General features: G+C 45.9%; 90 protein-coding genes, 1 other RNA gene and 1 pseudogene (2 of these 92 only partly in view). 46 read left to right on the top strand and 46 right to left on the bottom strand.

What is annotated here, in order from left to right; genetic code table 11:
* Positions 1 to 606, bottom strand: the 5' portion of a protein-coding gene (locus OZ401_RS19490) for an alpha/beta fold hydrolase (RefSeq protein WP_341470189.1). It extends 1,119 nt beyond the left edge of the window; the window shows 606 of its 1,725 coding nt (coding positions 1-606); its start codon is at positions 604 to 606; the stop codon falls past the left edge of the window.
* A 474-nt stretch (positions 607 to 1,080) separates the two neighbouring features.
* Between OZ401_RS19490 and nusA the strand changes: the two genes are divergently transcribed.
* The 7 genes from nusA (at position 1,081) to OZ401_RS19455 (ending at position 8,871) form a co-directional block, all read left to right on the top strand.
* A complete protein-coding gene (gene nusA / locus OZ401_RS19485; protein ID WP_341470188.1) occupies positions 1,081 to 2,718 on the top strand; it encodes a transcription termination factor NusA in 1,638 nt (545 codons plus the stop codon).
* A 4-nt stretch (positions 2,719 to 2,722) separates the two neighbouring features.
* Entirely contained in the window at positions 2,723 to 3,061 is a 339-nt protein-coding gene (gene rnpM / locus OZ401_RS19480) for an RNase P modulator RnpM (protein WP_341470187.1), read from the top strand.
* A gap of 77 nt (positions 3,062 to 3,138) precedes the next feature.
* Positions 3,139 to 3,918 (top strand): hypothetical protein, encoded by a 780-nt coding sequence (locus OZ401_RS19475; protein ID WP_341470186.1) that lies wholly within the window; start codon positions 3,139 to 3,141, stop codon positions 3,916 to 3,918.
* A 155-nt stretch (positions 3,919 to 4,073) separates the two neighbouring features.
* Complete coding sequence (gene infB / locus OZ401_RS19470) at positions 4,074 to 5,918, top strand: translation initiation factor IF-2 (protein ID WP_341470185.1); 1,845 nt, start codon at positions 4,074 to 4,076, stop codon at positions 5,916 to 5,918.
* A gap of 187 nt (positions 5,919 to 6,105) precedes the next feature.
* Positions 6,106 to 7,413 carry a UDP-N-acetylglucosamine 1-carboxyvinyltransferase gene (gene murA / locus OZ401_RS19465; RefSeq protein ID WP_341470184.1) on the top strand — a complete coding sequence of 436 codons (1,308 nt, stop codon included), beginning with the start codon at positions 6,106 to 6,108 and terminating at the stop codon, positions 7,411 to 7,413.
* A gap of 433 nt (positions 7,414 to 7,846) precedes the next feature.
* On the top strand, positions 7,847 to 8,332 hold the full coding sequence (locus OZ401_RS19460) for a helix-turn-helix domain-containing protein (protein WP_341470183.1): 486 nt from the start codon (positions 7,847 to 7,849) through the stop codon (positions 8,330 to 8,332).
* A 41-nt stretch (positions 8,333 to 8,373) separates the two neighbouring features.
* Positions 8,374 to 8,871 (top strand): ImmA/IrrE family metallo-endopeptidase, encoded by a 498-nt coding sequence (locus OZ401_RS19455; RefSeq protein ID WP_341470182.1) that lies wholly within the window; start codon positions 8,374 to 8,376, stop codon positions 8,869 to 8,871.
* On the opposite strand, the gene OZ401_RS19450 is transcribed toward OZ401_RS19455, so the two are convergent.
* A complete protein-coding gene (locus tag OZ401_RS19450; RefSeq protein WP_341470181.1) occupies positions 8,868 to 9,968 on the bottom strand; it encodes a Gfo/Idh/MocA family protein in 1,101 nt (366 codons plus the stop codon). The genes OZ401_RS19455 and OZ401_RS19450 overlap by 4 nt on opposite strands.
* A gap of 135 nt (positions 9,969 to 10,103) precedes the next feature.
* Here OZ401_RS19450 and gatC point away from each other — a divergent pair, with 135 nt between their 5' ends.
* The 4 genes from gatC to OZ401_RS19430 all read left to right on the top strand — a co-directional run bounded on the left by gatC (position 10,104) and on the right by OZ401_RS19430 (position 13,538).
* On the top strand, positions 10,104 to 10,400 hold the full coding sequence (gene gatC / locus OZ401_RS19445) for an Asp-tRNA(Asn)/Glu-tRNA(Gln) amidotransferase subunit GatC (RefSeq protein ID WP_341470180.1): 297 nt from the start codon (positions 10,104 to 10,106) through the stop codon (positions 10,398 to 10,400).
* A 92-nt stretch (positions 10,401 to 10,492) separates the two neighbouring features.
* On the top strand, positions 10,493 to 11,953 hold the full coding sequence (gene gatA, locus OZ401_RS19440; RefSeq protein WP_341470179.1) for an Asp-tRNA(Asn)/Glu-tRNA(Gln) amidotransferase subunit GatA: 1,461 nt from the start codon (positions 10,493 to 10,495) through the stop codon (positions 11,951 to 11,953).
* Positions 11,954 to 11,975: 22 nt separating this feature from the next.
* A complete protein-coding gene (aroC, locus tag OZ401_RS19435; RefSeq protein ID WP_341470178.1) occupies positions 11,976 to 13,052 on the top strand; it encodes a chorismate synthase in 1,077 nt (358 codons plus the stop codon).
* Positions 13,053 to 13,109: 57 nt separating this feature from the next.
* The gene (locus OZ401_RS19430; RefSeq protein WP_341470177.1) at positions 13,110 to 13,538 is read left to right on the top strand and encodes a hypothetical protein; all 429 of its coding nucleotides are present in this window, start codon (positions 13,110 to 13,112) and stop codon (positions 13,536 to 13,538) included.
* 47 nt (positions 13,539 to 13,585) lie between these two features.
* Here the strand turns inward: OZ401_RS19430 and OZ401_RS19425 are convergent, their stop codons facing one another.
* Positions 13,586 to 13,846, bottom strand: coding sequence for a glutaredoxin family protein (locus tag OZ401_RS19425; RefSeq protein ID WP_341470176.1), 261 nt, complete (start codon positions 13,844 to 13,846; stop codon positions 13,586 to 13,588).
* 520 nt (positions 13,847 to 14,366) lie between these two features.
* Here OZ401_RS19425 and OZ401_RS19420 point away from each other — a divergent pair.
* Complete coding sequence (locus OZ401_RS19420) at positions 14,367 to 15,380, top strand: two-component system sensor histidine kinase NtrB (RefSeq protein ID WP_341470175.1); 1,014 nt, start codon at positions 14,367 to 14,369, stop codon at positions 15,378 to 15,380.
* 69 nt (positions 15,381 to 15,449) lie between these two features.
* On the opposite strand, the gene OZ401_RS19415 is transcribed toward OZ401_RS19420, so the two are convergent.
* Positions 15,450 to 16,088: a hypothetical protein gene (locus OZ401_RS19415; RefSeq protein ID WP_341470174.1), complete on the bottom strand. Its 639-nt coding sequence runs from the start codon at positions 16,086 to 16,088 to the stop codon at positions 15,450 to 15,452.
* Positions 16,089 to 16,497: 409 nt separating this feature from the next.
* Here OZ401_RS19415 and nrdR point away from each other — a divergent pair, with 409 nt between their 5' ends.
* From nrdR to OZ401_RS19365, 10 genes are all read left to right on the top strand, one after another.
* A complete protein-coding gene (nrdR, locus tag OZ401_RS19410; protein ID WP_341470173.1) occupies positions 16,498 to 16,962 on the top strand; it encodes a transcriptional regulator NrdR in 465 nt (154 codons plus the stop codon).
* A gap of 148 nt (positions 16,963 to 17,110) precedes the next feature.
* Positions 17,111 to 17,335: a hypothetical protein gene (locus OZ401_RS19405; RefSeq protein WP_341470172.1), complete on the top strand. Its 225-nt coding sequence runs from the start codon at positions 17,111 to 17,113 to the stop codon at positions 17,333 to 17,335.
* Positions 17,336 to 17,405: 70 nt separating this feature from the next.
* Entirely contained in the window at positions 17,406 to 19,688 is a 2,283-nt protein-coding gene (locus OZ401_RS19400) for an ATP cone domain-containing protein (protein ID WP_341470171.1), read from the top strand.
* A gap of 279 nt (positions 19,689 to 19,967) precedes the next feature.
* A complete protein-coding gene (locus OZ401_RS19395; RefSeq protein ID WP_341470170.1) occupies positions 19,968 to 20,675 on the top strand; it encodes a metal-dependent transcriptional regulator in 708 nt (235 codons plus the stop codon).
* A 41-nt stretch (positions 20,676 to 20,716) separates the two neighbouring features.
* Positions 20,717 to 21,871 (top strand): M20/M25/M40 family metallo-hydrolase, encoded by a 1,155-nt coding sequence (locus OZ401_RS19390; protein ID WP_341470169.1) that lies wholly within the window; start codon positions 20,717 to 20,719, stop codon positions 21,869 to 21,871.
* 3 nt (positions 21,872 to 21,874) lie between these two features.
* The gene (locus OZ401_RS19385; protein ID WP_341470168.1) at positions 21,875 to 22,429 is read left to right on the top strand and encodes a hypothetical protein; all 555 of its coding nucleotides are present in this window, start codon (positions 21,875 to 21,877) and stop codon (positions 22,427 to 22,429) included.
* 335 nt (positions 22,430 to 22,764) lie between these two features.
* Positions 22,765 to 24,159 (top strand): FAD-dependent oxidoreductase, encoded by a 1,395-nt coding sequence (locus OZ401_RS19380; RefSeq protein ID WP_341470167.1) that lies wholly within the window; start codon positions 22,765 to 22,767, stop codon positions 24,157 to 24,159.
* Between the two features lie 145 nt (positions 24,160 to 24,304).
* Complete coding sequence (locus OZ401_RS19375) at positions 24,305 to 24,637, top strand: ArsR/SmtB family transcription factor (protein WP_341470166.1); 333 nt, start codon at positions 24,305 to 24,307, stop codon at positions 24,635 to 24,637.
* Positions 24,630 to 25,130, top strand: a complete 501-nt coding sequence (locus OZ401_RS19370) for an SRPBCC family protein (RefSeq protein ID WP_341470165.1) — start codon at positions 24,630 to 24,632, stop codon at positions 25,128 to 25,130. Before OZ401_RS19375 ends, OZ401_RS19370 begins: the two co-directional genes overlap by 8 nt.
* Before the next feature lie 20 nt (positions 25,131 to 25,150).
* Positions 25,151 to 25,624 carry an SRPBCC family protein gene (locus tag OZ401_RS19365; RefSeq protein ID WP_341470164.1) on the top strand — a complete coding sequence of 158 codons (474 nt, stop codon included), beginning with the start codon at positions 25,151 to 25,153 and terminating at the stop codon, positions 25,622 to 25,624.
* A gap of 70 nt (positions 25,625 to 25,694) precedes the next feature.
* On the opposite strand, the gene OZ401_RS19360 is transcribed toward OZ401_RS19365, so the two are convergent.
* From OZ401_RS19360 to OZ401_RS19305, 12 genes are all read right to left on the bottom strand, one after another.
* Positions 25,695 to 27,176, bottom strand: a complete 1,482-nt coding sequence (locus OZ401_RS19360) for an MFS transporter (RefSeq protein ID WP_341470163.1) — start codon at positions 27,174 to 27,176, stop codon at positions 25,695 to 25,697.
* Between the two features lie 311 nt (positions 27,177 to 27,487).
* Positions 27,488 to 27,814: a hypothetical protein gene (locus tag OZ401_RS19355; RefSeq protein WP_341470162.1), complete on the bottom strand. Its 327-nt coding sequence runs from the start codon at positions 27,812 to 27,814 to the stop codon at positions 27,488 to 27,490.
* A 3-nt stretch (positions 27,815 to 27,817) separates the two neighbouring features.
* Entirely contained in the window at positions 27,818 to 28,417 is a 600-nt protein-coding gene (locus OZ401_RS19350) for a superoxide dismutase (protein ID WP_341470161.1), read from the bottom strand.
* A gap of 141 nt (positions 28,418 to 28,558) precedes the next feature.
* Positions 28,559 to 31,489: a tetratricopeptide repeat protein gene (locus OZ401_RS19345; protein ID WP_341470160.1), complete on the bottom strand. Its 2,931-nt coding sequence runs from the start codon at positions 31,487 to 31,489 to the stop codon at positions 28,559 to 28,561.
* A gap of 132 nt (positions 31,490 to 31,621) precedes the next feature.
* Positions 31,622 to 31,903, bottom strand: coding sequence for a hypothetical protein (locus OZ401_RS19340; RefSeq protein ID WP_341470159.1), 282 nt, complete (start codon positions 31,901 to 31,903; stop codon positions 31,622 to 31,624).
* Positions 31,904 to 32,210: 307 nt separating this feature from the next.
* Positions 32,211 to 32,774: an aminoacyl-tRNA hydrolase gene (pth, locus tag OZ401_RS19335; protein ID WP_341470158.1), complete on the bottom strand. Its 564-nt coding sequence runs from the start codon at positions 32,772 to 32,774 to the stop codon at positions 32,211 to 32,213.
* Complete coding sequence (locus tag OZ401_RS19330; RefSeq protein ID WP_341470157.1) at positions 32,771 to 33,985, bottom strand: glycosyltransferase family 4 protein; 1,215 nt, start codon at positions 33,983 to 33,985, stop codon at positions 32,771 to 32,773. Before OZ401_RS19330 ends, pth begins: the two co-directional genes overlap by 4 nt.
* Positions 33,963 to 34,886: a DUF4346 domain-containing protein gene (locus tag OZ401_RS19325; protein ID WP_341470156.1), complete on the bottom strand. Its 924-nt coding sequence runs from the start codon at positions 34,884 to 34,886 to the stop codon at positions 33,963 to 33,965. The genes OZ401_RS19330 and OZ401_RS19325 overlap by 23 nt, the downstream gene beginning before the upstream one ends.
* Before the next feature lie 3 nt (positions 34,887 to 34,889).
* A complete protein-coding gene (locus OZ401_RS19320; RefSeq protein ID WP_341470155.1) occupies positions 34,890 to 36,932 on the bottom strand; it encodes a hypothetical protein in 2,043 nt (680 codons plus the stop codon).
* A 9-nt stretch (positions 36,933 to 36,941) separates the two neighbouring features.
* On the bottom strand, positions 36,942 to 38,096 hold the full coding sequence (locus OZ401_RS19315) for a cystathionine gamma-synthase (protein WP_341470154.1): 1,155 nt from the start codon (positions 38,094 to 38,096) through the stop codon (positions 36,942 to 36,944).
* 282 nt (positions 38,097 to 38,378) lie between these two features.
* Entirely contained in the window at positions 38,379 to 40,814 is a 2,436-nt protein-coding gene (locus OZ401_RS19310; protein WP_341470153.1) for an MMPL family transporter, read from the bottom strand.
* Between the two features lie 185 nt (positions 40,815 to 40,999).
* Positions 41,000 to 41,635 (bottom strand): TetR/AcrR family transcriptional regulator, encoded by a 636-nt coding sequence (locus OZ401_RS19305; RefSeq protein ID WP_341470152.1) that lies wholly within the window; start codon positions 41,633 to 41,635, stop codon positions 41,000 to 41,002.
* A 299-nt stretch (positions 41,636 to 41,934) separates the two neighbouring features.
* On the opposite strand from OZ401_RS19305, the gene OZ401_RS19300 reads away from it, so the two are divergent.
* The 4 genes from OZ401_RS19300 (at position 41,935) to OZ401_RS19285 (ending at position 48,238) form a co-directional block, all read left to right on the top strand.
* Positions 41,935 to 43,845 carry a bifunctional homocysteine S-methyltransferase/methylenetetrahydrofolate reductase gene (locus tag OZ401_RS19300; RefSeq protein ID WP_341470151.1) on the top strand — a complete coding sequence of 637 codons (1,911 nt, stop codon included), beginning with the start codon at positions 41,935 to 41,937 and terminating at the stop codon, positions 43,843 to 43,845.
* 12 nt (positions 43,846 to 43,857) lie between these two features.
* Entirely contained in the window at positions 43,858 to 44,214 is a 357-nt protein-coding gene (locus OZ401_RS19295; RefSeq protein WP_341470150.1) for a hypothetical protein, read from the top strand.
* A gap of 293 nt (positions 44,215 to 44,507) precedes the next feature.
* Positions 44,508 to 46,451 carry a hypothetical protein gene (locus OZ401_RS19290; protein ID WP_341470149.1) on the top strand — a complete coding sequence of 648 codons (1,944 nt, stop codon included), beginning with the start codon at positions 44,508 to 44,510 and terminating at the stop codon, positions 46,449 to 46,451.
* Between the two features lie 398 nt (positions 46,452 to 46,849).
* On the top strand, positions 46,850 to 48,238 hold the full coding sequence (locus tag OZ401_RS19285) for an IS110 family RNA-guided transposase (RefSeq protein WP_341470148.1): 1,389 nt from the start codon (positions 46,850 to 46,852) through the stop codon (positions 48,236 to 48,238).
* Positions 48,239 to 48,499: 261 nt separating this feature from the next.
* Here OZ401_RS19285 and pfkA read toward each other — a convergent pair whose 3' ends face one another.
* The gene (gene pfkA, locus OZ401_RS19280; RefSeq protein ID WP_341470147.1) at positions 48,500 to 49,483 is read right to left on the bottom strand and encodes a 6-phosphofructokinase; all 984 of its coding nucleotides are present in this window, start codon (positions 49,481 to 49,483) and stop codon (positions 48,500 to 48,502) included.
* Between the two features lie 350 nt (positions 49,484 to 49,833).
* Between pfkA and OZ401_RS19275 the strand changes: the two genes are divergently transcribed.
* Positions 49,834 to 50,535 carry a CpXC domain-containing protein gene (locus OZ401_RS19275; RefSeq protein WP_341470146.1) on the top strand — a complete coding sequence of 234 codons (702 nt, stop codon included), beginning with the start codon at positions 49,834 to 49,836 and terminating at the stop codon, positions 50,533 to 50,535.
* Between the two features lie 62 nt (positions 50,536 to 50,597).
* Here OZ401_RS19275 and serS read toward each other — a convergent pair whose 3' ends face one another.
* Entirely contained in the window at positions 50,598 to 51,863 is a 1,266-nt protein-coding gene (gene serS / locus OZ401_RS19270; protein ID WP_341470145.1) for a serine--tRNA ligase, read from the bottom strand.
* On the bottom strand, positions 51,863 to 53,032 hold the full coding sequence (locus tag OZ401_RS19265) for a citrate/2-methylcitrate synthase (RefSeq protein ID WP_341470144.1): 1,170 nt from the start codon (positions 53,030 to 53,032) through the stop codon (positions 51,863 to 51,865). The genes serS and OZ401_RS19265 overlap by 1 nt, the downstream gene beginning before the upstream one ends.
* Positions 53,033 to 53,406: 374 nt before the next feature.
* Between OZ401_RS19265 and purH the strand changes: the two genes are divergently transcribed.
* The 3 genes from purH to OZ401_RS19250 are packed head-to-tail and all read left to right on the top strand — an operon-like array spanning position 53,407 to position 56,758.
* Positions 53,407 to 54,984 carry a bifunctional phosphoribosylaminoimidazolecarboxamide formyltransferase/IMP cyclohydrolase gene (purH, locus tag OZ401_RS19260; RefSeq protein WP_341470143.1) on the top strand — a complete coding sequence of 526 codons (1,578 nt, stop codon included), beginning with the start codon at positions 53,407 to 53,409 and terminating at the stop codon, positions 54,982 to 54,984.
* Positions 54,985 to 55,002: 18 nt separating this feature from the next.
* Positions 55,003 to 56,085 carry a polyprenyl synthetase family protein gene (locus OZ401_RS19255; protein WP_341470142.1) on the top strand — a complete coding sequence of 361 codons (1,083 nt, stop codon included), beginning with the start codon at positions 55,003 to 55,005 and terminating at the stop codon, positions 56,083 to 56,085.
* A complete protein-coding gene (locus tag OZ401_RS19250; protein WP_341470141.1) occupies positions 56,069 to 56,758 on the top strand; it encodes a hypothetical protein in 690 nt (229 codons plus the stop codon). Before OZ401_RS19255 ends, OZ401_RS19250 begins: the two co-directional genes overlap by 17 nt.
* A gap of 2 nt (positions 56,759 to 56,760) precedes the next feature.
* Here the strand turns inward: OZ401_RS19250 and OZ401_RS19245 are convergent, their stop codons facing one another.
* Positions 56,761 to 58,017, bottom strand: coding sequence for a glycosyltransferase family 4 protein (locus OZ401_RS19245; RefSeq protein ID WP_341470140.1), 1,257 nt, complete (start codon positions 58,015 to 58,017; stop codon positions 56,761 to 56,763).
* A gap of 20 nt (positions 58,018 to 58,037) precedes the next feature.
* On the bottom strand, positions 58,038 to 58,820 hold the full coding sequence (locus OZ401_RS19240) for a PHP-associated domain-containing protein (protein ID WP_341470139.1): 783 nt from the start codon (positions 58,818 to 58,820) through the stop codon (positions 58,038 to 58,040).
* A 354-nt stretch (positions 58,821 to 59,174) separates the two neighbouring features.
* Here OZ401_RS19240 and OZ401_RS19235 point away from each other — a divergent pair, with 354 nt between their 5' ends.
* Complete coding sequence (locus OZ401_RS19235) at positions 59,175 to 59,666, top strand: SRPBCC family protein (protein WP_341470138.1); 492 nt, start codon at positions 59,175 to 59,177, stop codon at positions 59,664 to 59,666.
* 72 nt (positions 59,667 to 59,738) lie between these two features.
* Here OZ401_RS19235 and OZ401_RS19230 read toward each other — a convergent pair whose 3' ends face one another.
* Together OZ401_RS19230 and OZ401_RS19225 are read right to left on the bottom strand one after the other, a co-directional pair.
* Positions 59,739 to 60,458 (bottom strand): lysoplasmalogenase, encoded by a 720-nt coding sequence (locus tag OZ401_RS19230; protein ID WP_341470137.1) that lies wholly within the window; start codon positions 60,456 to 60,458, stop codon positions 59,739 to 59,741.
* Between the two features lie 17 nt (positions 60,459 to 60,475).
* Positions 60,476 to 61,189 carry a tyrosine-protein phosphatase gene (locus tag OZ401_RS19225; RefSeq protein WP_341470136.1) on the bottom strand — a complete coding sequence of 238 codons (714 nt, stop codon included), beginning with the start codon at positions 61,187 to 61,189 and terminating at the stop codon, positions 60,476 to 60,478.
* Positions 61,190 to 61,345: 156 nt separating this feature from the next.
* Here OZ401_RS19225 and OZ401_RS19220 point away from each other — a divergent pair, with 156 nt between their 5' ends.
* On the top strand, positions 61,346 to 62,617 hold the full coding sequence (locus OZ401_RS19220) for a M16 family metallopeptidase (protein WP_341470135.1): 1,272 nt from the start codon (positions 61,346 to 61,348) through the stop codon (positions 62,615 to 62,617).
* Positions 62,618 to 62,667: 50 nt separating this feature from the next.
* Here the strand turns inward: OZ401_RS19220 and OZ401_RS19215 are convergent, their stop codons facing one another.
* Entirely contained in the window at positions 62,668 to 64,857 is a 2,190-nt protein-coding gene (locus OZ401_RS19215; protein ID WP_341470134.1) for a sodium-translocating pyrophosphatase, read from the bottom strand.
* Between the two features lie 285 nt (positions 64,858 to 65,142).
* On the opposite strand from OZ401_RS19215, the gene OZ401_RS19210 reads away from it, so the two are divergent.
* On the top strand, positions 65,143 to 66,657 hold the full coding sequence (locus OZ401_RS19210; protein WP_341470133.1) for a hypothetical protein: 1,515 nt from the start codon (positions 65,143 to 65,145) through the stop codon (positions 66,655 to 66,657).
* 57 nt (positions 66,658 to 66,714) lie between these two features.
* On the opposite strand, the gene OZ401_RS19205 is transcribed toward OZ401_RS19210, so the two are convergent.
* From OZ401_RS19205 to OZ401_RS19190, 4 genes are all read right to left on the bottom strand, one after another.
* Entirely contained in the window at positions 66,715 to 67,482 is a 768-nt protein-coding gene (locus tag OZ401_RS19205) for a 3-hydroxyacyl-CoA dehydrogenase (RefSeq protein ID WP_341470132.1), read from the bottom strand.
* 166 nt (positions 67,483 to 67,648) lie between these two features.
* Positions 67,649 to 69,700 carry a B12-binding domain-containing radical SAM protein gene (locus OZ401_RS19200; RefSeq protein WP_341470131.1) on the bottom strand — a complete coding sequence of 684 codons (2,052 nt, stop codon included), beginning with the start codon at positions 69,698 to 69,700 and terminating at the stop codon, positions 67,649 to 67,651.
* Positions 69,700 to 71,247: a methyl-accepting chemotaxis protein gene (locus OZ401_RS19195; protein ID WP_341470130.1), complete on the bottom strand. Its 1,548-nt coding sequence runs from the start codon at positions 71,245 to 71,247 to the stop codon at positions 69,700 to 69,702. Before OZ401_RS19195 ends, OZ401_RS19200 begins: the two co-directional genes overlap by 1 nt.
* A gap of 9 nt (positions 71,248 to 71,256) precedes the next feature.
* Complete coding sequence (locus OZ401_RS19190) at positions 71,257 to 73,758, bottom strand: MGH1-like glycoside hydrolase domain-containing protein (RefSeq protein ID WP_341470129.1); 2,502 nt, start codon at positions 73,756 to 73,758, stop codon at positions 71,257 to 71,259.
* A gap of 162 nt (positions 73,759 to 73,920) precedes the next feature.
* Here OZ401_RS19190 and OZ401_RS19185 point away from each other — a divergent pair, with 162 nt between their 5' ends.
* From OZ401_RS19185 to OZ401_RS19175, 3 genes are all read left to right on the top strand, one after another.
* A complete protein-coding gene (locus tag OZ401_RS19185; RefSeq protein WP_341470128.1) occupies positions 73,921 to 74,583 on the top strand; it encodes a thioredoxin-like domain-containing protein in 663 nt (220 codons plus the stop codon).
* 440 nt (positions 74,584 to 75,023) lie between these two features.
* On the top strand, positions 75,024 to 75,644 hold the full coding sequence (locus tag OZ401_RS19180; RefSeq protein WP_341470127.1) for a DoxX family membrane protein: 621 nt from the start codon (positions 75,024 to 75,026) through the stop codon (positions 75,642 to 75,644).
* Positions 75,645 to 75,714: 70 nt separating this feature from the next.
* Positions 75,715 to 76,188, top strand: coding sequence for an SPW repeat domain-containing protein (locus OZ401_RS19175; RefSeq protein ID WP_341470126.1), 474 nt, complete (start codon positions 75,715 to 75,717; stop codon positions 76,186 to 76,188).
* Between the two features lie 95 nt (positions 76,189 to 76,283).
* Here OZ401_RS19175 and OZ401_RS19170 read toward each other — a convergent pair whose 3' ends face one another.
* The 7 genes from OZ401_RS19170 to OZ401_RS19140 form a co-directional block, all read right to left on the bottom strand.
* On the bottom strand, positions 76,284 to 78,023 hold the full coding sequence (locus OZ401_RS19170) for a glycoside hydrolase 5 family protein (RefSeq protein WP_341471841.1): 1,740 nt from the start codon (positions 78,021 to 78,023) through the stop codon (positions 76,284 to 76,286).
* A gap of 50 nt (positions 78,024 to 78,073) precedes the next feature.
* Positions 78,074 to 79,318 (bottom strand): hypothetical protein, encoded by a 1,245-nt coding sequence (locus OZ401_RS19165; protein WP_341470125.1) that lies wholly within the window; start codon positions 79,316 to 79,318, stop codon positions 78,074 to 78,076.
* A complete protein-coding gene (locus OZ401_RS19160; RefSeq protein WP_341470124.1) occupies positions 79,315 to 82,575 on the bottom strand; it encodes a hypothetical protein in 3,261 nt (1,086 codons plus the stop codon). The genes OZ401_RS19165 and OZ401_RS19160 overlap by 4 nt, the downstream gene beginning before the upstream one ends.
* 266 nt (positions 82,576 to 82,841) lie before the next feature.
* Positions 82,842 to 83,549 carry a response regulator transcription factor gene (locus tag OZ401_RS19155; protein WP_341470123.1) on the bottom strand — a complete coding sequence of 236 codons (708 nt, stop codon included), beginning with the start codon at positions 83,547 to 83,549 and terminating at the stop codon, positions 82,842 to 82,844.
* 13 nt (positions 83,550 to 83,562) lie between these two features.
* Complete coding sequence (locus OZ401_RS19150; RefSeq protein ID WP_341470122.1) at positions 83,563 to 85,320, bottom strand: ATP-binding protein; 1,758 nt, start codon at positions 85,318 to 85,320, stop codon at positions 83,563 to 83,565.
* A gap of 111 nt (positions 85,321 to 85,431) precedes the next feature.
* Positions 85,432 to 86,946: a glycosyltransferase family protein gene (locus OZ401_RS19145; protein WP_341470121.1), complete on the bottom strand. Its 1,515-nt coding sequence runs from the start codon at positions 86,944 to 86,946 to the stop codon at positions 85,432 to 85,434.
* Between the two features lie 138 nt (positions 86,947 to 87,084).
* Positions 87,085 to 87,762 carry a hypothetical protein gene (locus OZ401_RS19140; RefSeq protein ID WP_341470120.1) on the bottom strand — a complete coding sequence of 226 codons (678 nt, stop codon included), beginning with the start codon at positions 87,760 to 87,762 and terminating at the stop codon, positions 87,085 to 87,087.
* A gap of 458 nt (positions 87,763 to 88,220) precedes the next feature.
* Between OZ401_RS19140 and OZ401_RS19135 the strand changes: the two genes are divergently transcribed.
* Positions 88,221 to 88,796 carry an HD domain-containing protein gene (locus OZ401_RS19135; protein WP_341471840.1) on the top strand — a complete coding sequence of 192 codons (576 nt, stop codon included), beginning with the start codon at positions 88,221 to 88,223 and terminating at the stop codon, positions 88,794 to 88,796.
* A 40-nt stretch (positions 88,797 to 88,836) separates the two neighbouring features.
* Positions 88,837 to 89,209: a transfer-messenger RNA gene (gene ssrA / locus OZ401_RS19130) on the top strand.
* 26 nt (positions 89,210 to 89,235) lie between these two features.
* Here the strand turns inward: ssrA and OZ401_RS19125 are convergent.
* Entirely contained in the window at positions 89,236 to 89,412 is a 177-nt protein-coding gene (locus tag OZ401_RS19125; protein WP_341470119.1) for a hypothetical protein, read from the bottom strand.
* A 181-nt stretch (positions 89,413 to 89,593) separates the two neighbouring features.
* On the opposite strand from OZ401_RS19125, the gene OZ401_RS19120 reads away from it, so the two are divergent.
* The gene (locus tag OZ401_RS19120; protein WP_341470118.1) at positions 89,594 to 90,841 is read left to right on the top strand and encodes an FAD-dependent oxidoreductase; all 1,248 of its coding nucleotides are present in this window, start codon (positions 89,594 to 89,596) and stop codon (positions 90,839 to 90,841) included.
* A 54-nt stretch (positions 90,842 to 90,895) separates the two neighbouring features.
* Here OZ401_RS19120 and OZ401_RS19115 read toward each other — a convergent pair whose 3' ends face one another.
* The gene (locus tag OZ401_RS19115; RefSeq protein WP_341470117.1) at positions 90,896 to 93,004 is read right to left on the bottom strand and encodes a thioredoxin domain-containing protein; all 2,109 of its coding nucleotides are present in this window, start codon (positions 93,002 to 93,004) and stop codon (positions 90,896 to 90,898) included.
* Between the two features lie 517 nt (positions 93,005 to 93,521).
* Between OZ401_RS19115 and OZ401_RS19110 the strand changes: the two genes are divergently transcribed.
* A complete protein-coding gene (locus tag OZ401_RS19110) occupies positions 93,522 to 94,754 on the top strand; it encodes an ATP-binding protein (RefSeq protein WP_341470116.1) in 1,233 nt (410 codons plus the stop codon).
* A gap of 93 nt (positions 94,755 to 94,847) precedes the next feature.
* Here the strand turns inward: OZ401_RS19110 and hypE are convergent, their stop codons facing one another.
* The 3 genes from hypE to OZ401_RS19095 are packed head-to-tail and all read right to left on the bottom strand — an operon-like array spanning position 94,848 to position 97,275.
* Positions 94,848 to 95,906: a hydrogenase expression/formation protein HypE gene (gene hypE / locus OZ401_RS19105; protein WP_341470115.1), complete on the bottom strand. Its 1,059-nt coding sequence runs from the start codon at positions 95,904 to 95,906 to the stop codon at positions 94,848 to 94,850.
* Complete coding sequence (gene hypD, locus OZ401_RS19100; RefSeq protein WP_341470114.1) at positions 95,903 to 97,012, bottom strand: hydrogenase formation protein HypD; 1,110 nt, start codon at positions 97,010 to 97,012, stop codon at positions 95,903 to 95,905. Before hypD ends, hypE begins: the two co-directional genes overlap by 4 nt.
* Positions 97,013 to 97,023: 11 nt before the next feature.
* Complete coding sequence (locus tag OZ401_RS19095) at positions 97,024 to 97,275, bottom strand: HypC/HybG/HupF family hydrogenase formation chaperone (protein ID WP_341470113.1); 252 nt, start codon at positions 97,273 to 97,275, stop codon at positions 97,024 to 97,026.
* Positions 97,276 to 97,589: 314 nt separating this feature from the next.
* Here OZ401_RS19095 and OZ401_RS19090 point away from each other — a divergent pair, with 314 nt between their 5' ends.
* Together OZ401_RS19090 and ppk2 are read left to right on the top strand one after the other, a co-directional pair.
* Positions 97,590 to 99,323: a PHA/PHB synthase family protein gene (locus OZ401_RS19090; protein WP_341470112.1), complete on the top strand. Its 1,734-nt coding sequence runs from the start codon at positions 97,590 to 97,592 to the stop codon at positions 99,321 to 99,323.
* A gap of 219 nt (positions 99,324 to 99,542) precedes the next feature.
* A complete protein-coding gene (gene ppk2, locus OZ401_RS19085) occupies positions 99,543 to 100,469 on the top strand; it encodes a polyphosphate kinase 2 (RefSeq protein ID WP_341470111.1) in 927 nt (308 codons plus the stop codon).
* A 171-nt stretch (positions 100,470 to 100,640) separates the two neighbouring features.
* Here the strand turns inward: ppk2 and OZ401_RS19080 are convergent, their stop codons facing one another.
* Both OZ401_RS19080 and OZ401_RS19075 read right to left on the bottom strand, forming a co-directional pair.
* Entirely contained in the window at positions 100,641 to 102,785 is a 2,145-nt protein-coding gene (locus OZ401_RS19080; RefSeq protein WP_341470110.1) for a glycosyltransferase family protein, read from the bottom strand.
* 209 nt (positions 102,786 to 102,994) lie between these two features.
* Complete coding sequence (locus OZ401_RS19075) at positions 102,995 to 105,727, bottom strand: S8 family peptidase (RefSeq protein WP_341470109.1); 2,733 nt, start codon at positions 105,725 to 105,727, stop codon at positions 102,995 to 102,997.
* Between the two features lie 418 nt (positions 105,728 to 106,145).
* Here OZ401_RS19075 and OZ401_RS19070 point away from each other — a divergent pair.
* The 4 genes and pseudogenes from OZ401_RS19070 to OZ401_RS19055 form a co-directional block, all read left to right on the top strand.
* Positions 106,146 to 106,625 (top strand): annotated as a pseudogene (locus OZ401_RS19070) (IS3 family transposase); the annotation flags it as partial.
* A gap of 353 nt (positions 106,626 to 106,978) precedes the next feature.
* Positions 106,979 to 107,953, top strand: a complete 975-nt coding sequence (locus OZ401_RS19065; RefSeq protein ID WP_341470108.1) for a hypothetical protein — start codon at positions 106,979 to 106,981, stop codon at positions 107,951 to 107,953.
* Positions 107,954 to 108,016: 63 nt separating this feature from the next.
* Complete coding sequence (gene moaA / locus OZ401_RS19060) at positions 108,017 to 109,057, top strand: GTP 3',8-cyclase MoaA (protein WP_341470107.1); 1,041 nt, start codon at positions 108,017 to 108,019, stop codon at positions 109,055 to 109,057.
* On the top strand, positions 109,002 to 110,627 hold the full coding sequence (locus OZ401_RS19055; protein WP_341470106.1) for a glycosyltransferase family 39 protein: 1,626 nt from the start codon (positions 109,002 to 109,004) through the stop codon (positions 110,625 to 110,627). Before moaA ends, OZ401_RS19055 begins: the two co-directional genes overlap by 56 nt.
* Positions 110,628 to 110,848: 221 nt before the next feature.
* Here OZ401_RS19055 and pstB (OZ401_RS19050) read toward each other — a convergent pair whose 3' ends face one another.
* From pstB (OZ401_RS19050) to pstS, 4 genes are all read right to left on the bottom strand, one after another.
* Entirely contained in the window at positions 110,849 to 111,721 is an 873-nt protein-coding gene (gene pstB / locus OZ401_RS19050; RefSeq protein WP_341470105.1) for a phosphate ABC transporter ATP-binding protein PstB, read from the bottom strand.
* 34 nt (positions 111,722 to 111,755) lie between these two features.
* Positions 111,756 to 112,568 (bottom strand): phosphate ABC transporter ATP-binding protein PstB, encoded by an 813-nt coding sequence (gene pstB / locus OZ401_RS19045; RefSeq protein WP_341470104.1) that lies wholly within the window; start codon positions 112,566 to 112,568, stop codon positions 111,756 to 111,758.
* A 134-nt stretch (positions 112,569 to 112,702) separates the two neighbouring features.
* On the bottom strand, positions 112,703 to 114,808 hold the full coding sequence (gene pstC, locus OZ401_RS19040; RefSeq protein ID WP_341470103.1) for a phosphate ABC transporter permease subunit PstC: 2,106 nt from the start codon (positions 114,806 to 114,808) through the stop codon (positions 112,703 to 112,705).
* Between the two features lie 126 nt (positions 114,809 to 114,934).
* Positions 114,935 to 115,343: the 3' portion of a phosphate ABC transporter substrate-binding protein PstS gene (gene pstS, locus OZ401_RS19035; RefSeq protein WP_341470102.1), read on the bottom strand. Its footprint extends 902 nt past the window's final position; 409 of the gene's 1,311 nt are visible here — the last part of the coding sequence; its start codon lies beyond the right edge, outside the window; it ends in the stop codon at positions 114,935 to 114,937.

The following is a 115,343-nucleotide window of genomic DNA, read 5'->3' as shown; positions in this document are numbered from 1 at the left end:
CAACAGATTTTTATAACCTAGTTCGGGGTAATCAGGCATACGCGCAGGTGAAAGCAGGATGGTAGCGGCAAAATTATTCTCACGAGCAGAGAGGCGCGCCACAACCCCTGTTCCCATCGAGTGCCCAAGCAGCGCCACCGGAGCATCAGGATAAGTGCGGCGGGTGTACTGGTAGAGGGAGTTCAACGCCTTTACTAATTGATCATTCTGCTGATCACTGGCTAGATCGCCGGAAAAACGCTCTGGAGAAAGACCATGACCGGGGAAATCAAGTAATAGCACCCTCAAATTCAGGCGCAGCGCGCTTTCCACTCCAATTGCCTGCATGGTTTCTTTATTGGCAGAATAGCCATGCGCCACTAATAATACCGGACTATTATCCGTAGCATTGATAGGGGAAATCTCCATTACACTAACCGGAGGTGTGCCCGTTTCGTGCAAAATGAAGGTTTTTCTGAGTAGAGTTGTTTCGTACTGTTGTATTTCCCAGAATGCCAGCGCGAGACCCAAACTGAACAACAGTAGTAATACAAGTGCGTATAAAATCCGTTGCCCGCGTCTGCGCATAATACCGCTGCTCGAAACCGTTTCCGCCAGACCAGCCATAGTAAATCATCCTATTTTGAACTAACATGGTGGCGACTTTAATTATTTGCAGTATATCACAATTGCTATCTTCAAGTTCAGAATAACTATTTACCGCTTAATATTTTTCTCATAATTCGATTGGTTTGGCTGTCTTCTGCAAGTAATTTGGGCAATTTCATAAGAACATTACGCCATTTCCAAACTATTGCAAAGGGATGAGCGTGGTGGTATAATTTAGCCTGAATAGAAGTCTAACTAAAGGTGGGCTTTTGCTAACCCGCTTTTTTATTGTTAGCTAACTTTTGACTATCGAGGACTGTTTGAAATGCGTATTAACGATTAAGATAATGCTGCTCCCGTCCCGCTTTAAGCAGCGGTTGCGGTGAGTTTGAAAGTCAAGCTAGTTCGTTCCCGATAGCCCACCCTGATTTTCAGGTTTGGGCTGTTATTTTGAAAAGACTAAAAATTGAATATGGACAAGGAGCTTCGAGTATGAAAAGCGATTTTAGAGCAGCTATAGCCCAGATAGCGGCAGATAGAGGTCTCTCTAAAGAGATCGTAGTTGGTATTCTGGAGAATGCGCTCAAAGCCGCTTACAAAAGAGTAAATAATGCCGCCGCATCCCAGAATATCCGGGTAGATTTGAGCAGCGGTGATGTGCGCGTTTTTATCCAGCGCAACATCGTGGAAGAGGTGGAGGATGACCGCCTCGAAATTGGTATTAATGAAGTGCGCGGCTTAAACTCACGTACCAACCTTAAGGTAGGCGATATTTACGAAGTAGATGATACGCCCAAAGATTTCGGGCGCATTGCTGCTCAAACCACCAAGCAAGTGTTATTGCAGGGCTTCCGAGAAGCGGAGCGCGATCATATATATGAAACTTTTGCCGATCGTGAAGGCGATATTGTAAACGGAACTATCCAGCGGGTTGATGCGAAGGGTATTACTATCGAACTCGAACCACGCGCCGAAGCCTTGATGCCACCTTCAGAGCAAGTTCCCACCGAGCGTTATCGCGTTTCTCAGCGCATAAAGGTCTTTCTGGTTGAGGTGCAAAAGAACCATCGTGGCGCACAATTGATTGTCTCACGCACACACCGCAACCTATTGCGTCGTCTTTTTGAAATCGAAGTGCCGGAAATTTTTAATGGAACTGTAGAAATTAAATCCATTGCCCGTGAACCGGGTTTACGCTCTAAAGTAGCGGTCGCCGCTCGTCAAGAAGGAGTTGACCCGGTAGGTAGTTGCGTAGGTATGCGGGGCGTACGTATCCAAAACATTGTGAACGAGCTTTACGGCGAGAAAATAGATGTTTTACCGTGGGATACCGATATGTCAAAGTATATTGCTAACGCGCTAAGCCCTGCTCAGGTTGTACGTGTTGACCTTGATGAGGATGAAAAAAGCGCTTTGGTACTGGTTCCACAGAACCAGCTATCCCTAGCAATCGGTAAAGAAGGACAAAACGCACGCCTTGCCGCAAAATTAACCGGATGGCGTATTGATATTAAGCCCGTCACAGCCGCATCAGCCGCTGCCAGTGGTAGCTATTCTCGTGGCAGCCTTGAAGATGACGACTTTGCGAAACTAGCGCGGGCTGCGCTCAGCCGCGAAGAACAACGTATGGAAAACAATATGGCGAATTCGTTCGCCAGAGCCGCTGCTGCTGCCGGTATTAGCTTCAACGCTGAGGAAGTCGAAGATGAGAGCTTGGCAAAACCTTCCGGTGGGGAAGCTCGCAAGGTGCGCAAGGATGGTACTTTCACGTACAATGGGGTGACTTTAGGACCGTTGGCACCACAATTTGCTAACCAGAATGTAACTTTGTTCGATAACGGGCAACGCTTACTGGTAATGTTTGGTGATGAACTGGTACGAGCCTTCCGCGCTGAAGAGTATAACGGCGGTATTCCGGAAGAAGAAGGCGATGAGGATATTACCGATTCAGATTTAGAGCGTGAGACCCGCAAGGTGCGCAAAGATCGCATGGTGGTATTCCGTAACGAGACCTACGGACCATTATCAGAAGAATATGTAGGTCAGCAAGTTGAATTGGAAGTAAATGGCGACCATCTTGACATATTTTTTGACGGTGAACTAATTGATAGTTTCAAGGTAAACGGATAGTTCTATGGTAATAAGCGCAGCACCCTCTAAAGGGAAAAAACCAAAAGGGCCACGCCCCAAACATGTGCCGCAGCGTACTTGTATTGCCTGTCGTAGCACCGATGCCAAACGTGGTTTCACTCGGTTAGTACGTACCCCGGAAGGTAAGGTAGAAATTGATCCTACCGGAAAAAAAGCGGGGCGCGGCGCTTATCTTTGCAGCGTTAGTGAATGCTGGAAAAAAGGGTTGGAAAAGAAGGCTGTGGAAAACGCCCTTAAAGTTACTATAGACCTTGAAACACGCCAGCATCTAGGAGAATTCGGTGAGGCTTTGCCTGAAAGGAGCGCAGTCGAGGTGGAGTAGATAAAATGGGGTCAGGCAAAATATAGGAGGAAATTTAAACTAAATGTCAAATAGGGATAATAGCGAAAACGAATCAGGTGGGTCCAACAGCCAGTCTAATAATCCGGCGCCCCCCAGATCCAGCGGCGGTGGAGAAAGACCTCCCACCGAAGGTGGCGACGGTAGTGGTGGTAGACCTCCCGGTGAAGGCGACAGTAGCACTAACAGACCCCCAAGTGGGGAAGGCAGCGGCTACAGTAGCGGTGGTGACAGACCTTCCGGTGGTGGTAGCGGCGGCGGCAACTACGGTGGCGGCAGACCTCCCAGTAGCGGCAACTACGGCGGCGGTGGTAACAGACCCCCAAGTGGCGGCGGTTATAGCGGCGGCGGTGGTAACAGACCCCCAAGTGGCGGCGGTTATAGCGGCGGCGGTGGTAACAGACCCCCAAGTGGCGGCGGTTATAGCGGCGGCGGTGGTAACAGACCCCCAAGTGGCGGCGGTTATAGCGGCGGCGGTGGTAACAGACCCCCAAGTGGTGGCGGTGGTTACAGCGGCGGTGGCGGTGGTGGCAGACCCCCAAGTGGTGGCGGCGGTTACAGCGGCGGCGGCGGTGGTAACAGACCCCCAAGTGGTGGCGGCGGTTACAGCGGCGGTGGCGGTGGTGGCAGACCCCCAAGTGGTGGCGGCGGTTACAGCGGCGGCGGCGGCGGTGGCAGACCCCCAAGTGGTGGCGGCGGTTACAGCGGCGGTGGCGGTGGTGGCAGACCCCCAAGTGGTGGCGGCGGTTACAGCGGTGGCGGTGGTAGACCCGGTCCCGGTGGTAGTCCCGGTGGCAGACCCGGTCCCAGCGGTGGTCCCGGTGGTAGAGGACCTGTAGCACCTCCAGCCTTTGAACCAAGCCGAGGTGACCGTCGAACAACTGACCGGGAGCGTGACCAAGCTCGCGAAAAAGCGCGTGAAACCCAATTAGAACGTGATGGTAGCGGCGCACGACGTGGCAGTAAAGAAGCAGACCGTGGAGCTAGGTTTGGTGTGGGCGGAAGAGCCGGCGTAATGAACGCTACAACTGCGCCTAAACAATCCAGAACCGGTATTCGCCGTATGGTAGAAATCTATGAACTTCCTCCTACCCTGACCGTAAAAGAATTAGCTGATGAATTGGGTGTAGGACCTAGCGACATCATACGTGAGCTTATTAAAAACGGCGTTATGGCGAGCATCAATCAGGTGATTGATTATGATACCGCCGCGATTGTATCAGGCGAACTTGGCTTTGAAACCCGTGAAGTTGTGCCGATTAAGGATGACTCCCAAGAACTGCATATTCCTACCAAGGACGAGATAACGCAAGACCCTGAAGCCGAATTGCGTCCGCCGGTGGTAACAATCATGGGTCACGTTGATCACGGTAAAACCAAATTGCTCGATGCAATACGTTCTACCAACGTAGCGGCAGGTGAAGCCGGTGGTATTACTCAACATATCGGTGCGTACCAAGTTGAAATTAACGGTAAAAAAATCACCTTCTTGGATACTCCCGGTCACGAAGCCTTTACCCAAATGCGCGCACGTGGTGCTCAGGTTACCGACATTGCCATTCTGGTAGTAGCGGCGGACGACGGTGTGATGCCACAAACGTTAGAAGCATTAAGCCATGCTAAAGCGGCAGGTGTTTCGATTATTGTTGCTATAAACAAAATTGACCGTGAAGGCGCAAATATCGATCGGGTAATGAGCCAGTTGAACGAAGCTGGGTTAATACCGGAAGAATGGGGCGGTGAAACGCCTTTCGTAAAGGTATCTGCTAAAAATAAAATCGGTATCGACGACCTGCTTGAAATGATTTTGATTGTATCTGAATTGGCGGAATGGAAAGCAAATCCCAATAAAGATGCCATTGGAACGATTATCGAAGCAGAGTTGGACAAAAATCGTGGACCTATCGCTACCGTCCTAGTGCAAAACGGAACCCTCAACGTTAAAGATTACGTGGTAGTAGGGACTGTAATGGGTCGCGTCAAGGCATTGATGGATGACAAAGGTCGCCGCATAAAACGCGCCGAGCCAAGTACCCCTGCCGAGATTCTAGGGCTGGAAGGTGTTCCTATCGCGGGCGATATTCTAATAGCAGTGGGCGATGAAAAGACTGCCCGTGATTTGGTAGAGATGCGTTCTCGTGAGAAATCGCAGGAGAGCCAAGAAGCCACGCAGGCTATTACCTTGGATGATCTATTCAGTCAGATTCAAGCAGGTAAAGTCAAGGAACTGCGCGTCATTCTCAAAGCAGACGTGCAAGGTTCGGTTGAAGCTATTCGAACATCGCTGGAAAAACTTTCCAACGAGAAGGTCAAAATTAAAATCCTGTTCTCCGGTACAGGCGCAATCACAGAGTCGGACGTTATGTTAGCAGCAGCAGACCGCAGCGCTATCATTATCGGCTTCAATGTGCGCCCTGACGTGGCAGCCAAGCGTGCCTCCGATAAATCCAAAGTGGACATCCGCTTCTACAACATCATTTACAACTTGATTGATGAAGTGAAGCTGGCAATGGAGGGTATGCTCGAACCAACCTTCCAAGATGTCACCGATGGTTATGCCGAAGTGCGTCAGGTCTTTAAAGTTGGCAAGAGCGATGCTTTCGCCGGTTTGTTTGTCACCGATGGCAAATTGTTACGAGGCGACAAAGTACGGGTATTGCGCAATGGTACTGTTATGTATGATGGCGGCGTATCTTCACTCAAACGCTTCAAGGACGACGTGCGAGAAGTGGCAGCAGGCTACGAATGTGGTATCGGTCTAGAAGATTTCAACGACTTCCAAGAAGGTGACTCTTTGGAGTTCTACCACAAAGAGCAGGTCAAAACCCTACTCAATTAAGCCAATAGTGGCGAGGTTTGCCCCTCTTCTGATAGAAAAAAATCCTCTAGCTACTGGGTTAGAGGATTTTTTGTTTTAGCATATTATTTATTTATGGTAAAATGGCAACTAAGCTGAATAGAAGCTAACGCGCGTTTTTCCTGAGTCACTATAAGTGAGGAATGCGTCGACATTAAAAAGAGGTGTCATGAGTTATTACGTAATAGAAGGTGGTAAGCCACTCAAGGGGCGTGTGCGGGTAGCCGGTGCTAAAAACGCCGCTACTAAACAGATTGTAGCAAGTCTCTTGACGGGAGAAGATGTAGTATTAAGCAATGTTCCGCGTATCGGTGATACCGATGTAACTCTCAATGTGTGTAAAAGCATCGGCTTGAACTATAAATGGCAAGATACTACTACCCTGAAACTGTCCACCCCCAAAATACTAACCCCCGAAGTTCCTCTTGCCTTTAGCGGCATTAACCGCATCCCCATACTATTATTAGGCCCATTACTGCATCGCTACGGCAAAGCGATAATTCCGATGTTGGGTGGCTGCGATATTGGGGAGCGACCGGTGGATTTTCACGTACAGGCATTGGAAAAACTTGGGGCGCAAATCGTTTACCAAGAAGGACGCTATTACGCTGTTGCCGATAAATTGCACGGCACGATGATAGAATTGCCCTATCCAAGTGTAGGAGCAACCGAAAACATTTTGCTCAGTAGCGTATTGGCGCAAGGACGAACTGTAATTAAAAATGCTGCCATTGAACCGGAAGTGATTGATCTGGTAATGATGCTCCAGAAAATGGGCGCAATTATCTTCGTGGATACTGATCGCACCATCGAAATCGAGGGTGTAGATGAATTATATGGGGCGGCACACACCGTCATCAACGATCGCATCGAAGCCGCCAGTTTCGCAGTAGCGGGTGTCATAACCGGAGGCGATGTAATTGTGGAAGGAGCAGAGCAACACCACATGCTCACCTTCCTTAACAAATTACGGCAAATAGGGGCAAACTTTGAAGTATTAGATAAAGGAATTCGCTTTTACCATCCTGGTGGTGCGCTCAAACCGATTGCGCTCGAAACCGATGTGCATCCCGGCTTCATGACCGACTGGCAGCAGCCATTGGTAATGTTGATGACCCAAATTGAAGGACTTTCGGTAGTGCATGAAACCGTTTATGAAAAACGCTTTGGCTACACCGAAGACCTGAAGCGGATGGGGGCAGAAATTCAGCTTTACAAAACCTGCCTTGGAGAAAAATCGTGTCGCTTTAAAAGTCTCGATCACGCCCATAGCTGTGTGATAAAAGGCTCTACACCCTTGCACGCCGCCGATATTACTATCCCTGACCTTCGCGCCGGATTCAGTTACCTGATTGCAGCAGCAGTGGCAAAGGGCGTGTCAAAAGTGCGTGGTATCCAGTATGTAGAGCGAGGCTATTCTAACATCCTGAACAAATTCCAATCGCTGGATGCTAATATGCGTCTGGTAGAAGAATAAAAATCTATTAGCAATTCAGGCAGGGCGATTCAGAAAGCTCACATTTTCGCATACATACACATAAGTATTCCCACAGGGTAAGTGCTTACTCTTTAGGTTTAACTTTTACACAACCAATCTCGGCGTAAGCGAATCCAACGAGCGATTTCAGTGGGGTTAGTTTCACCTACCATTTTAGGCAAAGTTAGAACGATACAAGCGCGGTAGAACCGCCCTTTTTACCGTGCTTATCTGTGACTTTTTCCAGAGCAGCACACCTAGATTTGTTATTTTCTGAATCGTTCTGTTGGAAATGCGAACATTATTGCTAATTCTATAAGTTTGTTGCTACAATAAAAAAGTTCGATGTATTGAAGGGTGAAACCGACTCAAGGTCACTTCGTTAATTACCATGAGGTGAATCATTCCGCCCGCAGAAAGGAAAGTAGCACAAATGTCGCCACAATATTTCCCCAATATTGAAATGACTAACGAAGAACGAAAAGAAGCGATTTCCCAGTTGATTCAAGATTATCTGACGCGAGAAGGACGCGGCATAGGTTGGCTGGCGCAACAAGTAAACGTGCATCGCACCACCCTATCGCGCATACTGCACCGGAAAGTATTGGCAGACGCTGCCACATACCGAGCGTTAGCACAAACCATCGGGTTGTCCTCTGAAAGATTACTGACGTTGGCGGGTTATTTGCCGGAAGATGGCGACGAACTGCCAGAACTGGACGACCCGGAGTTGGGCTTCTATCTCAGCCAGATCGGTAAAATGCCCTACAAGACCCGTGAAATCGTTAAAACCATTCTACGCGAAGAATATCGCCAATTGCGAAATCATAGAGAAGGGGGTGTAGAAGATACCACAGAAAGACCTCACTTCGCCAAAAGTTGCAATATAAATGCACCTAACCGCATAATAGTAGTCTGAACAGCCCGGTCACGCCAGAGGGCATTTGGGGGTAAGAGCAAATGCAATGGTTCGATAGTTTTAATCCGCAATTTCCAACCGAAAAAGCCGCACGGCTGTCATTGAATTTGATAGAACACTTTGAGTTGCACCGCGAACCCACCGAAGCAATTGATACTAGCCCGCTTCTTAATAAATTTGATCTGCGCTTCATGGAACTGCCCGAATCCACCTGTGGTTTTACTCTCGATGTAGAGCGCAAAATCATTATCGCGCTCAACCATAGCCTAACAACCGAATTGACTCGCTATGTAGCGATGCACGAAGTTGGGCATGTGGCATGCTGGCATCCCAACCAGTTAAATGCCTGCGAAGAAGGACGCTTCGTTTATAATCAGCTTGAGACAGAAGCCACCACTGTAGCAGCTTATCTACTCGTTCCGGAAGCGGCGGTCTTACGCCCGGTGTTGCCCATCCTCAAAGCAATAGCTAACCACTACGCTGTACCACCCGAATTGGTGCGTATTCGCCGCCACTTGTACCTCAAACACGATTTCTAAAGCAGCTTAACGGCGCGTTCTTCCGCAGAATCGAGCGCAGCGCACATCAATTCAAGGTCGTGTAGGCACTCGGTGGGAGAAGCCAGCACCGGCTTACCAAAGCGAATCGCTTCATAAAAGTTCAGGAATTCTTCATAATAGCTGCTGGTCTCAGCCGCCCAATATTGTGCCTCTTTAAATCCGGTAGGCTGCCACGCATCAAAAGCTTGCAATAGCAAACGCGCATCGTTTTTCTTGGAAAGCTGGATTTGCCCCTGCGTCCCGTAAATAATACAATCCGGTTGGTCGCGGGGTGGCAACAGATTAGGGCTTGCGCCGGTATAAATCATGTTGCCGAGCGTACCACTGCGAAAGCGCAGATTTATTGAAATCGTATCGGGCGAACTGGTGGCGGTTTTGTGCATATGACGGGCAAAAGCATGCACCTGTTCCACCTCTCCCGCCAGCCGCCGCAACATTGCAATATAGTGAATACCACCATCCATTAAAATACCGCCTCGATACTGATTATCAATCCGCCAAGCGGTAGCGGCATAGCCCTGACTGGTATCCATTCGCACAAAGTTTTGAGCGGTAATTATCACTACCTCTCCTAGTAACTTTTCTTCAAACGCCCAACGCCGCGCTATTGCCAATTCAGGGCGATAGTGGTAATTCTCGGCAATCTCAATTGCCAACCCTTTGGTGGCGGCAAGGCTCTCCAGAACCGGAGCAAGCTTGCGCCCTTGCGCCAAATTGGAAGCAAGCGGCTTTTCGCAGATGAGATGCTTACCCGCCAGCGCGGCATCCTGCATCACCTCGGCATTAAGATGAATCGGCAGCGAAATCAACACCGCCTCAACCTCGTTATCCTGTAACAATTCGCGATAACCGGAATAGGTGCGGATTTCACTTTCTTCACCAAAATTGGCTTTGTTCAAATCAGCCGCCAAGCGGGTTGATTCGGAGAGGGTTTCCGGTGCAATATCGCAAACGGCGGTAATTCTGAAATACCCCTTAAGCGCAGTTAGGGCTGGCAGATGCAAGCGTTTGAAAGCCAGCCCCGCCCCAATCAAGCCTAGCTTAACAGGTGCGCTGTATTCTTCTGTTTGCGCCATTTTATCTCCTGTATATTATGTAAACTTGTAACTAAGAACGTGATGTTTCAATTATATACTTTTTGCAAGCGGTTATAGGGGGTGTTATAATCTGGCAGATTAAAATTCTTGAATATCCAGCACAGGAGTTAGCCAATGAAGTTATCCCTCGAACAAATAGAAAACGTGGCGCACCTGGCGCGGTTACAACTTACCGAAGCCGAAAAAGAGAAAATGCGCGAAGAGCTTGCGCCGATTCTTACCTATTTTGAAATTCTAAAAGAGTTAGATACTGACCAAATCTCGCCTACCGCTCAGGTAATTGCGGTGCAAAACTTGATGCGCCCCGACGAAGTGCGCGAATCCGCCTCAATCTCGGAAGTGCTGTCGAATGCACCGATGCGCGAGGCAGATTTCTTCCGCATTAGGGCTGTTTTTACCGAAGAAGAGTAATTTAAACCCTTCAAAGTAGAAGGGGCAATAGACATAGCCGTTATTCCAGCTTATTAAAAAGAACATCAGGCTAAACGGAAATCGAGATAAAAATGGAATTGCATTCTTTGAACATAACCGAAGCCGCCGCACTCCTTCGCAAAAAGGAAATTACCAGCCGCGAGCTTACTACCGCCGTTATCAAGCGTATAGAAGAAGTGGATGGTCGGGTCAAAGCCTTTATGACCTTGACCCCGGAATTGGCGTTGCAACAGGCTGATGCCGCCGATAAAATCTTGCAAAATGGCGCGAAGGATGCCAATCCATTGCTGGGCATTCCTATGAGCTTGAAAGATGTGCTAAGTACCAAAGGAATACGCACTGCTTGCGGCAGCAAAATCCTAGAAAATTATGTGCCGATTTACGATGCAACCGTTGCCCGCAAACTCTACGAATCGGGCGCGGTTATGCTTGGCAAGAACAATATGGACGAGTTTGCAATGGGCAGCAGCACCGAAAACAGCAGCTATTTCCCCACCCGCAACCCGTGGAATCTTGATACCGTACCGGGCGGTAGTAGCGGTGGTAGCAGCGCCTCGGTAGCAGCGGGGGAAGGCTTCTTTAGTGTGGGTTCGGATACAGGTGGTAGCATCCGCCAACCGGCAGCCTTATGCGGTGTGGTAGGCTTAAAACCTACTTATGGGCGCGTTTCCCGCTATGGTCTGATTGCTTTTGCCAGTTCACTGGATCAACTTGGTCCGTTTACCCGCAGCGTTGCCGATGCCGCGCTGGTAATGAATGTGATTGCCGGGCATGACCCAAAGGATAGCACCTCGATTAATGCGCCTGTGCCGGATTACACCAAAGCGCTTGTGCCAAACCTCAACGGCATGAAACTTGCGCTGCCTCGCGAATACTTTATCGGGGGAGTTGAACCGGGTGTAGAGCAAGCGGTACTCGCCGCAGTGGAAAAGATGAAAGAGTTGGGCGCAACAGTGGAAGAAGTTTCGATGCCACATACTAAGTACGCCATCAGCACTTACTACATCATCGCTCCGGCAGAAGCCAGTGCAAACCTCGCCCGTTATGATGGTATCAAGTACGGCTACAGCGACCCGGCAGCAGTTGAAATGTGGGACGGCTATTTCAAAACACGCGGTCACGGCTTCGGACCTGAAGTAAAGCGGCGCATCATGATTGGCACTTACGCCCTAAGTAGCGGCTATTACGATGCCTACTACTTGAAAGCTCAGAAAGTGCGTACCCTCATTCGAGGTGATTTTGACAAGGTGTTCGAAAAGTTTGACGCGATAATCGCTCCGACTTCGCCCTCAGTCGCCTTCAAAATCGGCGACAAGGTTTCCGACCCGTTGGCAATGTACCTAAACGATATTTTCACCATCCCGGCGAATATGGCGGGTACGCCCGGCATGTCTATTCCTTGCGGTTTCAGCAACGGGCTACCGGTGGGGTTACAAATTCTCGGACCGGTGCTAGGCGAAGAGAAAGTTTTTAGAGTCGCGCATGCCTACGAACAGGCTACCGAATGGTATAAACAACATCCGGCGCTTTAATTAAGAAAAAGGTTTTAAATAAATGGCAGGCAGTACATTTGGTAAAGCGTTTAGCATCACCACTTGGGGCGAATCTCACGGGGCAGGGGTGGGCGTGGTGGTGGACGGTTGCCCGGCAGGACTGGAAATAAACGCGGAAGAGATTCAAAGCGAATTGAACCGACGCAAAACCGGGCAGAGCCAGATGACCACCCCACGTCAGGAAAAAGACCTGATTCAGATTATGTCGGGCGTATTCGAGGGCAAAACTACCGGAACGCCCATTTCGATGCTGGTTTATAACGAGGATGCGGACAGCAGCAAATATGACGAAATCAAGGATAAGTTCCGTCCCGGTCACGCCGATTTCAGCTATCTTGCCAAATACGGCGTGCGCGACCATCGTGGAGGTGGACGCAGCAGCGCACGCGAAACGGTTGGGCGAGTGGCAGCGGGCGCAATTGCCCGGAAGTTGTTGGCGCATTATGGCGTTAAAGTGGTTGCCTACACCAAAGAACTTGGCGGCATCGTAGCGCAGAAAATTGATTTCGATGAGATTGAGCGCAATTTGGTGCGCTGCCCTGACCCTGATGTTGCGCCCCAAATGGTAGAAATAGTGTTACAGGCTAAGAAAGAGCTTGACTCGCTTGGCGGCGTGGCGGAAGTCGTGGCAATCGGCGTGCCTCCCGGTCTGGGCGAACCCGTTTTCGATAAGCTCGATGCAGAAATCGCCAAAGCAATGCTCAGTATCCCCGCTATCAAAGGGATCGAGTTCGGCGCAGGCTTTGCGTTGGCACGAATGCACGGTTCACAATCGAATGACCCGTTTATCAACGTGGGCGGGAAAATCGGCACGATAGAAAACAAGGCGGGCGGTATTCTCGGCGGGATAAGCACCGGAGAGGATATTCTGGTAAGGTTGGCGGTGAAACCCACCTCCTCCATTGCCCGACAGCAGAATACGGTAAACACCGAGGGAGAAGCAACCACCATCGAGGTACGCGGAAGGCACGACCCAACTATCATTGTACGCGCCATTCCGGTTATCGAAGCGATGCTGTGCCTGACATTGGCAGACCATTTGATGCGTCAACGGTTAGCGCGGCTTGAATTCAATTAGTAGGAAGTACAAGGTCGCAATAGTGACCTTGAAACACAACCCGGTAGCAGGTTTTAGATGGCATTAGCATGCGAAAAGGGTTTTTTCTGCAAAACTGAAGTAATAGAACAGTGTAGCTATTGCGGCAAGCACTTTTGCATACGACACGGACATCGAGATAAAGCAGTCTGCAAAAGCCCATCATGTATGCGCAAGTACCGCCATGAACTGGCAGTGGTGGAACGCTTTGCCTACGAAGATGAAAAGCGTGCGCTAGGATTTGCGCGAAATTACGCCCGCCTTTGCGGCAAGGAAAACTGTAACCACGAATTTTATCTAGTTTGTGGACGTTGTGAAGTGCAGTTTTGCCCCACCCATATTTCCCGCCATATCTTTCACTTCGATATCATTACCATTCGCGGTACAACTAGGGTTAGAGACGAAATTAATCTCTGTGAACTCTGCAAGCCTTATCTCAGCGACTACAAAAAAGACCGCTACGAGTAATTTTGATGGAATCAAAAAGCCCCTCGCCTTCGCAAGGGACTAATTTTTTAGGCTACCTTTCCTAAACCCAACGCAACTGCCAAATCTCTATTGGTCGGTTCTATCAGTATTTTGCCATCCGGTAATAAAATCGTTGGGATGCTTTGGCGACCACCGTTCAGTTGCTGCATCTCTTGCATGGCTGTCTCATCAGACTCAACGTCAATCCAGCTATAGGCTACTTGCCGTTCATCGAGAAATTTTTTGGAACGGCGACAATCACCACACCACATTGCGCCATATAATAGTACCTTATCATTAGAATTCATTATGCTATACCCTTTGCTAGATAATAAAATGTTATAGGGTTTTAATATTTAATGTCGTTCGCATTTGTTTGCCGACAAAGCAGTTCTTGTGTAAATTGTAACAAAGTAGTTGAGTTACGGCAAATTTCGGTTTAGTAACCAAGGCTATTACCCAATTCCACTGGCGAGCAAGATACAAGAGAAATTTCAATAGAGGTTTAGTTAAGAATCAGATTAATAAATTTGCCAATTTTTCACTAAAATTGTTACCAACGTGAATATTTATAGTCTATTAGTGGGATAAAATATAAGTAGCAGGACAATCCGTATTCGCGAAATAAGTTTTTTTAATATAGATGGTTCTAGGGAATCCTACATACATTCTGGTGCAGATGATTTTTAGCTCTAAAAGCTCATAGTTTAGTAGTTTGTGGCAGGTTACATGACAAGTATGCTGATGGTAAAAAAACAGCCTTATTATAAAAACACTCTTAATTCTTTAGATAAATTAACCCCTGCAACTAAGGCGCAGGAATTGGCAATGCAATCTGAAATTTTTGATAACCTCGATCAGGGGATTATCGTCACGGATAACACCGGATATATTACCCTCTTTAACCGGGCTGCTCAAGAATTGACAGGCTACGAAGCAGACGAAGTAGTGGGTCAGCTTTGCCTTTGGGATTTTTGTGATGCATGTCAGCCCTCCCCACTATTCCGTGATAATCTAGAAAAAGGGCGTAGTTTTGCAGCGGAAGATGTTTACATTGCTTCAAAAGACGATGTAAACATCAAATTGGGTGTAAGAGTTACGCCGCTATACGGTAGTACTCAAGCGCTGACAGGCGCACTCGCGGTGATTCGCAATGTCAGTGAAAAACATGCAATAGAGCAAAACCAAAAGGCTTTTGTAAGAATGGCGGCAATTGGGCGAATTGTTTCAGCGATAGCACACGAAATAAATAATCCACTGCAAAGCATTCGAACTATCCTAGAATTGAGCAAAAACCCCAAGCGCACTATAGAGCAAAGACAAAAGTATCTTGAAGCGGCTGATGCTGAAATCAACCGGATTGTAAGTATAATCGGGCAAATGCGGAGCTTTTATCGCCCTACGCCCACCAGTGCAAAACCGCTCGCAGATGTGAATGTGGTTGTTCTGAAAACACTAGCTTCACTAGAAGAGGTTATGGCTGAATCTGAAGTGCAGGTAGAAGCAAAGCTTGCTCCAAAACTAACGCAAGTGCGGGTTATGGATTATCAGCTTGAGCAAATAATATTAAACCTTATTATTCAAGTGTTGTCCAATACCACTAAAGGCGGAAAGCTCTCGGTAACAACCGGACGAATCTCTGATAGCATTACTATTATCTTATATAATTCTGCTAATTCAGGGCCAGAAGGAATAAGTAGCTTATTTGAGCAACGCTTGAATATAAAAGCAGGAATGTCGCTAGGGCTATCGGTTAGCAAGGAAATAATTGAAGAGGTAGGCGGCAAAATAGAACTCGATACCTCTGAAGGAATCCGGGTGGTTGTGAACCTACCTATCTAGAAATTCTAGATATAACTTGTTTTAACTCCTCTCGTTGAGAGGAGTTTTTTAATTCTCAAATAATAGCGTCTATTTCTGGTTGCCGATAGCCGCTTTTGCCAACAATTTGCTAAACTCTCCCGCCTTATTACCCAACGAATTTGCCAGCAAACGCGCTAGATCATCAAGAGCGTTAGTATAAGCGGTGGTAGCGTGTGCAAAATCTTGACGGGCGCGAACCAGCGCTTCATTAGCCTGTTCAATAGATTGTGTCGCTTGCTTGATAGCCAGTTCGTGATGTTTGACGATAGCAAATTGCTCTGCCAAAGCACGGCTGGATTGAATCGCTTGATCTTCTAGTAACGTAGGAGAATTGTCTATTGCAGGTACAATCGCTGTATTTTCATTTTCCACATTTTGAGGCTTACGAGTAACAGTACGGGTTCGTTTTTCAGGTTTTGGCAACTCAATCTTTGACTCGGTTTCTTTGACTGACGTATCTTTTTTAATTTCTCGAATAACCGATGTCCAAACCCCAGAGAGCGCCCGATTATTACCTTCATAATGCGTCAACCATTCAGGAAACCCGCTCTCCTCTTCTAGAAAAGGGACAACATCCTGAATATGGTTTCGATTCGTATCCATAAATTCAGGGCGTTCCAGAAGCAAGCTGCGAAAGGCGCTTCTGGCTTCCTCTTCATAACCGGGGAGGGTGTTTTTGGTGGTCATTTTGCAGAGCTTCTTTCTAAGAAAAATAATATTAAGAACATGGTTGTCTATATTATATCTGAAAGTGGGCAAAATCGGGCTGGCATAAAACTCGCGGTTTTTCCTTTTAACAACCCCTAAACTATTTTAAACCGATATAGCTATATATGGTTTGTAGCCAAATAGTACCACTACATTTAGTAAGTTATACACATTGGACATACTAAATGTGGATAATTTGGGGGTTTAATATATTGACAACCACTATATTTGGTATTATAATACTTGCACGGTGCAGGGTATTAGTAGTTATGGAAAGTAAACATTTCCAATCTATATTCTGCAGGCTCGGCATAACTAACGAGCAACCTTCTTCTAATGTGGGGATAGAGAAAACTAAATCTCATAAACTTGGAGGCTGACAAGCCGGGTGAAATGCCCCTATTGCCATCAAAACGATAGCAAGGTTATAGATTCACGTGACCTGCGCGGAGGAGAAAGTATTCGCCGTCGCCGTGAGTGTCTTAAATGTGGGCACCGTTTCACTACCTATGAGCGGGTAGAGCCTATAAATATTCTGGTTATCAAAAAAGATGGTAACCGACAAGAATATAATCGCCAAAAATTGAGTAAAGGGGTTTACACTGCCTTTACCAAACGCCCCGTCAAAGCAGAAAGCATTGAACAACTAATTGATGAGGTGGAAAGCGAAATATTTCGCAGTGGCGAGCTTGAAGTAAGCAGTCGTCAGATAGGCGAAATTTTGATGGAGAAGTTGAGGCAGACTGATTCACTTGCCTACATCCGTTTTGCCAGCGTTTACCGCGAATTTGCGGATTTAAACGTTATGCGTAGCGAGATAGAGAAGCTAAACGAAGAAGACAAGCTCAACTAATAGAAATCTCCAGAAATTATAGAAACCCGCAATTAATCAGTTTCTCTACTTGGGCAGACTTCTCCCGAATCTAATTTGAGTAAAACGCAATTAAAGACTCCGGTTTTTATTACACCGGTTGTGGTTTTTATTGCGCCCGGAGAAGGGGATGGAAGCAGACTTTTCTTTTGCTGAGCATCTAGATGCAACGCAAAAGAGACTTATCAGAGCAATAGTGCGGCTCGATGAATTAGAGCTTGAGCTTGCAGGTTTCGGAAGACTTTTTGCGCCAGATAATTTACTGGAAGAGCATCGTCTTACCGAACAAGAAATTGATTGGTTGGAAGAACTACTAGCACAGTGCCAGCCACTTGATGTTATAGAGGAGTTCTAATATCGGCAAGTATGGCTAGTTCGCCGATATTTAGACAGACAGATAGATATAACTAAAAGGAAGAGGTCATATGACTGACATCGTGAATAGACCAGCAGATACCGATAACGGTTTGAAATTGCCTGAAACTATTGTAAAACGAGATGGGCGTATAGTTCCATTTGATATAGAACTAATCGAGAATGCAATGGAGCGCTGTTTTGCCAGCTTCGGGCGTACTCCTTCTACTACAATTCCTGAATTGGCGCGGCGGGTTATCAATATCGTAATGGCAAAGAGCATGCCCGTTACTGTAGAGAATGTGCAAGATATTGTTGAAATGGTTTTGCAGGCAGCCGGTGAGTTTGAAGCCGCCAAACGTTATATACTTTATCGCGCTGACCATGCCCGTACCCGCGCCGAACGCCCCGTACCGGGAAAAGTGCGGGCTGCCTTTGATGAATCAGCCCAATACTTCCCGACCGTACTCCAGCAATTCCAGTTTTTTGATAAATATTCCCGCTTCAACTACGAATTGGGACGACGCGAAACATGGGTAGAAACGGTCAATCGCACCGTAGATTTCCTCTACGAATTGGGCGGTTCACGTCTTGAGGCAGAGGTTTACGAGCGGGTGCGACGCGGTATTCTGGAAATGAAAGTAATGCCTTCCATGCGTATGCTAGCAATGGCAGGCGCTGCGGCACGCCGCTCGAATATCACTATTTACAACTGCTCTTACCAACCCGTTGAAAGCATCGACTCCTTTGTGGAAGCGCTTATAATCTCAATGAGCGGATGCGGCGTTGGATATTCGGTAGAAAAACAATATGTAGAACAGTTCCCCCGCGTTAAGCGACAGACTGGCAAAATGCGTGATACTTTCGTAGCCGCAGATTCGGCAGAAGGTTGGTCGGATGCGCTGCGTGTGGGTCTGGAAACTTGGTTCGATGGTGGTGATATTAACTTCGATCTTACCGAGTTGCGCCCTTCCGGTACGCCACTGCGTACCAAAGGCGGGCGAGCTTCCGGTCCTGAACCTCTCCGTGTAATGCTCGATTTTGTACGTTCCAAGCTGCTTTCACGACAGGGTTCATTCTTGCGACCTACCGATGCCCACGACATTATGTGCGTAGTGGGTAACGCCGCGGTTAGTGGCGGCGTGCGTCGCACCGCTATGATTTCCCTCTTTGATTTTGATGATGTAGAAATGCGCCAGTGCAAAACGGGCGATTTTGAGCGCGAGCATAGCTATCGCTGGAATGCCAACAACTCGGCAGTATGGCCTAAAGGTGGGTTAAGTCAAATAGATGTAGCCCACCAAGTGCTGGATATGGTCAGTTCAGGACGTGGCGAACCGGGTATTTTCAACCGTGAGGCTACCTACAATATGATGCCGATGCGCCGTAATAAATACGACGAGAACGGCAATTTGATAATGTTTGGAACGAATCCTTGCGGTGAAATCGTGCTGCGCCCCTACCAGTTCTGCAACCTCTCCGCGGCAGTTGCTAGGTCAACCGATACGCCTGAAACCCTCAGAGAAAAGGTTGAGCTTGCCGCTATTATCGGCTCGATTCAGTCAATGGCTACAAATTTCCCCGGATTACGCCCGATTTGGAAGAAAAATTGTGAGGAAGAGCGCTTGTTGGGTGTAGACATTACCGGACAAATGGACTCTCAGGCAATTCAGAGCGCCGAAGTTAAAAACATGCTGCGGGTGCATACAGTTGAAGTTAATCGTATATACGCCGAAAAACTTGGTATCAACCAAGCTGCTGCCGTCACTTGCGTAAAACCTAGCGGAAATACTTCACAATTGGTCGATTGCTCCTCCGGTTTGCACGCTCGTTGGGCGCCCTATTACATCCGCAATGTGCGAGTGAGCGCACACTCCGCCCTATACAAGGTGCTTAAAGATGCAGGGGTTCCATTAGACCCAGAAAACGGACAGACAGTCGAGAATGCTACCACTTGGGTTATCCATTTCCCGGTTAAAGCTCCGACAGGCGCTATAACCCGCAACGGACGCAACGCCATCGAACAGTGCAATTATTGGCTCGAAAATAAGCTGAACTGGACTGAGCATAACCCCTCTGTCACAATTACCTATCGCCCTGACGAAGTATTAGGCTTGTTAAACTGGATTTGGGAACATCGTAATGAGATTGGCGGTATGGCTTTCCTGCCAACTTTCGATGCTCAATACGCGCAATTACCCTATATCGAAGTCGCTAAAGAGGAATATGAAAAACTCGTGGCGGTCTTCCCTGAAGTTGATTTCTCGAAGATTTATCGCTACGAGAGCGAAGACTTTACTAAGGCAGCCCAAGAATTAGCTTGCTCGTCAGGTTACTGCGAAGTAGAGCTTTAATTTTGGATTGACTACCCTCCTTCCGCATCGGCCTTCATAGCCTGTACAGAGTCGCTGCTCCTATCCAGCAGCGGCTCTTTATATTTTGCACTTTAAATATCATATACAAATAGGTGGCTACAAAGCAGATAGCAGCCTCTTGTCGAAACTGTTAACCCACACAGCACGTACCACTGATTTGGACGCACACCCACCTACCGCCTTTTTTCTTTATAAACCTTGCAAGATTTGATAAAATAAGGCTGGGTCTGCACCTCTCATGCTACCCAGGAGAAAGCAATGACATTAAACGCCCAACGCGATCAGAATAAAGACCCCAAGGTCACAGAAGTAGTAGAAGAATATTGTGAGTCAATTCATAATATGACTCTTGAGGAAGGCAAACCGGTAATTGCCGCCCGTCTTGCCGAGCGCATGAATGTATCACCACCCACTGTAAACGCTACCATAAACCGCCTCAAAGATCATGGCTTTGTAATGGTAGATGAGAAAAGTAAAGGTATTCGCCTGACCGAATTGGGCGAAGAAGTGGCGCTTTCACTCTCGCGCCGCCATCGTTTGCTAGAACGTTTGCTGGTAGATGTGCTAGAATTTGATTGGGAAGCCGCTCATGAAGAAGCTTGTCGTCTTGAACATGCTATTTCTCCAAGTGTGGAAAAAGCCCTGACCCGCTTTCTAGGCAATCCTAAAACCTGCCCACATGGTAATCCAATACCCGGCAGCGGCTTTATATTGCCGGAAGAAGCACATCCGCTCGACCAAACGCCCATCGGCGTGAAGGTAGTGCTACTGCGTATAACCGAGGAAGCCGAACATGAACCGGGTTTATTGCGCTATTTACAAGAACATCATTTGATGCCGGGCGTAATCTTCACCGTCAAAAGTAGTTCGCCTTTTCGTGAAACTCTCTCGGCTATGACCGAAGAGGGGCATGAAGTGACGATAGGTATTAAAATTGCCAGCAAAATATGGGTTACGCCCGCCTAAAAACCAATAATAAATACGTCCTAGCGAGGAAACCAATTTCAATGATAAATGAAGCCCGCCTTAAAGAACATTTTTTGGATTTGATTACCACTGATAGCCACAGTCGCAAAGAGCGCGAAGTGGCGTTGAAACTTAAAGCAGTTATGGAAGAATTGGGCGCAAGCGTGGAGATTGACGCTGCCGATGAGTTCGTGGGCGGTAACACCGGGAATGTGATTTGTCGTTTACCTGCTAATAATCCCGCTGCTCCGGCTTTTTTTCTAGCAGCGCATATGGATACGGTTATACCGGGCGAAAGGGTCAAGCCTGTTATCGAGGGTAACATTATCCGCACCGATGGCACAACTATTTTAGGTGGTGACGACAAGAGTGGGTGCGCCATCATCGTAGAAGTTATCCGTACTCTAATCGAAAAGAATATACCGCACGGTGAAATTGAAGCGGTCTTTACTATTTGCGAGGAAGTAGGCTTGCTAGGGGCAAAATTTCTAGATGCAACTCGCTTGAACTCAAAGTACGGCATTGTGTTAGACAGCGATGATGTAGGTTATCTATTTATCAAAGCACCAGCCAGCGCCCATATGGAATGGACAATTAACGGGGTAGCAGCGCATGCGGGTATGGCTCCTGACAAAGGTATCAGCACCATCAAAATTGCCGGTGAAGCGTTGGCTAACATGAAGCTAGGTAAAATTGACCACGAAACCACTGCCAACATCGGCTTCATACATGGCGGCGGACCCACCAATATTATCCCCAATAAAACGGTATTGCATGGCGAAGCGCGTAGCCTAAACGAAGCCAAACTCGATGAGCAAGTAGCGCACATGGACGAATGTTTTAAAGCAGCGGCGGCACGTTATCAGGTTGAGGTAGAGGGTAAGGTACTCAGCGCCAGCGTAGAATCTCACATCGAACGCAGTTATGACAGTATGAACCTCAGCAAAGATTCGCCAATTGTGCAGTTAGTGATACGTGCCGCCCGCAATCTGGAATATCAGGTGCAGCCGATGGAAATGATGGGCGGTTGCGATGCTAACATTTTCAACAAAAAGGGCTTGTCCTGCGCCAATCTGGGAACCGGTATGCGCGCTATCCACACTGTCAACGAATGGTTAGATGTACGCGATTTGTACCGTGCCGCCGCAATTGTGTTGGAAATTACCCGGCTAAACGGCCAGCTTACGGTGGCATAATCAATGGAAACCACCACTTTCAGCGAAACTCTGCTGGCACGAGTACTTTTTGCAGGTTTCTTTACTCTTATGGGTGCAGCAACCACCTTTGCCCTATTCCTCAAGGTTGCCGATAATTTTTGGTGGGTTATCCCTGCGCTGCTGGTTGCGTTGCTCGAAGTAAGTCTGATTTACTACATCTGGTATTCATTCAACACCCGCCAGCGTATAACCATTACACCTCAATATCTCTCCGCTTATAGTCGCAAGCACGGCGAAACCAAAATTAAGTGGCTTGAAATAGTGGACGTTTATGAAGCGCAAAATAAGGCGGACGAGTTACGTGAAACTATGCCCGGTCTTGAATTGCTGCTCACCTATTATATTATGTTGCCGCAAACTACTGCCGGTGGTAAGCGTGGCTTGTTGGTGATAAAAGCGGAAAATGGGCGCAAAATCGCCGTGCGGCAGCATATGATTTACGACCATCGTATGAACCAGTTGTTGCGCGCTATCGACCTCTACACCACGTATCCCGACCCTACCACCGAAATTTTGCGCACCAACAACCAGAATTAGCCTGTTGCAATTTCCCTATCGCTTGGGAGAAGTTTACCTTGGCGATCGGTTGCCTTTTCAGATAACGGATTATGCTATATTCTTGGTAACATTACGGCTGGTACGCCAACCTCAAAGCCACCCAAACTGACTAAGGTTGGCTTGGTCGTGAATGTGTAGGCTCACCTATTGTCAAAGCAAGGTGCAATTACCAAGTTTTTTCGGGACAGAAAATCCTTATTTTCCTTCCACTAACCTTAAGTGCAAATTGTCACAATGTGGTATTATATCCATAACGATAGAGGACTTACTGACTAAAAATTACAACCACCAGGAACAGAATTGAGGAATAGCTAGTGGAACAAAAACTAGGTACAGAGTCACGTCCGTTGCGCGTGGCAATCATCGGGGCAGGTCCCGCAGGGTTTTATGCTACCGAAGCGCTTTTCAAAACATCCGGCTTAGTTGTACAGGTTGATATGTTCAACCGATTCCCCACACCCTATGGGTTGGTGCGGGAAGGCGTTGCTCCTGATCACCAATCAATTAAAGCCGTCACCCGCATTTACGACAAAACGGCGGAAAACCCTAACTTCCGTTATTTTGGCAACGTAACCTTAGGTAAAGATGTTACCCACGCCGACCTAAAAAAATATTACGACCAGATTATCTATGCGGTTGGGGCACAATCCGATCGTAAAATGGGTATTCCGGGCGAGGATTTGGAAAATAGCTATCCTGCCACCGTCTTTGTAGGCTGGTACAATGCCCACCCTGATTATTGTGACCTTGAATTTGATCTTTCCTGCGAGCGAGTCGCAGTAGTTGGTAACGGCAACGTGGCAATGGACGTAGCCCGTATCCTTGTTACCGAACCGGACGAATTGGCAAAAACCGATATTGCCGATTACACCATCGAAAAATTGCGCCAGAGCAAGGTAAAAGAAGTAATTTTATTAGGGCGGCGCGGTCCGGTTCAGGCAGCTTTCACCCATCCCGAACTCAAGGAATTTGGCGAACTCCCGAACGTAACCGTGGTTATTGACCCGGCTGCCCTCGAACTGGACGAACATAGCGCGGCTGCCTTACCCAGCGACAAGAGTGCAACCAAGAACGTAGAAACTATGCGTCAGTATGCCACCAATCCACATGTAAAAGGTGATCGCAAGGTTGAGTTCCGCTATCTCGTTTCTCCGGTAGAAGTTATCGGCAAGGATGGTAAGGTAGCGGCAGTCAAGATTGAGAAAAACCGACTTGAAAAAGGTGCGGACGGCAGCATCAAAGCCGTTGGTACTGGCGAATACGAAACGTTGGAAGTGGGTATGATTTTCCGCTCAGTAGGTTACAAGGGCGCACCGTTGGCGGATGTGCCTTTCGACTCGAAAAGCGGCATTATCCCCAATGTCGCCGGGCGCGTAACCGAAAGCGCAGGCGGAGCAGTAGTTGCAGGCGAATATGTAGTGGGTTGGGCGAAACGTGGGCCTTCCGGCATCATTGGTACTAACAAGCCAGATTCGGCTGCCACAGTCGTTTCAGCGGTACAAGATGTATCTGAACTTGACGGTATCGCTGATGAAAACCGCAACCCTGTCTTGATAGAAAACCTGTTGCAGGAACGTGGCATCAAATATGTCACTTACGCTGATTGGCATGTTATTAACAAAGCCGAAATAGCGCGTGGTGAGCAAAAAGGCAGCCCACGTGTTAAATTCTATCGCGTACCCGATATGCTGGAAGTTATCAACAAATAAAATCAAAATTGGGCGCAGCGTATCACTTCTGGCATTCACGCTGTGCCCATTCTCTTTCTTGTTTTTCTAATTGACCTTATAGGTCTCTTTTTTTGATTCTTTATATGCCTTGACAGTTATATAACCAATATGGTATATTTGTTCTATGATGACAACTTTTGAGGCATTGGCAGACCCAACGCGCAGACGTATTTTGGACTTACTCCGCGAACAACCTCGCCTAGTTGGCGAGTTGGTAGATTTGCTGGAGATGAGTCAGCCCGGTATCTCGAAGCATTTGCGTGTGCTACGGGAAGTGGGTTTAGTGCGCGTGCGTCAGGATGCCCAACGTCGCTGGTACGAACTACAAACTGATCCGTTAGCCGAGATTGATGGCTGGCTGGAATCTTACCGCCATTTATGGGAAGTGCGGCTTGATCGCCTTGATCAGTATCTTCAAGAATTACAAGGTAAAGATAAGGAGCATAAAGATGGATGACATAAATACGGCTACCTCAACCTTGAGAGAACAAGAAATTGTAATCACACGCATTTTCGACGCACCGAGAGAACTTGTTTTCAAGGCATGGACTGATCCAAACCTTATGATGCAATGGTGGGGACCAAAAGGCTTCATCGCACCTGTATGCAAGATTGATTTGCGAGTGGGTGGTTCTTATCACTGCTGCATGCGAGGTCCCGATGGCAAGGACTACTGGAGCACCGGTGTTTACCGAGAAATCGTACCACCATCGCGTTTAGTTTGCACCGACAACTTTGCAGATGAGAAAGGTAACGTAGTTCCTGCATCGTATTACGGGATGCCGGGAGACTGGCCACAGGAATTTTTGGTAACGGCGACTTTTGAAGAGTTTGAAGGCAAGACCAAGTTAACGCTGCGTCATAGTGGGATTCCGGCTGGTGAGATGAGAGAAATGACAGAAGCGGGTTGGAACGAATCCTTCGACAAACTCGCCGATAGTTTCAATTAACCATTAAGGAGCATAACCCCATGTCAAAAATAAAGCTTATTGCTGAACCGGGAAAACAGGAAATCGTTATTACGCGGGTTTTCGATGCGCCCCGTAACCTCGTTTTCGAAACTTATATTAATCCAGATGTGATACCGAAGTGGTGGGGACCAAGCAAGTATGTCACTACCGTTGACAAGATGGAGGTGCGAACGGGCGGCATTTGGCGATATGTCCAACGCGCAAAAGAAGAAGATGAATTCGCTTTCCACGGTGTATATCATGCTATTGTAGCGCCGGAAAGGTTGGTCTTCACATTTGAATTTGAAGGCATGCCGGGACATGTTTTGCTCGAAACGGTGACTTTCGAAGACAACAACGGCAAAACATTGATGACAGATAGAATGGTCTTCCAAACGGTGGAGGATCGTGATGGCATGCTTGGTTCTGGTATGGAGGCAGGGCTGACCGAAGCGCTTGACCGCTTTGAACAGCAACTTCAAACGTTAGTCTAAATACCAAACTCTGGAATATTGTAAGATACCTATGCAAAGGGCGGGGTTTTTACACCCCGCTTTTCTAATTTCAGGCTAACACTTCACCCTCATTCAGCGGATGCGCCCCACGCCCACGGGTTTCCCTTACGCGCGTCAGGATAGTGATACTTATCAGATAGTACAAGGCTATTGCCACGAACAAACCGCTATAGCCCAAACTGCTATCTACTATAAACCCGCCCACAAATGCGCCAAACGCTTGGCAACCGGCAGTGGCAAGATTACTCAATCCCATAAAACGTCCGGCTTCCGAAAGCGGTATTAGGTCTGTGGCGAAAGCCCAGTCCACCGACATAAACGAACCCCATGAGGTACCTATAAATGCGCCGAAAACGATTACGAGTATAGTAGCGCCGGGGCGTACTGTATCGAGGTAGGCTTGTTGCTCGACAAAGCCGGAAAGCTTCAGGCTCTCTTGTACCGCATTAGCCATCATGATACGCGGAATGAACAGCCCCAAACCGCCTATCAGACCGAACACAGAAGCCAGATAAATTACCTTCTTGCGCCCGATTTTATCCGAGAGCAGCGAAGCAGGAAACGAAGCCACCACCGCCCCGATAATCACCAAACCAAGCAAGATGCTCAAAGTGAAACCGGCTTCTATCACATACTTGGAAGGGTCAAGCAACACTAAGCCATCGGCATCTACCGGAAGACCGGCAGCGTTAACTTTAGGCTTGATGAAACCCTCGCGCTCCAGAAAAGACTTAGCGAAAAGCGAAATCGAGGCAGGCGCAGTTAGAAACAGAAAACGCGCCACCATTAGGATTAAAAAGTCTGGATACTTTCGCAACCCGCCAAACATATTGAAACCAGCACGCATCGGCGAAATTTTAACCGTTGGGTGGTAGGGCTTTTCCTTAACAAAGATTACAGTCAGCGACATAGCGATAACAAATATCACCGCGTTCAGCAACAACATCAGGCGCGAGCCATCTATATCACCCATCATTCCCTGTAAAATACCCGGCACTACCGCGCCGAACAGCGTCCCTGAAAGCTGTGCTATTGCCAGAGAAGCGGAAGCTCGCCCTCGTTTTCCTTCCGGCACAGTATCCGGCATCAAACCTTGGTATGCGCCTTGTGCCGTGTTATCGGTAAATTGCAAGATACAATAACCGAGTAATAAAATCCACCAGTTAAAAGCTAACGCGCAAAGAGCTAACGCACCTAACCCACCAAGAGTACCCACGATAATGAAAGGTCGCCTCCGCCCCATCGGGTGAGAGGAATTATCACTGATTGCACCCGATAAAGGCTGTACGAACATTGCGATAATTAATCCGATTGAACTGAGGATGCCACGCGCCGTTTCATAGTTATTGCCAAAAATAGGTTCTGCCAGTGGCTTGTTTAAAGCCGGCAATACTATACTCAGAAAACCGCCCCACAAAAATGAAAGCGCAAACCAGTATAACGAAATCCAGATGTAATTCATAAAACGAAAAGGCGCTTCTGATTGTTGTGGTGAATTGATACCCGAACTGCCTGTGCTGATACCGTGCATAGTGTACCTCTCTTTTTCGGGAGTACTAATTTTACCAGGTGTTCGAACAGGATTAAATTAATTCACAGAATCTGATAGCGTGAGGGTCACTTCTTATTCAAAATCAGCTAGAGTTTTGTTCCTGTCCTGTTCTGGCAATTAAATGGATTTTCTATACTGCATAAGAACTTTAGCGTGTTTGTGGCTGCCTAGAACAGGGTTTTTGCTGTAATTAACTGTACAACAGTTAGAACTTTAAAACCTTAATAGGAAATTAGTGGCAATTTTCAGGCAGGAAGTAGTAAACTATTAGCGATTATTTTATATCAGATTCAGGGGTTTGGCAATTCTCGTGAGGTTCTGCGACGAAAAATCAGGTAACAACCGTGAAACGGTCCACGCCCTTCTTGCTCCCAGAAGGTTCGCACATAACCGTAGGTAGCCTTGATAGAGGCGAATTCCCAACCGGCTTCTTCCATCTCACGCACTACCTGACTATAGCGATTATTAAGTTCATCTTTGCGGAGATGTCGCCGGGTATATTCATAATGCTCGGCATGGGATTCTTCATTAATAGAAACAGCCGCCCCGGACTGGCGGTTCTCGCTGTTTTCAGGAACAAGAGTACTCTCCGGTGGCGGCTGATTCTCGTACGGCATACTTTACAGTAAGCGACCTTCTACGGCAGACCAGTCGATATTGGTGAAGAAGGCTTCAATATATTTGGGACGTTCGGCAGGTTTATAGTCTAACAGGAAAGCATGTTCCCATACGTCCATAACCAGAATCGGCTTGTAACCAGCCGGGTTGCCATCTTCATGGAGAGTAATCCAATGGTTAGAAATACGCCCTGAGCTAGGGTCTTGGTAAGCTACCGCCCAACCCACACCGCGCATTGCTCCAACTTTTACAAAATCGTTCTTCCAAGTTTCGTAATCGCCATATCCAGCAGAGATGGCATCAATCAATTTGCCACTCTTGGGAGCATCGCTACCGCCATTCTTAAGGTTACCGAAGTAGTATTCGTGCAACACCATTCCATTGTATTCAAAACCCAGGCGGCGTTTCAATTCAGCGTAGGTAGGAGTGCCGATTTTACCGTTGTTGATCAGGTCGGCAATTTGCTCATTAAGGGTGTTAGTGTTGGTCACGTAACCCTTGTAGAGTGCAAAGTGTATTTCAAGTGTTTTATCTGATATGCCATTAAGCCCGGCGAGATTAAAATCTTTGGCGGCATAGGCTTGTGCAGTCAATATTGCCATTTAGGAATCCTCCTTAAATATTTAAAGTAATGCTTCAAGCAGAATTACATATTTCATTAATCGAGCAAACTTCTTACCCGGTTAAGCTCAAATTGGTATTACAGAGTGTTTAGTATAGTATTTTTACCGGGCTTGTCAAGCTTATTTGCCTTTGCGGAATTTTTTAGCCAATGCAACATCGCGTTGTGCGGACTTCTTGTCGCGGAGTTTTTCGTAGCAAAGCGCGCGCCCTTCATATACATCGGCATTTTCGGGATCAAGCTTTAAAACCTGTGAATAAACTTGAACTGCTTCAGAGAAACGTCCTAACTGAATACAGATTTGCGCTTTAGCCATCAAAGCGGGCAGGCTGTTTGGTTCTAGTTCAATTGCCTTATCTATATCCTGCAAGGCTTTACCAAGTTCAAAAACAGAAGCATAAGCCTTACTCCGATTAAAATAAATCTGAGGGTCATTGGCATATTCTTTAACAGCCTGATCAAAGTCTGCTATAGCGGAGTCATAGTCGCCATTATGTAGATAGGCTATCCCACGCGAGATAACGATTTCGGAATCTTGCGGTTCAAGCTCTAAAGCTCTGGTAAGGTCGGTTATCGAAGCCCGATAGTTTTCCAGACTAAGGAAAGCTTTGCCTCTATATTTGTAAGCCGCTGAGTTAATTATTTTTAGAGCCAAAGATTGGGATAAATCCTTGACCGCTTCCTGGAAACTACTCAAACGGAAATAACATACCCCGCGGTTGTACAATGTATCTGGGTCATTCGGATTTAGCTCTAGGGCTTTATTAAAATCGCTCAAAGCCCTAACCATATCCTGTGGCTTATAATAAGCCGAACCCCGCAAGCTATACAATTCGGCTTCTTTAGGCTTTAGCTTGATGACTTTATTTAAATCCAGATGCGCATTATCGAATTGCTTGAGTTGCATGTAAATACGCGCCCGTCGTAGGATAAGATCATAATTATTCGGGTCAATTTCTAAAGCATTTGTCAGGTCAGAAACGGAATCTTCCAACTTATTCAACCGCTGAAGAACCATAGCACGATTCGACAAAACTTCAGGGTCTTTGGGGTTAAGACGCAACGCCCTGTTAAAATCAGCCAGTGCAGTGGGATAATCCTGATTCTGGAGATACATATAACCACGATTGTTATAGCCAAAAGGATCATCCGGTCTCAACTCGATTGCAGTGGTGGCATCGGTAATAGCCGAGATAAATTCCTCAAGCATAAAAGAGGTTTTAGCACGGTTGTTATAAGCATAAACATCATTTGGGTTGAGAGTGATAGCTTTATTGAAGTCTTGCAAGGCACGCGAGTAATCCTTTAGATAGAAGGAAGTACGCGCTCTACGATAGTATGCATTAGAATCGATTGGGTCAAGCTCAATCACCCGTGTAAAATCCCCTAAGGCATGCTCATAATCTTGCAAATTATAGTAGGCAGTGCCGCGCATCAACAAATTATCGCTTAGATTCGGGGCGTTAGGCGAACTGGATTGAATCACAAAATTCATGTCAACCACAGTATCCCAGTATTCCTTTAACTTGAAAGAGGCATGCGCACGGTAATAATAAGCCTGCACATTATGCGGGTTTGATTCTATAACAAAAGACAAATCTTCTAACGCCTTGCTATATTCTCCCATATCCATATAGCAGCGCGCCCGGTTAAAGTAGGCGTATATATTGCGAGGCTGGAGTTTAATCGCCTGTGTAAAATCGGCAATGGCGCTTTGGTGGTTACCAATATTTAGGTATGCCATACCCCGGTTAGCAAAAGTATCAGCATCATCTGAAACTATATCGATAGAGTGGGTAAGGTCTCTTATAGCATTGTGATAATCATTTAGGTAGAAAAAAGCACGCCCACGATTGTTATAACCATAAGCTTCATGGGGAGCAAGCTCAATAGCACGGGTGAGGTCGGTCATTGCATTCCGATAATCCTCAAGATAAAAATATGCTTTACCCCGGTTATTATAAGAATAAGGATCATTTGGATTAAGTTCTATAGCCTTGCTAGCATCTGCGATAGCGTTTTTATCGTCGTTAAGATAAAGATACGCTTTAGAGCGATTATTATAGCTATATACATCTTTAGGGCTTAGCTCAATAGTACGAGTATAATCTTCTACCGCTTTTCGATATTCCTTGAGAATAAAATAGCAACGACCGCGTTTGTAGAATGCCTCAGCAATATTAGCATCAAGCTCAATCGTTTTATTGAGGTCGTCCAAAGCACGACGGTAATCCTTTAACTGGAAATAAAGCTTTGCACGCTCAAGGTAACCGTTACTACGTTCCGGCATTACATCGATCGCCCGATTCAAGTCAGAAAAAGCGCTGCTATAATCGGTTAAGCGGATATACATTTGAGCGCGGTTCAGGTAAGCCGTTACCTTACCCATCCGCACCGTCTCCGCAGATTTGCGAGTAGGTTGTTGCTCCAGATGTTCCGTTAAAATACGGATATTGTGTTTTGTTTCGGTGGGATTGGGGGTTATCTCCTCATCTGAAAGCGGTGGATCCATTCCGAAATCGGTTAGGACTTCTGCTCCATCAACGTTACCAAAGGTGTGTTCGTCTAAGGCTGTGAGAGAAGACATATCTTGGAGTTCTTGAAGCGATTCGTTGACTTCCGGCGCTTCCATCTCAACCGGGCTAGGCTTAGTTTCGCTTGAAATAGCAGGTGCAGGAGCGGTATCATCTTCAGGAAATATAAATTCAGGCAATTCCGGCAAATCGTTATCGGCCAAGTTAGGAAGCAAACCGGTTTTGGCTAAATCACGTAAGTTAAACGCAGTTCCGGCGGTTTCATATTGCGTGTCTTCCTCTGCTGTTTCAGGCAGAGTAGGCTCAGCAAGAGGCTGGTTTTGTTTCACCAGATCAGCAAGCTCTTCACTCCATTCTTTGATACGCATCCGTGTTGAAAGCAAACGCGCTTCATAGTTATCAAGCTCTTCTGCCGAGGACGCATACAAAACGGCTTGTTCATTGGTAGCCAATATCTCGTATGCTTGAGCGATACGCTCGCGTAAATGTTCAATTTGTTTATCGTTATCTACCAACATAAATGCTTTTAACCCTAAAGCCAGACACTCTTAGGAAATAACATAGCTAAACTAGAAGTGCCTGAATCGTGGCATCTAACCTTACAATTTCCGATGATTACAACCTTATATTAACCTGAAACGGTTTATTTATCAACTATTCTCGCTCTTAAACTCTATAGCTTTATAGCGTAGTTCTGGAGTAATAGGTGTCACAATATATCCGTGATTTAAATCACCAAACATATGACATTTTTCCTGTCCCCAGTACCAATAGAAATATGCTACATAAGCACAAATTATTGCATCGAGCAAATCATCATAGTGTTTTAGCTTTGTGCTGGGTTTGATTGCGCTGGTATCTCGCGCCAATAGTTCTGGCGGAATTAACAAGCGGGGTTCAAAGCCGGATAGGGAGCTTACATATTTTTGCAACTGCTTATAAGCAGCGAAGGGATAAGGAAAAAGAGATAAAAGCAACCGAAATAAGCATAGAAAGATTGGTAAAATGGTCTAACTCTAACACGGCTACACCGAGTGAAAATAAACTCAAATCACAACGATCGGTGCGATGGATTATCCCAACCCTGCACTAGCGCTATTATGCCGAGCTAAACCATCCATAAATAAGCCAAACAAGCCACCATTAGCAAACGTCCCAAGCACTCTGGTTCACTCAAGTGACTTCGTTCTAGCCGAAACCCTCGACTTTTGCTATCAGAAAAGTTGGGGAGGATACTTTTTACAAATTATTATAAATATTCATGGCTTTAGCAATTCCCTGTGCCAACCATGTTTCGATAGCTTCAGCAGCCTTTTTCAACGCATCGGTAATTATAGGAACCTGTTCCGCCGAGAAATCATTCAGAACATAATCGTGCGGTTTACCGTAGTGGGGTCGCCCGATACCTATGCGCATGCGCTGAATTTCCTGAGTACCAAACACTTCAAAGATATTCTTCAAACCGTTTTGTCCGCCGCTACTTCCATTGGTACGCAATCGGATTTTCCCGGTAGGTAGGTCAAGGTCATCCGATATAGCCAGCAAATCCTCACGTGGATTTATCTTGTAGAAGTTCGCAAGCTGTAGCACGCTGGTTCCACTCAGATTCATGTAAGTTTGAGGTTTTGCCAGCACCACCTCTTGCCCCCCGATACTGGTTTTAGTCCAAATAGCATGCATACTCTTTTTATCAAATCTAATACTATGCTGCACAGCAAAAAAATCGAGGCATTGAAAGCCTACATTATGACGGTTCTTTTCATATTGAAAGCCGGGATTGCCCAGCCCTACTACCAGTTTCATGCTTTGTACGCTTCCAAATAAATTTCAAGGGTTTCTTGAGCCGCTTTGCGCCACGAAAAGCGGGCTGCCTGCGCTATGCCTTTTTCCAGTGTTTCTCGCCTACGTATCTCGCGATTTTGCCACAATTCCAGCAAGGCATCTTTCCAAACAAGCGGTTCTTGGGGCGGTAAAATTACACCTGCTGCCCCTACCACTTCGGGCAAACTACTGGTATCTGCCACCAGCACCGGAGTGCCGCAAGCCAATGCTTCGAGGGGCGGTAACCCAAAGCCTTCATACAGGCTAGGCATTACCAGACAAGCTGCCCTATTATACAACCACAAAAGCTCTTCGGTCGATACGCCTCCCAACCAGATGAGTTTGTCGCCAAGTCCTAAATCCAACGCCTCATGATAAATGTCGCGGAATAGCCAACCTTCGCGCCCTGCCAATACTAAGCGAGGCGCACTTCCCCCCAATTGGTCGACCATGCCCCGGTACGCTTGTAACAAGGTGGGCAGATTTTTGCGCGGTTCGATGGTACTCACAAATAGGATAAATTGTTCATCCTCACGCACACCTTTATTTCGCAGCTTTTCCGCTACAATATGCGCCCCATACTTTCCGAGTTTTGCCAGTTCGGGAGGGGTAAGAGGACGATGCAACGGATTGGCAGCCTCATACACTACTTGCACCTTTTCAGGCGAGGCTTTCAGGTAAGCTATTACATCCTTTGCAGTACTTTGCGATACGGCAATGATGCGCTGTGCGCTGCGGGCGGCACGCTCGATCTGACCATAATAACGGGCGCTTTCTTCGGTTAGCAAGTGCGGGAATTGCTTAAATGCGAGGTCGTGGATAGTGATGACAGAAGCGGCACGTGTAGGGAGAATTCCATACCAAACCGGACGGAATAAAGGCGGAATAAAATCCGGACTATGCAAAACTTGAGGGCTACCCAACGCGATTTCAAAAGGTAGCGCATATTGCTCGTAGCGGTGGTGCGGTGGTGTCCATAACTTCTGCGAGTGCATTTCGAAGCCGAGCCATTGCTGTGGTGTAGATTTCTCCTTGCGGCTCTGGTACACAGTCAAACGAAATCGAGGGTCGCGCAATTGTGCCATTTCCCTTAGCAAGTTCAGAATATATTGTCCGATACCTGCCTGACGGTAAAAAACCATGCGGGCATCGAAACCGACATTCAGAGGCTTAGCTGGATTGAGTACCGCCATCCTCAAGCCTTTCTGCTGCACTTGAGCGATCCAAGATTTTGATTTTCTTGTCTTGTTCGTAATTCAGCCCGTTATACAAGGCGGTTTCGGCTTTAGCCAGTTCCGCACCCAAATAAGCGGCATGCTCCATCTGCGAGAGTAGCTTCTCGGCAATTACAGTGTGGTACAGCACATCGGCAGCACGCCCCCGAATAACATGAGTCAAACGTTTATCGGTGGTATAACGTTCCAACGCGAGTTCATGCCGTTCCCAGTCTATATGGATAAAGAAATAGCCGGATGGGTCAAATTCAAGCCATTGGCGGCGGTGCGCTTGCATAGTGATATAGTTGTTCTCATTATCAGGACGCTCGAAAACTCCCTGTGGGGCATAAGGTGGAGTGTTAAGTGCAAAATATTCGGCAAGTACCTTGTCTACCTTCTTCGGGTTTACTTCGTTAATCAGGTCAATCAGCTTGAATTGATTGCGGAAAGTCTCAAGCATTTCGGGCGTCAGGTTATTAAGTTCTGCCATCGCGCCGCTCGCCCCGATGATTTTGCCATGCTCATCCAAACCATTCTCGAATACTTTTATAGTTGCTTCGCCTACCTTGAAAACAGGAGACTCGCGCCCACACAGCACCAGATAACGCAAGCGGGGGTTTGAAACCACATTGATAATCATGCGCTCAATCCCCAGATTTGGGGTATAAACTCGCCCGATGATGGCAGCATAATGCGGATTCAGTTGGTCAATTAGTGCGGTGCTACTGAGCGTACAAACTGCCACCGCGCTTTCGGCATTGCCAATCACAAAGCGACCCGGCGAGGGGGGCCAGTCCACCACACGCCCCACACTGCGCCGCCACATGATTCCGCTTTTCTCGCGTGTCTTCCAGTATATGTCTGATATTTTACTCATAGTTTATTTCAATAACTCCAACATCTGTCGCCAACTCTCCCCTTCCAATTTGTTATAACCCAATTGTGACCAGCTATATATTAGCACTCCCAGCAGCGCTATAGGGGCGAAATAGCGCACGATTTTTGCCTCTAGCAACCACGCATATGGCACTACCAATACAAATGGAAAAGCCGGAAGAGAGTAGCGCAAAACATCATCATGTAACATAAACAAGGTTGGCACGAAAAATATAAAGCCAAGCCAAAACAGGTCGTATAGCTTGCGCCGCCAAAGTAGCGCTAAACCTGCCGCTTCGATTATATAATAATAAAAATTTCCTTCGCTGCGTGTGGCACTGACAGCCAACGAGAGTAAAGGCACCGGGAAAACATGCTTCACATCTTCCGGGATTTTTATATAAGCAAAGAAGTCGCCATAACGCACGGCGTACAAACTGAAAACCGCCACCAATGCCAGTGGCATCAGGGTTAATCCTGCCACCGCCCTCCAGTTTATCGCCGCAATATAGCCTGAGATTCGTGCCATTGTAGTTTTAGCTTGTGCCATTTTAAATCCAATACGGGCTTCCCACAAGAGATATAGCCCATAGCCGCCTAGCATAAAAATACCATTGGCGCGAGTCACCACCAAACCTGCGCCCCACAGCCCTGCCAACCACCATTGTTGCTTTTTAAAAGCATAGAAAGACAGCACAATGAACATCAATGCCATGCCTTCACTAGCTCCCACGCTATGGTATAGCAACCAGCGCAACGGCAAGAAAAGGAACAATACCGACAACCACAACGGTTTGGTAGAATAGCCGAAATCTTTTAGCAAGCGATAGAGAACCACCCCAAAAATAAGGGTCGCCACAAAGTTTATTATAAACATCGGGGCGATATAGCCCAATAACGGCGCAAGCACCCGAATGAGCAACACATAACCGGGGAAATGTGCCGACCAATAAATGTTGGAATATTTGGAGAAACCGGGCAACGCCAGCATAGAATCGTGCGGGTCGTAGAATGTTTTAGCGGCTAACAAATAGCCTGGACCATCCCAATAACGCGCCAACACATCCCAGCCACCGTCATTAACCAGCAACACACCGTAAAACAAGAACATTAACCCAGTATTGGCAACAATTATCACCACTGTAGCAGCAGCAGTAGGATAACGTGCTTGCCAAGCAAGCCAAGGAGTTTTCAAAACAGGGTACAACGCTAATGTGTACCCATCTTTGTTTATAATTGGTGCAGCTATCACACTCCAAACCAAGCCAAACATTGTTAGATACAGCGCTGAACCAGTTAGAAGCCAGAACGCCACCGCATTAAATTCACCGCTAAAACCTGCTGCCAGCGTCCGCTCTGTAAGCATTAAGCCGATGACCGACAATGCCAACCCCCCTACCAACGCAACTAAACCTGATAGCGGGGTTCTAAACCTACCGGGCAACAGGCTTAAAACTGCCAAGAGCGTCAGCAAGCCAGTAGCTATTGCCGATAAATAAGCCGAATCCGATAAGAAAGGTTGCCATTGGCGGGAAAAATCGAGGGTAGCGGCGGAAATTTGCGCGTCACCTGTGAAGCTCAATACCAGAAAAGGCCCGCCTTCGCTATCCAACCGAACGGGCGTAAAATAGAGTTGGTATTCTTTAAAAGCGGGAGTCGAGGGCAAAGCGGCAAGTGGTTGCCCGTTTGCCTGAACCTGCACCGGATCGCCTTGAAAAACCAGCTTCAAGCTAACCTGATGATAGCTGAAAGCGGCAAGACGAATTGTGGCGGGAGTATCACTTGCAATTCGCTGGAAGGTCTTTCCACTTGACTCGTCAATTTGCAAGGCAGAAAAGCTGGTGCGTTGCACAGACACAAATTGGTTTAAACCTTGCAAATTACTTTTGGAACTATTACTACCGAGCAAAGATACTTCCAGTTCCGGGGGCACAGTAGAAAGAATCAGCAGAGCCACAAACGCCAACAACAACATCCCTAGTGTTGCCAATCGGAAAATTAGTCCGCTAGATTGTTTAGTGTGGTTGTGCTGAGCGTCCTCCGTCATTTTACGGAATTAGCCCAACGCCTGTTCGAGATCGTGCAGCAAATCTTCGGTAGATTCAATACCCACCGAAAGTCGAACCAACGCCGGGTTCATTTCAATGGGGCTACCTGCTAGACTCGCATGGGTCATTGCGCCGGGATATTCAATCAAGGATTCCACTCCACCGAGGCTTTCCGCCAGCGTAAAGATTTTGGTACGCGCTACGATGGCACGCGCTTCCGCTTCTCCGCCCTTCGTGATAAAAGAGAGCATTCCGCCAAAACCGTTCATTTGCTTTTTCGCCAGTTCGTGCTGCGGATGGCTCGGCAAACCGGGATACATTACTTGCTCAACTTTGGGATGCTGTTCAAGAAAATGACCAATCGCCAGCGCATTTTCCTGATGCGCTCGCATGCGTATTGGCAGAGTTTTGATGCCGCGCATAATCAGCCAACTATCGAAGGGACCCGGCACTGCGCCTGCCGCATTCTGGAAAAAGGCGATGCGGTCACGTAGTTCTTTATCACGCATCACCAGCAAACCGCCTACCGCATCGCTATGCCCGCCCAGATACTTGGTGCTACTGTGCAAGACCACATCTGCGCCAAACTCCAAGGGGCGTTGCAAATAGGGCGAGGCGAAAGTATTATCTACTACCAACAACGAACCGGCGTTATGCGCCATCTCCGCCACCGAAGCAATGTCGATTACCTTCAACCAAGGGTTGGTGGGCGTTTCCAGCCACACCAGTTTAGTGGTAGTACGCATCTTCCCGGCAGCGCGTTCAAGGTCTGTCAGATCGGCAAGGTCGAACTGGATACCATATTGGCTCAAGACCTTTGCAAACAAGCGATAAGTGCCACCGTAAACATCATCACTGAGCAGCACATGGTCGCCAGAACGCAAACTAAGCAATAGAGTTGTCTCTGCGCCTAGCCCACTGGCAAAGGCAAGGGCATGCGCGTTTTCGCCGCCTTCCAACGAAGCAACGCACAGTTCCAGTGCGGTACGAGTAGGGTTATGAGTACGCGAATATTCGTAGCCCTTATGCTTGCCTACTTCCTCCTGTGCATAGGTAGAAGTCTGGTAAATTGGAACAGATACCGCTCCGGTTTGGGGGTCGGCGGGTTGCCCGGCATGAATAGCACGAGTTTCAAATCCAGCTTTATTATAATCGCCCTTCATCTTTATAATTCTACTTTCTTACTGAAATTTATCTGATTCTTTCCAAACTCGCCCTATTTTACCATAGCCCACACGGTAATCATAAAAACAGGTTGCATCGAAGCACAACCATCTATTCCAAGTAATTGAAAACTGAATTGGGAATACTATAGTGAGTCCGGTCACACCTTTATATTATTTATGCTGTTGTCTTCACCATAGCTTAGAATACGCCCTAAAAGACCAGACCGCGGAGACCGTTGTTAACCTACAACGGTTCCGTGAACGTCTGTAAACGCCGAGCTATGCTATGTTGGCCTTTTCAATTTCACTATCTTCCTCTTCCTCAAAATCACCTTCCTCAACTTCTCCTTCGATAGATAGGTTAGGTAATACTTTATCCAACCAGCCCGGTATCCACCAGGACGCTTTACCTAGAAGTGTCATTATTGCAGGTACCAATGTCATCCGGACGATAAAGGCATCCACAAAAATACCCACTGCTAGGCTAACACCAAACAGTTTGATATTGGTGTCGGCGCTACCGGCAAAACCACCGAATACGGCAACCATAATTGCGGCAGCTGCCGTAACCACTTTCGCGCCTAAACTAAATCCGGAAGTCACTGCACGTCTAGCGTCGCGGGTCTTAGAATAAACTTCGTGCATACTTGAAACCAAGAAAAACTCATAATCCATTGCCAAACCAAATAAAATACCGGTGCCGATGATTGGTATAAAGCTGATAATAGGTCCCGGAGAAGCAAGACCGAACCAACCCCATTGGAAAACAGCTACCGTAGAGCCAAACATAGCCATTACTGATAACAGGAACCCTAACGTAGCTTTGAGTGGTACAAGGATTGAACGGAACGCAATCATCAGCAACACCAGTGAAAGCCCTACCACTACAAGCAGATAGATCGGTAACGCATCTGACAGTTTATTACTGATATCGTCCTGCAGGGCGGTATAACCTGTAACTCCCAGCTTTACCGTAGGGTTACCACTGGCAGCAGCCTGATTGTTACGAATATAAGTGATTAAATCCGAGGTCTTCCGGTCAGAAGGCGCACTATCCGGTATAATCTGAATAAGACCGCTACTACCATCGGCAGTTACAATAGCCGGGGTCGCCATTTTTACGTTAGCGATTTTACCTAGCTGGGTCGCGATTTTAGAGAGCTGTGCCAGACTTGCATACTGAGCTATCTGCGCTTCAAGCTTGGCTTGGGCAGCTTGTTCCTGCTTTTTGCCTTCTGTTTGCGCTGCTGCTATATCTTGCTGTAGTTTAGCTTGTAATTCTGGTGTAGTAGCCTCGGCAGCCTGCTTATCAAATTGTGCTTTTTGAGCTTGGCTAGCAGCATCCACTTGCTTCTGGTACTCAGTAGTCACGGTACTTCGCACAGCAGCACGGTCAGTTTCTGTTACCGGAGGGACATTTTCTACCAGAACGACCAAGGGCGCATTGTAACCCACACCAAAGGCGTTTGCTAACAGGTCGTAAGCCTTTCGCTGAGTGGTAGAAGGAGCAGCATACTGGTCATTGGGAAGACCCAAGGTGAGGTCAGTCACCGGGAAAGCCAGCAACCCAACTAAAATTACGCTAAAACCGATAGCTAGGATTGGATGTCTGGTAATTTTCTCGCCCCACTTGTACCAGAAGGTATGGTGACTGATGGTATGATGGCTTTCTATTCCTCTTTCCTGGGCAGCAGCTATTTTCTTGGCGGTCTTACCACCAAATATTTTTGTGCCGGCAATGCCGAGAACGGCAGGAGTCAGGGTTACGGAAAGCAGAGCGGCTACCGCAATAGAGGCGGCTCCTGCCAGACCCATAGTGGTCATAAAGGGTATATTGACCACACTCAAAGCCGCAAGGGCGATAATAACCGTACTAGCGGCAAAAATCACCGCGTTACCGGCGGTGCCGATAGCGCGCCCGGCGGCTGTATTATAGCTGTAACCTTCCATTAAGAGAGTGCGGTATTTTGAAATGATAAAAAGCGAGTAGTCGATACCAACAGCCAACCCAAGCATCGAACCCAGCGCCGGAGTGGTAGCGCTAATATCAAAGACCTGGCTGAGTGAAAAAAGCCCGGCTATGCTTATCGCCACGCCTGTTATTGCAATCAACAGTGGCATACCGGCTGAGACGGTAGCGCCAAAGGTCATAATCAGAACCACTAGGGCTATAACCAGTCCGATTATTTCGGACAGTCCAAATAATTCTTCGGGTTGTTGACTGATAAGATTTCCGGCTCGCTCGACTTCTAGCTCAGGAGAGTTGAGGCTATTTGTAATACCGGCAATTCCTGCGAGGGTAGCCTTATCTATTTGACCGGTGCCCTTTTCAAACTGCACTATGGCATAGGCAGTTTTACCGTCAGCAGACATCGCCAATGGGTTAACAAAGGGGCTGACCACGCTCACCACTCCAGATACTCCTTTAACCTTGGAAAGAGCGGGATCAATCACATTCTGAAATGTGCTTACCGGTTTACTAGTAGTGTGAAAGACAATCTGACCGGAACCGTTACCTGTGCCAGGAAGCAACTGACCCACACGATCAATCGTAACCTGAGCCTGTGTACCTGGAATGGAAATAGCGCTGGAGGGCGGTTTGTAGAGAGTAGCAGCCCCGGCTCCTACTATTCCTAATACCAATATCCAAAATCCAACCACCCACCATTTCTTTCTAAACAAGAAAGAACCTGACTTATCTAAAAAATTACCCAATTGTTTTCTCCTTAGAACTGGATTTACTAAAACTTTTATCAAAAACATTCGTGCATTGGCAAACAAAATCTGGCTCGGTCTTTTCCCTAGCCTAGATCTTTTCAAACACCATTGTTTTTAGGGAGTTTATTAAGTGTTAAACCTACTCGTAGGTAGGCTAAAAAGTCAAAAAAGGAAAACTAGTTTTAAGAACTGGGAGATACAGGTACTAGCAGACCAGTCATCCAAAGATTAAATATCTTATCGATCAGTACCTCTAGTTCAAAAGTATTTGCATTGTGTCCAAGTTCAGGAAATAGTTCTCTGACCGTAACCATATTTTCAACTTGGTCAAAGATAGCAAAAAAGCTGTGCATCGCGATTTCTAGCTCTACCTCCCGGATTTCACCTTTTTCCATCCCTTCCTTAAAGACTTGTGCAAGCAAATCGAAGACTTTCTCATAACTTTGCTTAACCGCTGTTTTAACCTCTTCGCTTAGCTGCCAAAGTTCGTACAGAAAAGTCCGTTTGTTTTCAGTCATGGAGTAGTAAGGCGCACTACCCAGAATATTTCTAAGTCGGCTGCGTGTATCGCGACCAGTCCGAATTGCATTTTCCCACGCGGTAATAAGTTCATCAGTCAGAATGTTTAAAGTTTCTACCAGTAATTGCTCCTTTCCACCGGGGAAATGGTAGTAAAGGGTGGGTCGTTTAAGACCAAGTACCTCAGCAATTTTATCCATACTGAGCTGGTTGTAACCACCCATTTGATAAAGATGCTGGGCTTCCTTGATAATACGTTTTCTGGTATCGTTTGTCCTTAAATCTATTTTGGTTACCATATTTGTCACTTACCATCTCATCTGGCAGGTTCTAAGTTAATCTACCTACATGTCAGTAGAGGATTATAGCAGCGTTTTTCACCTAAGTCAACAGATGGTTGCCTGTCTGGCTGTACTCAAATCTGCTGCTTGATCCGTTTCTTTTGTATGTGCTAGTTCGCCAATGGTATCAGCCCTGCTGCCAGTTTTAACAATAGTTGCAACAGCTTTAGGCAAGCACTATAATCAGCAATCAGGCAAGCTATTATTCAAATCTGCGAGCGGTTGGTTCTCGCGCCCTGCCAATATTAGGAGACCAGATGTATAACCCCCTGCTTGAACGTCTTGAGAAAGGTCCTATCCTGTGTGATGGTGGGATGGGCAGCCTCATTTTTGCACGTGGTGTTCCATACCAGCAATGTTATGAGGAATTGAACGTTACCCAATCTGATTTCATTCAGCAAATTCACCGTGATTATATTGCGGCGGGCGCTGAAATTATCGAAACCAATACCTTCGGTGGCAACCGCTATCGTCTTGCTCGGCACAATCTGGAAAATCGAGTGCGCGAATTAAACTTAAAAGGCGCGAAAATCGCTAAAGAAGCTCGCGATATTTCGGGCGAAAATGTGATGGTAGCAGGCTCAATTGGACCCTTGGGGCAGGTGTCGGGAGCGGGCGGCGGTCTCACTTCTGAGCAAATTCAGGAAGCTTTCTGCGAACAAATCGAAGCGCTTATGGAAGGTGGCGTAGATTTACTTATTTTCGAAACCTTCTATGATTTTACTGAAATGAAACTAGCGCTTGAGATTGCGCGTAAGCTCACCAATATGCCTATAGTGGCGCAAATGACCTTCATTGAAGATGGCACTACTTTTTCGGGAAATACCCCCGCGCAGGTAGTGCAAATGCTGAGAGAGGGTGGCGCAGATGTGGTGGGAGTCAATTGCCATATCGGACCGCAAGGCACGCTTTCAGTGCTAGAGCAAATGGTCACTTCTGCCCCTGAATTTCATAATTTCTCAGCCCAACCAAATGCAGGTGCACCTATCCGAGCAGAAGGACGCATGCTCTATCAGGCTACTCCCGAATATTTCGCCAGATTGGTGCCTGAATTTCTAGGTTTAGGTGTGAAAATACTGGGCGGGTGCTGTGGTACTACCCCAGAACACATCACCGCAATGCGCCATGCTATCGACTCGCTGTTGCCTGAACAAGTTAAGAAATTTGCACCCGGTAGTTCTGGTGAGTATATTTTCAGCCCTCCCCACCATGACCCCGGTCCCGACAATCAAGAGCAAACAACCGGAGGCGCGCTGCAACGCACTCTGGATAAATCCACCAACTGTGAGCCAACCGAACTTGCCCGAAAACTAGCTTCCAAAGAATTCGTGGTAAGTGTGGAATTACTTCCGCCTAAAGGAATTAACCCTACCCGGATGCTTCAAGCGGCTTCGCGCATGGCAGAACTGGGCGCAGATGTAGTTAATATCACCGATAGCGCGATGGCGAAAGTGCGCATGGGTAGTATGACTTGTGCAATCCTCATCAAGCAATCGGTAGGTATTGAGACCATAATTCACTATACCAGCCGCGACCGCAATTTGATGGCTTTACAGAGCGACTTGCTGGGTGCGCACGCCAACGGCATTCGTAACGTACTAGCGCTTACCGGCGACCCGCCGCGCTTAGGCGATTATCCCGGAGCAAGCGGAATTTGGGATGTGGACTCAATTGGGCTGGTTGCGATGATGAATCGCTTTAATCAGGGCGCTGATTGGAACGGAACCAGCATCGGTACGCCTGCCAATTTCAATATCGGCTGCGCCTTTGAACCTACTGCCCATGATGTAGAGGTGCATATCGAACGATTACGCAAGAAAATTGAAGCGGGTGCACACTTTATCATGACCCAACCAGTTTTTGATGTAGAAATTTTGCGAGAAACTCTAGGTAGGCTAGGCAACATCAAATTACCCATCATCGCAGGTATAATGCTACTTCATAATTATAAGCTGGCAGAATATATACATAATGAAGTACCCGGCATCGTCATTCCAAAGAGTGTCTTGGAACGTATGCGGGACGCCGGTGATAAAGCCTCGTTAGAAGGGCTAAAGATTGCCGCAGAACTGATCGAACAAATGGGCAGCATGGTGCAGGGTGTGTACTTGATGCCACATGGAAAATACGATGCCAGCGCCGAACTTGTCAGGATGCTCAAGGGATAAGGAGAAGCCGTTATGAAAAAGTGGCAATATAAGGTAGCATGTTATACTTATGTTGATAGTAGCGCGACTTGGCTTTCGGTATTTGACAAAGTAGAAGGGCAGACTATAGAAGAGTTAATCGCCCCTCTTGGTGAAGAAGGTTGGGAATTGATCAGCGTAACGGCGGAACTAGCAGTACCTATGGATATACCCACGCCCATACCTTCTTATATTCCGGCTAGAAACAGCGGCGGCGGTATCCTAGACAAAATTCGCGGTGTAGCGGGTGATAACTCTGGCGGCACACAACTAATGCTGTCGAGTAGCGGTGGGTTTGATGTGAAAGCCTATCGTGCCTTCTTCAAACGAAAAAAACCGGGGGTTTTCTAATATCGGTTTTAGCTATAGATCACGAACTTCGCTCTAAACTAACTGCATAAATATGAACGAGGAGATAACAAGAATATGATTGAATTATCAACTTGCCTCCTCGCTGCATACCTACAAAACCTTTGCGGCTTAACCCAGTTTTCTGGATTAACTGAATCGCAGGCAGCGAGAAACACCTCAAAACTTGGCGTTAACTGTTATCAAAGTTACATGAGCAGGCGTGAAGTAATGTATAATAGCATAAGCAAAATTATATGCTCGTAATACTATTTTATACTGGTACGAGGTGATCGATGGATATACAGGTGCCTTCAAACATTTATGTCGGCAGGAATACGGTGCGTGTACACCTGGCGGATTTTCTACAAATAGCCGCTGACCGTAATCTCCTTTCCTCCGACGAACAGATACTGGCTGTTTTCGATTGCATAATCATGGATGAGGTAGGCGGGCGTCTAGGAGGTTTTACCCTCCATGATTACGCAATTTTGACCAATCAGAATCTCATTATGTGGGCGCGTGGGCGATCCAAAGATTCAATCGATAAATGTATCTGGCCGAATATTGTAATCGAAAGATTCGGGCGGCGTAACGTAATTGAAGGTGTGCTAAAGTTCTCTTACCGCGTTCCCATATCGGCAAATAAACGCCGCATCTCCTTGCGCGCCAAACCGGAAGATGGAGACAAAGCAAAGAATAAAGCCAAAAACGATAACGAGCCAACCGGAAGTGCGATTGTAATCTTCTTGGATTTGATACCGCTTGAAGATGTACAAATTTGCCAGAAGATGATGAACTTGCTAATCAAAAATCCTCCTGAGAATAATATTGTAGAGGAATTTTTCACCACTTTTAAGGCTGAAATAGATGAATCTACCGCTCGCTTAACTTCAGTTCCGGTATCTATGCGCCCCATGTATGTACAACAGCCAAATGGCGTTTACATTGAAGCCGGTGAACTTGAGGAAGAGCGCTTGCTACTCAGCATGGAAACAAAGCAAACTCCTCCGGCAAGCCCTTATCGGGGTGTAGCCACTATGAAGCGGGGCTATGCCTCCCCTTACCAGCTTGGAAATAGCAACCAAGGTAATGCTAGTTCAAATTCAAACCGCTCTCTCAATTCAAGATCATCCGGAACAAGCGGTATGGCAGGTTACACTAGCAAGAGCAAATTGGATGCCTACGAACAGGGTAGTAGACCGGTTGAGCGAAAAAACAACCCAGCGCCAACCCCAACCCAACCAACCTATAATTCAAAATCGGTGGATAAGGTGGATAAACCGACGATTCCGTCACCATATCAGAACCAGAACAATTATATTCCGCCCGTTACTAGCCGAGCCTTAGCTGCTAACGAGAGTATAATTCCCCCACCACCACCTGTCCCTCCTATTAGAGAGATTCCGAATATCTATAGTGTCAGCCGTCTTGCCCATGGCTTATTTGAAGGTCGGCAAAACTTTAGCAAGAGTATTGCGGATGTCAGCCAGACTGCTGCAATACTTGCCAGCATACCCGGCTTAATAGCAGGTGATGAAAGTACGAAGCATTCTTCGTTGATGCAACTACGGGGAATCTTTGAAGGTGGTTATCTAGATAAAAACCCCTTGCTAGGCAAAGCGATTATGCCATTAATGCAACCCCTTCTTAGCAAATATATGCCTATGGGTATGATGGGTGGCGGCGGTGGAGCAAGCTCAACAGAACCGGCTCAAAAAAGGAATCGACTTACAATCCGGGGAACAGCCGAGGGAGAAAAAACTGAGTCCGGCGCACGTCCTAATGTGCCTTTCAAAAACCGTCAAGCTGAATCCGATTCGGTGGATGAACTTATGCCGAATATAACACAAGCTTTGCTTGAGGAATTGCCTTTGATTGGGGAAATTGCAGGCACAGACGAACTGGAAAACCTTCCGGAAGTTCCTGTTGAAAAGTCTGCGCCAGAACAACCCAAACGAATTAAACTCGGCAAGCAAGCTACCGTTGCTACCGAGCCTCAACTGATTCCAGAACCTTTGATTCTGGAAACGGTTGCACAAGAGCCGGAAATAGCTGCTGAAATTCCCAGCCCAGAACAACCCAAACGCATCAAATTAGTCAAGGAAGTTCCTGTTTCCCCCGAACCTGAAGTAGTTCCAGAACGTACAATTGTGGAGATTTCGATTCCTGAATTCGAATTACCGCCTGAGCTTGCCAATCCTGCCCAACCAAAACGTATTAAGTTAGGCAAAAAGTAAGCCGTACGGTCATAATATTGAAATTAAATCCGGCTTATCAAGGGACAAGCCGGATTTTTGTTGGTTCAATTACAAGCGCATCTTGTAATGGAGAAAATCCAATTCTTCATTGTACCAAAATTAAAGTTGATAATTGGTAACAGTACAACCAGTCACAATTGAGAAGGCTGGTAGACTACTTTTATTACACCTAAGCTCAGCTTATATAATAGTTTTGAACAAAGAAGAGCTTAGACTACAGCAAAGTACTCAAAAGCTAATAGACTGATGGTAACGGGAGAACCGAGGTCTCGACTTACGGCTTCATAACTGGATAGCAGTGGAGAAGACCGACTTGCAAAGACTGTTCCCCGACCATTAGCGCTAGTAGCGGCAATTAGGCTTGTTACAGCGCAGTTATGCGACTGGCTATCCGCGATAAGCTTACGCACGCGCTGAATGGTTGGGTGTCCCGTAAGTTCAATAGTGTATTGTGTAGCAGCCCTTTTAGCTGGACTAAGGTGCAAAAAATGATTACTCCTCCATCTGAAACCCCAAAGCAAGCCTCAATAGGTCGGCTGTTTGCCGTGGGTATTGATGTAGGTTGTGAGAAGTGTAGTATAAGTGTACTTCGCCCTGACAAAACAGTAGTCATCAAGCCTCTCGAATTTACTAATGACGCGCAAGGTTATGCTTTTGTGCTGACTAAGCTCGAAAGTTTAGGGGTAATACCAGCTCAAATCACCATCGGCTTGGAAGCGACTGGACGTTACTGGGAAAACTTGTATCACTATCTAGCCAGATTGGGTTATAATTTAATTCTTTTACATCCGGTCCAAACCCATCAGTTCGCACAACGTCGTGGTTTACGGGCTAAAACTGATGCCTTGGATGCTGGAACGATTGCCAGGGTAGTCCTAAGCGATGAGGCTCGACCAGCTTATGTGCCAGGTGATTTGGTGGCGACCTATCGCGAATTAGTTCGGCTTCATTCCAACCTAGCCGATGAAATTGGTCGCTATCGAAATGAAATTCACGCCTTACTTTTTGTTATATTTCCAGAATATACTCAGGTCTTTGCTGACCCCTGCCGCCCCACTGCCCTGTCCTTATATCCTAGCCGTCAAGCAATTGCAGAAGTTCCTATAGGAATTCTAAGTGCTAAACTCATTGAATTAAGTAACGGTCATTATGGTTTGAAAACCGCTGAACGGCTACTTACATTGAGTAAAAAATCTGCCAGTAGTGGGCTTGCCAGTAATGCCCGTGCCCAGGGCTTAGTGATTTTGTGCGACCAATTGCTACATACCCAGGCTAACCTTGAGATTTTAGAAAGTGAAATTGCTCAACTACTGCAAAAAGATGAAGCAGCCAAGAAGTTGGCTGAAATCCCCGAATTTGGACCAAAAACCATCGCAGGGTTACGGGCAGAGCTAGGCGAAGTTGGACGTTTTACCAATTGTAATCAGGTGGTGGCCTACGCTGGGCTAGATTTAACCGTGAAGGAAAGCGGAAAATGGAAAGGCAAGGTGAAACTTTCCAAGCGTGGCAGTGGTCGGTTGCGGCGCCTGTTATACATGGCGGCATTAGTCAGTTTGCGTCTTAAAGTATCTGCCTTTGGGGACTATTACCGCGAATTAAGGAAGCGTGGCATGAATGGGCGCAGTGCATTGATGGCGGTTATGCGTAAGATGTTAATCACAGCTTACTCTTTGTTAAAGAACGACAGCACCTTCGACCCGAAAAAAGTCTGGATCGGTGCTAAGTTTGTGGCCAAAGAGTTACCATTGGTTGCTCAGGTGGCTTGACAAACTACGATGGCTTCTTCGCACAATTTTACAAATCAAAATAAACGCGGATTGCTCAGGAAGCCACCTCGATCGCCTGTGATTTCATCAAAAGATGGAATATCGAAGTGACGGACTTATGGGGTTATTTCATTTTGAAACATGCCCCTCGCAGCCTATCTGTACTCGACCGACTGTCCTTTGCCGCTTGTCATTAACTTATTAATGCACAAAGCCGAGCCTAGGGGGTAGTAGCACATGTAAGATTATACGCTCAACTAATTAATGGGACATGATTCTGATAAGCTCGTAAATCTCAGCGTCTACTTCTTTCACACGCCCAACTACCTCGCTGAGCGGAGTCTCGCACAATCTTCCCTGCACTAACCCGCACATTACCCCACTTTTACCACTCAACAAGGTCTGAACTGCTCTTGCCCCTAGACGAGTAGCAATGATGCGGTCGAATGCGCTAGGCGAGCCACCTCTCTGTACATGCCCCAGAATAGTTAGACGAGTTTCGTAGTAATCCATTATCTCTTTAGTAAGGTAGTGGGCGATTTCATCAGATTTTAAGCTAGAGCCTTCCGCCACCACTATAATCGCATGGCTTCTGCCAAAGGTACGAGACTGGCGAAGCATTTGAGATACTTCCTCCAGTGTAGGGGTTCTATCCGGCGTTATAACCACATCCGCGCCGCCATTCAGGGAAGCCATCAACGCCAAGTATCCACAATTTCTTCCCATCACTTCGATGATAAAGGCACGATGATGACTGCTGGCGGTATCACGAATTTTATCGAGCGCCTCCATTATGGTATTAAGACAGGTATCAACCCCGATTGCCATATCAGTTCCCACCAAATCATTATCAATCGAAGCTGGCAAGCCCACTACCGGCATACCAAGCTTTTCAAGTTCAAGCGCGCCGGTCAGGCTACCGTTTCCCCCGATAATTATCATCCCGTCTATACCGGCTTCGCGCAGAATATTCACAGCATCCGCTCTGCCTGCCGAGTCCATAAAACGATTTGAACGGCTGGAACCGAGAATAGTTCCACCTTTATCGATAATATTGGCAACACTCCGCGAATTCATTTTGACAAAGTTATGGGTAAAAATCCCGTTATATCCTCGCCGGATACCTATTACATCCCAACCACTGGCAACTGCCGTACGTACCACAGCGCGAACTGCGGCGTTCATACCGGGCGAATCTCCCCCACTGGTCAGAACCCCTAGCCGTTTCTGGTTAGGTGTCGCCATTCGTCCATTCCTCCTCAGGCTATTTAATTTGCTTTTTCTCGGATTAGATCACCACAACATCGAGGTGTTTATTTGACATTCCCAGTCATATTATGAGTTCGATTATATAGGATATTTGAAATTTTTCTACTTTGTGAATTAGATTATTATCATATTGACTTTTTAATATAGAAAAATAGAAATGCAAGTATGTGGTTTTTTAGAAAAGAAAGTTTGTTTTTAGGTGTGTTTTTCTAGACATATATTCCTATAAATCTTATAATGTTCAGGATGCCAATTGCGCCGGGGGCTGCCTATTGTCAGTCACCGAATTTTTTTGGGGCATTATTTACAGAAAGTGAGACTATCTTATGTCGAGAGTGCTTGACCTTGAAATAACCTGCCCCGAGTGTGGTACAGTTTTCCAAGCAAGCGGTCATACGGTTATTGACTCCGCAGACGAAGCCGATGCTGAAGCATTTTGGGCGTTGAAAGAAGGCAGTATTAATATTGCACATTGTCCCAAGTGCAGCGCTTCGGGTTTTATACCTGTACCGCTTGTTTTGCATGAGTCGGAGCGTGAAATGGTGCTGGCATTCGTTCCAAATGCTGAAGAAATGGACGAAGAAACGATCGGCTCAATGATCGGTCCTATTCTTGAAGGTTTCCTGTCAAGTGTACCGGAAGAAAAACAAGCTGATTATATGTTCGAGCCAATCGTAACCGACGATCCGATGGCTTTGGTTATGGCAGCACGTGGCGAAAGCCTTGAAGATTATGAGTACGACGAAGAGGATGATGACGAGGATGACGAAGAGGGTGATGAACTAACCGAAGAGGAAATGCGCGAGATTCAAGCACGCCAAGCGTTGTTACAGGATCTGCTACAAGTTCCAGTTGCGGATAGCCTCAGCCGAATAACTATGCTGCGAAACAACCAAACGATTGTTGACGATATGCTCGTACAGTTGATTGGAATAGTAACAGAGCAGGCGCGTGCTATCCAACCGGACGCTCTTCAATCCTTGAATAAAATAATGAATGAAATTGAAGTCTTTATGGCTTCAAACTAAGACTCAAAAACGGCGTTACTCTATTGGGTAGCGCCGTTTTTGTTACCAGTATTTAAGAGGAACTAACCCAGTTTTTGTAGCCCACCCATATATGGCTGTAATGCCACCGGAAGGCGGATTGAACCGTCTGCCTGCTGATGATTCTCCAAGAACGGAACCATGATACGCGGTGTTGCCAGCGCAGTATTATTTAGAGTATGGGCGAAACGTACCTTGCCATCCTCACCCCGATAGCGCAGATTAGTTCGGCGGGCTTGCCAATCGTGCAGAGACGAGCAGCTATGCGTTTCTCGATATTTGCCCTCACTTGGTACCCATGAATTGATGTCATTCATCCGAAATTTGCCCAGTCCCATATCTCCGGTGCAACATTCTACAACTTGATAGGGCAGTTCCAGCGATTGCAAAATCTCTTCTGATGTATTGAGCAATTTTTTGTGCCATGCTGCCGACTCTTCGGGGTCATTTTTGCAAAGCACATACTGCTCTACCTTGTTAAATTGGTGAACACGGATAAGACCGCGAACATCACGCCCACTACTACCCGCTTCACGCCTGAAACAAGCAGAAAAGCCACCGTAGAGGATGGGCAAATCACTTTCGCTTAGAATTTCATCCTTGTGTAAGCTATTTAGCACTACCTCAGATGTACCAGCCAGGTAAATGTCATCTTCAGGCACGAAATAGACTTGATCGCGAGCTTTAGGGAACATGCCCTGACCCATGAAAGTGTATTCACGTGCCATCGAAGGGACACTGGCTAAAGTAAAACCCTTCGACATCATTTTCTCAAGGGCAAATCGCAACAAGGCAAACTCAAGTAACACCGCCTCATTCCGTAGCGAATAACTTCGGCTACCGGATATAGTGGCGATGCGCTCAAAATCAGCCCATTTGTGATTTTCTAGAATCTGCACATGGTCGAGTGGTTGAAAATCGAAGTGGCGCGGTTCTCCCCAGCTTTTGATAACTACATTATCATCTTCGCTTTCACCGATGGGCGCAAACTCTGCCGGTATATTAGGTACTTCCAGCATCAATGCCCCTAAACGATCACGCGCTTCTTGTAGTTGTGGAGTTAGCGTCGTGATTTCAGCGTTGATGTCGCGACCACGCTCCTTTAAAGCTTCTCTCTCTTCAGGAGTGGCTTTACCGAATTTTTTAGCGTTGGCGTTGGACTCGGTGTTCAACGCCATTATTTTCTTTTCAAGATCAAGCGAGTAACGATCAGCTTCTAGTAATTCATCCAGATTTAAATCGACGTGCTTAACCTCAATAGCCCTACGAACTACCTCTGGATTTTCCCTTATTAATTTTAGGTCGAGCATTACACCCTTTCTTCAATGGGGATATAGTGCTGATTGATCGGCCCGTTGTAATGCGCACGCGGACGGATCAGACGATTGTCAGCATATTGTTCGAAACAATGGGCAATCCACCCCGAGATACGGCTACAAGCAAATACTGGAGTAAAGGCTTCAATCGGAATGCCAAGCACATAGTAAAGGCTGGCGGAATAGAAGTCAACATTGGGTAACAAGCCTTTTTCGTTCGAAACATAATCATCAATGATGGCAGACATTTCAAACCAGCGTGTCTCACCCTTAAGTTTACCCAGCTCCTCGCTCATTTTACGCAGATGCTTGGCGCGAGGGTCACCATTCTTATAAACACGATGACCGAAGCCCATTATCTTTTCCTTATGAGCAATTGCATCCTTAATCCACTGTTGGGCTTTACTCACATCGTCAATTTTTAGCAGCATCTTCATAACTGCTTCATTTGCACCGCCATGCAAGGGACCCTTCAAAGTACCAATTGCGCTTACAATGGCGCTGTAAATATCGGAGAGAGTAGATACAGTGCCGCGTGCCGAAAAGGTGCTGGCGTTCAACTCATGGTCGGCGTGTAGAACCAGTGCAGTATCAATAGCGCGGATGGCAATTCGGTCAGGCGCTACCCCATCAAGCATATACACGAAATTTCCGGCGATACTTAAATCTTTGCGAGGCTTGATCGGCTCTAGACCATTTTTAACCCGCTCAATAGCAGTAACAATAATCGGGAAAGCAGCCGTCATTCGAATAGCTTTCCGCAAATTTGCTTCGGAATCATCCGGCTTTGCGGCGGTATCTGGATCGTAATGCCCCAGCACCGAAACAGCCGAGCGCAACCCGTCCATTGGAATAATATCTTTGGGGAAACTCTTTATAAGTTGATATACCGGTTCGGGTAATTCTGAATTTTCACGTAGTCGACTATCTAAGTCAGCTAATTCCGCGCGATTGGGCAGTTTGCCAAACCACAGTAGGTAAACTACTTCTTCAAACGTAGCTTTTTCTGCCAACTCATCAATTTCAATGCCACGGTAGGTAAGGGTGCTGCCAATTATCGAACTTATAGAGCTTTCTAGAGCAACAACACCCTCTAGACCTTTTTCGACTTTCCCCTCTTCAGCTTTGGGGTCTCCGGCTGCCTCAACTTTTTCAACCGACATTGGCTTTTTCCTTCCTCTAAGTATGAGCTAAAATGCTTAGAACAATACTCCTCAAGAGGGTATTCTTCATTGAATTTAAGTCCAAATATTTTTATTAAGGTCTAATTAACTTGTTATTTACTTTATATTCATTATAACCTATACCCATTACCGATTCAATTCAATATGTTTTTCTTTGCGACTTCCAAAAGGCTATAAACAATAGTGTTTCATTATGGATTGAATTAGCCTTTGCAATAATTCGTTAGATTTCCGTAATGTTTGTAGCCTGATTAGTTGCCAAAATACCCTGCTTCTGCTACTCTCTGATAATAGAATTAGCATAGAAAAATTAGCTTAGAGGGGTAATCAGGCAAACAGGAAGGGCTTTGAAGATGCCAGAAAATCCAAGTCGTGGTCGTGCTCTTATCAGTGTATCAGATAAATCCGGTATAGTTGAGTTTGCTAGAGGGCTGGTAGATGCTGGCTTCGAAATATATTCTACTGGCGGAACCAAGAATGTACTATCTGATTCAGAAGTAGAAGTTCATTCAATAACCGAATTAACCAACTTTCCTGAAATTCTAGAAGGTCGGGTTAAAACGCTACACCCCGGTATTCACGGCGGTATCCTCGCAAAGCGCGACAAAGCGGAACACCTCTCTGATCTTTCTGAACATCACATCTCCCTGATCGATTTGGTCGTGGTAAACCTTTACCCCTTCTCCTCGACCGTAGCCAAAGCCGAAACTACGCTTGACATTGCTTTGGAAGATATTGACATTGGTGGGGTTGCCTTATTACGTGCTGCCGCTAAAAACTTCCAAAATGTGCTGGTAGTGGTAAGCCCAGACGATTACAAAGAAGTGATAACCGCGCTGGCTGCTCCGCCGCAAGAGGGAATTGCCGATAATGATTTTCGCCAGAAGCTTGCTGCCAAAGCCTTCCAGCATACGGCTTCTTACGATACCTATATTGCCCAATATTTGCGTACTAAAACGGAACACTTCCCAGAGCGTATGACCGTCGCTCTCGAAAAAGTGCAGGATTTGCGCTATGGGGAAAATCCACACCAAATAGCGGCTTTTTATGGATGGCGCAGTAGCGGAGATCAGAAGTTTACCAGCATCGCTACCGCCAAACAATTACAGGGCAAAGAGTTATCCTATAATAATATTCTCGATGCGGACGCGGCACTTGCCATTGTACGCGATTTTTCCGCTCCCACCGTTACTGTGGTTAAGCATAGTAACCCATGCGGATTAGCCAGCAATTCCAATCTGCAAGTCGCTTATGAACTAGCTTTGGCAGGCGATGCCATCTCAGCGTATGGGGGCATTATCGGTGTAAATCGCACCATAACCGCCGAACTAGCCACATCTATCTCATCGTCCTTTTTTGAAGTGGTAGTTGCGCCGAGTTTTACACCGGAAGCGCTTGAAGTCTTCAAGAAACGCAAAAACTTGCGCCTTCTGGAAACAGGCGACTTAAGCGTAGGTTCAGATCAAATAGTAATGAACCTAGAATTACGTCCGGTGTTGGGTGGTTTCCTAGCCCAAACCCGTGATGTGCTAGCCGAACGCGATATTCCAATGCAGGTTATGACCGGGCGCGAACCAACTTTGGAAGAAATAACCAACCTGCAATTTGCATGGCGAGCGGTCAAACACGTCAAATCTAATGCTATCGTGCTGGCTAAGAACCATTCCATCGTAGGGATGGGAGCAGGGCAGCCCAGTCGAGTAGATTCGGTTAAAATTGCGCTTTCAAAAGCAGGTTCTCGCGCCAGTGGCTGTGTACTTGCCAGCGATGCCTATTTCCCTAAGGTAGATGGCGTAGAAACTGCCGTGAATGGTGGGGTTACAGCTATTATACAACCGGGTGGTTCAATCAGTGATCAGGATGTAATCGAAGTAGCACAAAAGCATAACATTACAATGGTATTTACCGGACGACGACATTTTAAACACTAGAAAACATTTGCGTAAAATATGAGCCAGAATCAAGAATTTACAAGAGCATTAACCCGCTATGCCGCAGCAATCGATGCCGAAATCAAAGAAGAGTTAGGTATCAGGCTCGACGAATTTATGCGTGGCGCTATCAGTTACCAGTTTGGTTGGGTTGACGAGAATTTTAAAGAGATAGAGGGCGGCAATAGCGGCAAAAAATTACGCCCTGTAATGTACCTTCTCGCTTATCAAGCGTGCCATCCTTTGGGCTTTGGTGCGCCCCTTGCCCCTGCACTTCCCGTTGCTGCCTGCCTCGAAATGATTCACAACTATAGCCTAGTCCACGATGATATAGAGGACGATGATCGCGCTCGAAGGGGGCGTCCCACCATTTGGGCACTCTGGGGCAAGCCAAAAGCGATAAATGTGGGCGATTGCTTGCATGTATTGGCTTTCCGGCGGCTTCATCGTGCCGCTAATAAAGGGCTAACCCAAGAGCGCACCTTACGGATTGCGGAATCAACATCTGATATGTCAGTGCGGTTGTCGTTGGGTCAGCACAAAGATATGAGTTTTGAGGATACCCTCGAAGTAACCCCAGAAATGTATATTGATATGATCGGTGGCAAAACCGCAGCTATTTTCAGTTGTGCCCTTGAATGTGGCGCAATCGCCGGTTTACCGGAACCGCTTGATGAAAGCGTAGTGTTTAATCTTGCTACCTTTGGCTTGAAAATCGGGTTGGCATTTCAGATTAGAGATGATATCCTGGGTATTTGGGGGCTTTCCAGCGAAACGGGCAAACCTAGCGGCAGCGATATCAGACGGCGTAAGAAAAGCCTGCCGGTAATATATGCGTTGACACATGCTACCGATGCAGATCGTGAGCAATTACTGGAGATTTATCAGCGCACTGACCCTGTTAAGCCAGCGGAAGAACAATTTATAATGGACGCTTTTGAGCGCTGTGGCGCTAAAGTTTTCTCGCAAAATCAGGCAGAGAAGTTGCGATCAGAAGCAGAAGCAGCCCTAGCAGAAGCCATGCCGGATTCTATTGAAAAGAATCCGCCCTTAAAACAATTGCACGATTTGTGCGCTTTCTTGGTTGAGCGAAGTTTCTGAGAAAGAAGCAAGCATGCCGGGTGAAACCCGACTGAAAAACAATGTGTCAGTAAAGGAAAATACAGGCACTCTTACTCGCGTGGCGCGCAATATTACTAACCTTGCCGCGCCTCCTATTCTTGCTATACCCACTTACCTGATTCTAGGCTTGTATGATACTGAAAGTCACATACCGTCCGAACGTTATTGGCTGGGTCAGTTTTTGGCGATTACCTTTGGGGTCACTATTCCAATAGTATTAGTGCTGTTGTTGCGTATTGGCAACAAGGTAAACAGCATCCACATTCCGATTCGCAGCCAACGTACTATTCCCTTTATCCTGACCATCACCTCATATTTGGTGGGCGTGGTGCTTTTGCTAGTTTTCTATGGTAATGGTTATGTTACCGCTCTGGCGATCTGCTACACTGCCAACCTTTTGATTGTATTACTGATTAATTTCTTCTGGAAAATCAGCGTACATATGACAGGGGTGGGGTCTCCGCTAGCTATATTGACTATAACCAGCGGCGGGGTTATAGCGCCTTTCTTTTTGCTGTTCCCAATGGTAGGTTGGGCGCGGGTCTATCTAAAAGCGCATACGCTCCCGCAAGTAATAGGGGGCAGCGTCTTTGGTTATTTCTTTTCGCTCTTCCAACTTATCTATATTTTCAAACCGATAGGCTGGTTCTGATTTTAACCGGTAGCTTCTCTAGGAGGAATAGAATCGGTCGGATAAGATGAAGAAGGACGACTACCTCTTTTTAGCAGCCAACCAAAACCATAGTAGCGACGTGTTGCTCTACGAATGCGCTTGAGTCTTATGCGGGCGCGGCGACGGTTCTCGCTGCGTTCATAAAAGGTAAGAACACGCTGTGCTACTTTTTCCCAAGTGTATTCCAAAGCACGCGCACGCCCGGCATCACCCATCCTGCTACGCAAATCACTATCTGCCAGCAAATGCACCAGCGACAAAGCAAGCGCCTCACGATTACGTGGTTCAACCAGCAATCCTTGCAACCCATGCTGTAGGACACTAGCATAACCGGGAATATCGCTGGCGATTACCGGCAACCCACTTGCCATTGCTTCCAGCAAAATAATTCCAAAACTCTCGCCCCCGATAGAAGGCGCACAAAATACATGGCAACTTCTATAGTAGCGTGGTAGCATTTCATCCGGCACAAATCCGGTAAAAACTACATCTTTTATCCCGTTTCGATTCAAGTAATTTTGATAGCCTTTAGTTTCACCCTTACCAACGATTACCAGTCGCGCATTTGGGATCTGCATTTTTACGGTGTTATAGGCGCGCAACAAAAATTTAAGACCCTTGCGACGTTCGCTGAACCTTCCAACAAACAGAATATTCAATTTGCCGTCAGTTAGTTCAGTAATAGGTTCATTCTCTTCCTCAAAGCGGCTTAGGTCAATGCCATTGGGAATAATTTCATAGTTTCCCCTGAAATACTGTCGGATAAATTCAAGAGCAGGCTTTGAAACGGCAATTCTACCATCGAGCTTATTAACAAAAGGGCGCAAGAATGGACGCATATAATAATAGCCGATATGCGATTGTGAAAAAGCGTGGAAAGTGCCAATATTTACCGCGTTGGAATTTAACAAAACTGTTAGAGGCAAAGCAGGCATAAGCGGCTCATGCACATGAACCACATCAAATTGCTCATCTAGCAAGATTTGCTTTATTTTGCTACTTAGATTGAGAGAAAGAGTTATACGGGCAACACTTCCATTTGCCTTGATGGGTACAACATTACCAACCAGATAAACATCTGGGTCAGGATGCAAAAATTCTTCTGGGTCAATTGAGGTGGGTGCAATAATTTTGGCAGTATGTCCCAATACCCGAAAGTTTTCGGCGAGGTGCATTATATGCTGGTTAACACCGCCTTCCCGTGTATAATCGTAAGGCGAAACAAGGCAAATCTTCATTAGTAAATTCTTTCCCGCCTTTACTTATTGTTAGGCAATCGCCGAGAGACGGTAGCAATAGCTCTGCGCATTTTGTCAGCGGGTAGGATAACCAGACTTCTCAGATTTTGTTTACCTGCGCCCTGTAACTGTTCTTTGATAGTCAGATAACGCCCATGAGGTTGAGTGGTACGATCCTTGATAGCTTGAAGCAACTCCTCAATTGTTTTACCCGGAAAAGAAGTATAGGCGGTGGCGATATGATGCGGAAAATGGGCATCGCTACTGCCGATTTGCGCCAAATCCCATTCTTCATCATTAATGGTTTTTACCTCGTGGCGACGTACATACCCGGCAATACTGGGATTGATTATTTCTATTCCATCAACGTGCAATTGTTTGTTGAAAAGTTTACGAAGCTGGTTTTCGCCTACACTGAGAGTCATATAGCTGAGGGGATGAGGGATAATAACCACTCCCCCGCGCTCATGCGCCCATTCTACCGTCGCTTCCAGCGATTTGAACATTTTAAAAGGTTCTTCTACGCCGTAAATCAAGATATGCCCGTGACGGCTGGTAATTTCCTGACCCATTAAAATCTTGAAGCGGTAGTTATTTTTGGCAGCCAGTTCTCGCGCTGCCCAAGCTCCCCTTATCTCATCATGATCTGTAATGGCTATCACATCGAGATCTGTTTTATGTTCAACGTATTCAAGCACTTCTTCGACAGTTCCCATGCCATCGCTGGCAGTGGTGTGGAGGTGCAAATCAGCTTTACCCCTAATGGGTTGCGCTACAATTTGCTCCATATTATCTCCGCTCAAGTTATCAATCCTTTGTAATTAATCAATTTATCGGCGAACAGTTCAATTATACACTACTCTGTTAAAAGCGGGCAATTATCGCAAACCTCTAATCAGGGCTGTTGCAAGTTCGGAAAGGGTGTCCCCTTGAACTCACCCTCTCTCTTACTCCTCCCGGTCAGTGCAACAGGTTATTGGCTTAAAAACGTTTCTTGCAACTGCCCTGTAACCTCTAAAGTACGGGTCATAGGATAGTACTGATATTAAAAATTAATAGCAAAAAAGTAATAGCAGACTATTCACAATGAAATGGTATCATTCATATTACCATTAGGTTGTGTAGTTGTAATTTTTGTCCGGCAGAGGTTTTTATTTATGAGCAGAGAATCAAATTACCGACTTGAGCGCTTTCGAGATACTGCTGATTTTAATTTAAAAGTTGTCAGCACTCTGGATATTGAGTCTGATACTCAAGTTGTCTGGTCGGCTTTGCTTCGTCTTGCTAATATTGGGGGGATTTCTTCTAAGAATCAGGTTGAATCCAAATTCTCACCCTTTAGCTCATTCCTCCAAGTGCTTAGCCCGCTTAACGACAGGAATCGCGCCTCGCGACTGACCGAAATTGAACCAGAGTCATATTTTAGCTGGGAAGCACAATGCAAAGAATTTAAAGCACACCATACCTGGTCTATTCTGCCCACTAATTCTGGTACACATTTGAGTGTTGAGGTTGTATTTGAAGGGATGACCCTTTGGTATTTTAATGTTATGGGCGTGGAGCAGAAAATACGCCGTGTGAGCGAACTTCTACTTTATAAAGTGCGCGAAGTTGCGCTTAGCGAAAATTTCAATCTTGGTGTGGCATAAGACGACATATCGTTCTTCGACTGCCATAGAGAAGAAGCCTCACTCTACTCCAACTCGTAGAATGGGGCTTTTTTAGTTAAAACTGGATACCGACAATGCATTAATAATGCTGTATACAATCAGAAATTGCGCCGGACCGTAGGTTAGCCAAATAACGTCACCGATATGTCGAAAGTTTAAACCGGAAAATAGTTGAGCAGCTATTAGTAAATCACTGAAAAGAAAAAGGGCAGCGCCGACAGCCAAATAAATGAAACCGGGGGATTGCACAGCCAACCCCCCGGCAAATCCGGCAGTGCTGCTTAACAAAAGCGCGTAAGGCAAAGCGGCTAATCGAAGAACATCCGGTTTACCCTTGCACCCCACAACGATATACCACCCTCCTAGACCAATCAGCCACCATAGTATTAAAGCCAGCCAACGCGGGATAGGAGAATCCAAACCATTGCTATTCCCAAAAGTAAGCAATGCTACGATATAAAAGACATGCCCGATTCCGAAAGCGCAAATCCCCCCTAGCGCAGGCTGTGATAATGGTATAACGCTTGCCATACACAAATCGCCTATAAATCCGAGCGTCATACCCAAAGCGATAAAAAAAGCATAATTACCGGGTTTAGTACCTACCGCTAATACCCAACTCCAACCGGCTACCATCAGCATAAATGAAGAACTTAGCCGAGTATTAAGAGGCATGCGGTAAGTTTTTTCAGGATTATCTCTGCCTAGAACAAAGCCACCAAATAGTAATAATGCCCAAACAGCAGCCAACAAACCTAGCCAGATTTCCATAGTATCCTCGTAGGCGATTAATTAATTATCAGATTGCGCAACTTATCGAGTGTCTCGTCACTTAAACCAATTGCGCTCAAATAGCCTTTAAAATCCCCATAACGCTCTCGCAAATAGGTTATCGTATTAGCCATATTCTCGCTATTTGAATTGAGTACATTTGAATAGCGTACAATATCATAGCCCTTCTGGCGTGCTTCTTCATAGGCTTCCTTGTAAAAGCCATCAAGGTAACGATCACTCAGTGCGTAATCCTCGATAATAGTTTCATCCGCGACACCAGCATTGCCTAGTACCAAAGCGATAACTAGACCGGTGCGGTCTTTCCCGGCAGCACAATGCACCAGCACAGGACTATTTTCAAGAGTAGCCAAATGTTCAAATATTGTTTTTAAACGGGGTTGAGTATTTTCTAGCATATATTTATAATGCTCGGTCAGTTTATTGCTTTTAGCCAATTCTTTTTCCTGTTGACCTTCAATCACCGGCAATGAGTGATAATCAAAACCATTCACAATATCAGGTCTCTCAGTTATCTCACGGGTAGTACGCAAATCAATGACCGTTTTCAAACCCAACGCATGCAATCTATTTATACTTGTTTCAGACAAATTATGAAGTGACCCTGATCTAAATAGCCTACCCCAGCTTGTAAGCCCCGCAGCTTCTACCGGGTAACCGCCAATATCTCTAAAATTAAAAGCACCCTCAATATCCAAATAGCGTAGCATTTCCCCATCCTTTTATTTTCAAATCTATATAGATAGAACCAGAGCTTAACTCAATTTTCGCGGCTTGTCTATCGTTTCAAAAAGCCCTAAATTGCCAATTATGATATGATTGCTGAACGTGTATTTTTTAGGAAGTTCTTTCAAGAAAGGTTCAAAATGGGTTACGAAAAAACTACGCTGAATAATGGAGTGCGAGTCATCTCAAATTCTATGCCACACACCCAATCAGTTAGCACAATCTTATATTACGGAGTAGGTAGCCGTTACGAAGAAGATAAATTAGCTGGAATTAGCCATTTCATAGAACACATGGTTTTCAAGGGAACTAACAAACGTCCAACCGCTAAAGCAATAAGTGAAGCAATCGAGGCGGTTGGAGGGGTTCTAAACGCCAGCACCGGACGCGAAGTGACCAATTACTGGGCTAAAGTCCCAAAAGCTCATTTCCCCCTTGCCTTTGATGTATTGAGCGATATGATGCTAAACGCGAAATTCGACCCGAACGAGATTGAAAAAGAGCGCAAGGTTATCATCGAAGAAATCCATATGACGCTTGACTCGCCACCTGATCTGGCAAACGAAATAATCGCCAATGTCATCTGGGGGGATCAACCGGCAGGGCGGGACATCGCCGGAAATGATGAAACCGTAGGTGGAATCAAACGCGAACACTTAATGAGCTATCTACAAAAAAATTACCTTCCGGCGGATATGATTGTGAGTGTCGCCGGTAATATAGAGCATGCTGAAGTAGTGAAAATGGTGGAGGCTACCCTCGGTCAATTGCCTGCGGGTGAACGTCCTGCCGCTAAACCGACTGTGGCTGTCAATGGCGGTCCGCGCCAGAAAATCTACTTCAAAGAGACTGAGCAAACTAACCTTTGTGTAGCAGTGCCATCCCTCGCATATGTTGACCCGCGCCGCTATATTTTATCAATTTTGGATACCATCATGGGCAGTGGCATGAGTAGCCGCTTATTTCAGGAAATTCGGGAAGAGCGGGGCTTATGCTACACCGTAGATAGCTATGCCAGCCAGATGAGCGATACCGGAGCTTGGATTGTTTACAGTGGAGTTGACCCGGACAATACCGATGAAACTATTACAGCAATTTTAGGAGAGATGCGAAAAATCCGAGATGAGCGAGTATCTGATGCTGAATTACTAAAAGCTAAAGAATACAATAAAGGTCGGATGTTATTGGGACTAGAAGACACCCGCGCCGTCGCTTCTTGGGCTGGTAATCAGGAATTGTTACTCGATCGGATTCTGACGGTCGAGGAAGTGGTCGAACGTATTGAAGCCGTTACAGCCGAACAAATTCAGGAACTGGCAAAAGAGATGTTCACCGATGAAAACCTGCGTTTATCAGTGGTAGGTCCTTATAAGGATCAGGACGAGCGGTTTTTGAATTTGTTAAAATTCTAGATAAAAAAACGGGCGACCTGTAAAAAGTCGCCCGCTTATTATTTTAAAGCTTAGATGAACAGCGGTACTAGCACCAACGTAATGGTGGACAGCAGTTTGATAAGCACGTGCAAGGAAGGTCCGCTGGTATCCTTGAAGGGGTCGCCCACAGTATCGCCTACTACGGCGGCAGCATGCGCTTCGCTCTTCTTACCAAGAATCTTGCCTGTAGCGTCCTTCAAATTACCTGCCTCAATGTACTTCTTGGCGTTATCCCACGCGCCACCCGCGTTGTTCAGGTAGTTCGCCATCAGCACGCCCACAATAGTACCGATCATCAGCATACCGGCAGCGCCCTGTGCTCGCAGCGTCAAACCAACTACAATCGGCGTACCGACTGCCAGTAAACCGGGCATAATCATCGCCTTGAGCGCGCCCCTAGTGGAAATATCCACGCAACGGGCGTAATCAGGTTCGCTGGTTCCAGCCATAATACCGGGGTCGCTGCGGAACTGGCGGCGTACTTCTTCGATCATACTACCTGCCGCTTTACCGACAGCACGTACCGTCATTGAGCTAAACAGGAAGATTAGAGCCGCGCCGATGAAACCGCCCACAAACACTACCGGGTTAGCCAAGTTTACCAGCGGTTCCGGTTTCAGAGCAGTGGAAGCTGGTGACATCAGTTTTGCCGCTTCGAGATAAGCCGAGAAGAGCAGGAAGGCAGCTAAAGCAGCCGAACCAACCGCATAACCTTTGGTTAAAGCTTTGGTGGTATTGCCAACCGAATCCAGCGCGTCTGTAATTTCGCGAACCTCTTTAGGAGAGTCGCTCATTTCAGTGATACCGCCCGCATTGTCGGTAATAGGTCCAAAGGTATCCATTGCCAAAATGTAAGCGGCGGACATCAGCATACCCATTGTTGCTACTGCCGTACCAAAGATACCGCCCAATGGCAAACCGGGAATCGAGTCGCCCACGAAGTAAGAGCCGAGCAAAGCCGCGCCAATTACCAAAGTGCTAGGCGCAGTGGTTTCAAAGCCAACCGCCGTACCGGCAATAACTACCGTAGCAGGACCTGTTTTGGAAGCTTCAGCAATTTCCCTAACGGGTCGCCACGCTCCCGCCGTGTAATACTGGGTAAAGAGCACAAACGCGAAGCTGGTTAAGATGCCGAAAATACCGCAAATAGCGAATTTCCAGCTTGCATCAGCGTACCCGGTGTTGCCAAACATCCAGAAGGAGACACCCACTAACCCGATTAGACAGAAGAAAGCGGTGGTGTAGTAACCCATATTCAGGTCGCTCATCGCATCGTGCATCTGCTTGCTGGGACGAACTACCAGCACACCGATAAGCGAAGCAATGATACCAAGCGCCATAATTACCAGCGGGAACATAACCCATGCCGCATCGTGATTAGGGCTGACTTTGTACAATACCGCACCCAATATGATAGCGCCGATGTTCTCGGCAGCAGTGGATTCAAAGAGGTCAGCGCCACGACCGGCACAGTCACCCACGTTGTCACCCACCAAGTCGGCAATTACTGCCGGGTTGCGCGGATCGTCTTCAGGAATACCCGCTTCAACTTTACCCACTAAGTCTGCGCCCACGTCTGCCGCTTTGGTATAGATACCGCCGCCAAGCTGCGCAAACAATGCCACAAAGCTAGCTCCAAAACCGAAGCCCACAATGCTGGTCAGGATATTATTAACGGTTGCCTCATCCTTGAAACCATCGCCAAAGCTGAAACCGCCGTAAGCCAGCAAAATGGTGGTAACACCCATCAGACTCAGGGCTACTACTAGAAAGCCGGAAACCGCCCCACCACGTAGCGACATAGTCAGCGCATCGGCCAAACTACGCCGAGCCGCAGCAGCAGTACGCAGGTTAGCCTGAACTGCTATGTACATACCGATAAAGCCAGAAAGACCCGAACAAAGCGCCCCAACTAAAAAAGCTACGGAGGTTTTAATTCCTAGTTCTACTCCCCCGATTGAAGTACCAGAAGTAGGGCTAGAAGTTTGTAGCACTGCCAGTAACACACCTAAAGCAACGGCTGCAACTACAGCAAGGTATGCAATAGTGGTGTATTGACGTTTCAAGAAAGCCATTGCACCTTGAAAGATTTTGGATGCAATGTTTTGCATTTCGGGGGTACCACGATCACTTCCGAGTACCTGTCGGGCGAGGAGTAAAGCAAAGATAATACCCACAAGCCCAGCACCGTAAATAATGGCAAGCCATACAGCAAACATAGTGGGGGTTCTCCCTCCTGTCATGGATGTTTTGGATGTATTAACATCTTAGTGTGAAGGAATGCGGGAAGCGGAGAGGAACTTTAAACGGTAACGAGCGATACCGCAACGGCTGTATTCCCCTGTGCATCCTTGCACAATCTTGAGTGATTTTAACACATTTAGGCAATCCTTGTAAAACAGGGTTTTTGCCTTATAAGTTGAAGGATTTATTGCACTGATAAAGAATTTTTATGAATTATCCAAATTTATGCTAGAATGCGGCAAAGGAGCAATAAGCGGAAAATGCAGGTTCAACTACATCCAACAACTGTAAATACAAGCATTATTAATTTTCGTCTGCGCTTAATAGTATGGGTAGCTGGATTCATTTTCTTTGCCCTATTCACATCGCGTATGCAAGATTTTTTACGCCCACCCACCGGAGATGAACCTTTTTACCTGATTACCGCCCAGAGTATTCTATACGATTATGATCTGGATGAAACCAACCAATTCGCTTCTAAATCATGGCTGGAATTTTACCCTACCTGTGAAGAATATCTGGCAGGCTGGAAAGGCTTTCTCCCGCCCGGTATTCCTTGCTCTGGATTGGAAACGCTTACTCCCCACAACACCGCTGCAAAACAACCCGGAACCTATACCAAACATGGCTTGGGTCTTTCTTTTATCATAGCATTGCCTTTTGCGCTTGGTAAGAGGCTGGGCGTGATGTTTTTGCTGAACGCCATCGCAGCTACTCTCGCCTTAAACATTTTTCTCCTAAGCTGGGAAACTACCCGGCAACGCCGAATAGCATGGGTTTGCTGGGGGGTGCTAGGCAGTAGTGCGCCGATTTTCAGCTACGCCTATCTGATTTTCCCCCAACTCCCGGCAGCACTTTGTGTCATATATTGCTATAGACAAGCACGTTTATTATCTGAAGGCAGCGGAGTAAGTAATTTTCGTCTGGTGTTAGCAAGCATTTGTCTTGGAATCCTGCCATGGTTGCACTACCTATATCTATTACTTTCAGCTTTACTCGGTGGCTACTTGCTTTGGAGTTTACGATATCGCAAGGATGACGGTACGATTTCCCGAAGGGGATATGTAGTTTTATTGCTGCCGATAACCTTCTTTGGCAGCCTATTCATAGGATATTTCCAATATTTATACGGGCTTCCTTTTCCTAGCACCGCCGACCACGATGGCTTCTCTAATCCGATAACAATACCACTAGGGGTGCTGGGTTTGCTATTCGACCAAAAATACGGTTTGCTGATGTACAGCCCGGTGTACTTGCTACCGCTGGCATGGTTGGTAAAACGCAGCATTTCAGCCAGCCTACCAAACAAAGCTGAATTTTACTGGCTAATTGCAATCACTTTACCTTACTTTCTGGTAGTAGCCGATTACAACCGCTGGTGGGGGCAGTGGTGCCCGCCTGCCCGTTATTTATTGCCGGTAATACCTTTGCTGGCGCTACCGCTGGCGCAGGCGCTCAACGCATTGCAAGGCAAATTATTAAAGGTATTCATAATGGTATCGGCGTTCTGGGGTGCACTCATTACCGTAGCATTTATACTAGACCCGCGTCTTAGCTATCACTGGGAAGATACAAACCCGGCAAAATTATTATTGTGGCTGGAAGAGAATATAGCGTTTTTAAAAGGAGTGGGACTTAGAAACTTTTTTCCCGCCTATGTCAATTACATTGAACCGCTCTCTCCGCTCTACTGGATTTCTCCGTTTTTCTGGCTAAGTCTAACACTTTGGATAGGTTTTCGGTTGGTTAAATCGACGCAGTTAAAAAAGCAATGAGAGTTTTCGGCTAGGACAAGAGGCGTAAACCCCTTGTCCTGATTATACATTCAATATTTAGCGGGGAGCCATGCGAATCGCACCATCAAGGCGGATAACCTCACCATTGAGCATGCGATTCTCGGTGATATGCTTTGCCAAGGCTGCGTATTCGTCCGGATTACCCAAACGCGAGGGGAAGGGAACTTGTTGTCCCAAAGATAAACGCGCCGGTTCTGGTAAACCTGCCAGCAACGGAGTGTCAAATAGACCGGGAGCGATAGTCACAACTCTTATGCCGAGTCGCGATAGATCGCGGGCTATTGGGAGAGTCATACCGACGATGCCGCCTTTAGAAGCCGCATATGCCGCCTGTCCGATTTGACCATCAAAAGCCGCTACCGAAGCAGTATTGATAATTACGCCTCGCTCACCATCTTCGCCCGGTTCATTAGTGGACATTGCAAAAGCTGCCAGACGAATAATATTAAAAGTGCCGATTAAATTGATCTGAATTACCTTGCTAAAAGAATTGAGGGGGTGAGGTGCATCTTTGCCGACAGTACGTTCGGCGCTACCGATACCGGCACAATTGATTGCCACATGAATGCCGCCAAATGCTTCTACCGTAGCTTTTACCGTAGCAGTTGCCGATTCCTCGCTGACTACATCGGTTTTAACGAATTTAACGTTTTCACCTAGCTCATTGGCAAGTTGTAAGCCGAGTTCTTCATTGAGATCAGCTACTATCACCTTTGCACCGGACGCATTAAACAACCGCACACAGGCTGCCCCTAAGCCGGAAGCACCACCTGTTACCAAAACACCCTTGTTCTGCAAATCCATCTGTCTTTACCTTTCAGAGTACGCTTGGAATAATTAGAGCAAAGCATGAAAATAGTAGTATAAAGTGCCTCATTCCGCAACTAATCTATTTTTTGAAATTTAGTTTCATTGGAATTATGCGTTGCTGGCTTGATTTCCGCACCCTTTTTGCATGGAGTTGTACTTACTAACGCGCATCTCGCCGTTTTGAAAGCTCCCAGCGTAAGCATGCTCTTTCTAGGGTGGCTTTATCCACTTGACGCAACTGCCCTTGCCTATAGCAGGTTGGAAAAGCAGCAATAGTTTCCTCCCCGGCAAAGGCGGAAGCAATACCGGGATCGCTCCACCAGATAACTTTCCCATCTGTTTCCTGTTCAGCCAACGCCCTTCTGACTTTCTCATAGGAAACCCCACTGTCTGTTGCTATAAATACACCTTGCGCGTTGGTTTCAAGCGTGTTGTGCAAACTTTCACGCCATTCTGATACAGTCTTATCTTCGCGCCATTCTATCATCCAAATTGTAGTTTTATCGGCTAATGGAACCAAATCCGCCTTCCAGCGCACCAAATTATAGCATTGCACCGAAGGATGTGAGGAAAACATTTCCGGGTTGGGTTGACCCAACGCAAAAACTGCCAGCCTATCAAGGTAACCGCTCTTATGGTGAATTGCGCGTTTTAAATCTAGCAATTCTGCGTCAGCCAGCGGTTGTGCCGATTCGAAGAAGATATGCCAGATAGTGGTGGGATTTGGGGCTGATAGTTGAGCTAAAGCTTGTGTCGCCTTCGCAATATCTCCGCTAAATAACCGGATTGTAACTTCGTTAGCCAGCAAGCGCGAAATTTCCGGCATAGGTTGGCTCAAGTCTAGTTCTAGATGCTCGATAGGCGGTCTGTTAGCCGGATTAATAGCAAACTCAGATTCAACCCGACACAACGCAAACAGATTGGGTGGTGGCAAACCCTGTATGTCGTCAGGGTCGTCACCTTTACGCAATAAAGTTTCCCGCCGCAGTTCGCAAAGTTGTGCGAAACTTAGTTCGGCGGTTTTTAGCACAAAATAGGGTGGGGCGGCTTGAAATTCGATGCCATGCAAACCCTCTGCTACTTCGGTTTTTAACTGTGTTCCGCCCAGAATTTGTAGGTGGAACAAATCGTAAGGGGCAAGGCTATTTGCTTCGATAAAATCAATAGTACGGTGAAAACTATCAATAGTGTCACCGGGCAAGCCTAAAATTGCATCTAGAAACACTTCAATACCGCGCTGGCGTAAATGCTGTACCCCCGCTACCAACCGCGGCAAATGGTTCTTGCGGCGCACCTTAGCCAGCACTTCCGGTATGGCGGATTGTAACCCCACTTCGACCACTCCAAAGTTGCAACTTGCCAGCAAATCGGCATCAGCCTCGTCAATGGCTTCTCCGCGCATCTCGGCATAGAAGCGGATATGGCGATTTGCGCCCGTTTCCTGAATGGTCTGGTAAATTTGGCTGAGGTGGGGCAGCGTATTAAAATTTGCCTCCACGAAATGAACCGAATTTACCCCCCGTGCCATGCCATATTCAAGCTCTTTACGGATTCGTTCAATATCGAAATAACGCTTACCGCCAATCGGTATATCCTGTCGCCCGTAATAACAAAAAGTGCATTTGCTAGGACACCAGCGGCTAAGTTCGATAAACATAAAATTATCTAGATGGTTGCTTAAAGCGCCACTCAGATAAGCTGAGGGTATCAGGTTTACATCTGCTGTCGCGAGGCTGGCGGGGTTGATATGCAAAATACTATTATGCCGATAACCCAATCCATTGACTTGCGATAGGGGTAAATGCTCGGTGAAGTGGCGCAGTAGTAGCGAAAACGCGGTTTCACCTTCCCCGAAAATGAGAAAATCCAGGGAGGGTTCGGTTAGGATAAAGGGGTTATCGTGGTTTACTTCGGGACCACCCACCAGTAGCATGGTTTCGGGCGAAACTTCTTTTATACGGCGCGCCAGTTCAAGCACTCGACTGGAGTTCCAAGAATAGAGCGAAAAACCCACTAAATCAGGCACTTCCGACAGAATAGCGTCTAATAGGTAAGCATCACCGCCTAGGTTCTGCGCCTCACGCCTTAGAATTTGAACTTGAACGCTGGGTAAAGCGGCAGATTCGGCGCTGGCTTTGAGGTAGCCAAGTGCAAGCGGCAAATTATTCAGGCGGTTGTTAGGTACAGGGAGTTGTACCAACAAAACCTTCATTAAAAACTAACTCCCGCTTGCTCAAATTCTTCAAGCTCTGCGTCGTCAAGGAATAACTCACTAAATAGGATTTTTTCTTGATTCTTAGCTTGCTTTTTTTCAGGTAATGCTTGACTTATTAGTAGCGTGGCGTTTCCTTCCAGTTTATGAATGACTTCCGAAACCTCAATAGTAAAACCCGCCAGTTCCTTTGAAGCCAGACTGATTCGCTGCACGCTTTCCACAATCACGCCGCTAGCGTTTCGTTGCTCATAAGTGCTGCTGGCTATGTTGGTTGCCAATTCAGCAGTCTGGTTTACGATAGTTATAATATCGTTGTTAGCTTCTATCAAGCGCACAACCAACGATTCGCCCTGTTGTGCTTGACGCAAACCATCTTCTGTAGTTTGAAGGGATTTTTCACTGGCTTGGATAATTTCGTTGACCACTTCCTGAATTTGTTCAACGGCTGTGGTTGTACGCCGACTCAACCTTTGTATTTCGTCAGCAACTGCCGCAAAACGCTTGCCATACTCACCAGCACCTGCCGCTTCAATGGTGGCATTGAGTGATAAGAGATTGGTTTCATCTGCAACCTCGCCGATAATATCCGTAACCTCGCCAATACGCTCAATTTGAGTATTTAAATAGCGCACACTATAGGTTATATTTTCCACGTTATTACGCAAAGTAGCGATAGCAGTAACCCCATCCTGCGCTGCCTCTTGCCCTGTTTGAGCGCTTTTTAAGGCTTTTTCTGCAATTACCGAAACACTCAGGGCGTTATTAGCAATGCGCCGCGCTGCTGCATCCAATTCATTGGAGGTGCTGGCGACTTCATTTACCAATAAAACTTGCTCCTCTGTAGCTGTGTTCTGCCGCCTGAAAAGTTCGGCAAGCGCTTCGGATAGGACATTTATCTGGCGGCTGGTCTCAATTTCTAGATCACGTTGTTCCAGCAAACGTTCGTTGACATCTTTTAATTCGTTAGCCTGATACCGGGCGCTGGAAGCAATGCGGTCAAGGGCAAAACTAAATATGTATAAGACTGCTGATGCAATTATTAGAATAGCGCTTACTAAAGCAATATTTGTACCATAAGTTGATGCTGGATTTTGAATCTGGCTAAGCAAATATAGCGCAACGACCAGATAAGCGAGACTGGAAACAACGCCTACTATAAGTACAGCTATAGGACTTATAATTGCCCCTGCCACTACAATTATGACAAAATAAAGCATCGGTGCATTAGAACTCAGCCCGCCATTATAAACCGCAAAGGTGACACTTAAAAGCCCAAAGGTACAATAAAAAATACCGGCAAGTTCAACCCGGTTGTACCAAGTAAGGATAATAGCCAGTATAGCGACTAATACTATTCCCAATGAGCCAGAAATGCGCCCTAAATTTATAGAGCCAGCATTATTTATGAAGACTACCACCTGCGATGTAACGTTCCCGATTAAGGTCAGTATCGAAAAGGTATTAATGAGCCTCTTGCGCTGACGTGGCAGGTAATTCTCGTCAAGATATTTTTTATAGTTAAATGAGGGCTTATCCTTTTTCATGCATACTCCCTAGAGTTGAACCTCAATTAGCTGTAAAGCTGGTCGTTGTTCTACCAGCACCCCATCTACCCATACCGCCAACCCAACCGGAGCAGATACGCTTGCTTTTCGTAGCGGGCTTTCGGGCATATTTGGTTCTTTGCGCCAAGTTATTTTCAACCAATGGTCGGCAATTTTAATCCGATCAAGCGTAAAGTAGTCTAGGTTAAAAGGTAACGGGCGAATCAGGACACGTCCTTTATCTTGCGGTTGCACGCCTGCTACATATTTGATAATTAAGTCGGCAATCCAACTATGCATATAATCTTCAGTTCCGCGAAAGAAAGGGGCTTGTCCGGTAAGAGGGTTGTAATACTCATAGGAACTTGGACGCTCCACATCGCCATCAAGAAAGAGCATGCGGATAAATTTGTTCAGGAACTCTACCGCTTTAGGCTGAAGATTGGGGTCAAGCTCTTGCGAAGCGCGACACAAACTCTCTGCCACATGGCTGTTAGTCATTAGCCAAGTGCGCCCGTTCCAAGGGCAAACCAAGCGACGTTCCTTCCATTCTCCATCAGGGCTGAAATATTCGTCATCGCGACTGCTTGAAGGGGCGGGGAAGGGTGTCCAGAATTCTTTTTCATTGAATAGGTGCTTGTAAAACGCGCCAAGATGCTCTTTGCCCCCCAAGCCTGCCATAAAGGGATAAAACCCAACCGCTGCTTTAGCAGTAATTCGATGCATCGTACTGGGATTAACATCATAGAAAAACTCTTGACCTAAATCCCACATCATACTCAGAATACTGCGCCGAGTTTTTTCAGCGGCGATGCGCCAACGTTCCGCATCGTACGGATTCCCCAGTTCATCTGCCATCCAAGCCAGTGTATCCTGCAACTGGTAAATGTAAACGGTGGCATCCAATCCCTTCAAGCGCAAGTTACCCCCCGAATCGCTTTGCGGGTCAACCTGCTGATAACGATTCATAAATTCTTGCCCGGTCTCCCAATGGTTAATTACATCATAGAGACCGCTTTGCTCTTTGTCGCGCTCATTATCGAAATATTCGGCATAGCGAGAAAGCGGCTGGAACACTTTCTCAAGAAAAGTACGGTCGGGATGCACTCGATAAAGTTCGCGCACGCCCATTCCCCAGTTAGCATGATAGAAGGCTACATTGGAGGTTAGTTCGCGATTACCCCGATATATATTCTTAATTACACCGGGGAATGCGCCATCCGGTTGCTGGTTTTGAATAAAATTGAGCAATGAGCCTTGCGCCAGAGCCGGGTCGTGCATCCAACGCGCTTCTAGCATATGGCATTGTGCGCTATAGGTTATATGCTGCCGGAACCAGCCAAGATTAATCCCCTCGAAAACACAAGGGTAAGGCAAACCCAAACGCTCGTCCGAACCTGCAACAATGGTATTAAGCTTCAAACCGTAGTAGCGATACCAGTAATATTTCTGTAGATAGGGATCGGAGCAAGTGAAATCCGGCAGATTTTCAAAATACTCGCTCCAATGCTTTTTGGCAGGGAAGGTAGGACGGCGCTCTCGCTCGGCGGCGCGTCCTTGTATCGGTTCGGCATAGCGCGGTTCTGCCAGATTATTTGCAGCAGCTCCAAGATTGTAGGGGTCGGGAACGGGCGCAGCAGCAGCGGGTTGTTTGTCACGCATAAGGCTATCGGAGCGACGCGCGAGGTTTAATCCAGTCAGGGCGGTTTCTTCGGTAGCGGCTATGCTGGCATATGCGCTGAAAGTAACTTTCCCGCCGGGCGGTAAGCTGATTTTGTAGTGCAAACCAAGATAAACTAGTCCGTTAGGGTTGCGAATCCATACAGAGGGTTCTTCATTTCCTAGATTTCCGTATTCTGACAGCTTTTCATAGAAGGGAGAATACTTGAAACGCGGGTAATTGGGTTGGCGATCACTTACTTTTACACTGTAACTTTCGGCGCGAATGCTCCCACCCAATGCCACATTGTAACGCATCATAACGCCTGCTTCAGGGTCAGCAGCGTTTGTAGGAATCTGGGAATCACGTACGCCACGTTGCCAGACAATCGATCCATCTTCTTTACGGGTGCGCAAGCTCTCTATCTCGCTGATGCTACCGCCGCGCACCGAACCTTCGCTATCTTGAGCACTCCATAATACTAGGTCAAAATTTTGTTCCTGCTTGAGCGAATTGGCAAATTCAAAGGTACTGACTAACACATCCCACGGTAGCAACGCGCGCCGTTCGGTAATTATCAAGTCACGGCTTTTGACTCGATATAGATGACTACTGTGATCAGGTTGCCAGAATCGCTCAACAAAAGTTGGCTCTATTTCGCGTCGCTTTTCATCCAGAATTGCCAGAGTAAAAATTGGACCAACTCGGTAATCAAGAAAACAAGCATGATCCCAATAACCGGGTTTATCCAGCCACAAGGGAAATTCAGGCGCCCAGATGACCATTTTACCGCCACCCAGAAACCATTTATCGTTGCGAGAAAGATAACCTAGCGCCTGATGTCCGTTCAATTTTCCCTCTCCTGTATTAGTAAAAGCTTGCACCTGATTTCTAAGAGAATACCATAATCCCATCTATAAGGCTATAACTTTTAGATTTAGTAACCTTGCAAAATAACTATCTATCAATGTAAATTGACTTCCTGCGGCGGAAGTTTATATAATTGCAGGCATATGAGTAATACTAGCAGAAATACCCGAAATACTGTAAGCAAAACTTTTACTGCTAACCGCAGCAGTAAAAAGAAGCCTTCTGCCCCCAAAAATAGGACTATAGTTTGGGCTGCTGCTATCGCTGTGATTGTAATTGCCGCTTTGGCGCTGCTAGTTATCGCTCCTTGGAATCCGCCAAGCCCCAATACTTCCCCAATTCCGGTGGCGGCGGACAACGAAGCGAAGATAGAAGAATTTCCCAATGAGGGCGCAACTCACGTTCCAGCCGGAACTAAGGTGCAATATCAAACTAACCCGCCAACCAGTGGAAACCATTATCCTACTTGGTCAAAATGGGGAATATTCAAAGACGCACCGCCCGATGAATTGCTGGTACATAACCTTGAGCATGGTGGGGTAATTATTTTCTACGATTGCCCAACCGGCTGTACCGATGCAGTAAATTCGTTAGCTTCTTATGCCAATCGCTACCCTCCAGATAGCTTTACCGGAATCATGTTAGTTCCCAGAACCGGCTTGCCAAACGATGCGCGTATTGCGTTGGTCTCTTGGCAACATCGGATGCTGTTGAAGAGTCTGGATCAAAACAAAATCCAGCAATTTATGAAAGAACGCTTCAATAAAGCCCCTGAAGGCGATCCTAATGCGCGTCCAATGAGCTAGTCTCCATTTCAAATTTAATTAACTTAACCCACTTGTTTTGATTCTTCTTCCTTATTATTACATCTGTTTTTAAACAAAAATGCTAATAACTAATTAATACACCTATATGCAAAATCTACTATTTGTATAGGTAAAGTAAGGATTCGCATTGTAATTTAATTAGCCTGTTTAAAAACAAAATGATGCTATTGGTAAATATATTGGTCAATATTAGTGATAATATGCACAATCTTATAGGGAAAAGGGGTATTTCGTTAAGATTTAATCTTCTATTAAGCAAAATCTATCGTTTCCGTTAAGATAATACAATTAGCTTATAGTACAATTTACCTAATATTTACCAATATTTACTGGTTCATTAACTTTAAAAATTTAATATTGTACAGGTAGTCACAATCAATTCCACCCTGAAGTGGTACTTAATAACAGGAGGTTTTAGAATGAGCGTGCAAGACGCATCAGTTAACAGTCGGGGATTGGTAAGCGATCCACCGATCGCCAAATGGCTCTTTAATGACACCCGGTCTGCTCCCCTTTGGATGGCATTTCGTATTTGGATTGGCTTGGAATGGTTTACTGCCGGTATGCACAAGTTTATAACCGATGGTGTAGTCGGCAAAGGTTGGCTCGACGGTGGTGCTTCACTGAAAGGCTTCTGGGCTGGTGCAGTTGCTATCCCGCAAACGGGTAGCCCGAAAATAACCTACACTTGGTTCCGCGATTTCTTGAATACTATGATTGATTCTCAAGCTTATCAGTGGTTCGCTTGGTTGATCGTTTTCGGTGAAATTGCAGTAGGTTTAGGTTTGATCTTTGGCTGCTTAACTGCCATCGCGGCTTTCTTTGGAACTTTGATGAATATGTCATTTTTGTTGGCAGGTTCTGGTTCAACCAACCCGCTGATGTTTGGCGCGACTGTGTTTGTCATCCTGGCATGGAAGAATGCAGGTTACTGGGGTCTAGATCGCTACGTACTACCTGCTATTGGTACTCCTTGGACACGTGGCACTTTAAGCAAAAAGGGTTACAAAACACCCTCTTCTGGAACAAATCTAACCTAGCATTAAGTAGAAGTTCTACACTAAGCAAAAGAACTTCACAAACCAGCGATGATAAAGAAGGAGTTGAGTTATGAAAAGTAGTGGGTTAGGCAAGACCCAGTTAACTTACGGAGTGTTGGGCATTATAGGTGGTTTGTATCTGATCACAGCCCCCTTTCTGTTCAACTACGATGGCATCAAAAATGCCAAGGGTGTTAAAGTCGATCTGTCCTTTGTACAGACTAGTGATATAATTTGCGGCGTGCTAGTGGTTTTACTGGTAGGGTTTGCTCTGGCAACCGCCGCTAAGGAATCAACTCTGCAACTTCGCAAGTTTGCGGCTTATGCCACGATTGCGGTTGGAGTTTGGTTAATGTTTTCGCCTTACTTCGTTGATTTGATGAACAACATCTTCAAAGCCGGGTTTGTATCATATATTGATATCAGTAATCCCAACTTTGTAGATCAAGGCTCAGGTGTTCTCTTGGTAGTTCTATCCGGGTTCGCCCTCTTAAGTTTGAAGGGTCCGGTATTTACCAGCAAAAACTATAGCTATAGTGCCTGAACCGATTAAAAACAGCTGAAAATTATTGACCAAAGATCGAAACCCCGCTACAGCTAAGCGGGGTTTTTATTTTCCTACTTAGAAGTTGTATTTAGTTAACGCCGCTTGCGCCGAAAGAGTCGCAGGAAGCGGCTCGGTACATTAAATAACGCCATTCTAAAGCGTTTAAACATACCAATCGAACGCTCAACCAAGCGAAAACGCCATACCAAATAAATAAACAGCAATAGCATTACCAGAGAGCCTAACCAGAAAGGCTTTAGAAACTGCGCCCAACTCGGTACACGGGTAACATCGAGCGATGAACCGGGCGCTAGTAATGCGGCAGCAGGTTTAGGCTTTCCATCTGCTTTCAATATTCCAAGCTCTTTTTGTGGGCCATTTTGCCACGGCAAGGCACCCGCTACCGAACCGGGAATATAACTAAAATCATAAAGCGTCCATGCCATATAACCAGCGCTACCGGATGCGCGTAGAAACTTAATGATGTCGGCATAGTATTCAGCCTGTTCCGGCTCGGAGTGACCGTTAGGGAAGAAGGTATTCCATGTCGGCAAACCAAATTCGGTAACCATTATCGCCTTATCGGCAGTTGCCGTTTTCAAGCGGTTATACTCGGCGGGCAAGTTCACGGCAGGAGTATAGTAGTGGAAAGATACAAAATCAACCAGATTTGAGGCGGTAGCAGCGACGCTCGAAGTTGACCAGCCGATAGTAATTAAATGGTTCGGGTCAAACTCTCGCGCTGTAATCGCAACATGACGTAACCATAAATCCACCGTTTCGCGCCCACCCGTTTTATAATCCAAATCAGGTTCATTTTTCAAATCCCACGCCAATACAGAGGCATAATCTTTAAAGCGGGTGAGTATAGTTTCCAAATGGCGGTCTGCATCAGCCCACAACAAAGGGTTATAGTCGGTTCTGAAGTCAAAAAGGGTAACAATAACTTTTAAGCCTTGCTGATCGGCGCGTTTGAGAAAATCATCCAGAAGTTTAAGATAGGCTTCGGTTGGGGTAGTACCACCAAACTGAGTAAAAGGTACAAAAATACGGAGGGTATTAAGCCCTAAATCTTTCACCCGTTTTAAGTCTTCATCAATAATAGTTGGCTTGTAGGAGAGCCAAAACTTGTCCCAGGGAGTTGCTTGTGGATAGTAATTTACCCCGGCAGCTTGAAATGGTTGTCCATCCAAGGTGAGGGTAGCACCATCCACACGCACAAAGCCGGTTTTTGGAACAGTAACAAACTTATTATCGGCTGGGTTCGTTTCATTAATGCGAACCATATGCCGAATCCGCCAGTTGCCATCTTCAAGCAGCATTACCACATCGTAACGAGAGTTACGTTCATCCGCTAAAATCACCTGTCCGCTTTTATCTCGAATAATCTGCTCGACTCGTGCACCCTCTTCGGTAAAGGAAACAATCGAGCCATCGGCAGAATAGAAATGCAGCTGTGGGTGATGCTCAGTGGTAGTTTGCGTAATCTTAAAGCCATTTGAAACCGATTGCTGTATCGCATTGCTTATAGCATCAAGCGTTGGTCCGGTAAAATAAGTCTTAAGCCCATAAGCTGAACCTTTTTCTTGAGACAAATTCCATTGAAGCCACGCCCTGATATAGGCTGCCTCGATTTGGTCGCGTGTAAAAGGCTCCATTACCCGCCCCGTATCGGGGTCATCAGGTAGCCATACCACTTTAGTTTGGTAATCAGGGGGCTTGTTTGGCACAATATTAAGCGCAGAACCGGGGTCAGCCCCTTCTTGGAAATAAGTAATAATAGCCCCGGCTCCCTTTAGAATCAGGAATATGCCAACCAGTGAGATCAGCATCAAAGCAAGCCATATTCCCCTTTTTAACCATACTTTTGACATACTTTTGACTAGAGGCTGAAACTGGTAAAGCCTTGACCTGAACCCACCATCACTTCAACTAGATAATTTCCTTGTCGCATTCCGGCTATTCTCACTTCGACACTAGCACGACCTTGATTGGAAAAGGCATTAAAGGTTTGTTTCTGCCCACTTTTGTCGCTTACCGTAAATACCACCGGAGTGCCGTCCGGTACAAACTGTTCTTGCATGCCTAATATTGGACCGGCCTCAATAATTACAGCTTTCCCACTATCGGCTCTAGTAGCAACCACCGGGAAAATTCCTACCGCAGGTCCGGGCAGTAAATTAACGGTCAAAACCGAGCTTTCGATACTTAAAACCGAACCTTTGATTTTAATTTGACCGGGTTGTCGTGGCGCTTGCAAAGGCGCTTGCGCTATTCCGTCAATTGTATAAGCTGGAATGACCCGGCTCGCCCCATCAGGTAAATCTACTGTAAAGGTAACCAACGTACCATCTTCAACCTTGTTAGCAAATTGATCTCGGAGTATAGAGGTGCTTATAGTGGCTAATTGGTGACCGTCTGCTACCACATTCAGTGGCTCGATACTGACACTAAATGGTAAGGGCAAACCCGGTTCTTCGAGTAAAATACCTTCAGAACCAAATGCGCCATTGGTAGTAGCCGAGATTATAGTGCGCCCGGCCTTAGTGCCGCTATAAATTCGCCACCAAGTGAGCAAATTGGTGACTTTAAACTCTTGATCTACAAGGCGATCGTCCGGTCTTTTAGCTCTCATTGTTACCGGAGTACCCTCTGCAACGGGATTACCGAAACGGTCAAATGGAATAATTACGACCATACTCCAATGTTGTGTATCGGCGATTACCGCTCTTGCACCCACTAAAGGTTGGAGCGGTTCAATCGGCGCTCCCGGTTTTAGCAATAACTTTTTTTCAGTTTGCACCTGCCCGGCTTTTGCAATCAAGGTTACTAAGCCAGATTGCTGCGTATCAGTTTGGGGCAAGGTAAAGAAGGCTTCGCCCTTGTTAAATGCGCCGCGATAAATACGAGGTCCGGCGCTACCGTATGCAATCAGAGTAACATTAACACCATCAGAAGCCTGTGAAGCTTTGACAGTAAGGCTTACAGGCGTTCCGACATCAGCGCTTTCAGGCGCAGAAATGGTCAATTCCCCTCCTGTGAATGAGGGGAGGGGGGGTGTCGCGCCACAAGCGGTTAACACCAGCGCGAGTATTAAGCCGGAGAGCAAGTATCGGAGTTGCCTCATTCTGTTGCCCCCGCCGCATAATAATGTACATTTACCCTGACAGAAGAATACCCAAAGTCTTTAGGCAATGGTATTCGATCACTTTGCTGAGGCGACAGGTTGAACTGGCTAGATAGTATATTTGAATAGGTGTTGCCTTTATCAAGTACAACTGAGGTTTCGGTTGGTCTTGAAAGCACGATGCTGAAAGGTTGGGTTCTTTGCGGACGAACGGCGCTCTCTACATATTGATCATCGACCCATGCCACGCGCCCATCACTATCGTAATAGGTAAGGAATATATGCGGGATAGTGGCTTCCTGTGTTCCATAATTTATTAACTGCCCGGTAAGTTGCGCCAAACCATCCGCTCCATATTCAATTTTCATGTCCTGTACACCTACATCCCTTAACAAATCACGCCCGGTTACAACTGCTTTAGCATATACTTCAAAAGCAGTAACTTGGTCTTTCAAATTAGGTGTAGCCGAAGGTACTATATTTGGCGGGTCTTCTGGGTTTGAAATACCTAAGGTTTGCCCTGATACTCCTGCAAAATCCACGCGGAAGGGGGTTATCTCTTTAGGTAACAGTTTGTGGACAATTCCTTCTTGGGCATTATATTCGGTAACTTCTTTGTTATCTTTATCAAATAAGACTGCGGTAAGAGTTACATCGGCAGGATTTACATCGGTATTCATTAACTCACCAACTACCGCATACCCGGTGCGACCTTGTACAAAACGGGCTGACATAATTTGCAGCACCGGGCGATCCAACACATCAGAAAAGCTGGTGGTCTGGGTTGTAACACGCCTCCGCCCTTGAGAATACCAATTAACTTGCGCCTTATTGAAAAATTGGTCTGGCGGAATGGTTAAATCAACCTGATCCGGCACTATATACCATTTCCCGCTACGCTTAACCAGTACATGCTGTTGAACAGTGGGATATTGATCTAAGGAAGTAAGCCATACTGTTTTAGCCTGTGCTACTACCCGCTCTGGTTCTGAGGAAAGAAGCGAGGTTCGTACCGAATCAAGTTTCCCATAAGACGCTACCAAGCCGTTAGTTACCGATAACTCTAGCAAGTATTGATCATAACTAGGGCGAACGGTAGGGTCTAAATAGGAATATGCCTCACTAAAGCGGCGAAAATCCAGCGCATCGTAGTATGACTCAACCACTTGTAACGGTCCTGCAGGACGTAACGCCGTGAAAACTGTGCCACCCAATCCGACAATTATGATTATTAATAGCACTAAAGAGCGTATTACTTGCTTAGAAGGCGGCGCTGGCTTGAGGTTCTTTACCACCATCATCCAATCGCTCCAGAATTGCCACCTAGCGCCATTATCGCTTTCGGTTTCTTTGACAGTTGACCAGCGCAATAACTTGCGATCAATAGCTCTCCAGAAGCGTGGAAAAAGCCCCATTCCGGGTATGCGGATTTTTGTGGTAAGCTTGACCAATCCGATAAATTCAAACAGCCAGAGCAGACGATGTCCCCATAAACGCAGAGATAGCGTAAAGATTGCGGAGAAGATCGCCGCCATGGGTATAGTACCCCACATTATACGCTGATAAATCGGTATTTCCTTGCGGGGCAGCACTTCTGGCAAGGGTGGAATATCCTCACGCTCCCACACCATAATGCCATTTTCCAATCGTTGTAAGCGATGCCAACCAGAGAAATATAATAAGGGGTCATAATATTGGTCGTTGGATAATACAAACTTCAGATTATATTTTTCCGGAACTGCCAGAAATTGTTGCAACGAGGTAAGACCGGGTATTCCTCGGAATTTTGCGCCTTCCAAACGCTCAATGGAAGTAGTGGTCAATTCGGGTAGGCGACGGGCAGAGTGGTAGTTACCATCAACAGTAGTAGCGCTGGTCTGAGCCGAGAGCCATGCCATCTGGTCGCCAAAGCCGAGCGGCAAATAACGCCAGCGTGAATGTTGGTCTTTTTCAAGGAATGTCACGATCGGTTGCATATCAATAGCGGCAGGCTGAAACTTTCTAAACTGGGTAAAGTTCGCGGTAATACCTGAGAGGGCAAGGTAAAAGACCACCAATACGAAAAGAACGATTTTCCAAGTAAGCACTCCGAATTGGTTACGCAAGTAATTGGCTAATCCACGCTTCGTAATACTAACCACAAACTCGCCTAACAACGGTAAAAGTAGAATAGTTGCCCAGAAAGTAAAGCGGTCGAGGGTAAGTATGTAATATGCGCCACCAAGCAGAGCCTTTGGAAGTGGAGTTGTCCCGCCCGTTCCCAACAAAACCGCCATCATTAAAGAGAGGGTCAAGGGCCATGCTCGCGTATTCAACCCTTTGTAAAAAATATAGGGTAGCGCTAGCAAAGTTAGCCCATACGGTATTAGCCAGAATACTAACCCAGCATTAGTATTCTGAATAAATGAATCTCTGGAAGCATGAGGTATTGAAATTTGCACAATCGGGTCATCCTTACTCCATAACCAGTAAGGCAACACTACCCCTAACAGCACTACTACCAGACCAATACCAAATATTCCGGCTCTGAAGGTTACCGGAACTATCCTCCTCAAACGACGAATAACCAGTGGGAAAATCTTACGACCCGCTACTTGGGAAGGATGTGCGGTTGGTTCATCCGGCAAAGGTTGCCTGAATTTATCAACAATACCCGCAAGCAGTACAGGTCCTACAAAAAAGACTGCGCCGAACAAGGTGGTGACATGATGTCCGGCGGTACAACCCGCTAACACTACCCAGCCCATAAGCAGATAACGGCGTTTACCCGTATCCAGCCAATAACGGACAAACGGCAAGGCATTCAGCAAAAAGCCTAGAGAAAACATCGTAGGTAGTTGACCGAAAACATGCACCGTTTCGGTAATACTCGATGAAAATACTGCCAGCAAAGCGGCAAAACCGGCGGCTTCTTCAGTTACCCATATACGCGAAAAGCGATATACGCCAAGAACTACCAGCAAAACAGCGAAAAGCTGTACGATGATAAAACCGTTCAGCAACCCAACCACAGGAGATATTAAGGCAATAGATTGTTGCGAACCGGGAGGGTAGCTGGTCATTGTAAACCCGGTGTACCAACGGTATTCCCAATGGTCAAACCAAGCACGGGCATAATGATCAGCAAAAAAGATGTGGATATAGGCATCGTACGTGCGCTTAAATGTACCGGTTAACAGCAAACCACCGTGATACACGAAAGCCAACGCGAGCGCCAACAGAAGCGATGAATTCTGGCGGGATAGAAATGAGCGCATTTAAATTGCTACTAACTGTTCAAAACATTTTACCGCAAATATTTAACTCCACTGCTTACTCTCTTATTTAACGTAATATCGGGCAATTGGTGATATGAACGGTAATATTGCGTTTTCCTAACATAGGCTTGTCAAGATTTCTACTTATTCTGTAATTACAGGGGAAATATGCAGGCTTCACATTGTGTTTTAGTAATGCCTGCATCTCTCTCATAGCTTACCCCATTGGATAACAGGGGTGGTTAGGGTCAAACTTACCTATTTAATTAGACCGCTTGTGGACATTTAAGAACATAGCCTACACCGGGTACTGTAATTATATAAACCGGTTCGTTATCTTTATCTTCAAGATGTGTGCGTAAATGTCTTATATAAACTCGCAGGTAATCAGTAGCGCTAGAATACTCCGGACCCCAAACCTTGGTAAGCAAATCGGCATGCAACATTACTTTCCCAGAATTTATCGCAAGGTAATAGAGCAGTCGATATTCGGTTGGAGTTAATTGTTTTACAGCGCCCTTTTTTGTAACTTCATGTCGTACAAAATCAATTGAAATATCGCCACAGGTAAAGCTTGGAGAGTATTTATTAACCTCTGTATATTCGCTGCGCCTGAGCACTGCATCAATTCTTGCCAGCAATTCGTTAGCATGGAAGGGTTTTGCAATATAATCATCCGCCCCCGCTTCAAAACCATGTACCAACGATTCCTGATCATTTCTGGCAGTAAGCATTATAATTGGGACGGTGGAAAATTCGCGTATTCTTCGGCAAACCTCGTAACCATCAAGCCCCGGCATCATTATATCAAGTACAACAAGGTCAGGTTTATCATTTTCTACAATATCAAGCGCTTTTTTGCCATCTGAAGCGCTGGTAACTCGAAAGCCACGTGACTCTAGGTTATCACGTACCAATCGCACAAGACTGGGCTGATCGTCCACCACCAGAATTGTTTTGTCTTTCTGTGTCATAAAAAGAACCCCCTTATTCTATAAAGGTATCTTCGTTAACTTTGGCTACCGGCAAAGTGAAGTGAAATTTGCTACCTTTATCAGGTCCTTCGCTTTCAGCCCATATTTTGCCCCGATGCGCCTCAACAATACCCCTACAAATCGCCAAACCCAAACCGGTTCCTTCGGTTTTTCGTGCAATACCATTATCAACTCGAAAGAACCTTTCAAATATCCTGTTTAAATCTTCACTACGTAGCCCAACTCCCTTATCTTCTATCGTTATATGTACCATCCCCTGTTTTTCTTGTGTTTCCTCAGCATTATCCAGATGTATGGTTTCAAAAGAAATTTTGACCAGTGAATCCTCACCGGAAAATTTGACGGCGTTATTGATTAAATTGCGCAACACCTGAATAATTCGGCGGGGATCAGCCATAACAAAAGGCAATTCTTCATTCGGAGGTGCAATAATTTGGATTAATAGTTGTGGGTGTCTTTGCTTCGCTTCACTAACTGCCCGCTCTAATACTTCGATTAGCTGTAACGGTTCTGGATTTACTCTTAAAACTCCCACTTCAATTTTAGAAACTTCAAGAATATTATCTATCAGTTCCATCAGCTTGTCGCATTCCTCACTGATAATATTCAGATAATCGTGACCTGCTTTGGCGTTCCACGAAACATCATTGCGCAACAAGGTGGTTGCATAGCCCTTGATTGAGGTTAGTGGAGTACGCAATTCATGAGAAACAGTACTGACAAATTCGCGTCTGAGTCTATCTGCCTCGCGCAAAGCTTCTATCCTCGCAAGGCTTGTGAATAGATGATTATTTTCAATCGCTATTGCAGACTGACCAGCTAGTAAATTTGCTGCCTGAATATCAACCTCACTATAAGATTGCTCAGAATTAACGCGCCTAATACATAATGCGCCCAAAGGACGACCTTGCACTTTCATCGGCATCACCAACAAGCAGTTTTTAGTTTGCATCGAAATTGATAGCTCTGAATCCAAATCTACACGTTTATCATCAATTTCTAAGATAGTTTTCTGTTGGTGTACTGCTTCATTAGCAAGTGAAACCAATTTAATAATAAAATCGGTATTGCTTCGGGCGTACTGGTATATTTCCGGGAAAACATAGTGCTGTAGCAAATAGGAAACCTTGTCCTGTTTGAGTGCTTCCAGGGTTTGATTACCATCAGGGTGGGGATCAATTCCAATAATGATTAGTTCCGATTCATTACTTACTTCGTTACCAAGAAAGAGAAAAGCCTCATGTGAATGAGTTTCATGTAAAGCCAGCGCAACACTTAGCTCAGGCAGATGAGTTTGCTCGGTTTTGGCAGTGATTAACGCTTCAGTGGTAGCGTAAACATCCATCAAAGCGTGTAACCGGGTATTTTCACTTAACAGGCGCTGTCGTTCAATGGTCTGTTGGATAGTTTTCAGCAATTCATGGCTGGTAAAGGGCTTGACTACAAAACCATGTACACCAAGATTTAGCGATTGAACCGCAAGGTCGAGCGTTGTATTGGCAGTCATTATGATTGCAACAATCTGGGGGTGTATATGCTGGATGGCGCGGATAGTAGTCAGTCCATCAAGCCCACCGGGCATACGAAAATCGGTCAGTAAGACATCAAAAGACTCGTGCATTGCAAAGTTTATGGCTTCTTGCCCGCTACCTAAAGTATGTACATTATAACCGTTAGCATTGAGGACTTTGGCTACGGCGTTGCGTGCAAAGGCTTCGTCATCAACAACCAGGATAGTCTCTTTTACCAAGATACTACCTCATCACTTTAACTAAATAATTAGAACTGAATATGTAAGGTCTTTTAGCTACTCAATGATATATTTGAAACCTCATTAAAAAATTATCCTTTATTATTTGGATTATGTCAACGGATTGGTTGACTCTTCTTTAGAAATGTTTAGCGCCCTAGTAAATAACCAGCCTGACAAGCCCCAGCCTGAGAAAAATAATATGACTGAGTATTTTATCCATTCTTCCTGCCATGCCGCCAATAAAAATACCAAGAAATTTGAAGCTGCTGCCAGCAGTGCCAGCACAAAATAAATGGCAACTTTCTTCCAACTTGAAGGTTGTAACAAAAATGCTGCTGCCCACACCCATAATAGCATCACCAGATATTGGGGGCTAAAAATCCGGTTTGAAAGAGTAAACACAGCCACACCTACCAAACCTGCTGCCGCCCAACTCTCAAAAGCAAGGTTTCTTCGCCATAACTTCCATACTGATAGGACAAAAATAAAACCAAGCAGCCCCACTTGTGCTACCAGCAATTTATTATTGCCTAAAATAATGCTGGTCGGTTCACCCCATGGCTTATCCGGTATTGTATGGGCATTATCAAAGAAAAAATATTGAACCAGAAACCAGAAACTCTCTCCAATCATGTGGCGGCTTCCTTGAAAGCGATATGGATACCAGAAAGCTTCAGCATTAGCCAATAAAAACGGCAGCATAGTAACCAAAGCTAAAACCATAGCGGATAGCGAATATATGATTAGCTCTTTCCAGCGTTTAGCTCTGGCGTAGGCTAGCGCAAGCCATGGAGCGATTACCACCGGAAGCCATTTTGCCAGAAATCCAGCCGATACCGCTAAACCTACGCCGATGATTTGAAAATAACCTGATTTTTTTAGCTTTATGAAACCTTCTTTAGAAGGATTCGGGATAAAGAAATAAAGAGCTAACAACAATAGTGCGGCAGGCGCTACATCAAAGCGGGTATAGTTGAAAAGATACAAGAATGGGCAGATAGCAGTAAATGTCGCTAACAGCCAACCTGTCCGCCCACGCCCCAACTTTATTCCGGTTGCATATAGCGCATAAGCTGCCACTAGATTCCAGAACTGCATCCAAGCCGGAAATACCCAGTAAAAATTTTGTGCTGAGCCGCCCGCCAGCCTTTCACCAATCCAGAAAAGGAATAAGGCAAATTGTGGGTATTCCGTATAATTGCCGTTGAAGGTGGGAGTCAGACCGGAAGCGAAGTCGTGCCCATATTTATAAAACAAACCAATATCGGCATCACGACCAAAAAGTGGTTTTCCCGGTTCGTATTCAAAGGAATAACGAACCCAGATATTTAGAAGATTTGGTAATAATACAAGTAGCGTCAGTGATAACCATTTGCTGCGGTAGGTTTCCTCACTGCGACGCAAAACAACCCAACCCACCAGAACAAACACCAGTAAATAAGCCACGCCAAACCCAATATACCAGTTTGTTTGCTGGTATCGTTTCAAATCGCGAGTCCAACCTACTTGTAACCAAGCGCCTGACAGTCCTGCCAGCAAGACAAGCGACTCGATCCAATAGCTACTTAAACGCTTGATAAAGGTGAGAGAGGTCGTTTCTATTTTAGTTTGAATTACACTCATAGGCTGAAATGTTAGCAGCATAATTGAGGTTTGTCCAGCGATGCACCCGTCCAAAACCTCAGGGAATAGTCAGGAATCTAAAAGAGCAGAACCGGAGTCCTACTCTTTTAGATAATTGGCTGGAGGAATATTTATATATTATCCCTTCAGGCTGGATACCTTTTCAGGCTCAGTTTCCTTTACCACTACTTTAGGTTTTCGCAATATAATGGTTAGAGCAACTCCAAGCGCAATAACTCCAAAAGCTATACCTGCAATACCGAAATAAGTTGCAGTAGAAGCAGAATCTTTTGCATCCTTAATCTGGGTATGTATTGCCATCATATCAGCATCCACGCTAGCAGGATATGCGTTCAACAGTTGAGCTTCGCCAAAGGTTTTTGGTCCGCTGGTAAATTTCTCGTCAATTTTGCTACCGGAAAGTTCACCATAGATATGATAGGTATAAGCGCCAACCGTTGATGGCAGGAAATAGGCAGCATATTTACCGGGCATGCCATAGCGAGTGGCTATAGTAAGAACCAGAGGGGCATTGCTACCCATACTGACTTCGGCTTTGAGGCTCTTCTCTGCGTCTAGCACCGGGTTTTCCAGCACCCGGCTTCCATCCTTTACCACGTATTTGCAAACACCATCACAGATTGTCAGGTCAAGTCCGTTTTGCTGCCCGGCATAGGCTGGTTCATTTAGAAAGCCAACTACAAAATTGTAGTTACCAACCACCCGGAGTTCGTGAGCTGAGGCGATACCCGGCATAACTGCTATAACCAGCGCTACGGCTAGTATTATGAAAATCTTTGCCCTTTTATTCTTCATACCAATTCTCCCTTAATATTTTTAACCCAGATTGGAAATGTAAAAACATTGCCTTTCCTGAAAGTTGGTTACAAGCTTACCAACTTAAAAATTTTAGGAGGAAAGTAGGTTTATTGCTATGGCACTAGAAGGTTAAAAAGAACTAAAAAAGAACTAGCACTTTGTTTACTTAATATATACCTCATCTGAATTGGTCTGAGCATCCAGAATCCATTCAAGGTGTAATTAAAGAATATCCATCTCTGAAAGTAATTCAATCGGGTAAAAACCCACAGGTTTTTAATTTTAGTTCGCCAGCAGCAGCACCCCTACATGATAACTATGGGACTAGCTAAAACCTAGCCATGCTGGTAAACTACTGATAAGATTATTATGCCCCAATTAGGGCAAGGGCGGAGTAATTCCGCACAACGTAAGCTCAAAGGCGAGTTTTGCGCTTTTGACTAGGAGGGTATATGGTGCTAACTTCGCGTTTTGAGGATGCGCTTGTCTTTGCTACTAAACTTCACAGCAGGCAAACTCGTAAAGGTTCTGAGACTCCCTATGTTGCCCATTTGTTGGCGGTGGCGAGTATTGTGCTGGAACATGGCGCAACTGAGGATCAGGCAATCGCTGCGTTATTGCACGATGCAGTCGAAGATCAAGGAGGGTTGGAGACCCTAGAATTGATCCGGCAAAAATATGGTGAGGCAGTGGCGCAGATAGTGTTAGGTTGTTCAGACTCTTTCGAGATACCAAAACCACCTTGGAGAGAGCGCAAGGAGAAATATCTGGAACATATCACGCAGGCTTCTTCCTCCATTTTGCTTGTTTCAGCAGCTGATAAGCTGCATAACGCCCGTTCGACTCTGAACGATTTCCGTACCTATCAACATGATGTATGGCAGCGGTTTCGCGGAGGGATGGATGGGATACTGTGGTATTTCCGAGCGTTAGTTGAGCAGTTTCGAGGACGAGTACCGGAAAGCTTGCTGCGTGAACTTGATTTGGTGGTAAGCAACTTGGAAAAAGAGGCACTTGAAGGGCGAAACTAAGCTTGACTCTATGCGTATAATATAATGTACAAACGACTTTGGGGCTGCCCGGTTTCGACAGGGAGCGAGGGTCTATAGATGCAAGCCGAGGCGCTTTACCCTCGTAAAAATGAAGCAAGCCAATAACTGGCAAAACTACTACACAGAAAGCCCCTGCGGCTTTCGCTTTCGCTGCTTAATTAGTTAAACAGCCGTTCCGACAGATCCGGGTCCCGTGGAGCTGGTAGGGGCGTTGCAAAAACGGGATGCGTTCAGGCAAGAGTTGGGTAACCTGATCAAAGACCACACAATTTGAACGAGGAACCTTTGTCGGCTTAGTTTCTTAGTTCGAGATTAGAAGTCAACCAAGCTTGTGGATGAGTCTGTAGGTTTGACCTTTTTGGACGGGGGTTCAACTCCCCCCAGCTCCATCTTTTCTATCTAATCCCACTTTTTTATTTTAGTGTAACTGGTTTTCATTTCCATCGCTATTATTGAAAGGCTGCTGGTTTACCCGTCCTCCAAGATCGGAAAAGGGCACTGCCTTTTCTAGTTGCAATTGGACATAACTGGCTGGGAAGCAATAATCTCGCACCCATCTCTCCAGATTCGCCAAGGCTAAGGTAAACACTGTCATTACCTAGTTTTTGCAGTAGTCCAGTTCCAGCATTTCCCGTTCACCCTCGTTCAATTTTCCCAGTGGTTTTCCCGTCTTTTTTGCTGGTGCTTATAATCTTCGCCTTTTGGGTACGATTGTGAATCACTTCAAACACAGAGTCATATAGCACATTTATGTAAAGTAACTTGGAGTAATAAAGATGGCAGATATAACTATATATGGCGCACCGTGGTGTCCCGATTGCAAACGCGCCAAGAAATTTTTAAACGAGCAGCGTGTACCTTACAATTGGGTAGATATTGATAATAACCCGGAAGGACAAAACGTTGTTCAAAGTTATAACAAGGGCAAGCAAATTATTCCCACCATTATTTTCAGCGATAATTCTTTTCTGGTCGAGCCGACCAACGCGGAGCTTGCCGATAAATTAAACCTTCAAACTAGCGCCAGCCGTCCCTTCTACGACCTTATTGTAGTGGGAAGCGGACCCGCCGGGCTAACTGCCGCCATTTACGCCGCGAGAGAGGGCATGGAAACACTGGTAATTGAGCGCAGCGGTACAGGTGGGCAAGCGGCTGTTACCGAACGACTGGATAACTACCCCGGCTTTTCAAAGGGCATAACGGGAGCAGCTTTTGCTGATGAACTGACCGAGCAAGCCAAACGCTTTGGAGTTGAAATCCTGCAAGCGCAAGAAGTGGTCGAAATCGGAGTAGATGGAGAAGGTCAAGCCGGACATGAGGGTGACCATCACTATGTCAAAACCGGAAACGGCGATGTCTATTGCGCGACTGCACTAGTAGTGGCGTTAGGTACTAATTACAAGCGGCTTGGTGTGGAAGGCGAAGAGGATTTCATCGGTGCGGGCGTTCACTTTTGCGCCACCTGTGACGGTCCTTTCTATAAGGGACGCGAGATAATGGTGGTGGGCGGTGGCAACAGCGCGGCAGAAGAAGCCATCGGTTTGAGCAAGTTCGGTTCTAAAGTGACCTTACTGGTACGAAAAGAGCAACTGGCTGCTAGCAAGGTAATTATCGACAAACTGAATTCGATATCCAATGTTGAAGTTCGCTATAACACACAGATTCAAGCTTTCAGGGGTGAAGGGCATCTTGAATCGGTTACGGTGCTGAACAACTTGAACAATGAAACTTACGAGGAAAAACCAGCAGCGGTCTTCGTATTTGTCGGTCTAACTCCGAATACGGGCTTTTTGAAGGACTCGGCAATTAAAATGGATGAGCGCGGCTTTATAACTACCAGCCGAACTCTGGAGACCTCGATACGCGGTATTTTCGCGGCAGGGGATTGCCGAGCGGGCAGCACCAAACAAGTTGCCAGCGCAGTTGGCGAAGGCGCGACGGTTGCTTTGATGGTACGCGAGCACCTCAAGGAACATGACGAAATGGTAGACCGCGCACATTTGGTAGAAATGACTGAAGCCTAGTTTGAGCGGGAGTGGCTTAAAACCACGCCCGTTTTCTTGTTATTCTAATCCCCTTCAAGATAAAGCCACACCCAATTGTTCGGCTAACCCTTCGGGTGTTGTAACTGGACGCAGGCAAGCGAAATTCTGGCACACATACGCGGTAGCCTTACCGTCCAACATTTTGCGATCTTCCAAAAGCGGGTAACGCGCCACTACTTGCGAATCAAGTCCCGGCGGTAGCAGCATAACTACTTTATTGGGGTTGTAAGCATTATAAATCACCCGCAACAAGGCTTTTGTATCCGCCGCATCTGGCTCACCTACAATCACAATTTCTTTTGCCTCACCCAGATAAAAGTCGGTGGCGGACAACCAGCGACCAAATCCGAGTGGTTGGCGTGGCATCAAGCCCGCGACACTTTCCAGCGCACTCGCCGCCTTTTCGCGATAAAGTTCCTGACCTGTAAACAGCGCCAGTTTCAGCAAGACTTCCACCGCGACCGAATTTCCACAAGGAGTAGCATTATCCATATAATTGCGAGGTCGGGTTACTAATTGCTCATGGTCTAGCGAAGTATCATAGAAGCCCTTGATAGTCTCATCCCAGAACTGCTCCAGCATTACCTCCGCAAGGTAGTTTGCCTCATCCAACCAACGCAGGTCAAAAGTAGCTTCGTAGAGCGCCAGTAAGCCATCGGCAAAAAAGGCGTAATCCTCCAAGAAAGCGTTTAGACGCGCTTGCTTGCCCTTCACATCATCTTTGAAAGTACGTAGCAAACGTCCTTCTTTCTTCAAATATTTCAATACAAACTCGGCGTTATTTTTAGCAATGTGGATATAAGCGGGATTGTCTAACACGCGCCCTGCCACTGCAAAGGATTTGAGCATCAGCCCATTCCAAGAAGTCAGGATTTTTTCATCTCTACCCGGTTTTATGCGCTGCTCGCGTACTTCGAATAGCTTGTCGAGGCTGAATCCGAGAACCTCTTCAATTTCATCCTCACTTTTACCAAGTTCCTGCACTATCTGTTGCAGAGGACTTGTTACATGTAGGATATTATGCCCTTCCCAGTTACCACGCTCACTAACATTATAGAAACGGCAAATAACGGCGGCATCTTCTACCCCTAAGATTTCCTCAATCTCACGCTTGCTCCAGACGAAAAATTTACCCTCTTCGCCCTCACTATCGGCATCTTGGGTACTGTAGAAACCACCCTCCGGGTAAGTCATCTCACGCTGAATATATTCAAGTATATGTTCTGCTATCTGGCGATAAAAGCCGCGTCCGGTTGCAAGGAAGGCTTCTAGGTAAAGCAGACTTAATTGCGAATTATCGTACAACATCTTTTCAAAGTGCGGTACTAACCAATCGGCATCGGTTGAATAGCGATGAAAGCCGCCACCCAACTGATCGTACATTCCGCCCATTGCCATCCGGTCGAGTGTAAGCAACAGGTTTTCCAGCACTTTGCGGCTTGAGTTGCGCCTCCAACTCTTCAAGACATAATCGAGCGCAGCGGCTTGCGGGAATTTGGGAGCATTACCCAAGCCCCCCTTTTTAGTATCGAACTGAGCGTTTAAATTCTCGGTGGCAGAATTGAGCATAGCAACATTGAGGTCTCCTGTAGTCTGTACACCCCGCTCTGACAGACTGCTGTTCAACATATTTTTTAGCTCGGTGGCATTGTTCGCAATATCTTCAGGCTGTTCACGGAAAACATCAGAGAGCGTGTTAAGTATCTGCGGAAAACTAGCCATCCCACTATAGCGATTATCGGGTGGAAAGTAAGTACCGCCGTAAAAAGGCGCGCCTTCCGGTGTCAAGAAAACGGTCATAGGCCATCCGCCCCTCCCTGTCAGAGCCGTAACCGCTTCCATATAGATCGAATCTATATCCGGGCGTTCTTCGCGATCCACTTTAATACTAACGAAGTTTTCGTTCATAAGAGCGGCGATTTCTTCATTTTCAAAAGACTCTCGCTCCATCACATGACACCAGTGACAAGCAGAGTAACCCACTGAAAGCAGCACAGGCTTGTTTTCGGCACGCGCTTTGGCAAAAGCCTCTTCACCCCACGGATACCAGTTCACCGGGTTGTGGGCGTGTTGCAAGAGGTAAGGACTGGTTTCATTTATCAGTCGATTTGTAAATCTATTTTCATCATATGGGTTATTCATGTTAATATGCTCCTGAAATTTATCAGTTGTGATTTCCAGCGCTAGCGCGGAAAATATAAACGCCTCTATTGAAAGGCTTTCAAGCTACGTGAATTTAAATTCAATTAGCTTGATATTAAATATTCTCTCCTCTTATTTCTGCCAATAGATGCATTTCTTTGATGCTTATTCCATTATAATATATATACTTCACGTAAGCTCTAAAGGGGGGCTGTTTCATTCTTTATTGTTCCTTCTTCCACAAAGAATATTTCAGAACTCTTCACCGCTAACTTATCCGCAACTTCCTTTACCGTCTCACCCCTCGCTACCCTTATCCTTCTTAGTTCTTCCCCCAGTTCATTTATTACCTTCTCACTTTCTCTTCTTATGCATGGGATGAAAACGGAGCTAATTGTACCTTTGAACCTAATTGCAAAATCTGTTTCACACTCCTATCTTTCTGATTTAAAAAAGCTTCAGTTGTGTTAAAATCTTTTGAAACTAGTCAAAATGTTAAATAACAAAGAAGATTTCTATGTTCAAAAGAGTAAGCAAAATTCCAGCGGAGCAAACGATCAAAAAATATATAAATCTCTTCCAAGACTCAAAAGCTGAGAAGGGCGCAATAGTCGCAAAACCTTCGCCCACTTCTAACAGAGGCTCCTATGAATGGGTTTTAAAAAATAATATGGAGTTGAGTATTAAGGGATTGCCCGATACTGTCCCTGAAATCATTGCCCAAAACTGCCGGGAACTGTTTAAAACGGCGGTTGGCGACTTGCTAGTCCTAGGGCAGCTTCAGGAGGTCAATATAACCATCAGTACTTCAAAATTTGAAGAAAAATCCATTTTTACCCCGCCAATACTTGAGGAAAAGGTTGCCTCAAAAGATAAGGAAAATTCCAAACCTGTCCCGAATAAACCTAGCCCATCCAAAAATCGGATTACTGATGAGATAACCTTGGAAGAACGCGCAACCCAATATAAAGCCCGCCCACCGCTCTATTCCTTCGATTTTTTATCCCTTCCTGAGGAATTAAAAGAAACCTTACTTTCTTCTATTGACAGTATCCGGTTGGATCACAAAATTTTCTACGAATGGAATCTACGGGCAATTGAACCCAATCCCCGCACCGCTTTAAATTTCTTTGGACCTCCCGGAACAGGCAAAACGCTGGCAGCGCACGCCCTAGCACAATACCTAGGTGTGCCCATCTTGACCGCCAGTTATGGTCAGATTGAAAGTAAGTATCACGGGGAGGGACCAAAAAATGTGGAGGCGCTCTTCTTTGCCGCCCAACGAGATAAAGCCGTTCTGTTTATTGATGAAGCAGATTCTTTACTTTCAAAGAGGCTGACCGAAGTAACACAGGCTTCAGAACAGGCGATTAACGCTATTCGCGGTCAATTAATGATATCGTTAGAGCTTTACCAAGGGGTGGTTATTTTTGCCACAAACCTAATCAAAAGCTATGATCAGGCTTTTGAAACGCGGGTTCGCTATATCCATTTTCCGATGCCTGATGAAAAGAGTCGCCGGGAAATTTGGATGAAGCATTTACCCAAAGAGCTTCCGCTGGGGCAGGATGTATCAATTGAAGAACTAGCCAGAATTGAGGATGTTTGCGGACGTGATATAAAGAATGCAGTTATTGATGCTGCAATACGAACAGCCCGCCATAATCGGGTTTTCGTAGGTCAGCAAGACCTGATCAACGCAGTAGAACGAATTAAGGCAGCACGGGTTTCCGCAATCGAATCGGAATAGTGGGTAATTCCTAAATTAAAGATTCCACCACTCTTTTCGCGCTGTGTTAAAACAAAGCTGTAAGCCCTTGCGCAAAAAAAGCAGCCGAGCAAGCTAACAAATTCTGGGTAATTGTTCACCAAGCTGCATATCAACTACCCGCGTACCACCAATACCTGTTTTTGCCACCAGCACGCCGGGGTGCTGTGCCACCACTTCGCCAATAATAACCGCGCCCGCGCCATGCGGATGCTTTCTCATACCTTCAAGCAATTTATCGGCGCTATGTTGCGGCACAATTGCAATCAATTTGCCCTCATTAGCTACATGCAATGGATCCATACCCAGTAATTCACAGGCAGAAGCTACTTCAGGCTTGACCGGAATCTTTCGCTCATCAAGGCTAATTCCTACCTGTGAGGTTTTGGCTATTTCGTTTAGGGTTGCTGCCACTCCGCCTCTAGTAGGGTCTCGTAGCACATGAATATCGGTGGTAAGCTCCAGCATCACTTCCACCAACCCGTTGAGCGCCGCTGAGTCGCTGGAAAGGGTTGTTTCAAATTCTAGACCCTCGCGCACGCTCATAATAGCCATACCGTGATCGCCGATTGTACCACTGACAATCACCACATCGCCCGGTTTGGCGCGGTTTGGGGCAATGTTAACTCCATTTGGAATAAGCCCGATGCCACTGGTATTGATATAGATACCATCGCCATGACCTTTTTCCACCACTTTGGTATCGCCTGTTACCAGCATAACGCCCGCTTTTCGGGCGGCTATTGCCATATCTTCAACAATTTTATGTAAAGCTGCTACAGATAAGCCTTCCTCGATTATAAATCCGGCGCTGAGATAAAGAGGGGTAGCGCCACTCATGGCTAAATCATTTACAGTGCCGTTTATCGCCAAATCTCCGATGCTACCGCCAGGGAAAAACAGCGGTTGTACTACAAAAGAATCGGTGGAAAAAGCCAAACGTCCCCCCAAAACTTCAAGCACGGAAGAATCACCCAACGCTTGTAGGGTCGGATTCTTGAAAGCGGGCAGGAAAAGATGTTCCACCAACTCGGCTGATAATTTGCCACCACCGCCATGTCCCATCACTATATTAGGATAATCGCGCAAAGGTAACGGGCAACTCCAACCTTCAAAATTCAAAGCATCGGTCATTTTCTTACTACTTCCAGATTGATAAAGCGACCATTCTGATAATAAGCAGCGCAAGCCCCTTCTGAAGAAACCATCGTCGCCCCTAGCGGCTTGCGGGGGGTACATTCCTTGCCAAAAGCAGGACATTCATTAGGCTTGAGCATCCCTTGAAGCACTTCACCGCTGTGACACAAAGCCGACTCTTGGGTTTGGATATCAGCAACCTCAAATTTAATAGCGGCATCAAATTCGCGGTAACTTTCGCCCAGTTTCCAACCGCTGGCAGGTATCAGCCCAATTCCTCGCCATTTCTGATCGGTAACTTCAAAAACCTGTTTCAGCAAATTCTGCGCAGGTATATTGCCCTCATAATTAACAGCCCGCTCATAAGCGTTCTCAACTTCGCCGCGTCCTGCCTCCAGTTGTAAAATCGTGCGCCGAATCCCTTCCAGCACATCGAGCGGTTCAAACCCGGTTACAACGATTGGCACTTTATATTTTTCTACCAACGGTTCATATTGCCAGTAACCCATCACACTGCACACATGACCAGCCGCTAGAAAAGCCTGCACCCGATTATGGGGGGAATTAAGGATTGCTTCGATGGCGGGCGGCACCAGTACATGTGATACCAACATAGAAAAGTTCTTCACACCCTGTCGTTTTGCTTGGAAAACAGTCATTGCATTGGCGGGAGCAGTAGTTTCAAAGCCTATCCCGAAGAAAACCACCTCTTTTGTGGGGTTTTCACTGGCTAATTTCAGAGCATCCAAAGGAGAATAGACGATACGTACATCCCCTCCTTCGCTTTTCACGCGAAACAAATCTTTAGAACTGCCCGGAACCCGCAACATATCGCCAAACGAGCAAAAAATAACCTCCGAGCGGGAAGCAATCAATAAAGCCTTATCTATCATTTCCAGAGGAGTAACACAAACCGGGCAACCCGGTCCGTGAATCAGTTCGATTTCAGAAGGCAAAAGCTGGTCAATACCGTTGCGGATGATGGAGTGGGTCTGTCCACCGCATACTTCCATAATTGCCCACTTGCGGGTGGTAACGCGGCGTATTTCATCCAGCATTGATTTTGCCAGGTTTTCATCGCGAAATTCACTTAAATATTTCATAATTACTACTTCTATACTTTAGAATCAAGTTCTTCTTCCAGCAGCCCTATTTCCTGAAAGAGCGCCAGCGTTTCCAGAGCCGATTTTTCGTCAAGCTTAGTGATAGCAAAACCTACATGCACAATCACATAATCGCCAACCTGAATATCCGGTAGATACGCTAGGCAAACTTCCTTCTGTATTCCGCTGAAATCCACCTTACCCATTTGTATATCACCCACTTCATACATCAGTTTAACCTGACCCGGTACAGCCAAACACATACCTAACTCCTTCTATTTCTTTACATACTTTAGATAGCAACCTATTTTACCCTATTTTCCATATTACTACGCGAATATTACCGGAGTCGGCAATAACCAAAAGATCGCAATGTAAAGGCAAGCCATAGAGTCATTTCACTATTCTAGGGCAAGTTCATATTTGGCAAGTATCAAGAGTTTTTACCCTAAAATTAACCTTTATTCTATAAACTAGATTGTAGTATTTGTAACTATATTTTGAATTAGAAAACGATTTATCAAAATTTGGTGCAATTTTTAGCTGAAAATCCTAATCATTTCGATGGAGCAATGCTATGGAAAACACAATGAAAAGCTCAGAAGCTTTTTCTAATATTGACCGAATGGTGCATGCATGGGCGGGGCGCTTCAATATGGGTGTACCCCCTGCAGCCCTCATGTTGGCATATTTGGATTGGCTAGTTCACCTTGGCACTTCACCGGGTAAACAAGCAGAATTATTAGACAATATGCAGCGCAATATGCAGCGTCTTATGCTTTACGCTTCCCACTCTGCTGATCCTAATGCAGAACCGGTAATCAAACCTCTGCCACAAGATACCCGCTTCAACGGGGCAGAATGGCAAAAATGGCCCTTTAACCTCTACTACCAAAATTTTCTAATGACCGAGCAATGGTGGCATTATGCCACTACCGGTATTCCGGGTGTTTCGCGACATAATGAGGACTTCCTTTACTTTGCGGCGCGACAATTGTTGGATATGGTATCGCCTTCAAATTATGTGGCTACCAACCCTGAAGTACTGAAAGCCACCACTTTAGAAGGCGGCGCTAACCTTGTAAAAGGGACTTCAAACTTCATAGAAGACTGGCAGCGTAACATACAGGGACAAAAACCGGCAGGCGCAGAAAAATTTAAAGTTGGTAAAAATGTAGCGGTTACACCCGGTAAAGTTATTTATCGCAACCGTCTTATAGAGTTAATTCAGTATTCTCCCACAACCGATAAAGTTTTTGCTGAACCTGTTTTGATAGTGCCAGCTTGCATCATGAAATATTACATCCTTGATCTTTCTCCACAAAATTCTCTGGTAAAATATTTGGTTGACAACGGGCATACTGTTTTTCTCATTTCGTGGAAAAACCCCGGCGCGCAAGACCGTGATCTTGGTATGGAGGATTATCGCACCTTGGGAATTATGGCAGCTCTAGATGTAATTTCGGCGGTTGTTCCTGATCGTAAAATTCATGCTTTAGGCTATTGTATTGGCGGTACTTTCCTGACAATTGCGGCTTCCGCCATGGCGCGAGACGGGGATGATCGCCTACAAAGTGTTACCTTATTGGCTGCTCAAACCGATTTTACCGAAGCAGGCGAATTGATGCTCTTTATTGACGAGAGCCAAGTAAATTATCTTGAAGATATTATGTGGAATCAGGGATATCTTGACACAAAACAAATGGCAGGGGCTTTCCAGTTATTGCGCTCTAATGATTTAATTTGGTCGCGCATAATCAATGAATATTTGCTGGGACATGCCGAACAGCTTAATGACTTGATGGCATGGAACGCAGATGGCACGCGATTACCCTATCGCATGCATTCTGAATATCTGCGTACCCTATTTTTGAACAATGACCTTTTTGAAGGACGTTTCAAAGTTGGTGATCGCCCGATTGTGTTAAGCGATATTCGCGCCCCCATCTTTGCAGTAGCTACCAGCAAAGATCATGTTGCACCTTGGCGTTCCGTACATAAACTTATGCTACCGGTGGATACGGATGTTACATTTGTACTGACCAGTGGTGGGCATAATTCGGGTATTGTCAGTGAACCGGGGCATGCGAACCGTTCCTACCAAATATCCACTCGCTACTCTACCGATAAATATGTTGATCCCGATATCTGGCAAGCAGTTACGCCAGTTCAAAAAGGTTCATGGTGGCCTACTTGGCAAGCTTGGTTGGCAGCGCATTCGAGCGGTAAGGTTGAGCCACCTTCCATTGGGTCAGAAGGTCATTACCCCGCGATTGCAGCCGCACCCGGTACTTATGTGCTGCAACAATAGATTTTTTGAGAGTGAGAAAACCGGGAGCTTTGCCCGGTTTTTTTCATTCCTTTGAAATTTGTTCGCCCAACTTGACACAATTAAATTCTGCTGTATGCTCTAATTATTGGAAACCCAAGTATTTACCCTATCCACGTTTTAAAACTTTAGCCTACCCTGAAAATCCGTCATTGGCGTTTGATTCACTTAAAACCCTTGAATAGTATAGAAGGTGTACACATGGCTAAAACAAAAGATAACCATATCAAAAATAAGAAAAAAAGGGCAGAGAATGAAGTGTTATCTAAGCCGATAATTCTTCCTGATGCACTCGAAATACATTTAAATGGAGAGGAGGAGTCGCCAAAAAACCTTATAAGACTGACTAAACCTTTCTATGAAAAGGAACTTAAGCGTCTGCAATTTGAATTGGTGCGCTTGCAATATTGGGTAAAAGAAAGGGGTCAACGGCTACTCATCCTTTTTGAAGGACGTGATGCCGCCGGTAAAGGGGGAACAATTAAGCGGATTGTTGAACCGCTCAACCCACGTGGCGTTAGGTTGGTGGCGCTGGGAAAACCTTCGGATGTGGAACGGACTCAATGGTACTTCCAACGTTATGTTGCACATTTGCCCGCCGCCGGTGAGATAGTTATCTTTGACCGTAGTTGGTACAACCGCGCGGGTGTAGAGCATGTAATGGGCTTTTGTAGCGATGAAGAATACTGGGAATTCATGCGCGCTTGCCCACAATTTGAGAAATTGCTGGTAAGCGCCGGGATTCATTTGATCAAATACTGGCTTTCAGTGAGCGATGAGGAACAGGAAAAACGTTTTCAGGAGCGTTCAGGTAATCCTGCCAAGCTGTGGAAACTGAGCGATATGGATCTTTTATCGCGCGAACGCTGGGTGGAGTATTCCAAAGCGAAAGACAAGATGATGGAATATACAGATATTCCCGAAGCACGCTGGTATCAAGTTGAAGCAAATGATAAGCACCGGGCGCATTTAAACTGTATTAACCATTTACTCAGCAAATTCCCATATCAGGAAGTATTGCCCCAACCAGTCAGGTTAAATCCACGTCCGCCTGCCGATGAAAATTATATACGCCCTCCGCACAACGCGCATCCGATTGTAACCGATTTCTATTTGAATAAGGAGTAAGAGCCTTTCATCACTACCCTTGCACATTAATATCAGCCCCCCGACGAAACTGATGCTCTAACCAGCCCCACAAGTTTCGTCGGCGCTGGCTTTGCAGCACTCCCCCGGCTATGATGTACCACAGCGGTGCGCTAGCTCAGCAAGAACTGCTGCTCATCTGAGCGAGAATATTTAATGTAGGCTAAACGGGTCAAAAAGCAAGGAAGTTGCGTTTTCGCTCCCATCATCCACCTTAAAATTAAGCTGATTTTGCCCAAATGATAATTCCATTGGCAAGTCGAAGGATGCCCCGATTAACTCTATAGTTTGAGAAAATACTGGCTTATTATTCAAAGTAATAGTCAGTATATGAGGTTTATCTAGGCTTTTTACCTGCACACCGAGGGTAGCTTTAAAAGATTGGTAGTATGGACTGGTAAGGGTTAACAGCGCTTGGTTTCCAATGGTGCGACTGACTGAATTCTTATTGAGAATCCTTCCACTCCAACCGTCTCCCAGCTTTGGAAATATTTTTGAGTAGTCTGGTATGTTGTTACCCAAAGGCTCAACGCGATACGCCATCAACTCGCTATCTTTATAATAAGGGTTGCCACTCCCAAATATTTGTTGCATACGTTGCAGGGCAGTGTTCCAGCCTTCCGCTGAATAGTAATTTGGATGCAGTATCACATAACGAATCCCGTTTGCTGAAAGTACGCTAGGCACATTTTCGAAGCGATTCCATTTGAAAATATCCAGTTGCGGCATATTCTCCAAATCAATTAATTCTCGATTGACTCCTATACTTTCAAAGAAACGGTAATTAGAAGGCTTTCGAGAAATATACCCTGTAGTTATGGGATGTTGCCCTACAGTTTGGAAATACATAGCTCTAGCTCTGACCGCATCCGGTAATTCAACAATCGCGAATTCATTCCATTTACCTTCCTCACTAATTTGCTGATAGAACGGGGAAATATCTGTACTTACCAATACGCGAGGTATGGGCAAGAATTCTAGAAAAATCAGTAACCCGGCAAAAACCGGAAACACTGCCAATTTCCAACCGTCAAAGCCTTTTTGCTTGTAGCGGTTATTCAACCAGCCGAGGGCGTAAGCAGCGCAGATACCAAGCGCCAACATTACCAACAGAGTAAAGCGAAGTGGCACGCGCAATATATTTCCTAGAGGAATAGCGTATAACAATTTTCCCAGAAACGGTAATCCCTTTTCAGCTTCTCCGCTGGCATCACTCCAGTTCGGATCGAAAGTTGGGTGTAAAACCGGTCCAAGCGCCAGCAGAAAGAACACGACGGCAATAAAAAGCCAGAAACGTGTCTCTTTCCACTTAACCAACAAGCCCAAACCAGCTAATACCAGAACAGTAAAACCCAAAAACTGCCCTCGGATATCATCTCCAGCATGACTCCCAAGCAAACTCCAGAGCGCCGAGATACCCGGTCTAAAGAAACCCGCCAAATCTGCGGAATTATATATCACATTAAAGATAGACTGTCCTGCTTGTGTGCTGCCTCCCGCTGCATCACGTACGGTAAAAAAAAGCAGTGGCGAAATTGGTATCAGCCATAATAAAATTACACTGAAATAGCGAATTGCTAATACACGCCATTTATTTTTCCACTCGCGCCGACTTATAAAAGCTTCCCATAACAAATACAACCCACTGAAAATCAGCGCATAAAAAGTATAATACCAAGTGGTCAAAGATAACGCTATCAAGAATAGGGCGCATACAACGCGGTTAAGCTTTGGACGTGGGTCACCTCGCATCGCTTTGATGAAATACAATATGAAAAAAGGTAACCACTGAATAGAGGTTAGTTCCAATTGCCCTAAGTTGAGCAATTCCGCCTGGAGTGGGCAAAACCCATAGATAATACCTGACACAATTGAACCGGCAAAATAGCCAGTAGTATAAAGCCCTAGCAGATATGCACCATAGGCTGCTACTGTTACTTGTAAAAACTGTACCATTACAAAGGAAGCCGGTAAACCAAACAGCGCTTTTAACGGTATCGCTAAGTATGCTGTTAGTGGATTCAGCGCGTGAAAAAAGAGATTAGCCCCATCTGGGTAGAAAAGCATAGATGTATAATAGGGGTGCAAATGCCGCTCAAAAAGGGAAAACGGAGTCCACCATTGGTTCCAGAGATGTACCCAAGCATCGTCACTGCGCGTGGTGATAATATCCTGTCCTAAATGCAGCACAGTGGGCCATGTGAATATTATTGCACCCAGCAGATATAAGCTCAATGGGAGCAAATGAAAGACCAACAAGCGTTGCAGGGATGTCCGTGTTCGGGTTGGTAACGACAAGACTTGAGAATTTTCTGCCAGCTTGCTTATATTAGCACCTCATCAAAAATTTATACTTTAGCTGTAAACCCGTTTGGTATCCTTACCAGACAGCAGTGCCGGAAGTTGCTAAGGCTAACTTCCGGCGACTTATTATATTGGTTTGTGTTAATACGAAACCTCGTACCCATCTCCACCGAACAAGCACGAGTTTATTTACTTCCTCCCTATTAGGAGCGGATACCCGCTGGAAGGTTGAAAAACTGGTTTGTAGCAACCGCCCGCACTGCCGCATAAGCGTTGACAGTGCCATACCCATACTGGTAATCAAATTCGCCAACGCCTCTACCGGGAGCAGGTGTTGCAGTAGCTATTAAAATAGCTTTTACCTGATCGCGGGTAAGGGTGGGGTTAACCGCCAGCATCAAAGTTACTACTCCGGCTATGGTTGGCGCACTGAAGGAAGTGCCGTCCTCACAACCGAAATTATTCAGACGAACAGTGCTACAAATACCTACACCCGGAGCAGTCAAGGTTACAGTGCTGCCATAACTACTAAAGTAAGCAGGAGTACCGAGTTTACCAACCGCTGCAACAGATATTACACCCGGATAAGCCGCCGGATAATTGGGCTTATCATTGCCGTTATTGCCGGATGAAGCAATCACAATTACGCCTTTATCAATGGCATATTGAATCGCGTCACGCATCACTTTTGAGTCAGCGGAACTACCTATGCTCAAATTGATAATTCTAGCACCGTTGTCTGTGGCAGTCCGAATTCCTTTTGCAATATCTTCATTGCGCCCTGTTCCGTTACTACCCATCACCCGTACTACCAGCAACTTACTCTTCCAAGCTACGCCAGCCCCGAATTGTCCGTTATTTCCATTTGCAGTAATTATGCCTGAAACGACTGTACCATGCCCATTAGGATCGGCTTTAGGAGAACTACCATCAACAAAGTCGAAAGTTCCGGCAATATTTGGGGCAAGGTCTGGATGGGTGGTATCAACGCCACTATCCAAAACCGCAACCGTAACATCACCTCCGGTCGAGATACTCCAAGCACGAGGCACTTTTATAGCCTTAAGGTTATATTGTTGACCATAGTTGGCATCGTTTGGTGTAACCACCGTATCGGTAAAAGAGTAATAAGCCGGCTCGGCATATTCAACGCGAGGATCACTGTTCAAGCGTTCTAGTGCCGCTGGAACCGCTGCGGGGGCAAGCTTTAATGTCGTCCAGATATCGCTCTGAGCAACATCCTCTAAAGCATAACCACCCATCAAATCGTTTTGGATTGATTGGACGGATATTTGAGGATTCTTAAACTTCACTACAATTTCACCGGGCGCTGCTAATGGTCTAGTATATAGCGAAACCTTTCTGTACAAAGAAGCAGTATCATCGGCACCAATTGAGCTTGGTACAAATTGATCTCTGGCTAACGGGCTTGAAACCGAAAAACCGGTATAGGGTACTGCACCCTTTGGCGCATCAATAGCAATCGACTGGTTATAATTAAGATAACTCAATGCCTCAGTGCTGGTAGCATTACCCAGTTTTGCTACAGTATTGCGTTGCAATAAAACGCCTGTAACCGCAGAAATAATACGGGTGCGTTCCTGTTGAGACCCATCCAACTGGATGCCAGTATTAATCAGACTTTTTGCGGCTTCGTTACCAACTTTGGTATCGTTACCGATCTTGAAATCAAATGAGTTATCATTGAGACTTAATTGAGAGAAGTTGGGCCAACGCAATGGTTCTGTATAATCAACATATTGCCAAGTTCCTACCTGTTTGTTGTTGGCAAATAAAGCGAAATAAAGGCGGTTTTCAATTTGAATATCCAGCTCATAGGCTGGTTGCCCTTGGTAGGTGCCGTATATAGTAGTACGTTGTTTATTTGGCTTAACAAACTCGTCCACCTGTGTTAGCTGGTTATTAACCCGGCGCTCTAACCTTAACGACCTGATCGAATTCATATTTTTGGTCATTTGGTTGTAAAGTTGCAAGCCGGGGGTATCCTGAGGCGCTTCCGGTAGCGGGTCTGCCGCAGGGACAGGTTGTGCCGCGCTATAACGCCACTGGAAGTAGGCACGTCCTAGATTCCCCATCTCAACCTGAAATTCGGGTGGGTTGTTTGGAGTATAGGTAAGCAAGCGGCGTTCAAAAGCCTGTATCAATACCGATTGTTCTTTGCCCGCCACCGTTACTTTGACCCAGTAAGCTTCGGAAATGGGGTGTCCAAATACATAAAGCGGATTATATAGTGGCGCAGTAACCGCTTTTCCGTTTATTACTACCTGCCCATTGCTATCCATAAATTTCTGGAAAACATCGGCGATATTATGCCCGGTGGCAGTGTCATATTGTGCGTATTTTACCTGACTAAATGGAACGAGGCTATTATCAACCTGCCCGCCCTTCTTAAGAGTAGCGCCTGCCACCTTGCCGGTCATATCGTTCGATTTCCAACTGCCGTCAAAACTGACCAACTCTTTTAAGGAAGCATACGTAGGCGAATCGGCTAAAAGCGGGGGATTATCGCCAGCCAGCACCACATCGGCAGGTTCGCGTGCTTGTAACTCTGAATCCCCAAGTTGAGTTTGCCCGGTAATTAATTCGCGCACCAACAAACCGCTAGTGGCGTAAAAATCATTGTTGGGGTCAGTAGCAGGGTTATTTATTTCAAGTCGCCCTTTATCAAAATAAAAAACCTGCCTAGCGCCTCCGGGAGACTCTTTGTAAGGTTCGGTCTTAGCATCAAAATAATTACCCCATGTCCAACTTCGTTTTACAGCTCCACCCGCAACCAGCGCATCAGTTCGATCAACGATTTTCTGGACAGGAGCAGAGAGCTTGGGTAATTCTGCAAAAGTAATTGCTGGAAAAACCGTAGCAATACTACTGAGCACTATAATTACTACCCATGAGAGCGATAATCTCTTAATCATAAAGGGCTAATCCTTTCTGGCTGAAGTGGATTGGAACCGGAAAGAAGTGGTACACAACAAAGCTTATACAGTGGAGATATTATATTATTGCTTCAGATTCAACTGAATTATAGTTCCTCCATATAAAATTATAGCACAATACGCTTCCTAGCATTATTTTTCGATTAGAAAATTCAGGGCTGTTGCAACAAACGTTTTTAGAGCAATAACCTGTTGCTCCCGCTGGAGAGAAAGAGCTTGCAGGTGTAGGTATTTAAGCAACAGCATGAAAGAGAGCAACTTTACGCCGAAATAGGTCGCCTGACTACACCGCTCAGGTGGTTAGAAAAAAAAGTGAGTTGCTAGGAATTAGCCGTTCCAGTTTGTACTACCGCTCAGTAGCACCAACCGAACGAGAAATTGAGCTCAAACACCGACCGGTACCGCCCTCACATATATCAGACTCAAACACGGTTGGCTTTATCTGGTGGCTGTCATCGACTGGTACAGCAGATATGTGGTAAGTTGGGAATTATCTGATACATTGGAAATCGATTTTGTGCCTAGAACTACCAAGCGAGCGTTGGCGAAAATAAAACCGGAGATCTTTAACAGTGACCAAGGTAGTCATTTTACCAGTCCCAAATACACTGCTTTGGTATTGGGCGCAGGTGTAAAGTTAAGTATGGATGGACGTGGGCGAGCACTGGGTAATGTTTTCACCGAAAGGCTCTGGCGTTCCTTAAAATATGAGTGTGTTTATTTAGCACAATTTGAGAACCCCAAAGAAGCAAAGCTAGGGATTGGTGAGTATTTCGATTTCTACAATAATACTCGACCTCATCAGGCTTTGAAATATCAGACACCGGCTCAGGTTTATTTCAATACCGTGACACCAGTAATTATGTTAAAGAGCTAAAAAGAGTTACTAGCTATTTAACATTATTAGTTCTATAGAAAGGACTGTATCACTCCTTAACCAAGCTTTTATTTTTGTCTTGACAAACTGGGTCATTTCAAAACTTATCTGCGGTGCTTCCTGCTTTCCCACTGACACCACTCTACAAACGCCAATTCCGCACTCTCGGGTGCTGCTACGGGTAAACAGTACACACTTCCCTAGGTACTTAACTATTTTTGGTTCCGCTAATTATTCAGCAACTTGTGATTTACAAAGATACTTGATTTGTAATGAGGCAGGGACAATATGCTATAATGGTCAAAGTCTGAGTACCGGGTTGATGGTAAGTAAATAGAAAGAAAACTTCACCTTTGGACAATCTTATCCAACTTGATAGGGGTATAGCGGCAAAACGCAGGCAAGCTCAAGAGCAAGCTCAAGAAGTGGCGCGTATAGGGGCTGAGTTTGTTATGGCGGTGCGCACCGAAGCAATTGATTGCCTCAAGGACCTGCTGTTACCGGGTAGCCCTGCTGCAATGCAACTGGAAATTTTCGGGGCAAATTTGTTCAGAATCGCACTGCGCCTCGAGGATTCCAGTGAATTAGGGCAACTTGCGCCTGTTGAGTTTGAAACGCAAGGCAATACTGGTTTGCTCGTGCTAGGCGTGCTTGAACCTTTAGAACAGGGCGAAGGTCATTTGAAATGTTTGCTAGGGGCGAGCTTGTTTTTGCAGCAGCAATCATCCGGCGCATGGTCAATTCTTGAGGTTTTGCCCGGTACTCCCGGTGCACCCCTCGATCCGAACGTTCTTGTGGAGCGTACTGTGCTGGATTATTATCAGGGTTACGCCTCTCTGCCGCTTCAAGAAGGAAATCTCGACCCGGTAGAGCGTCTTTTTTTGAAGGAGATGCAAGGGCGTGAAGGGCTTTTTAATCTGGATGAATTGCTCAACGCTTTTCGCCTGTGGCGTGATTTTCTCACAAAGTCGGGGAGTGTGCTGAAAAGAAGCTTGACAAGTTATGCCGCAGCGGTTGAGTATCTGATAAGTTTGTTTGACCGCTTTCAGGTTGAAGGTGCAACTGTAGCGAAACGCTATTCCACCACTGTTTCTGCTGTGCAGGGGCGCGCCCGCCTAATAGCACATGCGCTCAATGCCACTCAGTTTGATGACCGCTATTCGATTCATACTGACCCGATAGCGCATTATCGCCAAGTGTTCGAGGATATCAGCGGACGCTTTAACCAGCACGAGATGGAGAAAGCGGCGCAAAAGTACGCCGGGGTTTTTAATACTATAGAAGTATCACCTAATGATACTGACTTTTTTGGTCCAACCGACCGCTAACCACGATATTGTAACTTCGCCATAGCATCGAAGTTTGTCCTTATAAATTTGAGGGAAAGCTAAATGGAGATGGATACCAATTCCGGCAATGTTGCCAGGCTAACGCGCGAACCTTTGCACGACAGTTTTGGACGTTTTATACGCAATGTGCGGATTAGCGTTACCGACCGCTGCAACTTTCGCTGCGTCTATTGTATGCCCGCTGAGGGGTTGGAATGGCTCAAGCGCGAACAAATACTAAGCTTCGAGGAGATTGAGCGCTTAACCCGCCTGCTGGTGAGTATGGGGGTAAACCAAGTACGACTCACCGGGGGCGAACCGTTGGTTCGTAAGGATTTACCGCTGCTAATTTCTCGCCTAAGTAAAATTGAGGGTTTGAAAAGCCTGAGCCTTACCACTAACGGGGTATTGCTCAAAGATATGGCTAAAGACCTCGCTGAAGCCGGTTTGACCAGAATAAATGTTAGCTGCGATAGTCTTATCCGTGACAAGTTCCACCAAATTACGCGCCGTGATGATTTGCAGCGGGTACTGCAAGGGCTGGAAGAACTGGAAAAATATCCAACTATTACTCCCATCAAGGTAAATGCAGTAGCAATGCGTGGCTTTACCGAGGAAGAGGTCGTTCCGTTCGCACTGCTGGCACGCCGCAAACCTTATTCAATTCGCTTCATTGAGTTTATGCCACTAGATGCCGACCAACTTTGGGATCGTGAAATGGTACTGACCGGAGATGAGCTTAAAGCTATCATCGAGCGTGATGTCGGTAAGCTGGTAGAAATCCCTAGCGATGACCCTGCCGAGACTGCTACCAAATATCGCTTCTGGGACGGCAAAGGCGAACTCGGCTTTATCAATCCGGTATCGCATCCTTTCTGCCGCAATTGTGACCGTATCCGTATGACTGCGGAGGGCAAGATGCTAACCTGCCTGTTCGGTCATATTGAAACCGATCTCAAAGCGGTGCTGCGTAGCGGTGCAAGCGATGAAGTACTAGCAGAAACTATCCGCCGCGCTGTGTTGCAGAAAGAGTTAAAGCATTTTATCAATGACGGCGAAGCTTTCAAGCGCACCAAACGCAATATGTCACAAATCGGGGGGTAATCCGGTTAAAGACAACGGGAAATTACAACTTTTATCTGTTTCTACGGCACTGGTATTGCTTATATTACTGCCTTTTTCACCTACAATTTATCCGGTACCGGATAGGGATACCGGGGTTTTCCTCTATTTCGGTGATCACATTTTGCAAGGTGCTATTCCTTATCGTGATATGTGGGATCACAAACCACCGGGAATTTTCATTATCTATGCACTGGGACAAATAATTGGTTTTGGTACTGCTTGGGGAGTGTGGTTGCTAAATGTGGTAACCCTGATCTTATCTGTTATGTTCTGTTTCGACCTCCTGAAAAAAGCTTTTAGCTTTGTTGCGGCGTTGGCAGGTACTACAGTATTACTGATCGGTGCGCTTCTCACTTCAATTGTAAATACACCCGAAAGCTATGCGTTACCTCTATTGCTTGCAGCTTACTACCTTTACTTCAGGACTACTACAAAAAAGATAAGCAATAAGTTTTGGTTTTATATGGGAGTTATTTTTGGGACATTATTTATTCTAAAATATACTCTGATTGGAATCATTATTGCAATTGGTTTGTATTCTTTATGGAAGAAACCACGTCAAACCTTCCGTACTTATATACTGTGTGCTTCATTCGGAGCAAGTTTAGTTTTTAGTCCTGTTTTGCTCTATCTCTGGTTAACCGGGGCGTTATCATACTTTTGGAATGCTGCACTTATCTACAATTCCGCATACACGAACCTACCTTTTACCGTAAAGTTACTTACCCTCGGCGAGGGACTTGCTAAAAATGAATTGGTGTATTTAGTAATCCCGTTATGGCTGCTTATTAGCATGGCTATAGTATTTAAAAAACTTTCCGTTGAACCTAAAGTAAAAGCCTTAGTTTTAGTGTGCTTGCTTGATTTTCCGCTCGAATTAATCCTAACAGCTCTTTCTGGCAAAAACTTCACTCAATATTATGTATCATTAATTCCGGGTGTGGCTTTGCTAGTTGGATTTAGCACCCATATTTTCCTGCATCGGCTTAACCCTAATCCCTTAAAACTGCCTATAACACTTATTTTGCTTGGTGCCTTGTGTATTTTGCCGTTGTGGGGCTGGCTACTACTCTTCCAATTACACAGTAACACTCAGCAAACCTTAATGGAAGGGGTAGCTTATATTAAAGCCCATAGCAATGAAAGCGACCGTGTTTTGACATGGGGTTCTTTACCAGTAGTAAATTATCTCGCACATAGGGAATCACCTACCCGCTATATTTACCAACTACCTCTTTACACCAAAGGCTATAGTTCAAAGGTACTTTTTGATGAGCTGCAAAAAGAACTGGATGAAAAAAAGCCCCGTCTGATTATTGACACGGCAGGGTCGGAGACTAATATCCCTCCGTTAGACCCTAGTGCTAGGGAGAATTGGAAAAGTGCGCTTCCTGAAGAGCAAAAAGATCGAAACGGGAAAATTTATTTTTATCCCGAAGAAGATATGTTAAGTTTGTTTGACTTTATTGATTCCCATTACCGTAGGGTTAGGTCAGTCGGTCCTAATAACTGGGTAATCTACGAACTTATAGATATTCTCGAGAACTAAAATAAACGAAAAAGAATCAAGTTGTTTGATTACTTTCAATCGTTAGCTAAACTACCTGAGAATATTAGAATTTAAGCCGGAAATTACTTCATTTGCTCTTATATAGTTCACGATATACCACAGACGCTGTCAAAGATTGCAGAATTAAATGTAGCATTTCTATAAAAAAATCCCCTCTTCTAAAAGCGAAAGAGGGGAAAAGTTTCAAGCTCAAGCCGAGTCTAACCAAAACGACCTGTAATATATTGCTCGGTCTTCTCATGCTGAGGATTGGTGAAAATATCATGGGTTTTTCCAAATTCGACAATTTCACCAGCGCGAGAGGGAGACATTACGAACACCATTGTATAGTCGCTCGCGCGTGCCGCCTGTTGCATATTGTGGGTAACAATTACAATAGTATATTTGCGGCGCAACTCTATCATTAATTCTTCAATTTTGATGGTGGAAATCGGGTCTAGCGCGGAGGCTGGTTCATCCATCAAGATTACTTCCGGCTCAACCGAGATTGCGCGCGCAATACACAAACGTTGTTGCTGACCACCACTAAGCGCCAACGCAGATTTATGTAAAGAGTCTTTTACCTCATCCCACAACGCCGCTTGTTTTAAGCAATGCTCTACCAGTTCATCCATTTCCGCTTTCTTCTTATGAGTGCCATGCATACGAGGACCATAAGCAATATTCTCATAAATGGTTTTGGGGAATGGGTTAGGCTTCTGAAAAACCATCCCTACGCGCCTACGTAAAGCAACAACATTGAGATCGGGGGAAAAGATGTCGATTCCATCCAAAAGAATCTCACCTGTATGCCATGAACCGAGAGTCATATCACTCATGCGATTAAGCAAGCGTAAGAAGGTAGTCTTACCACTGCCGCTAGGTCCTATAATGGCGGTAATACGCCGGGAAGGAATATTTACATTCAAATTCCGAAGAGCCTGAAAATTACCATAGTTGAAATTAAGATTCTCAACATCGAATTTGGTTACTAATCCGGTAGCGCTCTCCTCAGCAGCTTCTGCCGCAATTCCGGTAACTACTGTGTTTATTTTTATGCCCGTGCTTAAGTGCCCTACTAGGCTATCAGACATACTAACTCCTTGATTTACTCCATCTTTCGGGATTTTAACCGAACCGCCCACTGATATATCGTTCTGTACGCTCATCATTTGGATTTATAAATACCTTTTTTGTTTCAGCGTATTCTACAAGCTCACCGACACGTTCTTCACCGGCAAGCATAAAAGCCGTTTTGTCACTAACACGAGCTGCCTGTTGCATATTGTGAGTGACAATCACAATGGTATAACTCTTTTTCAACTCCAACATTAATTCTTCAACACGAAGAGTCGAAAGAGGGTCTAGAGCAGCGCAAGGTTCATCCATAAGAATTACTTCAGGCTCAACCGCGACTGTACGTGCAATACAGAGACGTTGTTGTTGCCCACCGCTGAGAGAAGTACCGGGTTGATCAAGTTTATCCTTGACCTCATCCCACAAAAAAGCGCGGCGAAGACAGTCTTCTGCGACTTCATCGAGCTTTTTCTGATTGCTTTCTCCAACTATTCTTAAACCTGAAATAACATTTTCGCGAATGGAAAGGGAAGGGAAGGGGTTAGGACGCTGCCAAACCATACCGATTTTCTGACGGAGTAGAGCAGCATCAAAGCCTTTTTCATATATTTCCTGATTATCCAACATGATTTTGCCTTCAACCCGCGCACCGGGGATGGTTTCAATCATGCGGTTCAGGCTACGTAGAAGGGTGGTTTTACCACATCCGCTTGGTCCGATAAAAGCAGTGATTTTGTTTGCTTCAATATGCAAACTTACGTTTCGGACAGCTTGCTTCTTACCGTAAAATATATTTACTTTTTGGATGTCTATGCCCTGTCCCTTACGGCTAACGCCGCTTAATATTGGGGCTTCAGCACTCATTAAGACTATTCCTTTTATTATATATACTAATCTATTATACAGTCAGGTTGATAGGTTAGCAAACGTTATGCTCAAAACTTAATCAAACTTAAACATATTCTTGGCATACCCAATACTTTGCTGAATTTGACTTGCTAGTTGGAAAGACGTGTGCCAAGCTTGTTTCTGGTCAGGTAGCGTACACCCAAAGTTAAAACCATAATCATCAAAACCAGCATAAACGCGGCGCCCCAAAGTCTATCAATTTCTTCAGGTTTATTGGCATTTTGCTGCAAGAAAATATACAAGGTTACAGCGGGATATTGCTGTTGTAGCGAGTCAGGTAAGTAACTATTCCCACGCGCAGTTAGCAATAACGGGGCGGTTTCGCCGGCAATACGCGCCAAACCTAAGATAATACCGGTCATAACCCCGCTAAAAGCTGCCGGTATAATCACTGTAACCACTGCCTGCCAACGAGGAATACCCAATGCCAGCGCGGCTTCTCTGATATTATTAGGAACTAGCTTTAGAATTTCCTCAGTATTGCGAGTAATAATCGGTACTATCATTATACCTAGGGCAATACTGGCAGCAATTCCATTATAAGGACTGGTTAGGTTGGGATCGCTAAACCAACGCGCTTGAACCACAATTGTATATACCACAATACCCATAATTATACTGGGAATACCCTGTAATACGTCTGCGGTATATCGCACCAGATTGGCGAAACGCCCTCTACCAAACTCGGAAAGGTAGATGCCTGCCAAGATACCAACCGGTATGCCGATTACTGCTCCCAATCCGGTCATTATCAAAGTACCTAAAATAGCGTGACCTATACCATAAGGGGAAACACGCTGATTACCTGTCAAGAAGCCATCCTGAAAAACTATCGGTAAACCTTTGACCGTAACCAATATCAAGATGCTGGCTAGTGGAATTATGGCAATAACTGAGGCGAGAGAAATCAGGACGGTCATTAACTTATCGCTGTTTTTGCGAAAACCATACGATTTATTCGGATTTCCTATCAAGGCTAAAGGTCGTGGAAAAGGCTTACCTTGAGTAGCAGCCCGAACTTCCAGAAACCGTAGCGCTTTTACGATTGTCCAAATTCCCACAATAATCAAAGAAACTGCTAAAGATAAGTATATCGAAAGTACCATTATGGCAAGAGGGAAGAAGAAGAAACCAAACCACTTTCCAAGCTGACCGAATATGTTTGATATGGAGTTTTGGTTTGTAGAAGGGCGGCGCATTACCTGACTACCCACCATTGCCCGCGCAATCATATTTACAACCAGTGTTATCACAAAGAGGGTAAAGCCTAACTGTATGATAGCTGACTGGGTATCTTTGGTAATCTCACCATAACTATTGGAAATTTTGGCGGGTAGTGTCTCACTGCTGTAAAAAATTGAACTATTTGGTCCGATGAAGCTGCTTGCGCCACCGATAAGGTAAGCTACCGCCACCGTTTCGCCGATAGCGCGACCTAACCCCAGTATCAATGCGCCGATAATCCCGCCTTTACCATAAGGCAAAACCGCCTTTGTAATAGCCTGCCATCTGGTTGCGCCCATCGCCAGCATACCTTCACGCTGGCTATCGGGAACGGTGCGTAGCACATCACGCGCAATTGAAGTTACAATCGGGATAATCATAATCGAAAGAATTATCCCGGCGCAGAAAATATCACGCCCGCTAAAGGAAACGTTTACATCTTTACCAAAGGTATTGGTTACCTTATCCCCGAACATCGGCAGAAAACCGAGTACCTTGCTTAAAAACTTTTCAACCCCATCCGGTCCCCCTAAAATCGGAGACAAGATTTGCACACCCCAGAAACCGTAGATAATGCTGGGAATAGCTGCTAACAACTCGATCATAAAGGCGATAGGGGTACGAAGCCATGGAGGAGCATACTCTGCTAGAAATATTGCCGAGCCGATACTGATAGCGCCGCCAATTATTAACGCGATAACTGAGGTAACTAGCGAGGCATAAATAAAGTTCAATGCTCCAAAAACGTAGGTATCATTGGTTATAGACCATTCTATGGTGGTGTAGTAGCTGATACCGTTTTTGACTATAGAATCCCATGAACCAGTCAACAGATTCACAGCGAAGATAATTACCAGAGATATTACAATCAGCGCGAAAATTACCGTTATAATGACGAATACATTATCCCCGGGATTTGAAATAAACGAAGAGCTTTTCTTTCTGGGTTTAAGCGGGGCTTCAACTGACATTTATTTATAACTCTCCTCGGTTTCGAGAACGGTATCTAAAATTTAGATCAGAAAATAATTAGTTGTTATAGAAACCAAAAGGCAGGGAGCAGGTATAGCGCCTGTCCCTACCTTTCAGTAGTCAAATTACTTAAGAACCGGGGCGCCGCCAGAGGTTACGGTCAGTAAAGTTGAGCGAACTTTATCCTGAACCGCAGTCGGCAGCGGAGCATAACCGAGCTTCTTAGCAGTTTCTATCGGGGCACTATCCTGAGTAGCCCACCACAAGAAGCGTAGCACTGCATCAGCTTTATCTTTAGAAGCAATTTCTTTTGGAATAATAATCCAGGTGGTCGAAGCAATAGGGTAAGCTTTCGGATCGGCACTCTGGGTTACCTTCAGCTTCAGGTTATCCGGCACGCTGCCACCAAGCGCAGCGGCGCTAATCGCTTCCACGCTGGCGTTTACATAGTTGCCGGCAGGGTTCTTGACTAAAGCGTAAGGGATATTGTTAGCCTGAGCATAGGAAGATTCGATATAACCAAGGGTACCTTTG

This window comes from Candidatus Chlorohelix allophototropha (assembly GCF_030389965.1).
Classification (GTDB): Bacteria; Chloroflexota; Chloroflexia; order Chloroheliales; family Chloroheliaceae; genus Chlorohelix; species Chlorohelix allophototropha.
This window is presented reverse-complemented; position numbering and strand designations above follow the sequence as displayed.

Bases quoted from the DNA above. Each gene is read 5' to 3' on its own strand.
- nusA (WP_341470188.1), top strand. From the start codon at position 1,081: ATGAAAAGCGATTTTAGAGCAGCTATAGCCCAGATAGCGGCAGATAGA.
- rnpM (WP_341470187.1), top strand. From the start codon at position 2,723: ATGGTAATAAGCGCAGCACCCTCTAAAGGGAAAAAACCAAAAGGGCCA.
- murA (WP_341470184.1), top strand. From the start codon at position 6,106: ATGAGTTATTACGTAATAGAAGGTGGTAAGCCACTCAAGGGGCGTGTG.
- OZ401_RS19460 (WP_341470183.1), top strand. From the start codon at position 7,847: ATGTCGCCACAATATTTCCCCAATATTGAAATGACTAACGAAGAACGA.
- OZ401_RS19455 (WP_341470182.1), top strand. From the start codon at position 8,374: ATGCAATGGTTCGATAGTTTTAATCCGCAATTTCCAACCGAAAAAGCC.
- OZ401_RS19450 (WP_341470181.1), bottom strand. From the start codon at position 9,968: ATGGCGCAAACAGAAGAATACAGCGCACCTGTTAAGCTAGGCTTGATT.
- gatC (WP_341470180.1), top strand. From the start codon at position 10,104: ATGAAGTTATCCCTCGAACAAATAGAAAACGTGGCGCACCTGGCGCGG.
- gatA (WP_341470179.1), top strand. From the start codon at position 10,493: ATGGAATTGCATTCTTTGAACATAACCGAAGCCGCCGCACTCCTTCGC.
- aroC (WP_341470178.1), top strand. From the start codon at position 11,976: ATGGCAGGCAGTACATTTGGTAAAGCGTTTAGCATCACCACTTGGGGC.
- OZ401_RS19430 (WP_341470177.1), top strand. From the start codon at position 13,110: ATGGCATTAGCATGCGAAAAGGGTTTTTTCTGCAAAACTGAAGTAATA.
- OZ401_RS19425 (WP_341470176.1), bottom strand. From the start codon at position 13,846: ATGAATTCTAATGATAAGGTACTATTATATGGCGCAATGTGGTGTGGT.
- OZ401_RS19420 (WP_341470175.1), top strand. From the start codon at position 14,367: ATGCAATCTGAAATTTTTGATAACCTCGATCAGGGGATTATCGTCACG.
- OZ401_RS19415 (WP_341470174.1), bottom strand. From the start codon at position 16,088: ATGACCACCAAAAACACCCTCCCCGGTTATGAAGAGGAAGCCAGAAGC.
- OZ401_RS19405 (WP_341470172.1), top strand. From the start codon at position 17,111: ATGGAAGCAGACTTTTCTTTTGCTGAGCATCTAGATGCAACGCAAAAG.
- OZ401_RS19400 (WP_341470171.1), top strand. From the start codon at position 17,406: ATGACTGACATCGTGAATAGACCAGCAGATACCGATAACGGTTTGAAA.
- OZ401_RS19395 (WP_341470170.1), top strand. From the start codon at position 19,968: ATGACATTAAACGCCCAACGCGATCAGAATAAAGACCCCAAGGTCACA.
- OZ401_RS19390 (WP_341470169.1), top strand. From the start codon at position 20,717: ATGATAAATGAAGCCCGCCTTAAAGAACATTTTTTGGATTTGATTACC.
- OZ401_RS19385 (WP_341470168.1), top strand. From the start codon at position 21,875: ATGGAAACCACCACTTTCAGCGAAACTCTGCTGGCACGAGTACTTTTT.
- OZ401_RS19375 (WP_341470166.1), top strand. From the start codon at position 24,305: ATGATGACAACTTTTGAGGCATTGGCAGACCCAACGCGCAGACGTATT.
- OZ401_RS19370 (WP_341470165.1), top strand. From the start codon at position 24,630: ATGGATGACATAAATACGGCTACCTCAACCTTGAGAGAACAAGAAATT.
- OZ401_RS19365 (WP_341470164.1), top strand. From the start codon at position 25,151: ATGTCAAAAATAAAGCTTATTGCTGAACCGGGAAAACAGGAAATCGTT.
- OZ401_RS19360 (WP_341470163.1), bottom strand. From the start codon at position 27,176: ATGCACGGTATCAGCACAGGCAGTTCGGGTATCAATTCACCACAACAA.
- OZ401_RS19355 (WP_341470162.1), bottom strand. From the start codon at position 27,814: ATGCCGTACGAGAATCAGCCGCCACCGGAGAGTACTCTTGTTCCTGAA.
- OZ401_RS19350 (WP_341470161.1), bottom strand. From the start codon at position 28,417: ATGGCAATATTGACTGCACAAGCCTATGCCGCCAAAGATTTTAATCTC.
- OZ401_RS19345 (WP_341470160.1), bottom strand. From the start codon at position 31,489: ATGTTGGTAGATAACGATAAACAAATTGAACATTTACGCGAGCGTATC.
- pth (WP_341470158.1), bottom strand. From the start codon at position 32,774: ATGAAACTGGTAGTAGGGCTGGGCAATCCCGGCTTTCAATATGAAAAG.
- OZ401_RS19330 (WP_341470157.1), bottom strand. From the start codon at position 33,985: ATGGCGGTACTCAATCCAGCTAAGCCTCTGAATGTCGGTTTCGATGCC.
- OZ401_RS19325 (WP_341470156.1), bottom strand. From the start codon at position 34,886: ATGAGTAAAATATCAGACATATACTGGAAGACACGCGAGAAAAGCGGA.
- OZ401_RS19320 (WP_341470155.1), bottom strand. From the start codon at position 36,932: ATGACGGAGGACGCTCAGCACAACCACACTAAACAATCTAGCGGACTA.
- OZ401_RS19315 (WP_341470154.1), bottom strand. From the start codon at position 38,096: ATGAAGGGCGATTATAATAAAGCTGGATTTGAAACTCGTGCTATTCAT.
- OZ401_RS19305 (WP_341470152.1), bottom strand. From the start codon at position 41,635: ATGGTAACCAAAATAGATTTAAGGACAAACGATACCAGAAAACGTATT.
- OZ401_RS19300 (WP_341470151.1), top strand. From the start codon at position 41,935: ATGTATAACCCCCTGCTTGAACGTCTTGAGAAAGGTCCTATCCTGTGT.
- OZ401_RS19295 (WP_341470150.1), top strand. From the start codon at position 43,858: ATGAAAAAGTGGCAATATAAGGTAGCATGTTATACTTATGTTGATAGT.
- OZ401_RS19290 (WP_341470149.1), top strand. From the start codon at position 44,508: ATGGATATACAGGTGCCTTCAAACATTTATGTCGGCAGGAATACGGTG.
- OZ401_RS19285 (WP_341470148.1), top strand. From the start codon at position 46,850: ATGCGACTGGCTATCCGCGATAAGCTTACGCACGCGCTGAATGGTTGG.
- pfkA (WP_341470147.1), bottom strand. From the start codon at position 49,483: ATGGCGACACCTAACCAGAAACGGCTAGGGGTTCTGACCAGTGGGGGA.
- OZ401_RS19275 (WP_341470146.1), top strand. From the start codon at position 49,834: ATGTCGAGAGTGCTTGACCTTGAAATAACCTGCCCCGAGTGTGGTACA.
- serS (WP_341470145.1), bottom strand. From the start codon at position 51,863: ATGCTCGACCTAAAATTAATAAGGGAAAATCCAGAGGTAGTTCGTAGG.
- OZ401_RS19265 (WP_341470144.1), bottom strand. From the start codon at position 53,032: ATGTCGGTTGAAAAAGTTGAGGCAGCCGGAGACCCCAAAGCTGAAGAG.
- purH (WP_341470143.1), top strand. From the start codon at position 53,407: ATGCCAGAAAATCCAAGTCGTGGTCGTGCTCTTATCAGTGTATCAGAT.
- OZ401_RS19255 (WP_341470142.1), top strand. From the start codon at position 55,003: ATGAGCCAGAATCAAGAATTTACAAGAGCATTAACCCGCTATGCCGCA.
- OZ401_RS19245 (WP_341470140.1), bottom strand. From the start codon at position 58,017: ATGAAGATTTGCCTTGTTTCGCCTTACGATTATACACGGGAAGGCGGT.
- OZ401_RS19235 (WP_341470138.1), top strand. From the start codon at position 59,175: ATGAGCAGAGAATCAAATTACCGACTTGAGCGCTTTCGAGATACTGCT.
- OZ401_RS19230 (WP_341470137.1), bottom strand. From the start codon at position 60,458: ATGGAAATCTGGCTAGGTTTGTTGGCTGCTGTTTGGGCATTATTACTA.
- OZ401_RS19225 (WP_341470136.1), bottom strand. From the start codon at position 61,189: ATGCTACGCTATTTGGATATTGAGGGTGCTTTTAATTTTAGAGATATT.
- OZ401_RS19220 (WP_341470135.1), top strand. From the start codon at position 61,346: ATGGGTTACGAAAAAACTACGCTGAATAATGGAGTGCGAGTCATCTCA.
- OZ401_RS19215 (WP_341470134.1), bottom strand. From the start codon at position 64,857: ATGTTTGCTGTATGGCTTGCCATTATTTACGGTGCTGGGCTTGTGGGT.
- OZ401_RS19210 (WP_341470133.1), top strand. From the start codon at position 65,143: ATGCAGGTTCAACTACATCCAACAACTGTAAATACAAGCATTATTAAT.
- OZ401_RS19205 (WP_341470132.1), bottom strand. From the start codon at position 67,482: ATGGATTTGCAGAACAAGGGTGTTTTGGTAACAGGTGGTGCTTCCGGC.
- OZ401_RS19200 (WP_341470131.1), bottom strand. From the start codon at position 69,700: ATGAAGGTTTTGTTGGTACAACTCCCTGTACCTAACAACCGCCTGAAT.
- OZ401_RS19195 (WP_341470130.1), bottom strand. From the start codon at position 71,247: ATGAAAAAGGATAAGCCCTCATTTAACTATAAAAAATATCTTGACGAG.
- OZ401_RS19185 (WP_341470128.1), top strand. From the start codon at position 73,921: ATGAGTAATACTAGCAGAAATACCCGAAATACTGTAAGCAAAACTTTT.
- OZ401_RS19180 (WP_341470127.1), top strand. From the start codon at position 75,024: ATGAGCGTGCAAGACGCATCAGTTAACAGTCGGGGATTGGTAAGCGAT.
- OZ401_RS19175 (WP_341470126.1), top strand. From the start codon at position 75,715: ATGAAAAGTAGTGGGTTAGGCAAGACCCAGTTAACTTACGGAGTGTTG.
- OZ401_RS19170 (WP_341471841.1), bottom strand. From the start codon at position 78,023: ATGCTGATCTCACTGGTTGGCATATTCCTGATTCTAAAGGGAGCCGGG.
- OZ401_RS19165 (WP_341470125.1), bottom strand. From the start codon at position 79,318: ATGAGGCAACTCCGATACTTGCTCTCCGGCTTAATACTCGCGCTGGTG.
- OZ401_RS19160 (WP_341470124.1), bottom strand. From the start codon at position 82,575: ATGCGCTCATTTCTATCCCGCCAGAATTCATCGCTTCTGTTGGCGCTC.
- OZ401_RS19155 (WP_341470123.1), bottom strand. From the start codon at position 83,549: ATGACACAGAAAGACAAAACAATTCTGGTGGTGGACGATCAGCCCAGT.
- OZ401_RS19145 (WP_341470121.1), bottom strand. From the start codon at position 86,946: ATGAGTGTAATTCAAACTAAAATAGAAACGACCTCTCTCACCTTTATC.
- OZ401_RS19140 (WP_341470120.1), bottom strand. From the start codon at position 87,762: ATGAAGAATAAAAGGGCAAAGATTTTCATAATACTAGCCGTAGCGCTG.
- OZ401_RS19125 (WP_341470119.1), bottom strand. From the start codon at position 89,412: ATGACAGTGTTTACCTTAGCCTTGGCGAATCTGGAGAGATGGGTGCGA.
- OZ401_RS19120 (WP_341470118.1), top strand. From the start codon at position 89,594: ATGGCAGATATAACTATATATGGCGCACCGTGGTGTCCCGATTGCAAA.
- OZ401_RS19115 (WP_341470117.1), bottom strand. From the start codon at position 93,004: ATGAATAACCCATATGATGAAAATAGATTTACAAATCGACTGATAAAT.
- OZ401_RS19110 (WP_341470116.1), top strand. From the start codon at position 93,522: ATGTTCAAAAGAGTAAGCAAAATTCCAGCGGAGCAAACGATCAAAAAA.
- hypE (WP_341470115.1), bottom strand. From the start codon at position 95,906: ATGACCGATGCTTTGAATTTTGAAGGTTGGAGTTGCCCGTTACCTTTG.
- hypD (WP_341470114.1), bottom strand. From the start codon at position 97,012: ATGAAATATTTAAGTGAATTTCGCGATGAAAACCTGGCAAAATCAATG.
- OZ401_RS19095 (WP_341470113.1), bottom strand. From the start codon at position 97,275: ATGTGTTTGGCTGTACCGGGTCAGGTTAAACTGATGTATGAAGTGGGT.
- OZ401_RS19090 (WP_341470112.1), top strand. From the start codon at position 97,590: ATGGAAAACACAATGAAAAGCTCAGAAGCTTTTTCTAATATTGACCGA.
- ppk2 (WP_341470111.1), top strand. From the start codon at position 99,543: ATGGCTAAAACAAAAGATAACCATATCAAAAATAAGAAAAAAAGGGCA.
- OZ401_RS19075 (WP_341470109.1), bottom strand. From the start codon at position 105,727: ATGATTAAGAGATTATCGCTCTCATGGGTAGTAATTATAGTGCTCAGT.
- moaA (WP_341470107.1), top strand. From the start codon at position 108,017: ATGGAGATGGATACCAATTCCGGCAATGTTGCCAGGCTAACGCGCGAA.
- OZ401_RS19055 (WP_341470106.1), top strand. From the start codon at position 109,002: ATGACGGCGAAGCTTTCAAGCGCACCAAACGCAATATGTCACAAATCG.
- pstB (WP_341470105.1), bottom strand. From the start codon at position 111,721: ATGTCTGATAGCCTAGTAGGGCACTTAAGCACGGGCATAAAAATAAAC.
- pstB (WP_341470104.1), bottom strand. From the start codon at position 112,568: ATGAGTGCTGAAGCCCCAATATTAAGCGGCGTTAGCCGTAAGGGACAG.
- pstC (WP_341470103.1), bottom strand. From the start codon at position 114,808: ATGTCAGTTGAAGCCCCGCTTAAACCCAGAAAGAAAAGCTCTTCGTTT.